The sequence below is a fragment of the Rhodovulum bhavnagarense genome (assembly GCF_004343505.1).
In the GTDB taxonomy this organism is placed as follows: Bacteria; Pseudomonadota; Alphaproteobacteria; order Rhodobacterales; family Rhodobacteraceae; genus Rhodovulum; species Rhodovulum bhavnagarense.
Map to the genome: position 1 here is coordinate 112613 of NZ_SLXU01000003.1, position 93973 is coordinate 206585.

94 protein-coding genes, 3 tRNA genes, 1 pseudogene and 1 riboswitch (1 of these 99 only partly in view) are annotated in these 93973 nt (G+C 64.7%); of the genes and pseudogenes, 46 read left to right on the forward strand and 52 right to left on the reverse strand.

Going from position 1 to position 93973, the window contains the following annotated elements; translation table 11 throughout:
* Positions 1–1799: the 3' portion of a phage tail protein gene (locus EV663_RS16040; RefSeq protein ID WP_425057125.1), read on the forward strand. Its footprint begins 268 nt before the window's first position; 1799 of the gene's 2067 nt are visible here — the last part of the coding sequence; the start codon falls outside the window, past its left edge; the stop codon is at positions 1797–1799.
* Positions 1792–2505, forward strand: coding sequence for a DUF2793 domain-containing protein (locus tag EV663_RS05575; protein WP_132950801.1), 714 nt, complete (start codon positions 1792–1794; stop codon positions 2503–2505). The genes EV663_RS16040 and EV663_RS05575 overlap by 8 nt, the downstream gene beginning before the upstream one ends.
* Positions 2506–2600: 95 nt before the next feature.
* On the opposite strand, the gene EV663_RS05580 is transcribed toward EV663_RS05575, so the two are convergent.
* Complete coding sequence (locus EV663_RS05580) at positions 2601–2936, reverse strand: TraR/DksA family transcriptional regulator (protein ID WP_132950802.1); 336 nt, start codon at positions 2934–2936, stop codon at positions 2601–2603.
* Positions 2937–3019: 83 nt separating this feature from the next.
* Here EV663_RS05580 and cysE point away from each other — a divergent pair, with 83 nt between their 5' ends.
* Positions 3020–3835: a serine O-acetyltransferase gene (gene cysE, locus EV663_RS05585; protein ID WP_132950803.1), complete on the forward strand. Its 816-nt coding sequence runs from the start codon at positions 3020–3022 to the stop codon at positions 3833–3835.
* Positions 3836–3856: 21 nt separating this feature from the next.
* On the opposite strand, the gene EV663_RS05590 is transcribed toward cysE, so the two are convergent.
* The 6 genes from EV663_RS05590 to EV663_RS05615 form a co-directional block, all read right to left on the reverse strand.
* Positions 3857–4192: a carboxymuconolactone decarboxylase family protein gene (locus tag EV663_RS05590; RefSeq protein WP_132950804.1), complete on the reverse strand. Its 336-nt coding sequence runs from the start codon at positions 4190–4192 to the stop codon at positions 3857–3859.
* A gap of 42 nt (positions 4193–4234) precedes the next feature.
* Positions 4235–5539 (reverse strand): pyruvate dehydrogenase complex dihydrolipoamide acetyltransferase, encoded by a 1305-nt coding sequence (locus tag EV663_RS05595; protein WP_132950805.1) that lies wholly within the window; start codon positions 5537–5539, stop codon positions 4235–4237.
* 13 nt (positions 5540–5552) lie between these two features.
* A complete protein-coding gene (locus EV663_RS05600; RefSeq protein ID WP_132950806.1) occupies positions 5553–6920 on the reverse strand; it encodes a pyruvate dehydrogenase complex E1 component subunit beta in 1368 nt (455 codons plus the stop codon).
* A 14-nt stretch (positions 6921–6934) separates the two neighbouring features.
* On the reverse strand, positions 6935–7945 hold the full coding sequence (gene pdhA / locus EV663_RS05605) for a pyruvate dehydrogenase (acetyl-transferring) E1 component subunit alpha (protein WP_132950807.1): 1011 nt from the start codon (positions 7943–7945) through the stop codon (positions 6935–6937).
* Between the two features lie 113 nt (positions 7946–8058).
* The gene (locus EV663_RS05610; protein ID WP_132950808.1) at positions 8059–8361 is read right to left on the reverse strand and encodes an FtsB family cell division protein; all 303 of its coding nucleotides are present in this window, start codon (positions 8359–8361) and stop codon (positions 8059–8061) included.
* A 143-nt stretch (positions 8362–8504) separates the two neighbouring features.
* Positions 8505–9695 carry a phosphoglycerate kinase gene (locus tag EV663_RS05615; RefSeq protein WP_132950809.1) on the reverse strand — a complete coding sequence of 397 codons (1191 nt, stop codon included), beginning with the start codon at positions 9693–9695 and terminating at the stop codon, positions 8505–8507.
* Positions 9696–9843: 148 nt separating this feature from the next.
* On the opposite strand from EV663_RS05615, the gene EV663_RS05620 reads away from it, so the two are divergent.
* Both EV663_RS05620 and EV663_RS05625 read left to right on the forward strand, forming a co-directional pair.
* Positions 9844–10350: a peptidylprolyl isomerase gene (locus EV663_RS05620; RefSeq protein ID WP_132950810.1), complete on the forward strand. Its 507-nt coding sequence runs from the start codon at positions 9844–9846 to the stop codon at positions 10348–10350.
* Positions 10343–10894, forward strand: a complete 552-nt coding sequence (locus EV663_RS05625) for a peptidylprolyl isomerase (RefSeq protein ID WP_132950811.1) — start codon at positions 10343–10345, stop codon at positions 10892–10894. The genes EV663_RS05620 and EV663_RS05625 overlap by 8 nt, the downstream gene beginning before the upstream one ends.
* 50 nt (positions 10895–10944) lie before the next feature.
* Here the strand turns inward: EV663_RS05625 and EV663_RS05630 are convergent, their stop codons facing one another.
* Positions 10945–11271, reverse strand: a complete 327-nt coding sequence (locus tag EV663_RS05630) for a hypothetical protein (RefSeq protein ID WP_132950812.1) — start codon at positions 11269–11271, stop codon at positions 10945–10947.
* A gap of 103 nt (positions 11272–11374) precedes the next feature.
* Positions 11375–12472 (reverse strand): anhydro-N-acetylmuramic acid kinase, encoded by a 1098-nt coding sequence (locus EV663_RS05635; RefSeq protein WP_132950813.1) that lies wholly within the window; start codon positions 12470–12472, stop codon positions 11375–11377.
* Between the two features lie 65 nt (positions 12473–12537).
* Between EV663_RS05635 and tyrS the strand changes: the two genes are divergently transcribed.
* From tyrS to EV663_RS05710, 15 genes are all read left to right on the forward strand, one after another.
* On the forward strand, positions 12538–13791 hold the full coding sequence (tyrS, locus tag EV663_RS05640; RefSeq protein WP_132950814.1) for a tyrosine--tRNA ligase: 1254 nt from the start codon (positions 12538–12540) through the stop codon (positions 13789–13791).
* 170 nt (positions 13792–13961) lie between these two features.
* Positions 13962–14159 (forward strand): hypothetical protein, encoded by a 198-nt coding sequence (locus tag EV663_RS05645; protein WP_132950815.1) that lies wholly within the window; start codon positions 13962–13964, stop codon positions 14157–14159.
* Between the two features lie 237 nt (positions 14160–14396).
* Complete coding sequence (locus EV663_RS05650; RefSeq protein WP_132950816.1) at positions 14397–14792, forward strand: hypothetical protein; 396 nt, start codon at positions 14397–14399, stop codon at positions 14790–14792.
* A gap of 236 nt (positions 14793–15028) precedes the next feature.
* Positions 15029–15235, forward strand: a complete 207-nt coding sequence (locus tag EV663_RS05655; protein ID WP_132950817.1) for a DUF1127 domain-containing protein — start codon at positions 15029–15031, stop codon at positions 15233–15235.
* Positions 15236–15434: 199 nt separating this feature from the next.
* Positions 15435–15782: a hypothetical protein gene (locus tag EV663_RS05660; RefSeq protein ID WP_132950818.1), complete on the forward strand. Its 348-nt coding sequence runs from the start codon at positions 15435–15437 to the stop codon at positions 15780–15782.
* A 59-nt stretch (positions 15783–15841) separates the two neighbouring features.
* Complete coding sequence (locus tag EV663_RS05665; RefSeq protein ID WP_132950819.1) at positions 15842–18289, forward strand: heavy metal translocating P-type ATPase; 2448 nt, start codon at positions 15842–15844, stop codon at positions 18287–18289.
* Positions 18286–18678, forward strand: a complete 393-nt coding sequence (gene cueR, locus EV663_RS05670) for a Cu(I)-responsive transcriptional regulator (RefSeq protein WP_132950820.1) — start codon at positions 18286–18288, stop codon at positions 18676–18678. The genes EV663_RS05665 and cueR overlap by 4 nt, the downstream gene beginning before the upstream one ends.
* 109 nt (positions 18679–18787) lie before the next feature.
* Positions 18788–18986: riboswitch (cobalamin riboswitch) on the forward strand.
* A gap of 137 nt (positions 18987–19123) precedes the next feature.
* Positions 19124–20935, forward strand: coding sequence for a TonB-dependent receptor plug domain-containing protein (locus tag EV663_RS05675; RefSeq protein WP_132950821.1), 1812 nt, complete (start codon positions 19124–19126; stop codon positions 20933–20935).
* Between the two features lie 82 nt (positions 20936–21017).
* Positions 21018–21770 carry an ABC transporter substrate-binding protein gene (locus tag EV663_RS05680; RefSeq protein ID WP_243697878.1) on the forward strand — a complete coding sequence of 251 codons (753 nt, stop codon included), beginning with the start codon at positions 21018–21020 and terminating at the stop codon, positions 21768–21770.
* Positions 21767–22759: a FecCD family ABC transporter permease gene (locus EV663_RS05685; protein ID WP_132950822.1), complete on the forward strand. Its 993-nt coding sequence runs from the start codon at positions 21767–21769 to the stop codon at positions 22757–22759. Before EV663_RS05680 ends, EV663_RS05685 begins: the two co-directional genes overlap by 4 nt.
* Complete coding sequence (locus tag EV663_RS05690) at positions 22756–23511, forward strand: ABC transporter ATP-binding protein (protein ID WP_132950823.1); 756 nt, start codon at positions 22756–22758, stop codon at positions 23509–23511. Before EV663_RS05685 ends, EV663_RS05690 begins: the two co-directional genes overlap by 4 nt.
* Before the next feature lie 31 nt (positions 23512–23542).
* The gene (locus tag EV663_RS05695; RefSeq protein WP_243697879.1) at positions 23543–24166 is read left to right on the forward strand and encodes a MotA/TolQ/ExbB proton channel family protein; all 624 of its coding nucleotides are present in this window, start codon (positions 23543–23545) and stop codon (positions 24164–24166) included.
* A 3-nt stretch (positions 24167–24169) separates the two neighbouring features.
* A complete protein-coding gene (locus tag EV663_RS05700) occupies positions 24170–24550 on the forward strand; it encodes an ExbD/TolR family protein (protein ID WP_132950825.1) in 381 nt (126 codons plus the stop codon).
* 4 nt (positions 24551–24554) lie between these two features.
* Positions 24555–24932, forward strand: a complete 378-nt coding sequence (locus EV663_RS05705; protein ID WP_132950826.1) for an ExbD/TolR family protein — start codon at positions 24555–24557, stop codon at positions 24930–24932.
* Entirely contained in the window at positions 24929–25807 is an 879-nt protein-coding gene (locus tag EV663_RS05710; RefSeq protein WP_132950827.1) for an energy transducer TonB family protein, read from the forward strand. Before EV663_RS05705 ends, EV663_RS05710 begins: the two co-directional genes overlap by 4 nt.
* Positions 25808–25834: 27 nt before the next feature.
* Here EV663_RS05710 and fdhD read toward each other — a convergent pair whose 3' ends face one another.
* From fdhD to EV663_RS05735, 5 genes are all read right to left on the reverse strand, one after another.
* Positions 25835–26659 carry a formate dehydrogenase accessory sulfurtransferase FdhD gene (gene fdhD / locus EV663_RS05715; protein ID WP_132950828.1) on the reverse strand — a complete coding sequence of 275 codons (825 nt, stop codon included), beginning with the start codon at positions 26657–26659 and terminating at the stop codon, positions 25835–25837.
* The gene (gene fdhF / locus EV663_RS05720; RefSeq protein ID WP_132950829.1) at positions 26656–29538 is read right to left on the reverse strand and encodes a formate dehydrogenase subunit alpha; all 2883 of its coding nucleotides are present in this window, start codon (positions 29536–29538) and stop codon (positions 26656–26658) included. Before fdhF ends, fdhD begins: the two co-directional genes overlap by 4 nt.
* A gap of 49 nt (positions 29539–29587) precedes the next feature.
* Positions 29588–31102, reverse strand: coding sequence for a formate dehydrogenase beta subunit (locus EV663_RS05725; protein WP_132950830.1), 1515 nt, complete (start codon positions 31100–31102; stop codon positions 29588–29590).
* Positions 31099–31551 (reverse strand): formate dehydrogenase subunit gamma, encoded by a 453-nt coding sequence (locus tag EV663_RS05730; RefSeq protein ID WP_132950831.1) that lies wholly within the window; start codon positions 31549–31551, stop codon positions 31099–31101. The genes EV663_RS05725 and EV663_RS05730 overlap by 4 nt, the downstream gene beginning before the upstream one ends.
* Before the next feature lie 109 nt (positions 31552–31660).
* On the reverse strand, positions 31661–32356 hold the full coding sequence (locus tag EV663_RS05735; protein WP_132950893.1) for a M48 family metalloprotease: 696 nt from the start codon (positions 32354–32356) through the stop codon (positions 31661–31663).
* Between the two features lie 125 nt (positions 32357–32481).
* On the opposite strand from EV663_RS05735, the gene EV663_RS05740 reads away from it, so the two are divergent.
* Positions 32482–33240, forward strand: coding sequence for a lysozyme family protein (locus tag EV663_RS05740; protein ID WP_132950832.1), 759 nt, complete (start codon positions 32482–32484; stop codon positions 33238–33240).
* Between the two features lie 18 nt (positions 33241–33258).
* On the opposite strand, the gene EV663_RS05745 is transcribed toward EV663_RS05740, so the two are convergent.
* The 4 genes from EV663_RS05745 to EV663_RS05760 form a co-directional block, all read right to left on the reverse strand.
* Complete coding sequence (locus EV663_RS05745) at positions 33259–34443, reverse strand: vWA domain-containing protein (protein WP_132950833.1); 1185 nt, start codon at positions 34441–34443, stop codon at positions 33259–33261.
* 19 nt (positions 34444–34462) lie between these two features.
* The gene (locus EV663_RS05750) at positions 34463–35842 is read right to left on the reverse strand and encodes a DUF2927 domain-containing protein (RefSeq protein ID WP_132950834.1); all 1380 of its coding nucleotides are present in this window, start codon (positions 35840–35842) and stop codon (positions 34463–34465) included.
* Positions 35843–35845: 3 nt separating this feature from the next.
* The gene (locus tag EV663_RS05755) at positions 35846–36292 is read right to left on the reverse strand and encodes a GNAT family N-acetyltransferase (RefSeq protein ID WP_243697880.1); all 447 of its coding nucleotides are present in this window, start codon (positions 36290–36292) and stop codon (positions 35846–35848) included.
* A 105-nt stretch (positions 36293–36397) separates the two neighbouring features.
* Positions 36398–37237 carry an AAA family ATPase gene (locus tag EV663_RS05760; protein WP_132950836.1) on the reverse strand — a complete coding sequence of 280 codons (840 nt, stop codon included), beginning with the start codon at positions 37235–37237 and terminating at the stop codon, positions 36398–36400.
* Between the two features lie 188 nt (positions 37238–37425).
* On the opposite strand from EV663_RS05760, the gene dksA reads away from it, so the two are divergent.
* Together dksA and EV663_RS05770 are read left to right on the forward strand one after the other, a co-directional pair.
* Entirely contained in the window at positions 37426–37848 is a 423-nt protein-coding gene (gene dksA, locus EV663_RS05765; RefSeq protein WP_132950837.1) for an RNA polymerase-binding protein DksA, read from the forward strand.
* 34 nt (positions 37849–37882) lie between these two features.
* Positions 37883–39076 (forward strand): FAD-dependent monooxygenase, encoded by a 1194-nt coding sequence (locus tag EV663_RS05770; protein ID WP_132950838.1) that lies wholly within the window; start codon positions 37883–37885, stop codon positions 39074–39076.
* A gap of 3 nt (positions 39077–39079) precedes the next feature.
* Here the strand turns inward: EV663_RS05770 and xth are convergent, their stop codons facing one another.
* From xth to EV663_RS05805, 7 genes are all read right to left on the reverse strand, one after another.
* Entirely contained in the window at positions 39080–39859 is a 780-nt protein-coding gene (gene xth, locus EV663_RS05775) for an exodeoxyribonuclease III (RefSeq protein ID WP_132950839.1), read from the reverse strand.
* Positions 39860–39962: 103 nt separating this feature from the next.
* On the reverse strand, positions 39963–41162 hold the full coding sequence (locus tag EV663_RS05780; protein WP_132950840.1) for a BaiN/RdsA family NAD(P)/FAD-dependent oxidoreductase: 1200 nt from the start codon (positions 41160–41162) through the stop codon (positions 39963–39965).
* Between the two features lie 41 nt (positions 41163–41203).
* On the reverse strand, positions 41204–41809 hold the full coding sequence (locus EV663_RS05785; RefSeq protein WP_132950841.1) for a cytochrome b/b6 domain-containing protein: 606 nt from the start codon (positions 41807–41809) through the stop codon (positions 41204–41206).
* Between the two features lie 3 nt (positions 41810–41812).
* Entirely contained in the window at positions 41813–42268 is a 456-nt protein-coding gene (locus EV663_RS05790; RefSeq protein ID WP_132950842.1) for a c-type cytochrome, read from the reverse strand.
* 168 nt (positions 42269–42436) lie between these two features.
* Positions 42437–43168 carry a gamma-glutamyl-gamma-aminobutyrate hydrolase family protein gene (locus tag EV663_RS05795; protein ID WP_132950843.1) on the reverse strand — a complete coding sequence of 244 codons (732 nt, stop codon included), beginning with the start codon at positions 43166–43168 and terminating at the stop codon, positions 42437–42439.
* Positions 43165–44157 carry an amidoligase family protein gene (locus tag EV663_RS05800; protein WP_132950844.1) on the reverse strand — a complete coding sequence of 331 codons (993 nt, stop codon included), beginning with the start codon at positions 44155–44157 and terminating at the stop codon, positions 43165–43167. The genes EV663_RS05795 and EV663_RS05800 overlap by 4 nt, the downstream gene beginning before the upstream one ends.
* Before the next feature lie 8 nt (positions 44158–44165).
* Positions 44166–44489, reverse strand: coding sequence for a HesB/IscA family protein (locus EV663_RS05805; RefSeq protein ID WP_132950894.1), 324 nt, complete (start codon positions 44487–44489; stop codon positions 44166–44168).
* Positions 44490–44578: 89 nt separating this feature from the next.
* On the opposite strand from EV663_RS05805, the gene EV663_RS05810 reads away from it, so the two are divergent.
* From EV663_RS05810 to EV663_RS05840, 7 genes are all read left to right on the forward strand, one after another.
* On the forward strand, positions 44579–45715 hold the full coding sequence (locus tag EV663_RS05810) for a deoxyguanosinetriphosphate triphosphohydrolase (protein WP_132950845.1): 1137 nt from the start codon (positions 44579–44581) through the stop codon (positions 45713–45715).
* Between the two features lie 60 nt (positions 45716–45775).
* A complete protein-coding gene (gene argS / locus EV663_RS05815; protein WP_132950846.1) occupies positions 45776–47521 on the forward strand; it encodes an arginine--tRNA ligase in 1746 nt (581 codons plus the stop codon).
* Positions 47522–47602: 81 nt separating this feature from the next.
* On the forward strand, positions 47603–48493 hold the full coding sequence (locus tag EV663_RS05820; protein ID WP_132950847.1) for an SPOR domain-containing protein: 891 nt from the start codon (positions 47603–47605) through the stop codon (positions 48491–48493).
* Complete coding sequence (locus EV663_RS05825) at positions 48490–49500, forward strand: glycoside hydrolase family 3 N-terminal domain-containing protein (protein WP_165910138.1); 1011 nt, start codon at positions 48490–48492, stop codon at positions 49498–49500. Before EV663_RS05820 ends, EV663_RS05825 begins: the two co-directional genes overlap by 4 nt.
* Positions 49493–50284 carry a segregation and condensation protein A gene (locus tag EV663_RS05830; protein ID WP_132950848.1) on the forward strand — a complete coding sequence of 264 codons (792 nt, stop codon included), beginning with the start codon at positions 49493–49495 and terminating at the stop codon, positions 50282–50284. The genes EV663_RS05825 and EV663_RS05830 overlap by 8 nt, the downstream gene beginning before the upstream one ends.
* Entirely contained in the window at positions 50284–50925 is a 642-nt protein-coding gene (gene scpB / locus EV663_RS05835; protein ID WP_132950849.1) for an SMC-Scp complex subunit ScpB, read from the forward strand. The genes EV663_RS05830 and scpB overlap by 1 nt, the downstream gene beginning before the upstream one ends.
* Positions 50926–50949: 24 nt before the next feature.
* Entirely contained in the window at positions 50950–51159 is a 210-nt protein-coding gene (locus EV663_RS05840; RefSeq protein ID WP_132950850.1) for a hypothetical protein, read from the forward strand.
* Positions 51160–51211: 52 nt separating this feature from the next.
* On the opposite strand, the gene EV663_RS05845 is transcribed toward EV663_RS05840, so the two are convergent.
* The 8 genes from EV663_RS05845 to EV663_RS05880 form a co-directional block, all read right to left on the reverse strand.
* The gene (locus EV663_RS05845; protein WP_132950851.1) at positions 51212–52312 is read right to left on the reverse strand and encodes a 2'-deoxycytidine 5'-triphosphate deaminase; all 1101 of its coding nucleotides are present in this window, start codon (positions 52310–52312) and stop codon (positions 51212–51214) included.
* A gap of 80 nt (positions 52313–52392) precedes the next feature.
* Positions 52393–52469 (reverse strand) — tRNA-Pro (locus tag EV663_RS05850).
* A gap of 63 nt (positions 52470–52532) precedes the next feature.
* On the reverse strand, positions 52533–53552 hold the full coding sequence (locus tag EV663_RS15810) for a MerR family transcriptional regulator (RefSeq protein ID WP_243697881.1): 1020 nt from the start codon (positions 53550–53552) through the stop codon (positions 52533–52535).
* Positions 53553–53560: 8 nt separating this feature from the next.
* The gene (gene ihfA, locus EV663_RS05860) at positions 53561–53863 is read right to left on the reverse strand and encodes an integration host factor subunit alpha (RefSeq protein WP_132950852.1); all 303 of its coding nucleotides are present in this window, start codon (positions 53861–53863) and stop codon (positions 53561–53563) included.
* Between the two features lie 98 nt (positions 53864–53961).
* Complete coding sequence (locus tag EV663_RS05865; RefSeq protein ID WP_132950853.1) at positions 53962–54933, reverse strand: beta-ketoacyl-ACP synthase III; 972 nt, start codon at positions 54931–54933, stop codon at positions 53962–53964.
* Between the two features lie 2 nt (positions 54934–54935).
* Positions 54936–56036, reverse strand: a complete 1101-nt coding sequence (gene plsX, locus EV663_RS05870) for a phosphate acyltransferase PlsX (protein ID WP_132950854.1) — start codon at positions 56034–56036, stop codon at positions 54936–54938.
* Positions 56037–56063: 27 nt separating this feature from the next.
* Positions 56064–56273: a 50S ribosomal protein L32 gene (gene rpmF, locus EV663_RS05875; protein ID WP_132950855.1), complete on the reverse strand. Its 210-nt coding sequence runs from the start codon at positions 56271–56273 to the stop codon at positions 56064–56066.
* A 155-nt stretch (positions 56274–56428) separates the two neighbouring features.
* A complete protein-coding gene (locus EV663_RS05880) occupies positions 56429–56974 on the reverse strand; it encodes a YceD family protein (protein WP_132950856.1) in 546 nt (181 codons plus the stop codon).
* 81 nt (positions 56975–57055) lie between these two features.
* Here EV663_RS05880 and EV663_RS05885 point away from each other — a divergent pair, with 81 nt between their 5' ends.
* Positions 57056–57514, forward strand: a complete 459-nt coding sequence (locus tag EV663_RS05885; protein ID WP_132950857.1) for an outer membrane protein assembly factor BamE — start codon at positions 57056–57058, stop codon at positions 57512–57514.
* Here EV663_RS05885 and msrB read toward each other — a convergent pair.
* On the reverse strand, positions 57511–57921 hold the full coding sequence (gene msrB / locus EV663_RS05890) for a peptide-methionine (R)-S-oxide reductase MsrB (protein ID WP_132950858.1): 411 nt from the start codon (positions 57919–57921) through the stop codon (positions 57511–57513). The two genes, EV663_RS05885 and msrB, sit on opposite strands and share 4 nt — an antisense overlap.
* 107 nt (positions 57922–58028) lie before the next feature.
* Here msrB and EV663_RS05895 point away from each other — a divergent pair, with 107 nt between their 5' ends.
* Entirely contained in the window at positions 58029–58775 is a 747-nt protein-coding gene (locus EV663_RS05895) for a GNAT family N-acetyltransferase (RefSeq protein WP_132950859.1), read from the forward strand.
* A gap of 137 nt (positions 58776–58912) precedes the next feature.
* Here EV663_RS05895 and EV663_RS05900 read toward each other — a convergent pair whose 3' ends face one another.
* The 3 genes from EV663_RS05900 to ccmI are packed head-to-tail and all read right to left on the reverse strand — an operon-like array spanning position 58913 to position 60800.
* Positions 58913–59086 (reverse strand): DUF1289 domain-containing protein, encoded by a 174-nt coding sequence (locus EV663_RS05900; protein WP_132950860.1) that lies wholly within the window; start codon positions 59084–59086, stop codon positions 58913–58915.
* Complete coding sequence (gene ruvX / locus EV663_RS05905) at positions 59083–59562, reverse strand: Holliday junction resolvase RuvX (RefSeq protein WP_243697882.1); 480 nt, start codon at positions 59560–59562, stop codon at positions 59083–59085. The genes EV663_RS05900 and ruvX overlap by 4 nt, the downstream gene beginning before the upstream one ends.
* Positions 59559–60800 (reverse strand): c-type cytochrome biogenesis protein CcmI, encoded by a 1242-nt coding sequence (gene ccmI / locus EV663_RS05910; protein ID WP_132950861.1) that lies wholly within the window; start codon positions 60798–60800, stop codon positions 59559–59561. Before ccmI ends, ruvX begins: the two co-directional genes overlap by 4 nt.
* Positions 60801–60999: 199 nt before the next feature.
* Here ccmI and EV663_RS05915 point away from each other — a divergent pair, with 199 nt between their 5' ends.
* The 6 genes from EV663_RS05915 (at position 61000) to EV663_RS05935 (ending at position 67165) form a co-directional block, all read left to right on the forward strand.
* Positions 61000–62253 (forward strand): sarcosine oxidase subunit beta family protein, encoded by a 1254-nt coding sequence (locus EV663_RS05915; protein WP_132950862.1) that lies wholly within the window; start codon positions 61000–61002, stop codon positions 62251–62253.
* A 133-nt stretch (positions 62254–62386) separates the two neighbouring features.
* The gene (locus tag EV663_RS15580) at positions 62387–62551 is read left to right on the forward strand and encodes a hypothetical protein (protein WP_165910139.1); all 165 of its coding nucleotides are present in this window, start codon (positions 62387–62389) and stop codon (positions 62549–62551) included.
* Positions 62552–62605: 54 nt separating this feature from the next.
* Positions 62606–62935, forward strand: a complete 330-nt coding sequence (locus tag EV663_RS05920) for a sarcosine oxidase subunit delta (RefSeq protein WP_132950863.1) — start codon at positions 62606–62608, stop codon at positions 62933–62935.
* The gene (locus EV663_RS05925) at positions 62932–65940 is read left to right on the forward strand and encodes a sarcosine oxidase subunit alpha family protein (RefSeq protein WP_132950864.1); all 3009 of its coding nucleotides are present in this window, start codon (positions 62932–62934) and stop codon (positions 65938–65940) included. The genes EV663_RS05920 and EV663_RS05925 overlap by 4 nt, the downstream gene beginning before the upstream one ends.
* Entirely contained in the window at positions 65933–66493 is a 561-nt protein-coding gene (locus EV663_RS05930) for a sarcosine oxidase subunit gamma (RefSeq protein WP_132950865.1), read from the forward strand. The genes EV663_RS05925 and EV663_RS05930 overlap by 8 nt, the downstream gene beginning before the upstream one ends.
* 63 nt (positions 66494–66556) lie before the next feature.
* Positions 66557–67165 carry a superoxide dismutase gene (locus EV663_RS05935; RefSeq protein ID WP_132950866.1) on the forward strand — a complete coding sequence of 203 codons (609 nt, stop codon included), beginning with the start codon at positions 66557–66559 and terminating at the stop codon, positions 67163–67165.
* Positions 67166–67275: 110 nt separating this feature from the next.
* Here the strand turns inward: EV663_RS05935 and gltA are convergent, their stop codons facing one another.
* Together gltA and gltX are read right to left on the reverse strand one after the other, a co-directional pair.
* The gene (gltA, locus tag EV663_RS05940; RefSeq protein WP_132950867.1) at positions 67276–68571 is read right to left on the reverse strand and encodes a citrate synthase; all 1296 of its coding nucleotides are present in this window, start codon (positions 68569–68571) and stop codon (positions 67276–67278) included.
* A gap of 97 nt (positions 68572–68668) precedes the next feature.
* Positions 68669–70072, reverse strand: a complete 1404-nt coding sequence (gene gltX, locus EV663_RS05945) for a glutamate--tRNA ligase (protein ID WP_132950868.1) — start codon at positions 70070–70072, stop codon at positions 68669–68671.
* 77 nt (positions 70073–70149) lie between these two features.
* Between gltX and EV663_RS05950 the strand changes: the two genes are divergently transcribed.
* Entirely contained in the window at positions 70150–72177 is a 2028-nt protein-coding gene (locus tag EV663_RS05950) for a ComEC/Rec2 family competence protein (RefSeq protein ID WP_243697883.1), read from the forward strand.
* Here EV663_RS05950 and lexA read toward each other — a convergent pair.
* From lexA to EV663_RS05980, 6 genes are all read right to left on the reverse strand, one after another.
* Positions 72171–72872: a transcriptional repressor LexA gene (gene lexA, locus EV663_RS05955; protein WP_132950869.1), complete on the reverse strand. Its 702-nt coding sequence runs from the start codon at positions 72870–72872 to the stop codon at positions 72171–72173. The genes EV663_RS05950 and lexA overlap by 7 nt on opposite strands.
* An 84-nt stretch (positions 72873–72956) precedes the next feature.
* Complete coding sequence (locus EV663_RS05960) at positions 72957–74129, reverse strand: molybdopterin molybdotransferase MoeA (RefSeq protein ID WP_132950870.1); 1173 nt, start codon at positions 74127–74129, stop codon at positions 72957–72959.
* The gene (gene moaC, locus EV663_RS05965; RefSeq protein WP_132950871.1) at positions 74126–74605 is read right to left on the reverse strand and encodes a cyclic pyranopterin monophosphate synthase MoaC; all 480 of its coding nucleotides are present in this window, start codon (positions 74603–74605) and stop codon (positions 74126–74128) included. The genes EV663_RS05960 and moaC overlap by 4 nt, the downstream gene beginning before the upstream one ends.
* A complete protein-coding gene (gene trpC, locus EV663_RS05970; RefSeq protein ID WP_132950872.1) occupies positions 74605–75405 on the reverse strand; it encodes an indole-3-glycerol phosphate synthase TrpC in 801 nt (266 codons plus the stop codon). Before trpC ends, moaC begins: the two co-directional genes overlap by 1 nt.
* Complete coding sequence (gene trpD / locus EV663_RS05975) at positions 75402–76421, reverse strand: anthranilate phosphoribosyltransferase (protein WP_132950873.1); 1020 nt, start codon at positions 76419–76421, stop codon at positions 75402–75404. Before trpD ends, trpC begins: the two co-directional genes overlap by 4 nt.
* Positions 76418–76999, reverse strand: a complete 582-nt coding sequence (locus EV663_RS05980) for an anthranilate synthase component II (protein WP_132950874.1) — start codon at positions 76997–76999, stop codon at positions 76418–76420. Before EV663_RS05980 ends, trpD begins: the two co-directional genes overlap by 4 nt.
* A 131-nt stretch (positions 77000–77130) precedes the next feature.
* Between EV663_RS05980 and EV663_RS05985 the strand changes: the two genes are divergently transcribed.
* Positions 77131–78738, forward strand: a complete 1608-nt coding sequence (locus tag EV663_RS05985) for a divergent polysaccharide deacetylase family protein (RefSeq protein ID WP_132950875.1) — start codon at positions 77131–77133, stop codon at positions 78736–78738.
* Positions 78739–78752: 14 nt separating this feature from the next.
* Here EV663_RS05985 and trpE read toward each other — a convergent pair whose 3' ends face one another.
* The 6 genes from trpE to fabI form a co-directional block, all read right to left on the reverse strand.
* The gene (gene trpE, locus EV663_RS05990; protein WP_132950876.1) at positions 78753–80267 is read right to left on the reverse strand and encodes an anthranilate synthase component I; all 1515 of its coding nucleotides are present in this window, start codon (positions 80265–80267) and stop codon (positions 78753–78755) included.
* A 12-nt stretch (positions 80268–80279) separates the two neighbouring features.
* Positions 80280–82127 (reverse strand): peptidylprolyl isomerase, encoded by a 1848-nt coding sequence (locus EV663_RS05995; RefSeq protein ID WP_132950877.1) that lies wholly within the window; start codon positions 82125–82127, stop codon positions 80280–80282.
* A gap of 72 nt (positions 82128–82199) precedes the next feature.
* A complete protein-coding gene (locus EV663_RS06000) occupies positions 82200–83378 on the reverse strand; it encodes an aminotransferase (RefSeq protein WP_132950878.1) in 1179 nt (392 codons plus the stop codon).
* Between the two features lie 9 nt (positions 83379–83387).
* The gene (gene gpt, locus EV663_RS06005) at positions 83388–83891 is read right to left on the reverse strand and encodes a xanthine phosphoribosyltransferase (RefSeq protein WP_132950879.1); all 504 of its coding nucleotides are present in this window, start codon (positions 83889–83891) and stop codon (positions 83388–83390) included.
* A gap of 11 nt (positions 83892–83902) precedes the next feature.
* On the reverse strand, positions 83903–84514 hold the full coding sequence (locus EV663_RS06010; protein WP_132950880.1) for a LysE family translocator: 612 nt from the start codon (positions 84512–84514) through the stop codon (positions 83903–83905).
* 48 nt (positions 84515–84562) lie between these two features.
* The gene (gene fabI / locus EV663_RS06015; RefSeq protein ID WP_132950881.1) at positions 84563–85381 is read right to left on the reverse strand and encodes an enoyl-ACP reductase FabI; all 819 of its coding nucleotides are present in this window, start codon (positions 85379–85381) and stop codon (positions 84563–84565) included.
* A 98-nt stretch (positions 85382–85479) separates the two neighbouring features.
* Here fabI and pdxH point away from each other — a divergent pair, with 98 nt between their 5' ends.
* The 6 genes from pdxH to EV663_RS06045 all read left to right on the forward strand — a co-directional run bounded on the left by pdxH (position 85480) and on the right by EV663_RS06045 (position 91868).
* Positions 85480–86085 carry a pyridoxamine 5'-phosphate oxidase gene (gene pdxH / locus EV663_RS06020; RefSeq protein WP_132950882.1) on the forward strand — a complete coding sequence of 202 codons (606 nt, stop codon included), beginning with the start codon at positions 85480–85482 and terminating at the stop codon, positions 86083–86085.
* A gap of 145 nt (positions 86086–86230) precedes the next feature.
* Positions 86231–86770 carry a cold-shock protein gene (locus EV663_RS06025; RefSeq protein WP_132950883.1) on the forward strand — a complete coding sequence of 180 codons (540 nt, stop codon included), beginning with the start codon at positions 86231–86233 and terminating at the stop codon, positions 86768–86770.
* On the forward strand, positions 86743–87228 hold the full coding sequence (locus tag EV663_RS06030; RefSeq protein WP_132950884.1) for a DUF192 domain-containing protein: 486 nt from the start codon (positions 86743–86745) through the stop codon (positions 87226–87228). Before EV663_RS06025 ends, EV663_RS06030 begins: the two co-directional genes overlap by 28 nt.
* A gap of 51 nt (positions 87229–87279) precedes the next feature.
* Positions 87280–87356 (forward strand) — tRNA-Pro (locus EV663_RS06035).
* A gap of 449 nt (positions 87357–87805) precedes the next feature.
* Entirely contained in the window at positions 87806–91453 is a 3648-nt protein-coding gene (locus EV663_RS06040) for a vitamin B12-dependent ribonucleotide reductase (protein WP_132950885.1), read from the forward strand.
* A 325-nt stretch (positions 91454–91778) separates the two neighbouring features.
* A tRNA-Ser gene (locus tag EV663_RS06045) sits at positions 91779–91868 on the forward strand.
* A 279-nt stretch (positions 91869–92147) separates the two neighbouring features.
* Here the strand turns inward: EV663_RS06045 and EV663_RS06050 are convergent.
* Positions 92148–93878: pseudogene (locus EV663_RS06050) on the reverse strand (helicase-related protein); the annotation flags it as partial.
* Positions 93879–93973: the final 95 nt, after the last annotated feature.

The window sequence follows — 93973 nt, forward strand, 5'->3', positions numbered from 1 at the left end:
GTTCTGACACCAACCCGGTATCGAAGGTCTATGGAGGCCCGATGCTGGATCTCTCTCGTGCCCATGTCTGGACCTGGGACGCGCGGCCTTTTCCGCAATTTCCGTCCAATGACGCGCTCTGGTCGGATGGGGCGAACTATGGACGCGGGCATTGGCTGAACGGGCGGGCGACCGCGCAGCCGCTGGAAGCGGTGATCGCCGAGATCTGCCATGCGGCCGGGGTGATCGATCTGGACCTTGACGGTGTGCATGGGCTGGTGCGCGGCTATACCCTGTCGCAGATCACCTCGGCCCGGTCGGCGTTGCAATCATTGATGCTTGCGCATGGTCTGGAGGCGGCCGAACGGGATGGCAAGATCGTCTTTTTCAACCGTGACGGCCGAGCAAGCTGCCGTGTCTCGCCCGCAGCTCTTGCCATTACAGATCGAGAAACGGCCGCGATCGAACACTGTCGTGGCCCCGAGGCCGAAACCGCGGGACGGGTGAGGCTGACTTTCGTGGAGTCCGAGGGAGCTTACGAGGCCCGTGCGGTCGAAGCCATCCTGCCCGATGAGGCGGGGGGCGCAGTAGCATCGACCGAGATGACGCTGGTGCTGACGCGGGGTGAGGCGCAAAGCATCGTTGCGCGGTGGCTGGCCGAGGCGCGTATTGCCCGCGACCGGGTTCGGCTGGCGTTGCCGCCCTCGTCCCAGAGGATCGGGGCGGGCGACGTGATCCGATTGGAGGAGGGTGATTTCCGTATCGATCGAGTAGATCAGTGCGTGGCGCGCCAGATCGAGGCGGTCCGGGTGGAACGCGGTGTCTATGGCGGCGCTGCGATGACCGACGAGGAAGAAGGCGTGGCGCAGCCCGCTTTCGTGGCGCCGATGCCGGTCGCCCCGGTTTTCCTGGACCTGCCATTGTTGAGCGGGCAGGAGGTGCCCCATGCGCCGCATATCGCGATCATTGCCCATCCCTGGCCTGGGACGGCCGCTGTCTATAGTGCGGTTGAGGACGCGGGTTACAAGCTGAACACGCTTGTCGGGCGGCCGACCGTGGCCGGAGTGACCGAGACACCATTATTTGCCGCCGCACCTTCGCGCTGGGACCGGGGGCCTGCGCTGAGAGTTCGCCTGTCGAGCGGAACGTTGTCCTCTGTCAGCCGGGCAAGCCTGTTTGCCGGGGCTAATGCGGCGGCGATAGGCAATGGCGCATCGGGGCGGTGGGAAGTGTTCCAGTTCGCCGAGGCGGAACTGGTCGCACCGCGGACCTACGAACTGAGAGGCAGGTTAAGAGGGCAGGTGGGCAGCGAGGGTGAGATAGGGTCGGATCATCCGGCGGGCAGCTATTTCGTTCTGCTGGACGGTACGCCTGTACAGATCGAACTGACCCCCGATGCGCTGGGATTGGCGCGGCATTACCGGATCGGTCCGGGGGGGCGGCCGTTGGACGACCCAAGCTATGTTCACGTGGTCGAGGCCTTTGAAGGCATCGGTCTGCGGCCCTACGCGCCCTGCCACTTGCGGGTCGATCAGGCGGAGGACGGTGAACTGACCGTGAGTTGGGTACGGCGCACCCGGATCGGTGGCGATAGCTGGGCGTTGGCCGATGTCCCGCTGGGCGAAGCGAATGAACGCTATCACCTCAGGGTGCTGGACGCGCAGGGCAAGATACTGCGCGAGACGACCCTGCAAAGTCCGGGCTGGGTGTATTCGGCGGCGATGCGGGCCGCCGACGAAAGCCCGTTTGCAATCGAGGTTGCGCAATTGTCCGAGCGTTTCGGGCCCGGACCCTATCGGAGGATCGATATCCATGGATGAGACCGCTAATCTTTCCCTGCCGTTGTTGCAGGCGGCTCAGGCTCAAAAGCACGTAACAATGAACGAGGCTTTGACGCGGCTTGATGTTCTGGTGAATTTGACCCTTCAAAGCGTCAGCGTTACCTCGCCGCCTGCGAGTGCGACGGATGGTCTGGCCTGGGGCGTGCCCGCGGGGGCCGTGGATGCATGGTCTGGACGGGACGGACTGATCGCGATGGCCGATAATGGCGGCTGGGCTTTTGGCGCCCCTGCCGCGGGCTGGCGGGCCTGGGTCATGGACCAAGGGCACGAGGTCCAGCATGACGGCAGTGGCTGGCGGCCTGCCTTTGCCGCGCGGGCAGCGTCGGGGGCGGGGCTGCGATTCCGGGTGCTGGAGTTCGACCATGAGATCGTGGCAGGCGGAACGCAGTCCAGTGCTTTGTATATTCCTTCACATGTCATGGTTTTCGGTGTTACCGGGCGGGTCATCGAGGCGATTACCGGCTCTCTGTCCAATTGGCGGCTGGGCGCGGACGGATCGGATAACCGGTTTGGCAGCGGGCTGGGCTTGGGGAAGAACTCTTACGTGCACGGTGTGCTAGGGGCGCCGCTGACCGGCTATGCGCCGATGCCCCTGGATCTGACCCCCGAGAGCGGTGCATTCGCCGGTGGTGTGGTACGGCTGGCGGTGCATTACGCCGAACTTGCCCTTCCGGCTGCGGTCTGAGTCGACAATCGGAGCGGGTTCGGCGTCGCGACAGCGCTACGGTCGAACGGTCCCGCCCTTTTTGCCGTTCGGCCTGAGCGGTGAGCAGGCATGGTTCAGCGGGCGCAGCCGATGCAGGTGGGTGCGGTGGGATCGAGTTCCAGCCGCTTTTGCGTGATCGGTTCGCCGCAATCGGTACAATAGCCGAATTCACCATTATCTGTCCGGGCCATGGCGGCACGAATTCTGGCCTTGGTCGCGGCGCGACGGGCCTGTGTCGCCTTGGCCATGGCCTGGCGCTGCGAGGCGTCCATCCGGCTCAGGCGACCCACCGATTGCTGGTCAAGCTCTACCGTCCGGCGATCCTCGGAGCCACGCGCGCTTTCAGCATCGAGATCTGTCAACATCTTCAAGAGACTGGCACGAAAGGCGGCGATCTGGTCGCTCGTCATGGGTTTTCCTTGGGCTAAGGGCGTTGAATTTGGCCTTGGGTGATTATCTGTTGTAACATCGGGCAGAAACGAGAGGACCAATAATGGCCAGGACCCAGCCGCGCGTGACCGAACTTGACCCGGTATGGAAACGCATCTGCGATGAGGCGGAGGCAGCCGTTAGGGCAGAGCCCTTGTTGGGTGCACTGATCCATGGGGGGCTGCTGCACCATGAGGGGCTCGAGGACGCGCTGGCCTATCGTTTTGCGCTGAAATTGTCATCTGGCGAGATGTCTGCGCAGTTGTTGCGTGAAATTGCCGATGCCGCCTACGGGGCCGATCGGGCGCTAGGCAAGGCAGCGCGGGCCGACCTGATGGCCGTCTACGAGCGTGATCCAGCTTGTCATCGATTTATTCAGCCGATTCTCTTCTTCAAGGGGTTCCAGGCGCTGCAAGCCTATCGTGTCGCCCATCACCTGTGGGGGGCGGGGCGTCGGGACATGGCCTATCTGGTCCAGATGCGAGTGTCCGAGATGTTCGGGGTCGACATCCATCCTGCCGCTCGGCTGGGCCAGGGGATCATGATCGATCATGCCCATTCCATCGTGATCGGCGAGACAGCCGTGGTGGGCGACAACGTGTCCATGCTGCATTCGGTTACGCTTGGCGGTACCGGCAAGGAGGAAGAGGACCGCCACCCCAAGATCGGCGATGGCGTGCTGATCGGCGCGGGGGCGAAGGTGTTGGGCAACATCCGTGTCGGATGCTGTTCGCGTATCGCCGCCGGCTCGGTTGTGCTTTCCGATGTGCCACCGAACTCGACAGTCGCCGGCGTACCGGCCCGGATCGTCGGAGAGGCAGGTTGCGCCCAGCCCTCGATGATGATGGATCACCGATTGCGAGACGGCGGCGGGGAGTGACCGTCCCCGCCATGCCGCGTTTTATGTCTTGAACTGATCGAATGCCTCAAGCGCCTTGGTGCCATACATCAAGGCCGGGCCGCCTCCCATCATGACGCAGACCGAGACCGTTTCGGCGATTTCGGCGCGGGTCGCGCCAGCTTCTATTGCGGCCTTGGTGTGAAAGGCGATGCAATCGAGGCACTGCTTCGAGATGCCGATGGCCAGCGCCATCAACTCCTTCTGTTTCGTGCTGAGCGCACCATCCGCGAGAGTTGCATGGTGCAGGCCGAAAAAGCCTTGCGATGCCGCGGGCTGCATGCCGCTGAAATCCTCCATATGCGCTTGCCCGGTTTCGAGAACTGCTTTCCAGTCCATGTCCTTCTCCCTTGGTTTTTTCCCTTTGCAGCTTGGCCCGCGTCACGCAAGCATGGCCATCGGGTTCTCGAGATTTTCCTTGATCGCGGCAAGAAGCTCGGCACCAACTGCACCGTCGATCACCCGGTGGTCGACGCTGAGCGTGGCCGACATCACGGTCGCGGGTTCTATCTGCCCGTCGTCGGTCACGACCGCTTTTTTCACGCCCGCGCCTACCGCGAGGATCGCGCCGTGGGGCGGATTGATCACCGCATCGAAACTGTCGATGCCGAACATGCCGAGATTCGAGATCGCAAAGCTGCCCCCCTGGTATTCATTCGGCGCGAGTTTCTTGTCGCGGGCACGTGCGGCCAAATCCTTCATCTCCGCAGAAAGCTGGCCGAGCGTTTTTGTCTCTGCATCCCTTAGAACTGGGGTAAACAGGCCGCCCTCGATGGCCACCGCAACCGCCACGTCGGATGCAACGAGACGCAGGATGCGGTCCCCCGCCCATACGGCATTGGCAGCGGGCACTTGTTGCAGGGCGAGAGCGCAGGCCTTGATGATGAAATCGTTGACCGAAAGCTTGACCCCGCGTTTTTCCAGTTGTCGGTTGAACTGGGCGCGGAACGCAAGCAACGCATCAAGTCGGATATCCCGGCGCAGATAGAAATGCGGGATCGTCTGCTTGGCTTCGGTCAGGCGCGCGGCGATGGTCTTGCGCATTCCGTCAAGCGGCAACTCAGAATAGGCACGCTCGGCATAAATGGCCATGATGGACTCGGCGTCGGGCCCGGCTGGCATCGACGCGGGGGCAGGACGTTCCACGGCCGCGGATCTCGGTTGCGGCGCGGGCCTGGCGGTGGCGCCCTCCAGATCGGCCCTGACGATTCGTCCGCGCGGCCCCGAGCCGTTGATGCGCCCAAGGTCCAGTCCCTTTTCCGCAGCGATGCGGCGTGCAAGCGGCGAGGCAAGGATGCGTGCGCCCCCGTCATCTGTCGGTGCGCGGGGTGCCGTGGTGGCGGCGTCGCGCGCGAGGGGTGTCTTGTCCTCTGTCGTGGCCGTTGCGGTCCTTGCGGCGGGGGAGGGCATCGGAGCATCGGCCTTGATTACCTCGGCCTTTTCGCTCTCGCCCAGCAACAGGGCGATGGGGGTGTTGACCTTTATCCCTTCGGTTCCCGCATCCACCAGTAGCTTGCCGATCACGCCGTCATCTGAGGCCTCGAATTCCATCGTGGCCTTGTCGGTTTCGATCTCGGCGATCAGGTCGCCGGCGGCGACGCTGTCGCCTTCGTTCACCAGCCACTTGGCAAGTGTTCCGTCCTCCATCGTAGGCGACAGCGCTGGCATCAGGATTTCGGTTGGCATGGGCCGTGCCTCCTCAGCGATAGGTGACCTGCTTGACCGCTTCGATGACCTCTTTCGTGGTCACCAGCGCCAGCTTTTCGAGGTTGGCGGCATAGGGCATGGGGACGTCCTTACCGGTACAGTTGATCACCGGCGCGTCCAGCCAGTCGAACGCCTCGCGCATCAGCACCGCCGAGATGTGGTTGCCGATGGAGCAGACCGGGAAGCCCTCTTCGACGGTCACGCAGCGATTGGTCTTTTTCACGCTTGCGATGACGGTCGCGGTGTCGATGGGGCGCAGGGTGCGCAGGTCGATCACCTCGGCCTCGATCCCGTCCTTCGCCAGTTCTTCGGCGGCCTCCAGCGCGTAGGTCATGCCGATGCCGAAGCTGACGATGGTCACGTCCGCGCCTTCGCGCCAGATCCGCGCCTTGCCGAAGGGGATGGTGAAATCGTCGAGCACGGGGACCTCGAAGCTCTTGCCGTAGAGGATCTCGTTTTCGAGGAAGATCACCGGGTTAGGGTCGCGGATCGCGGTTTTCAGCAGGCCCTTGGCATCGGCGGCCGAGTAGGGCTGTACCACCTTGAGGCCGGGGATATGGGCATACCAGGCGGCATAGTCCTGGCTGTGCTGGGCGGCGACGCGGGCGGCCGCGCCGTTGGGGCCGCGGAACACCATCGGACAGCCCATCTGGCCGCCGGACATGTACAGGGTCTTGGCTGCCGAGTTGACGATCTGGTCCATCGCCTGCATGGCGAAGTTGAAGGTCATGAACTCGACGATGGGGCGCAGGCCGCCGAAGGCCGCACCGACGCCGAGGCCCGCGAAGCCGTGCTCGGTGATCGGCGTGTCGATGACGCGTCTGGCGCCGAACTCGTCCAGCAGGCCCTGGCTGATCTTGTAGGCGCCCTGGTATTCGGCGACCTCTTCGCCCATCAGGAACACGGTATCGTCGCGGCGCATCTCCTCGGCCATGGCATCGCGCAGGGCCTCGCGCACGGTGGTCGACTTCATCGTTGTACCCTCGGGGATGTCCGGTTCGGGCACAGGGGCGGCGGTCTTGGGTTCGGCCGGTTTGGGGGCGGGGGCGCTGTTGCCGGCGGCCGCCGGGGCAGGGGCCTTGGCCGTGCCGGCGCCTGCGGCGGCCTCTGCATCCTCGCCCTCCTCTACAAGGACGGCGATGGGGGTGTTGACCTTGACCCCGTCGGTGCCGGCCGCGACCAGGATCTTGCCGAGGATGCCCTCATCCACTGCTTCGAATTCCATGGTGGCCTTGTCGGTTTCGATCTCGGCGAGGATGTCCCCCGCGGACACGGTATCGCCCTCCTTGACAAGCCATTTGGCCAGTGTGCCCTCCTCCATGGTCGGCGACAGGGCGGGCATCAGGATTTCAACTGCCATCGTGTTTCCCTCCCTCAGGCGTTCTGCGGCGCCGCGTTGGCGTAGATGTCGGTCCAAAGTTCTTCGAGCGCGGGCTCGGGGCTTTGCTTGGCGAATTCTGCCGCTTCGTTGACGATGTCCTTGATGTCCTTGTCTATCGACTTGAGTTCATCCTCGGTCGCGTGCTTACCGGTCAGCAACAGGTCGCGAACGTGCTCGATCGCATCGCGTTCCTCGCGGATTTTCTGCACCTCCTCGCGCGAGCGGTATTTCGCCGGGTCCGACATCGAGTGGCCGCGGTAACGGTATGTCATCACCTCAAGGATATAGGGTCCCTTGCCAGCCCGCGCATGGGCGACGGCCTTTTCGCCCGCGGCCTTGACCGCCAGCACGTCCATGCCGTCCACTTCTTCGCCCGCGATGCCATAGGCCGCGCCGCGTTCCCAGAGATTGGGCGACTTCGTCGAGCGCTTGACAGCCGTGCCCATCGCGTACTGGTTGTTCTCGATCACGAAGACTACCGGCAATTCCCAAAGCTCGGCCATGTTGTAGGTCTCGTAGACCTGGCCCTGGTTGGCTGCACCGTCACCGAAATAGACAAAGGTCACACTGTCATTGCCCAGATACTTGTCGGCAAATGCCAGGCCCGCGCCGATCGGAACTTGCGCGCCGACGATTCCGTGGCCTCCGTAAAAATGCTTGGCTTTCGAAAACATGTGCATCGAGCCGCCCTTGCCCTTGGAATATCCGCCCTCGCGCCCGGTCAGTTCGGCCATGACGCCTTTGGGGTCCATGCCGCAGGCCAGCATATGACCATGGTCGCGGTAAGAGGTGATGCGCTTGTCACCCTCCCTGGTGGCCGCTTCCAGGCCGACGACCACGGCCTCTTGCCCGATGTAGAGGTGGCAAAAGCCGCCAATCAGCCCCATCCCGTAGAGCTGGCCGGCCTTTTCCTCGAATCGACGGATCAACAGCATCTCTCGGTAAAATTCGAGAAGCTCTTGCTTTTGCGTATTGGACTTGGGGGGTGTTTTTCGCGTGGCCATCGGGCAGCGCCTCCTCCGCGCGGCGTATGGTTTAACGTTAAACAAAATAATAACAGATGGTTTCCGGCATGGCGAGAGGTTTCCACGGGGGATGTCCGGCAAAGTCGCACGCGTTAGCGAATGACGATCTCGTCGCTGCGCATCACCCCCAAGACGGCACGCGCGCGTTCGTCCAGCAGGTCCAGGTCGAGATATCCGTCCGACAGGCGGCGGGTCTTGTTTTCCAAGGTCGCGATATGGGCTGACAGGGCGTCTCGTTCGGCCGTCAGCCGCTCCGCATCGGCCTCGATCTGTATCCGGCGGAAAAGACCGTAATCGCCCTGCACGGCGGCAAAGGTGAAATACATTGCCAGGGAAAAACTCACGCCCAGGAAAACCGCGGCCCCAAGGCCCGGACGCTTGCGCGAACCGCTCATGAAAACTGCCTCTGTTACCGCCCCTTGGCCGAGGCGTTGTTGAAACAGTTTGTCATAGTCGCACGGCGTTGTGAATCCCCCGAATGTCCGGGGGCAGGCGCGAAAGGAGAGGCCCGGCACCCGAGGGCGCCGGGCCGCGTCGATCAGGCGCCGAGGGCGGCGACGCCGGGCAGTGTCTTGCCTTCCATCCACTCCAGGAATGCACCGCCCGCGGTCGAGATATAGGTAAAGTCCCCGGCCACGCCCGCGCCGTTCAGCGCGGCGACCGTGTCGCCTCCGCCCGCGACCGAGATCAGACCGCCCGCCCGGGTCATTTCGGCGGCCTTTTGCGCGGCCGCGTTGGTGGCGGTGTTGAACGGCTCGATCTCGAAGGCACCCAGCGGGCCGTTCCAGATCAGGGTCTTGCACTTGCCAAAGACCTCCTCGACCGCCACCACGGTCCGGGGGCCGGCATCCAGGATCATCGCATCGGCGGGGCAGGCATCGGCGGAGACTGTTTCGTTCGCGGCACCGGCCTTGAATTCACGCGCCACGACCACGTCTACGGGCAGCACGATTTCGCAGCCGGCGGTTTTCGCCTTGTCCATGATGTCGCGCGCGGTGCCGGTCATGTCATGTTCGCAAAGCGATTTTCCGACATTGATGCCCTGCGCGGCGAGGAACGTGTTGGCCATGCCGCCGCCGATCACCAGGTAATCGACCTTGCCGACAAGGTTGCCCAGCAGGTCGAGCTTGGTCGACACCTTGGCGCCACCCACGACCGCCGCCACGGGGCGCTGGGGATTGGACAGCGCGCCTTCCAGCGCCTTCAACTCGGCCTCCATGTTGCGGCCTGCGCAGGACGGAAGCAGCCGCGCCAGGCCTTCGGTCGAGGCATGCGCGCGGTGTGCCGCGGAAAAGGCATCGTTTACGTAGACATCGCCAAGCGCGGCCATCGCAGCGGCCAGTTCGGGGTCGTTCTTTTCCTCGCCCGCATGAAAACGCGTGTTTTCCAGCAACAGGATGTCACCCTCGCTCATCGCGGCGACAGCCTGTTTTGCGGGCAGGCCGATGCAGTCATCGGCAAAGATCACGCCCTGGCCGAAGGCCGCCTCAAGTGCGGGCAGGGTGATCTTGAGGCTCATCTCGGGGACAACTTCTCCCTTGGGGCGGCCGAAATGGGCCAGCAGAACCGGCTTGCCGCCCTTGGCAAGGATATCCTTTACCGTGGGTACGATGCGGTCGATCCGGGTGCCATCGGTGACGCGGCCATCTTCGACCGGCACGTTGATATCCACCCGCACCAGCGCCACCTTGCCGGCGAGATCCATGTCGTCGAGGGTCTTCCAGGCCATACGTAATCCTCCCGAGGGTTATAGGCTTTGGGCTAGATCGCCCAAAGCTGGGTCAAAGGTCAATGCCATTGCGGCGCGGGGCCTCTTTCCTTCGGCGATTGGTCGCACTAGGCTCCGCCGGCAAATGACACGCAGCAGGAGGCCCGACATGGCCGAGATCAAGGATCCCGAGAACACGATCATCATGGAGTTGAAGGACGGCCGCGTCGTGATCGAGCTTTTGACGGATATCGCGCCCGCCCATTGCGCGCGGATGAAGGAACTGGCCCGCGCGGGCGCCTATGACAACGTTGTCTTTCACCGGGTGATCGACGGGTTCATGGCCCAGACGGGTGATGTGGCCCATGGCAATGCCGAAAAGGCTTTCGACCTGCGCCGGGCGGGCACGGGGGGGTCGGACCTGCCCGACCTGCCGGCGGAATTCTCGCGTATCCCGCATGATCGGGGCACGCTTGGGGCGGCGCGTTCGCAAAATCCCAATTCGGCAAATTCGCAGTTCTTCATCAATTTTACCGACAACCATTTTCTGAACGGCCAATACACCGTCTATGGCCGGGTTATAGAGGGGATGGGCCATGTCGATGCCATCACTCGCGGTGAACCGCCGGCAAACCCCGACCGCATGCTCAGCGTCAAGGTAGCGGCCGATGCGTAGGGTCGCGGCTGTGCTGAGCCTTCTGGCCGCGTCTCCGGCATTGGCCACGGGGCTTGAGATCGACATCGCGGGCGAGGGCGCGAATGGCACGATCACCGTGGATCTGTTCGAGGATCTGGCCCCCGGCCACGTCACGCGCATCACCCAATTGGCCGAAAGCGGGGCCTATGACGACGTTGTCTTTCATCGGGTGATCGACGGGTTCATGGCCCAGACCGGCGATGTCGCCTTTGGCAAGTTGGGCGGTGACATGCGCCTTGCCGGGCGTGGCGGGTCGGACATGCCTGACCTGGCGGCCGAATTCTCGGATCGCCCCTTCGATCGCGGCGTGATCGGCATGGCGCGCTCGGCAGACCCGGATTCGGCCAATTCCCAGTTCTTCATCATGTTCGCGCCTGCGCCGCACCTGAACGGACAATATACGGTGGTGGGGCAGGTCAGTGAGGGTATGGATGTGGTCGACGCGATCAAGCGCGGCACCGGGCGTAACGGCGCCGTGACTGGTCAGCCCGACCGGATGTCGGCCGTTCGCGTGCTCGAGTGACGGGCTGACCGGCCCGGCATGCGCTGCGGCGCGTCGGGCCGGTCAGATCGTCACGCCCAGGGGATGACCCGCCCCGTTCTCAACCTTGTCTTGGATCGCCGGTGCGACACGGCCTTGATCGGCAACACCCGCATCCCCGTTTTCAACCGCATCCTCAGCCGTCGCCGCCACAGCATAGGAAGACGGACCGCCGAGGATAACGGCGTCTGCCGGCGTGCCAGGCCGGCCCGCGGACCGGTGCCGCTGAGAATGGCAAGGCCGAAGAAATCGGAAAACGGCGTGCAGCCATATTCGGCGAGATCCCAACGGTTATCGGTAACGATGCGGTCGGACCGCAGCAGGCGTCTGGGAAACCTGTCATCGGCAATTCCGGTCATGGGCGCTCCTTTCGATCCTGAACCCCGATGCCAAACACTCTGGTGCGGCTCCGCGGCCCTGCCAAGTGGGCCTATCAGCGCAGCGGCCTGACGCGCTGTCGGTTCAGGCGGGGTGACTGATCTTGCCCCCGCCGACCGCGGCCGCAACGCCCGTCGTTCCCGGGCACGATGTTGCCAGCCCCCGCGCCACCCGTACCGCGAGAAAGGCAAACGCCTGTGCCTCCAGCATGTCGCCGTCAAGCCCCACATCCTCGACCTGCACGGCCGCAACGCCCGTGCGTTCGACAAGCATGGCCATCATCAGCGGGTTCAGCCGCCCGCCACCGGTTATCAACAGACGTTCTGGCGGTACAGGGCAGTGTTCCAGACCTGCGGCCACGGCGCTGGCCGCGGCGGCGGTCAGCGTGGCGGCGGCATCGGCATCCGACAGCTGCGCCACCTGCGCCATAAGGTCTGAAAAGGCGTTGCGATCCAACGATTTCGGCGGCATACGATGGAAATGCGGGTGTTCCAGAAACGCCGCGATGATCGCCTCATCCACGACACCCTGTGACCCCAATGCACCGTCGCGGTCGCATTCCACCCCGCGCCGCGCCCGCATCAGGTCATTCAGCGGCGCGTTGGCCGGTCCCGTGTCAAAGGCTAATAACGCGCCCGTGTCCTCGGGTCGGTCGCGGGATGGATCGACCCAGGTCAGGTTGCCCACTCCGCCGAGATTGACAAAGGCCACGGGCGCTTTTGCCCCGATCCAGCGGGCGCAGGCGAAATGAAAAAACGGCGCCAGCGGTGCGCCCTGTCCGCCCAGGCGGATATCGGTGCTGCGAAAATCCCAGACCACCGGCAGCCCCAGCGCCTTGGCCAGAACGTCCCCGTCGCCCGCTTGATGGGTGCCGCGCCCGCGCGGCTCATGCGCGAGCGTCTGGCCATGAAAACCCGCGATATCGATGCCGTCAAAGCGTGCCATCAACTCGGCATGGGCGGTCTCGACCACCTCGGCGGCCGCATCGACCCCCCGATCACCCGGCCAGCAGCCCAGGGCCTCCGTGATCGCCGCGCGCTCGTCCTCGGAATAGGGGCGGTAGGCGGTGTCGCCGAACGCCACGATCCGTTCGCCATCCGTGACCACGACCGCCGCATCCACCCCGTCCAACGACGTGCCCGACATGGTTCCCAGCGCCCTGACCGGTCGATCTTTCAACATGGCCTTCCCCTTGCCGCCCCGCACCGGTATATCACGCCCAATTCAGGCCCAAGGGACAAGAGGCAATGACCTACCACCCCCGATCAGACTTCCTGCGCGTGATGATCGAGCGCGGCTTTCTGGCCGATTGCACGGATTACCAGGGCCTTGACGAGGCGCTGAGCAACGGGGTTGTGCCCGCCTATATCGGTTTCGATGCGACCGCGAAATCCCTGCATGTGGGCAGCCTGATCCAGATCATGATGCTGCGCTGGTTGCAAAAAACCGGGCACAAGCCGCTGGTGTTGATGGGCGGCGGTACGACCAAGGTGGGCGATCCCAGCTTTCGTGCGGACGAACGCCCGCTGCTCACACCCGAGCAGATCGAGGCGAATATCGCCGGGATCAAACAGGTCTTTGCCCGCTATGTCACGTTCGGTGAAAAGCCGACCGACGCGTTGATGCTGAACAATGCCGAATGGCTTGATGGGCTGAACTATCTCGATTTCCTGCGCGATATCGGTCGGCATTTCAGCGTCAACCGGATGCTGTCTTTTGAATCGGTGAAATCGCGGCTGGACCGTGAACAGTCGCTTAGTTTCCTCGAATTCAACTACATGATCCTTCAGGCCTATGACTTCATGGAACTGAACCGTCGCTATGGCTGTCGGTTGCAGATGGGCGGATCGGATCAATGGGGAAATATCGTTAACGGCATCGACCTTACGCGTCGGGTTATCGATGTCGAAGTGTTCGGCCTGACCTCACCTCTCTTGACCACTTCTGATGGCAAGAAGATGGGCAAGACTGCCGACGGTGCGATCTGGTTGAATGCTGAAATGCGCAGCCCTTACGAGTTCTGGCAGTTCTGGCGCAACACCACCGATGCCGATGTGGGCCGGTTCCTCAAGCTATATACCGAACTGCCGATCGAGGAATGCGACCGGCTGGGGGCGCTCGTGGGGGCCGAGATCAACGAGGCCAAGATCGTGCTGGCCAACGCGGTGACGACGCTGTGCCACGGGGCCGATGCGGCGGCCGCGGCCGAGGCCACTGCCCGCGAGGTGTTCGAGCGGGGCGGCGCGGGCGATGACCTGCCGACCCTGTCACTAAGCCGGACTGAACTGGGCGAGGGGGTTTCGGTGGCTCAACTCATCACCCGCGCGGGGCTGGCCAAGTCCGGCAAGGATGCCAAGCGTCTGATCGCCGAGGGCGGCGCGCGACTGAACGACGAACCGATGACTGATGCCGGGCTGCTGGTCCAGGCCGCCATGCTTGCCGAACCGATCAAGCTGAGCGCGGGGAAGAAACGTCACGCTTTGGTTCGGCTGGTGGATTAACGGTTTCTGCAATGCGGCAAAAGAATTGCTGCATTGCAGAAAAAACATGGCGGCTTCCGTTGCTGCGCCGCAGCATTTCTGGTATCCGGGTCGTAGAGTTCCCGCCGACACGATTTGTCGGTGTGCGGATCTTCTGCGCGAACACCCGGAAACCGAAAGGACCAGCCCCGATGAGCAACGATGATATCGCATCCCGGATTCTGGGCTTTACCGGGTTTCTCGCCCATGCCGCCGAACGGGTTGAACATGCCGCCCTCGGCCTTGGCTGGTTGGATGCGCACGGTCGCCCGACCGCCGATGGCCGCGCGCTGATAGAGGCGCTTTATACTCAGGAAACCACCCGCAGCGTTTACCGAATGGCGAACTGAGCGGGCGGTTGGGCGCGCTTGACTGCCCTTGTCTTGGGCAAGTCGCCCAATTCGCGGGTGGGGTTTGTTGAAAACGGGCGCCTTGGTGGCCGCGCTGCACCATAATGCCGCAATGCAGCGAAAAGCTGTTTATCCTTGGGCATGAAACGACATCCAGGCGTGCCATGTCACATGTCGATCATGCGCGCGTGTTAGCCTGCGCCCGCCCGGCTCTGTCTGCTATGAAAGGAAACTGAGATGTCCGTATTTGCCGTTCCGCTCGCGTTGACTACGGGATATTGTCGGTTCTGGGGAATGGCGGCGCGGATGCAGGTGCAGATCGCTGAACAGTGGATGACGCTTGCCCGGCAGATGAACCCGCTCTTGCCGGCGACCGGATTGCATTCCGTCAATGATGGCGTGCCTGAACCTGTGATCGAAGCGGTGCCGCGGAAGGTAGCGCCCGCCGCCCCGGACCAAGCTCGGCCAGCCGTGCCCGGACCCGACGTGGCCCTGGTGGCCGAACGGGCATCTGATGTGGCGCCCGTGGCCGCGAGCACCCCAAGCCCGACCGACCCGTCTGGGGGCGCTCCGGCACCCCGTCGTCGCGCCCGCCGCAAACCCGCGGCGCCCAGTCAGCCATTTGCGGATTGACCGCGCGCGCCGCGAGGCGAGGCGGGTGCATCGCCCTGCGTGAAACAAAAGAACATGCTCGGCCTTGGGTTTGCAGGGTTCTTTCCCGCACGCGGAAATAACCCGTTTCTGCGCCGCAGAGATACGCGCCGGGCGCAAGGCGGGACTTCCGCCTTGGCATTGGCCATGTCAACGACACTGCCCTATCTTGGTCGGCAGGGGAGGAAACATCTGTAAGCGAACAGGAGTTTCCAGAAATGGCAATCGCACATACAAACATCACCGGCGGGCACCTGTCCCTGCTCGGCACGGTGGCGGCTCTTTTCGAGCGCGTCGTGGAGGGGCAGGCACGCAGCCGCCAGGTCGAGAAACTGAACGCAACAAGCGATGCGGAACTAGCCAGGCGCGGCGTCACCCGCGAAGAGGTGATCCGCCATATCTTTCGCGATCGCTACTATCTCTGACGGGGGCGCCGCGTTGCGACCGGGCGGTCCTGCGGGGGCCGCCCTTTTGCTGACTGCGGTGGTGATCCTGGTTGTTCGGATGGCGCCGCGCCGTCATTTATGGTCTGTGCGCCCCTTTCCCGCATCGTGGTCTTTGACGGTCGCACGCGGATTGCCTAGTTTCACACTAGACCGCAGTGGAAAGGGTAAGATGAAAACCATGCCTGATCGGCCCCCGATGAACACCCCGTTCCAGACCCTGGCCCACGCGCAGGGCGAGGGGCTGGCCTTGTCGGCCTGGCTTGGCTGCGCGGTGGCCGATTACCTGCGCCGGGCGAGTGCCGACATGGCCTGTTTTGCCCGTGACAAGGTCTTGCGCGATGCCGACATGGTGCGCAGCACAATGACCTGCCGTGATCCGGCCCTATTGGCCGGGCTCTCTCAGGCCTACCTTGATGCAACTGTTGCCGCCACCGCGCAAGAGGCCGGGCGACAGGCCGACAAGACCGCCCGTTTCTGTTCGCATGTTCTGACCCGAATGGGGTCGGATCGGTCGCGGGGGGCTTGACCTTCCAGCAACTGGAAACCCTATCTGTGAGGCCGGTTCCAGACACGGAGGCGGTCAAGATGGCTGTTCAGATCACTAGGTTGACCTTGCAAGGGCTGCACTGCGCCGGCTGCGTGCGGCGGGTAGAGCGTGCGCTCGCCGAGGTTGCGGATGTTGTCGGCGCGCGTGTCAACCTTGCCACCGGGATGGCCGAGGTCGATCACGTCGGCCCGGCCGCGCCCTTGGTTAAGGCGGTCGAGGGGGCTGGCTTCGGGGTGTTGCGGGATACGTATGTGCTATCGGTCGAGGGGGCAAGCTGTGCCTCCTGTGTTAACCGGATCGAGAGGGCGCTCATCGCTCAGCCCGGCGTGATCGAGGCATCCATGTCGCTGACAACCGGCGAGGCGCGCGTCATCGTCACGCCAGGCGGGGCGAACGCGGCAGAGCTTGCTCGCGCTCTTGTCCGCGCGGGCTATCCGGCTCGACCACGTGACACCGCTACCGCCCCCGATCCCGGCATCGCCCGGACCGCCGAGGTACGCATGCTGCGTCGCAAGGCCGGCCTGGCCGCTGCGCTTGCCCTGCCGGTGGTGGTGATGGAAATGGGTGGCCATCTCGTACCGGGCTTTCGTGAATGGCTGGCCCTGCCGTTTGGCGAACAGGGACTGCGCGTGGTGTCTTTCCTGCTGACGACCGCGATCCTTGCCGTGCCGGGAAGGATGTTCTTTTCTCGGGGCTTGCCGCTTTTGTGGAAAGGGGTGCCCGACATGAACGCGCTGGTGGCGCTGGGCACCGGGGCGGCCTGGGGGTTTTCAACGCTGGCGACTTTTGCGCCCGGTCTGCTGCCGCCAGGCACCGCGCATGTGTATTTCGAGGCGGCCGCCGTTATTGTCGCGCTTGTCCTGACTGGCCGGATGCTGGAGACGCGGGCCAAGACCCGCACCGGTGCCGCGATCCGTCACCTTCTTGCGCTGCAACCCGCCACCGCGCGCGTCGTTACGGGGAACGGCGTACAAGAGCGTCCGATCGACAGCCTCGTTCCCGGCGACGTGATCGACCTGCGTCCCGGCGAAAGGGTCGCGACCGATGGCGAGGTGATCGAGGGGCGGGGCAACGTCGATGAATCGATGTTGACCGGCGAACCGATGCCCGTGGACAAGGTCCCCGGCGATCCGGTGACCGGCGGCACGGTCAATGGCACCGCGCCTCTGCGGTTTCGGGCGACAAGGGTAGGGCGCGAGACCGCGCTGGCCCAGATCGTGGCGATGGTCGAGGCGGCGCAGGGTGCCAAACTGCCGGTGCAGGCGCTTGTCGACCGTGTGACCGGGGTGTTCGTGCCGGTGGTGCTGTCAGTGGCCTTGCTCAGCGTGGCACTCTGGCTGATCCTCGGGCCCGACCCGGCGATGGGCCTGGCGCTGGTGGCGGGGGTGTCGGTTCTGATCGTGGCCTGCCCCTGTGCGATGGGGCTGGCGACGCCGACCTCGGTCATGGTCGGGTCAGGGCGGGCGGCGGAACTCGGGGTTCTGTTTCGTAACGGTGCCGCGCTTCAAAGTCTTGCCGGTGTGCGCACTGTTGCCTTCGACAAAACCGGGACGCTGACCGAGGGACGTCCCGTTCTGACCGAGGTCATTCTTGCCGACGGGGTAGATCGCGCGCTTGCGCTGCGGTTGGCCGGCGCGCTGGAGGCCCGTTCGGAGCATCCCGTCGCGCAGGCGATCCTGGCCGCCGCGCCCGCCGATCTTCCCCAGGCAGAGGCGGTTGAGACGTTGCCGGGGCTTGGCATGCGCGGTCGTGTCGAAGGGCAAGAGGTACGGGTTGGAACGGCCCGGCTGATGCTGCGCGAGCATATCCCGCCCGGCCCGCTTGAGGCTGCCAGCCAACAGATTGCCGCGCGTGGCGTGACACCGGTTCATGTGGCGGCGGATGGCCGGATGCTTGCCGTTCTCGGCCTTTCCGATCCTCTAAAGCCCTCGGCAGCCGGGGCCATTGCCGCACTGCATGATATGGGGCTGTCCACCGCGCTGATTACCGGCGACACTGAAATCACGGCACGGGGTGTTGCCCGCGCCCTTGGCATAGCCCATGTCACGGCGGGGGTGCTGCCGGGGGGCAAGCGCGATGCGCTGGCCGCTCTGCGCGAAAACGGTCCCGTTGCCTTTGTCGGGGACGGTCTGAACGATGCGCCCGCCCTTGCCGAGGCTGATACCGGGATCGCCATAGGCACAGGCACCGATATCGCGATCGAGGCCGCCGACGTGGTGCTGATGTCCGGCGATCCCATGGGGGTGGCAGATGCCATCGCCCTGGGGCGCAAGACAATGGGCAACATCCGGCAGAACCTGTTCTGGGCTTTTGCCTACAACGTTGCGCTGATCCCGGTTGCCGCGGGCATTCTTTACCCGTTCGAGGGCCCGTTGCTTTCCCCGATGTTGGCGGCGGGGGCGATGGCGGCCTCCAGCCTGTTCGTCCTGTCAAATGCGCTGCGGCTGCGCGGTTTTACCCCACTGCGCGAAAGGAAGAAGCCATGAATATCGGTGAAATTTCCATCCAAAGCGGTTTGCCCCCAAAAACGATCCGCTATTACGAGGAAATCGGCCTGATCGCCCCGGCCCGCGCTGCGAATGGCTATCGCAGCTTTTCCGAGGCCGACCTGCATCGCCTGGCTTTTCTGGGTCGTGCCCGCGCACTGGGTTTTACCATCGAGGATTGTCGCGCGCTTTTGGCCCTTTACACCGACCGTGACCGTGCGAGCGCCGATGTAAGGCGTATCGCGCGCGACCACCTTGAGCTGATCGACGGCAAGATCGCCGAGTTGCAATCGATGCGCGAGACGCTGTCCGATCTCGTCGCCGCCTGCGCAGGGGATGACCGGCCCGACTGTCCGATCCTGAGAGATCTTGCCGGCACCCCCGACTGAGCACGGCTTGCCCGCGTTCCGTCGACCTGTCTTTCGGGGACGCGTCGCGTTTGCGCGGCGATCCGGTGGTCGGTTTCGCGATTCCCGTTTGACATCTCGCGCCGATGCGGTAGGCAGGCGGGGCTTTGGTTCTGTCCCTTCGGGGATGGATGAAAAGGGAACGCGGTGCGCCCTCTTGGGTAACTCCGCGGCTGCCCCCGCAACTGTAGGCGGAGAGCGCGGCTGATACACGCCACTGGGGAAACCCGGGAAGGCCAGCCAAGCGATGACCCGCAAGCCAGGAGACCTGCCAAGGCAAGATCACCCTTTCCAGACGCGGGGCGCGTTCTGGAGGCGGCCTGACCGCAGTGGTGACCTGAAAAGCACCGTCTGCGGCGGGGTTTTTGCCCTTCCCGGACATATTGTCGAATCATCGGCGCATCCGCGCCGGGAACGGAGGGTATAAATGACCGCGAACCGAACCGCCACGATTGCACTTCTGGCCGGGCTTTCGCCCTTGCCGGGGCTTGCGCAGGACAGCCTTCTTCTGGAGGAGATCACGGCTACCGCCGGACTCGTCCCCGTAGAGATCAGCCGTACCGGGGCCACCGTCGAGACGCTGAATGGCGACGAACTCAATTCCGGTGGACAGGGCGTGGCCGACACGTTGGACAGGCTTCCCGGTGTGTCGCTGACCTCGAATGGGGGGCTTGGCACCACCTCGTCGCTGCGGCTGCGCGGGTTGGGAGGCAGCTATATCGGCGTTCGGATAGACGGGATTGACGTGACCGACCCGTCTTCTACCCAGACCGCGTTCGATTTCGGACCCTTCGCCCGCGGCCTGCCTGGCCGTGTCGAGGTGCTGAAGGGATCGCAATCGGCGCTTTACGGCTCGGAGTCGATTGCCGGGGTGGTGGACATCACCACGTGGCGCCCTGAAAAACTGGGCTTTTCGGGCGGGCTCCAGGTCGAAGGCGGCAGCGATGCGACCTACTCGGGCACGCTGAACCTAGGCCAGCTTGGCGAGCGAGGCGAGATCGCGCTGACGCTGTCCCATGTCGCGACCGACGGTTTTTCCGCACGCAGCAGCGATACCGAGGCCGACGGGTTCGAGCAGACATCGCTGTCGTTGTTTGCCGCCTATGATGTGACCGAGAATCTTCGGCTTGGTTTTTCTGCCCTTTATGCCGAAGGCGTCAGCAATTTCGACCGCTCGACCATCGATCCCTCCGGCGATTACGATACCGAGCAGACCGGCGCACGCCTCTTTGCCCAGTTCGCCACCGGCGCGGTCGAGCATGAATTCGCGCTGTCCAGCTATGAAATCGACCGCGTGGACGCTACCGCGCCAGCTTTTTACACCCGGAATTTCCTGGGCGAGCGGCGGTCGGCGGAATATCTTGGCAATGCCGAATTGCGTCCTGGTCTGACGTTGGCCTTCGGCGCCGACTGGACCGAGGAAAAGGCCCGGCTCGACGCGCTCAACTTTTCTGCCGAGAGCAGCGCGGCATTTGGCGAACTGCAATATGCGGCAAGCGATGCGCTCGATCTGTCGGTTTCGCTGCGCTATGATGACCATTCGGATTTCGACGATCAGCTTTCGGGGCGTGGTGCGATGGCCTGGCGTCTCCAGGACGACCTGATCCTGCGGGCGGTGATCGGTACCGGCTACCGCGCGCCGTCTCTCTATGAACGGTTCAACCCCAGCTTTGGCAATCCCGCGCTGTCGCCCGAGAAAAGTCGCAGCGCCGAGCTCGGCATCGAAAAGCGCTATGGCGGGGACAGTCATGCCAAGGTGACGCTGTTCCATACCGAGATCGATGACCTGATCGATTACGATTTCACCACCTTTACCTATAACCAGGTGCCCGGCACGACGCGCAGCCAGGGTGTCGAGATATCTGGCCTTTGGGAAGTGAACGACCGTCTCTCCCTGCTCGGCAACTACACATATACAGATGCCGAAGGGCCGAACGGCACGCTGATCCGCGTGCCGCGCCACGATCTGAACATCGGGGTAGAGGCCGGGCTGTCCGATCGGCTGACCGGTGTTCTCTCGGCGCGCTTCGCGGCGGATCTGACAGATTACACGGTCTATCCCGCGACCGGGCCCCTGGACGATTTCACCGTGGTCGATGCCAGCCTGAGCTATGCGTTGCAAAACGGGGCAGAGGCATATTTCCGCATAGAGAACCTGTTCGACGAGCAATACGAGACCGTGCGCGGCTATAACAGCCCCGACCGTTCGATCTTTGCGGGTATCCGTGCGACGTTCTAGGCACATATCCGCGGTTGCCGCCCTGGTCTTGACGTTGACTGGGGCGGTATCCCAGGCCACTCCTGCCCCCGTGCCGGAGCGGGTGGTTTCGATCAATCTGTGTACCGACCAGCTTGCGATGATGCTGGCCGACGAGGGACAGCTGATTTCCGTTTCGATGCTGGCACGCGACGCGCGGCTGTCGCCGATGGCCGATCGCGCGCGCGCCTTTCCGGCAAACCACGGCCAGGCAGAAGAGCTGTTTCTGATGCGCCCCGGCCTGGTTCTGGCTGGGCGCTACGGGGCACAGGCCAGCGTGAACATGCTGCGCCGGCTCGGGATCGAGGTGGTTCAGATCGCGCCCGCCCGGTCCTTTGACGATATCCGGGCCAACCTGCGTAGCGTGGGCGCGGCGCTGGGGCGCGAGGATGTGGCCGAGGTCTTGATTGCCCGCTTCGATGCCGATCTTGCCGCGCTGGCCCGCGAGGGCGAAGCTGGGGCGCGCGCGGTCGTCTACGCGCCCAACGGTTTCACTTCGGGCCAGGGCACGCTGGTCAACGATATGCTTGCCGCGGCAGGGTTGCGCAACGCCGCGACCGAGGGTGGGCATAGCGGGGGCGGGCGGCTTCCGCTGGAACGGCTCGTGACGCTGGAGCCCGACCTGGTAATCCGGGCTGCGCGATTTGGTGGCGCATCACGCGCCGAGGAAATGCTGGACCATCCCGCGCTGGCCAAGGCGATGGCCGATCAGCCGGTTCGTCCGCGTTCAGGAGGGCGCTATATCTGCGGCACGCCGCTGGTTCTGTCGGCGGTGGCCGAATTGGCGGCGGCTGCACGGGCGCTGGAGGCGAGATGAGCTATTCCATGCTTTTATCTGGTCTTTCCCTGTTGACCGCGCTGCTCTTCGCGGCCGCGCTGCTGATCGGTCCTGCTGGGCTCTCGCCACTGGAAAGCCTGTCGGCGCTGGTCACGGGACAAGGAGAGGCGGCCGTTCTGGTGATGCGTGAAATTCGCCTGCCGCGAGCGGTCCTTGCCGCCCTGGTCGGGGCAAGCCTGGGTCTGTCGGGGGCGGCGTTGCAAGGATATCTGCGCAACCCGCTGGCCGAGCCCGGTTTGATCGGCGTATCGGGCAGTGCCGCACTGGGTGCGGTGATCGCGCTTCAGACAGGGCTGGCCGCGGCACATGTGCTGGCACTGCCGGCAATGGCATTGGCAGGTGCATTACTGGCGGTTATGCTTCTTCTGCTGCTGGCCGGGCCGCGCGGAGGTGCCTTTACGCTGATCCTGGCGGGGATTGCGCTGTCAGCGCTGGCGGGGGCCCTGACAACGCTGGTTCTGAACCTTTCGCCGAACCCTTACGCGGCGGCCGATATCGTGTTCTGGATGATGGGTTCGCTTGCCGACCGGTCCTTCATGCATGTCTGGCTGGCGCTGCCATTTACCTTGATCGGATGGCTGCTGCTGGCCGGGCTGGGACGGGGGCTGGATGCGCTGACGCTGGGCGAGGACGCGGCCGAGGCGCTTGGCATTCGTCTGAACCGGCTTCGACTGGGGTTGGTGTTGGGCGTGTCGGCCTGCGTTGGCGCGGGCGTGGCGGTGGCCGGAGCTATCGGTTTTGTCGGGCTGATCGTCCCGCACCTCTTGCGCCCGCTGGTCGGTGCGCGGCCGGGGCGGCTTTTGTTGGCGTCGGCGCTTGGGGGGGCGGCGCTGCTGCTGGCCTCTGATATCGCCGTCCGTATGATCTTGCCGGAACGCGATCTGAAACTGGGCGTTCTGACGGCGCTTCTGGGGGCGCCGCTTTTCCTGCACCTGATCTACAAGACCCGCGCGGAGCAGGGCGCATGACCGGGCTGTCGCTGTCGCATCTGAGCGTCCATCGCGGACCCTGCCCGGTGGTGGACGATGTCACCCTGGAGGTAAAGCCCGGCGAATGCGTTGGCCTGATCGGCCCCAACGGGGCGGGAAAAACGACGCTGATGCGCGCGGCGCTTGGCCTGATCGCGCATAAGGGAGATTCTTCGATTGCGCGGCTTTCCTCGGCCGAGCGTGCCCGCGCCGCCGCGTGGCTGCCGCAGATGCGCGAGATTGCCTGGCCTGTCAGCGTGGAAACGCTCGTAGGGCTTGGCCGCACGCCGCATATGGGCCCTGCCCAACGCCCGGGTCCCCTGGATCGTGCTGCGATCGATGCAGCACTCGCGCGGATGGAGTTGGCACAGTTTGCCGGGCGCCGTGCAACCGCGCTGTCCGGCGGCGAACAGGCCCGCGTCCTCATTGCGCGGGCGCTGGCGCAAGAGGCGCCGGTGCTGATCGCGGACGAACCCATTGCCGGGCTCGATCCGGCACACCAGATCACGACAATGCGCATCTTTTCCGATCTTGCCGCCGAGGGGCGACTGGTCCTGGTGGCGTTGCACGATCTTGGTCTCGCGGCGCGGTTCTGTACCCGGCTGGTCCTGATGCATCGCGGGCGACTGGTGGCCGATGGCGAACCGGCCGACGTGCTGAACTCGGATAACCTCGCGCGGGTCTTTGGCCTGCGGGCCTTCATGGCCGAAACCGAGGATGGCCCGGTTTTTCAGCCCCTGGAGGTCGTATGAATCGCACCGCCAATCCAGTGAAGGACATGTCATGCAGGCCTTGAGCGATATGCTGATCAAGGGTGGACCGGCGATCTGGGTGATCGCGGCGCTGTCGGTGCTGACGCTGGCGCTGATCCTGTGGAAACTCTGGCGGCTGATCCTCATGGGGGCCTTCGCGGGCGCGCGGGCCGAACGCGCGGTGCAACTCTGGCAGGAAGGCGCACGCGATCGCGCGGCCGAAACGGTATCCGGCCGCGTCGGCCTGCGTGCGCGGTTGGTGCGTGCGGCGATCGCGGCGCTGGCGTCGGGCTTGTCCGAGCAGGCCGCGCGCGAGGAAACCACTCGCATCGCCCGCCGCCTGCTGGCCGAGGCCCGAACCGGGCTGCGCGCGCTGGAACTGATTACGGTAATCGCGCCGCTGCTTGGGCTTCTGGGCACGGTGACGGGTATGATCGAGGCGTTCCAGGCGCTTGAGTCGACCGGGGCCGCGGCCGATCCGTCCGACCTGGCCGGCGGGATCTGGGAGGCGCTTTTGACCACCGCGGCGGGCATGGCCGTCGCCATCCCTGCCGCCATCGCCCATAGCTGGCTGGAAGCAGTCGTCGATAGTGCCCGCGCCGATATGGAGGACCTTGCGACCCGCCTTTTCCTTGCACGCGCAACGGAGGCATGAACGATGTTCGCCTTCGACGTGTCACGCCGCCCACGCCGTCCCAGCCTGACGCCGATGGTGGACGTGGTATTCCTGCTTTTGGTCTTTTTCATGCTGGCTGCGCGTTTCGGCCCGCAGGCAGGGCTGGAACTGGTCGCCGCGAGCGCTGGTGACGAGGCATGGACAGGCCCGCCGAGACTTGTCGAAATCGATGCGGCGGGTGTGCGTCTGAACGGGGTAGAGATGGATATGGCCGAGGCGATAGAGCGCTTGCGCGTCTTGACCCAGAGGCCAGGCGACCCGATCCTGCTGCGTCCCGCAGCCCCGGCTGATACCCAGGACCTGGTCGATGCGCTGGAGGCTTTGGGGCGTGCAGGATTTTCCGGCGTGATGCTGGTGGAGTAGGGCGATGCTGAACTTTGGCACCGAGACATCGGCAAGGCGGGGCGAGGCGATCGTGCCTATGATCAATGTCGTTTTCCTGTTGCTGATCTTTTTCCTGATGACAGCGCGCCTGACCCCGCCCGAGCCTTTCCTTACCACCCCGCCGCGCGCGGGCGGGGGAACTTCGGTTGCGGGTGCGACGCTCTACCTTTCGGCCGAGGGCGTGTTGGCCTATGGCGCGGAACGTGGCGAAGCAGTTCATGCCGCGTTGTCGGCAAACGGGACGGGCGCGGTTCTGCTGCGTGCAGATGCCGGTGCGTCCGCCGCGCATCTGGCCAAGGTCGTGGCGCGGCTGACGGCACAGGGGCATGGCCCGGTGCGACTTGTGACGGTGCCGCGGTGAGGCGTCTTCTGGATATCGCGCTGTTCGTCCCGCTGGCCGCCGGGATTCACGTCGCGGCCTTCGGGATTGCCAGCGGTCCCATGGGCGGTGCGCCGGGGGCCGGGGGCGCAGGGGGAGAGGACCTGGTCACACTGGCTGCCGCGCCTCACTCGATGGCAGAGCTCGCGCGGGACTGGGCAAGACAGCCCGCTGCGCAGACTGATCTCGCCGTGCCGGATCGTCCTCAGGCCGCACAGGCGCCCCGCCTGCCCGATGCCGAACGCATGGCCGCCCCGGTACGGGAACCTGCACGGCCCGCCCGCCCCGAACTCGGCGAGGTACCCCCGGTCGCTGAAATGCCGCCCCGACCGTCCGTGTCGCGGCGTAACGCGTCTTTGCCCGGACCCCGCGAGGCGCCGCACGCTGATGGCCCGTCCCGGCCCGATCACGCGCCCGATATCGCATCTCGGTCCAGCCCGCCGCCGGTCACGCGCAACGCCCCTGCTTCCGAGCCGCAACAGGCCCGTCGGGCCAAGGGAACAGAAGCCGTCCCGCAGGCGGGCCAGGCCGCGCGCGCCGCTGCCGCGCCGTCGCTTTCGTCAGCCATGCGCGGTCAGCTGCGCGCCGAATGGGGGGGGCAAATCCTGGGGCGTGTAACCCGTCATCACCGCTATCCGCGTGGCGCCACGGCCCAAGGCGTGGCACTGGTGGAACTGGTGGTGGATCGCGAGGGCAACCTCGTGTCGGCCCGCCTATTGCGCAGCGCGGGCGATGCGACCCTGGATCGTGCGGCGCTGGCCACGGTGCATCGCGCGTCACCTTTTCCAAAGGCCCCCGATGGCTTGGACCGTGCCCGCGACAGCTTCGCGGTGCCGTTGCGCTATGAACGCCGCTAGGGGCCGGGCCGGGGACGTGGCGGCATTTCAGACTGCATCCCGTCCCCCCGTGGTCCCGGCAATCCGGTGAGGATGGGTATAGACCTCGCACCTTTCTCCGCGCGCCCAGGCGACCAGCGTCAAACCGGCCGCGTCTGCCGTCGCGACCGCGCGCGCGGTTGGGGCAGAAACCGCCGCCAGAATGGGCGCGCGGGCCAGCACCGCCTTTTGGACCAATTCGATTGACAGCCGGCTCGACATCACAACGATCCCGCCCGACAGGTCCGCACCCGCCCGCGCGCGCGCCCCGATCAACTTGTCCAGCGCGATGTGCCGGCCGATATCCTCGCGCAGCGTGCCAAGCCCTTTGCCCGGGGTCCAGAAACCGGCTGCATGTGTTCCTCCGGTCTGCGAATGCAGGGTTTGAACCGCCCGCATATCGGACATCGCGCGGACGATCTCTGCCCGTGTCACGCGTAGGCCACAGGCTGGCAGGGGGGGCAGGGGGCGTTCTGCCGCCGCGAGGCTGTCAAGCCCGCACAGACCGCAGCCCACCGGCCCGACCATCGCGCGGCGCCGTGCGGCCAGCCGGGCACCGACGGGCGCGGCAAGCCACATCCGCATCTCTATCCCGGTATTGTGCTCGACGCGCTCGATCGCCGTGATCTGGTCGGGGGACGCTACGATTTCCTCGCTCAGCGCAAATCCAAGTGCGAAATCCTCCAATGCGACGGGGCTTGCCATCATTACCGCCTGGGTGGCGCCGTCGAAACTGAGGGCCACGGCGCATTCGCGCGCCAGCACCCTGTCTGCCGGCCGCATGTTATCCTCCGCAAGAACAAGCGCGCGGGCAGGAAAAACAGGCCGGGTCATTGGATAGGTCTATCTGGGGACGTTTCTATCCGTCGGGCGCATTTGGCTTGGCGTGCCGCCCGCCGTTGCCAGTCCGAGGGGCCATTGGCCAGGCCGACCTGAACCGCGGTCACCTTGTATTCGGGGCAACTTGTCGCCCAGTCGGCATTGTCGGTGGTGACCACGTTGGCCTGCGTGTCGGGATGATGAAAGGTGGTGTAGACAACTCCCGGCGCCACCCTTTCGCTGAGCGTGGCCCGCAGCGTCGTTTCGCCCGTGCGCGAGGTCAGTTTTACCAGATCAGCCTCATCTATTCCGCGCTGTTCGGCGTCGTGGGGGTGTATTTCCAGCCGGTCCTCGCCGTGCCATGCGCAGTTGGCTGTGCGCCGGGTCTGGGCGCCCACGTTGTACTGGCTGAGGATACGACCTGTCGTCAGCAATAGCGGAAAGCGTGGACCCGTTCGTTCCTCGGTCGCGACGTAATCGGTGATCACGAACAGCCCCTTTCCACGCACGAAACCATCCGCATGCATTACGGGAGTGCCCTCGGGGGCTGCTGCGTTGCAGGGCCATTGGACCGAGCCTTGACGGTCGAGCAGGTCATAGCTGACCCCTGCAAAGGCCGGCGTGACCGCGGCGATCTCGGCCATGATCTCTTCGGGATGGCCATAGGTCCAGCCCGCCCCCATGGCGTTGGCAAGCCCTTGCGTCACCTGCCAGTCCGCCAGCCCGGCCCTGGGGGCCATCGCCCGGCGCACGCGGTTGATCCGGCGTTCGGCATTGGTGAACGTCCCGTCCTTTTCGAGAAAGCTCGATCCGGGCAGGAATACATGGGCATAGCTGGCGGTTTCGTTCAGGAACAGATCGTGGACCACGACCAGGTCCATCGCTTTCAAGGCCGCGGTGACATGGGCCGTGTTCGGGTCCGATTGCGCGATGTCCTCGCCCTGGATGTAGATCCCTCGGAAACTGCCATCGCAGGCCGCGTCCAGCATGTTCGGCAGGCGCAGCCCAGGCTCTGCCGATAACGGCACGCCCCACGCGGATTCCAGCATCGTTCGGGTAGAGGTGTCCCCGACATGGCGATAGCCGGGGAATTCGTGCGGGAAAGATCCCATGTCACAAGCCCCCTGCACGTTGTTTTGACCACGCAGCGGGTTCACGCCGACGCCTGGACGCCCGATATTGCCCGTCGCCATCGCCAGGTTGGCGATGGCCATCACGGTGGTAGAGCCCTGCGAATGCTCGGTCACGCCGAGGCCGTAATAGATCGCCGCGTTCCCGCCGGTTGCGTAAAGGCGCGCGGCCGCGCGGACCTGCTGTGCCGGTACACCGGTCACGCCCTCGGTGGCCTCGGGCCCGAGGTGGTCCAGTGCCACGAAAGCGGCCCACTCGGCATAGGCGTCAGCCTCGCAGCGCTCGGCGATAAAAGTCGTGTCAGTCAGCCCCTCGGTGACGATCACATGCGCCATCGCCGTCAAAAGCGCCACGTTCGTGCCGGGGCGCAGGGGCAAGTGGTGCGTGGCGCGCAGATGCGGGCCGCGAACCAGGTCGATCCGGCGCGGATCGGCCACGATCAGGCGTGCCCCAGCCCGCAGCCGCTTCTTGAGGCGTGAGGCAAAGACCGGATGTCCGTCGGTGGGGTTGGCCCCGATCACCAGGATCACGTCGGCCTGCTCCACGCTGTCGAAATCCTGCGTCCCGGCCGAGGTTCCCAAGGTGGTCTTTAGCCCATAGCCCGTTGGCGCGTGGCAAACGCGTGCGCAGGTATCCACGTTATTGTTTCCGAACACGGTGCGGATCATCTTTTGCACGAGGAATGTTTCCTCGTTCGTGCAGCGCGACGAGGTAATTCCGCCAATGGCGTCCACGCCATGCGTGTCCTTGATCGCATTCAGGCGCGCAGCGGCAAAGCCGAGGGCCTCGTCCCAATTGACCTCTCGCCAGGGCTGATCGATCCGCTCGCGGATCATCGGTGTCAGGATGCGATCGGGATGATGAACATATCCCCAGGCAAACCGTCCCTTGACACAGGAATGGCCGCGGTTTGCCTTGCCTTCCTTCCAAGGTACCATGCGGACCAGCCGATCGCCTTTCATCTCGGCCCTGAAGGAACAGCCGACCCCGCAATAGGCGCAGGTCGTCACCACCGCGCGATCGGGCGTGCCCTGCGCGATGACCGTGTTTTCCTGCAAGGCCTCCGTCGGGCAAGCCTGTATGCAGGCGCCGCAACTCACGCAGTCCGAAGACATGAAATCGGCCGCACCGGTTGAAATCCGTGCTTCGAACCCCCGCCCCTCGACGGTCAGCGCGAATGTGCCCTGTACCTCGTCGCAGGCGCGCACGCAGCGATAGCAGGCGATACATTTGGACGGGTCGTAGGTGAAATAAGGTGTGGTTTCGTCCCTCGACCGGTAGCGCGGGTTGGCCTCGCCGTTCTGGCGCGGGGTGAAGTGGTTCGCGCCGGGGTCATAGCGCATGTCGCGCAACCCCACCGCGCCGGCCATGTCCTGCAAGCGGCAGTCGCCATTGGCCGCGCAGGTCAGGCAATCCAGCGGGTGGTCAGAAATATAGAGTTCCATCACGCCACGGCGCAGCCGTGCCAGGGTATCGGACTGGGTATGCACCTGCATGCCTTGGATGGCCGGCGTAGTGCAAGAGGCCGGCATGCCGCGCCGCCCCTCGATTTCGACCATGCACAACCGGCATGACCCGATGGGCTCCAGGTTGTCAGTGGCGCAGAGTTTCGGAATGTCGATCCCGAGTTCGGCCGCGGCGCGCATTACGCTGGTGCCTTCGGGCACCGTTACGGAATGGCCGTCGATGGTCAGCGTCACGCTGTGCGCCGCTTCTCGGGCCGGGGTGCCGAAATCAGGATCGGGAAGGATGAAATCTCTCATCTTCGGCCCTTTCTGGTATGTCGCTCGACCATCCTTGTGCGCGACCCGCTCATTCTGCTGCTGTCCTGTGGCCGTTGAAATCCGCGGGAAAATGTTTCAACGCGCTTTCGACGGGGTAGGGGGCAAAGCCCCCCAGCGCACAAAGTGAACCCTCGCGCATCACCTCGCACAGATCGGCCAGCAGGGGTGCGGCCTGCGGATCGCCCGCGATCATCCGGTCAATTGTTTCGATCCCGCGCACCGCCCCGATGCGGCAGGGTGTGCATGTGCCGCAGCTCTCGACCGCGCAGAATTCCATCGCAAATCGGGCAAGCCGGGCCATGTCGGCGCTATCGTCATGGACAACGATGCCCGCATGCCCCAACAGTCCCCCCGCCGCCGTGCATTCTTCGTAGTCGAGCCGCGTGTCAAACAGCGCGGGTGGAAAATAGGCCCCCAACGGGCCGCCCAGTTGAACCGCCTTGATCGGGCGGCCAGTGGCCGTGCCGCCGCCGATATCGGTGACGAGTTCACCCAGCGAAATGCCAAATCCTGTTTCGAACAGCCCGCCATATCGCACGTTGCCGCCGATTTGTACCGCAACTGTCCCGCGTGAGCGCACCGTGCCATGCGCGGCATAGCCAGGGGCGCCATCGGCAAGGATATGTGGCACGGCTGCAAGCGTCAGCACGTTATTGACCACCGTTGGTCGCCCCAGGAACCCGGCGATCGCGGGCAAGGGCGGTTTGGGGCGTACCGTGCCGCGCTTGCCCTCCAACGAGTTCAACAACGCGGTTTCCTCGCCGCAGACATAGGCCCCCGCGCCCAGTCGCAGCTCTATCGAAAAGCCGATATCGGTCAGCACATGATCGGAAAATACATTAATGGCATCTTTTAGTATTCTGTTTGCATTAGTATATTCGGATCTGAGATAGATGAAGCCCCGATCGGCCCCGACCGCGCGGCCCGCAATCGTCATGCCCTCCAAAAGGGCAAAGGGATCGCCTTCCATCAGCATCCGATCGGCAAAGGTGCCGCTGTCACCCTCGTCTGCATTGGCCACGATCACCTTGGACGGCGCGTTGGTTTCCAGCGTGGTGCGCCACTTGATCCCGGCGGGAAATCCCGCACCGCCGCGTCCGCGCAAACCGCTTTGGATGATTTCCTCGACGATTTCCATTGGGGTCATGGCTTGTGCCCGTGCCAGGCCTGAAAGGCCTCCATGGGCGCGATAGGCGTCGAGGTCCAGCGGGTCGATCACACCGCATCGGGCAAAGGTCAGGCGTGTCTGACGGGCGAAAAAAGGAATGTCCCCGATTGCTCCAAGGGCCTTGGGGTGATCGGTAAAATCGTTTTCAAATAATAATCCTACATCGTCTTCTTCAAGTGGCCCAAAGCCCGTTCGAACACCTTCGCGCGAGACTTCCAGCAAGGGTTCGAGCCAGACCATCCCGCGCGATCCGGTCCGCACCAGGTTCAGTCCGATCCCGCGGCGGCTTGCCTCTTGCTCAATACGCAGTGCAACGGCCTCGGCCCCCAGGGCCAGCGCCGCCGTGTCGCGCGGAAGGTATAGCGTGAGTGTCATTTCTCCAGCTCCGCCAAAAGCGCCTCTGCCCCGGCCCGACCGCGCGGTACGCCGTTGATCGTCGCCGCAGGCGCACAGGAACAAAGGCCAAGACAATAGACCGGTTCCAGCGTCACCACGCCATCGGCGGTGGTCTCGTGCCAGTCAACCGACAGTGCGCGGCGCAGGGCCTCGCCAAGTTCCGCGCCGCCCATCGCCTGGCATGCCTCGCCCCGGCAAACCCGCAGGAGGTATCGACCGGCGGGAGCAGTGCGGAAATCGGGATAGAAAGTGACGACGCCATGCAATTCGGCGCGGGACAGATCCAGCACATGCGCGATTTCCGGCAAGGTCTCGGCTGGGATATGGCCGAATTCCGCCTGAACCGCGTGCAGCACCGGCAGAACCGGGCCGTCGAGATGGCGATGGGCCTCGGCAATCTGGCGGGCGCGTGGGACGGGGTCGGTCATGGGAGGCTCCGGTAGATGCATACGCCAGTATGCCAACCAAGCGCCCTGCCGATCAATCCACAGGCGACACCGCAGGCGGGGAAACCGACCTTGTTTGGGCGCGCGCGGCTCAGTCCGTGGAAACGGTCTGCCAACGTGCCTCGAGCATTTCTATCGCCCTGACACGGTCCTCGGTCCTGGGATGGCTCATCAACCAGGCAGGAACCACGCCGCCGCGCGCGCCGGCCAGGCGTTCGAGCTTGGCAAAAAGCTTCTTTTGCGGCCCCGTGCCGATCCCGGCCTTGGTCAGCAATGCGGCGGCATAGGCATCAGCCTCGTATTCGTCCTGCCGCGACAGGCGCGCGCTCAGCACACGACTGAGCGCATTCGCGACGAATACCCCGATACCGGGCAGAAACCGCGCCAGCACCATCGCCAGCGCCGTGCGCAGCGCGTTCTGGCCGGAAAAGTCGATCATCCGCCGTCGTGTATGCCCCAGTGCGACATGCCCCAATTCATGCGCGATGACGCTGGCCAGTTCCTCGGCCGTGACCTCACCCGCGCGATAGCGATCATAGAATCCGCGGGTAAGGAAAATGCGCCCGTCAGGCGCGGCCAGTCCGTTGACCGGAGCGATCTCGTAAATGTCGACGCGGATGCGAGGCAGGTCCAGAGCCTGCGCCATGCGATCGGTCAGCGCCTTGATCCGCGCATCTGCCAGCTCGGTCGATCTCGCGTCCAGTTCGCGCCGTGTTCGCCATGCAGAGAAATGATACATGGCAAGGGCGTAAAGGACGGCCAGCAGAATCGGGGTCAGCTTGAGCATGGATCGCATATGGGGCGCGTTGGTGGCCACGGCAAGCCACACCGCCAGGCAACGGCGGGTGAAACCGAATCTGAACCCTTGATTGTCAGGCTCCGGTGGTAGTCTGGACACGAAAGGAATTCGGGATGTCGATCGGTTTGCGCTCGCTGGTGCTGGTCGTGGTTCTTGCCGTGCCGCCCCGTGATGCGACGGCGGGGGCGATGTCGTTGCTGGGTGACGGCGGTTTCTTGGGTTCGGGCGCGGGCGGGGCCCTGATCGCCGCGCGTCCGGAATCCTCCTCGATCACAGGCCCCAGCCTGTTTGCAGGGATCGGTGGGACGGGGATCTTGGCGCCGATGGCGCGGCGCGGCGCGGCGACCGCACCGCCGGATGGAATGCCATGGCTGGGGGCGGCGGGAACGCGCGACGCGGTCGCCGCCGGCATCCGCGACCTGGTCGCCCGAGCCGAGGCGGGGACGAAAGGCTATGACGCCGTACAGCATGGCGCAAGGCTGCGTCCGCCGCGTGCGCCCACCCGCATGACCCTTGCCGAGATCGATGCCTGGATTCGTGCCACCCCCGGCCAGCCCCATGCCATCGGCCGTTACCAGTTCATTCCCTCGACGCTGCGCCGCCTCGTGGCCGAGTTGGGCGTCGCGCAAAGCGCGGTGTTTTCGCCCGCGCTTCAGGACGCTTTGGCTGATCGTCTGCTGGACGAGGCGGGGCTGAGCGATCTTCTGGCCGGGCGGTTGGCCCGCCGGGCATTCATGAACAACCTCGCACGGGTTTGGGCGGGGCTGCCGAATTCGGGTGGAAAATCCCATTATCATGGCTTCGCAGGCAACCGCGCAACGATGTCCTGGGCGCAATTCGAGACGCAGATGGGCAGGATCTTTCCCGGCTGAGGGGCACATGGGGCGCGCTTATCGGCTCAGCGTTCTCATGCCGCGCTCGATCCCTTCCAGCGTCATGGGCACCATGCTGTTCCCGAAAATCTCGCGGATCATGCCGATCGACTGGGTATAGTCCCAGAACTTTTCTGGAACGGGGTTGATCCAAAGGCTATCGGGCCAGGCCGCGCGGGCACGTTCCAGCCAGATGCGTCCAGGCTCGGGATTCCAGTGTTCGTTCGCGCCGCCGGCAAAGGCGATCTCGTAGGGCGACATGCTGGCATCGCCCACGAAGATACACTTGTAATCCGGGCCATAGGTATGCAGCACGTCCCAGGTCGGTATGACCTCGCTCCAGCGGCGGCTGTTGTCGCGCCAAACGCCTTCGTAAAGACAATTGTGGAAGTAGTAATATTGCAGGTGCTTGAACTCTGCCCGCGCGGCAGAGAACAATTCCTCGACCACCGCGATGTGGTCGTCCATCGACCCGCCCACATCCAGAAATAGCAGGATCTTGACGGCGTTGCGCCGCTCTGGTCGGGTCTTGACGTCAAGATAGCCGTGATCCGCGGTCGCGCGGATCGTGCCGTCGAGATCCAGCTCGTGATGCACGCCCTCCCGCGCCCAGCGGCGCAGCCGTTTCAGCGCGACCTTGATGTTGCGCGTGCCCAGTTCCACCGTGTCGTCCAGATTGCGAAACTCGCGCCGGTCCCAGACCTTGACCGCGCGGCGATGGCGGCTTTCGGTTTGCCCGATGCGCACACCCTCGGGGTTGTAGCCATAGGCGCCGAAGGGCGAGGTGCCGGCGGTGCCGATCCACTTGTTGCCGCCCTGGTGGCGGTCCTTCTGTTCGCGCAGGCGCTCCTTGAGGGCCTCCATCAACTTGTCAAATCCGCCGAGGGATTCGATCTGCGCGCGCTCTTCCTCGGACAAGTGCCGTTCGGCCAGTTTGCGCAGCCAGTCCTCGGGAAGATCCAGCGCTTCCAGCACGTCGCCCGGTGCGATCTGTTCCAATCCGCCAAAAGCTTGCGCGAAGGCTTGGTCGAAACGGTCAAGAAGCCGTTCGTCCTTTACCAGGACAGTCCGGGCGAGGAAATAGAATGCCTCCGCGTCATAGGTCACGAGACCGGCTTTCACGCCATCGAGAAAACTCAGGTATTCGCGCAGGGAGACGGGGATGCCGGCATCGCGCAGGGTCTGGAAAAAAGGCAGGAACATGGGGTCCGATCGGGCAGGGTCAGAATGAGGGGCCTAGCCGGGGGGGCGCGGCGGGATTCAGGGCGGCGATCTCTGAGAGCCGGGCGCGCACTTCGGTTTCAGAGCCGAAACCGTAGCGCGCCCATCCCAGCGCGTCGCGGCGCACCGCGCGCGCCTCGCTGGCGCGGCCCTGCGCCTCTAGCGCCTCGGCCTTGATCATCAACATCGAGGATAAAAGCGCGGCGTTCTGCGAGTTGACCGTAGGTGCAAGATTGCGATTGATGAACTCAAGCACGATATCGGGCTGTCCCGAGGATAGCGCGAAAGCCGCCAGATGCATGGCGACATGGGCACGTTGTACACGCGTTTCTGGCCGCGCGGCATAAATCTGGCCCGCCTCAAGGAAGGCGCGCAGCGCCGCGTCGCCCTCGCTGGCAAGCGTGAGGCGTCCTTTTGCAAATAGGCTGAAGGCCAGGCGCGAATCCAACCAGCCATTCGCGCGCGCGATCTCGACCGCGCGGTCGGCGGCCTGGCGTCGCTGGCTGGCTGCGGTGCGCGGGCCAAGCGCGGTCTCGATCGCGTCGATCCAGTCGCGCGAGGTGGGTGCGACGGGCGGGCGTTGCGATATCCTTTCGCCCGCCGGGTTGAGGCGGGCCAAAAGCGCGGGCAAGCGCTGGGCGACCTCGTCCCGGGTCATCCCGTTTTCCAGCTCGGGCGCGTAATAGGCGCGCAGGACGAGCATATCGAAACCGGTCAGGACGGTGTGGAAATTATCATCGTTGAACACCGAATCCGGCAGCCGGTAAAGATCGTTGAGTGGACCAAGCGCCTGCGCCAGTTCCTCGTGCAGGCAGTCGCGCAATTCTTGCGGGCTTACATCGCCCGGCACAAAGATCGCCACTTGATCCCGCTGGGTCAGTGTTGCCCATTCCACACGATCGGACCGGCGGGCGCGACGGTACTCGTCCCAACTCGTGACGCGGGGCGCGACGAAACAGGCCGCTTGCGGGACCAGTCGTTGCAACCTGTCCCGTGGCAGAACCTCGATGGTGATCTGCGCGGCCTGGTTCGTGGCGACGCGGCGGATGTCGATGCCGGCCTCGCGTCGCAGCCGCTCAAGCAGGACGGACAGATCGGGGCCAAGGCTGGGCGGGGCCTGCCCTGTGACGCGCACCGATACAGGTTCGTCGAACCGGGTCATCGCGGGCAAGCTGCGCCCGCTTTCCATGCGAAAGGCAAGATCCAGGAAATCCTGCGCGATCTGGGTATTCGGCCTTTCCGGCGCATCGGCCCTCGTTGGCGGAAAGGTCATGATCGGCGGCAAGGTGACCGGCCCTTGCGGCAGGCGAGACGGGGGGGTGGACATCTGCGCGCCGCAGGCCCCGAGCAATAGGACGGACATCAGTGCTGCGCGCAGCATGGCCTAGTTCCGCACGTATTTGATGAACGGCGTGACCTGTCCGATCCGATCATAAAGCTGGCGCGCGGTCGCGTTGAACGATTGCGTCATCCAGTAGACGCCGGCAACACCGCGCGCGTCGGCGGTGGCATAGACCGCCTCGACCAGGGCCCGCCCGATCCCCGTGCCGCGCAGCGTGGGATCGACATACAGGTCTTGCAGATAGCAAACACCCTCTGGTTTCCAGCAGTGGCGGTGAAAGATGAAATGCACCAGCCCCACAGGCCGCCCTCCCATGACCGCCAGCCTGCATCCCATCTCGGGATCGCCGCCGGGCAACAGCCGCGAAAAGGTGGTCTCAAAGACCGATTGTGGAACCGAGGCCTCGTAAAAGCTCAGGTACTCCGTCCACAGACGATGCCAATCTGGTCTGTCTGCGGCCGTCAGGGGGCGGATGATGGGATCGCTCACGGGCACGGGCCTCTTGCAGCGGCGTCTGCCGGATATCTTGCCTTTGCCCATCTTGCGAGAGCGCCGACCCCTTCACAAGAGCGATTGCACCGGTCTGGGTCTTGCTCAGATACCGCGCCGTGCCATAAAGGCCAGCCGCTCGAACAATTGAACGTCCTGTTCGTTTTTCAACAGCGCGCCATGCAGCCGGGGCAGGGCGGTCTTGCCCTCGCGACGCAGGTCCTCGGGGCTCAGATCCTCGGCCAGAAGCAGTTTCAGCCAGTCCAGCACCTCCGATGTCGAGGGCCTTTTCTTTAACCCGTCCGTCTCACGGATCTCGTAGAACCGGGTCAGCGCCGCATGCAGAAGATCGCGCTTGATGCCGGGGTGATGAACCCCGACGATCCGTTTCATCGTCTCGATGTCGGGAAAGCGGATGTAGTGGAAGAAACAGCGCCGCAGGAATGCGTCGGGCAATTCCTTTTCGTTGTTCGAGGTGATGATGACAACGGGGCGCTGCGTCGCGCGCACCGTTTCGCCGGTTTCATAGACATGAAATTCCATCCGGTCGAGTTCCTGCAGCAGGTCGTTCGGAAACTCGATATCGGCCTTGTCGATCTCATCGATTAGCAACACCACCTTGTGCGGTGCGGTGAACGCCTCCCACAGCTTGCCACGCCTGATATAGTTGGCAATGTCATGCACCCGCGCATCGCCCAGTTGGCTGTCGCGAAGGCGGCTGACGGCATCGTATTCATAAAGCCCCTGCTGGGCGCGGGTGGTCGACTTGATATGCCATTCGATCAGGGGCAGTCCCAGGCTCTGCGCGACCTGGCGGGCCAGTTCGGTCTTGCCGGTGCCCGGTTCGCCCTTGACCAGGAGCGGACGTTCCAGCGCGACGGCCGCGTTCACCGCAACCGCCAGGTCGTCGGCGGCGACGTAACTGTCAGTGGAGCCGAACTGCATGGGTCTCGTCCCCTATCCAATTGAAAATCCGGGGCGACCATAGCGCGCCTTTCCAAAGCTTCAAGCGGCATGTAACAGGCCATAGCATAGTGACAGATGGGTGCGATTGGGCTACACGCTGCCCCAGATGCGCCGGGGGAGAGTCGCAGATGGATGATGGATCGTCCGGCAAAACCGAGGGAGCAGAGATGAAAGCCGAAGTTTTCCTGCCCGACGATTACCGGCCTGCCGAAGACGAACCTTTCATGAACGAGCGCCAGCTCGAATATTTCCGGCGCAAGCTGATCGGTCTCAAGAACGAGGTTCTCGACGAAAGCCGGAGCACGCTTGAAGGGTTGCAGGACGGAACGCGCAACATCCCCGATATCGCTGATCGCGCCAGCGAGGAAACGGATCGCGCCCTGGAACTGCGTATCCGTGACCGCCAGCGCAAGCTGGTCGCCAAGATCGATGCCGCCCTGCGCCGGATCGAGAATGGTGATTACGGATATTGCCAGGAAACCGGGGAACCGATCTCGCTCAAGCGGCTCGATGCGCGTCCCACCACAACCCTGAGCCTTGAGGCACAAGAGCGCCACGAGCGCCGAGAGCGTGTCCATCGCGACGACTGAGGCGGAACGAAAAGCCCGTCAAAGAGAGGGCATCATGGCCTTGCAAGGACGAAAAATCACTGTTCTGGGTGCCGGTATCGCCGGTCTCGCTGTTGCCACAGTGCTCGCCCGTCATGGTGCAGAGGTCGTCGTACTCGAGCGCGCAGATGCCATTCGCGAGGTAGGGGCGGGGCTACAGATCAGTCCCAACGGTGTCAGCGTGCTTGATGCGCTTGGGCTCGGCGAGACGCTGGCCCGGATCGGCATGCGCGGGCGCGAGGTGGTGCTGCGCGACTTTCGCCAAGGGCGCGAGGTGCTGCGTCTTGACCTGTCGCGTTCGGAGGGCGGGTATTATTTCATTCACCGGGCCGACCTGATCGACATGTTGGCGGATGCCGCGCGGGCCGCGGGCGTCCATATCAGGCTTTTGCACGAGATAACCGGCCTTGCGCTGGATGACGACCGCGTGCACCTGAGTACGGCGCAGGGCGCGCATCTGGGGGCCGATTTGGTGATCGGGGCGGATGGGCTGCACTCGGTGGTGCGCGGGCTTTTGAATGGGCAGGCCTCGCCCGACTTTACCGGCCAGGTTGCCTGGCGGGCCACCGTGCCCGCCGATGGACGGGTGGCACCGATCGCCACCGTCCACATGGGGCCGGGGCGGCACCTTGTGCATTATCCGCTGAGGGGCGGCAAGCTGGTCAATATCGTCGCTGTCGAAGAACGTCGCGACTGGGTCGCCGAGGGCTGGAACCACGATGATCAGCCCAACAACCTGCGCAGCGCCTTTGCAGGGTTCGGCGGCGCGGTGCCCGCGTTGCTGGAGCGGGTCGAAAAGGTCAATCTATGGGGCCTTTTCCGTCACCCGGTCGCAACCAACTGGCACAAGGGCCGTGCCGCGATCCTGGGCGATGCGGCACATCCCACTCTTCCCTTCCTCGCGCAGGGTGCCAACATGGCGCTGGAAGATGCCTGGGTGCTGGCTGCGGCTCTTGCCGCCCATGACGATCACGAAGCCGCCTTTGCCGCGTACCAGGCAGAGCGCCGTCCGCGCACGATGCGCATCGTCGATGCGGCAAGCCGCAATGCCCGCAATTACCACCTTTCCGGCCCGTTACGCATGGCCGCCCATGCCGCCTTGCGTGTTGGTGGCGCATTGGTGCCGGGCGCGCCGCTCAGGCGGTTCGACTGGCTTTACGCCTACGACGCCGCTGCGCGCCACCCGCTGGTGGCCGCACCGATGGGCTGAGGCTCAGGCGTCCAGCGTCAGCCAGACCGGAACGTGGTCAGAGGGTTTGTTGCCGCCGCGCAGCGCTGCCTCTATCCGGCAGTCGGTCATCAGGTCGGCGGCCTGCGGCGTCAGCAGCATGTGGTCGATGCGGATTCCGTCATTTCGGTCCCAGGCGCCGCGCTGGTAATCCCAGAAACTGTAATGGCCGGGCCCTTGGATGCGGGCCCGGAAAGCCTCGGTAAAGCCAAGGTTGACGATCCGTCGGAATGCCGCGCGGGTCCGGGGCAGGGCCAACGCATCCTCTGCCCAGGCCGCGGGGCGGGCGGCATCTTCGTCCTGGGGAATGACGTTGTAATCGCCAGCCATGATGGCGGGTTCCTCGGCTTCCAGCAGGTCACGGGCACGTTGCTCCAGCCGTTGCATCCAGGCCAGTTTGTAGTCGTATTTCGGCCCCGGCGCGGGATTGCCATTGGGCAGGTACAGACAACACAGGCGCACCGCGCGCGCGCCCATGACCGTGGCCTCGATCCAGCGCGCCTGGTCGTCGTCGTCATCGCCCGGCAGCCCACGGGTGACATCCTCCAGCGGTAGTTTCGAAAGGATTGCGACCCCGTTGAATCCCTTTTGCCCGTGGGTTTCCAGGTTATAGCCGCGCTCCTCGAACGGTTCTCGTGGAAACGCGGCGTCCTCGGACTTGATCTCCTGCAACAGCGCGACATCGGGGCCGGCCTCATCCAGCCATTTCAACACGGTCTCGATCCGCGCCTTCACGCCGTTTATGTTGAACGTGGCGATCTGCATCCGTGCACCCCCGAGGTTCCTGCTTTGGGCGAAATATCCCCGCCGGAGGCGAGGAAGTCCATGGCAGGACCGCCTTCGGCGAGGATATTTTCACCAAAGCAGTTCAGAGCCTGGCGCGCTCGGCGATCGCCGTCCCCGCGGCCCAGCCCGAGGACCAGGCCCACTGGAAATTGTAACCGCCCAGCCAGCCGGTCACGTCCACCGCCTCGCCGATGGCGTAAAGGCCGGGGACGAGGCGGCTTTCCATGGTTCGGGCGTCCAGCCCTTCGGTCGCGATACCGCCCAGCATCACCTCGGCGGTGCGATAGCCCTCTGTGCCCGTCGGGGTCAACCGCCAGTCGGACAGTGCCGCGGCCAGCAGCGCAAGATCGCAGGCGTCGAGCGCGGCCAACTGCCCGGTCAGCCCGGCGCGCGCGGCCACATGCGCGGCCAGGCGCGCGGGCAGGCGCGTGGCCAGCGCGTTGGCCACGTTCTTGCGGCCCGCGCTGGCCCTGATCTCTTCCAGTGCCTGCCCGGCGTTCTGTCCGGGCAAGAGGTCGATCACGATTTCCTCGCCTTCGCGCCAGTAGGACGAGATTTGCAGCATGGCGGGCCCCGAGAGCCCCCGGTGAGTGATCAGCATCGCCTCTGAGAAGCTGATTTTGCCCAGGCTTGTACGGACCGGCGCGGCGAGGCCTGCAAGCGGTTTGAGCGAGTCCAGCGCAGGGCCTGAGAGGGTGAAGGGGACCAGCGCGGGACGGGTATCGGCGATCCGGTGGCCGAACTGGCGAGCGATACGAAGGGAAAAATCGGTTGCACCCATTCCCGGGATCGACTTGCCGCCGGTGGCCAGCACCAGCGTGGCGGCGCGCAGGCGTTTTCCGTTATCGAGTTGGACGTGAAAGCCCGCGTCGTCATGGGCGATCCCGGCCGCGCCGACACCCAACTGAAGTCGCGCGCCGGACCGGTTCATCTCCGCCAGCAGCATGTCGACGATCTGAGTGGCTTTCCCGTCGCAAAAGAGCTGGCCCCGGGACTTTTCATGCCAGGCGATGCGGTGCCGCCCGACCATGTCGAGGAAATCCCACTGGGTATAGCGGGCCAGGGCGGATTTGACGAAATGCGGGTTTTCGGACAGGTAGTTGGCCGCTCCCGCATGCAGGTTCGTGAAATTGCATCGCCCGCCGCCCGAAATACGGATCTTTTCCCCCGGTGCGCGCGCGTGGTCGATCACCATGACCCGTGCACCGCGCCCGGCGGCATGGGTCGCGCACATCATTCCCGCGGCGCCCGCGCCGATGATCAGGCAATCGAGATCTGTCATGGAGGGGTATTGCGCGTGGGCTGCGCCTGCCGCCTGTGCGCTCAGCCGTCCTTGCGGACGGTCTTGCGCCCGGTGACCATCGGGGTCACGAGGTTTTCACCCTTCCACTTGTTGTAGAAACCGATGGCGGCGACGTGCAGCGCGACAAGGCCGAGGACAACCCAGCCCATCACGTCATGCAGCGACAGCGCCGCCAGCCGGCTGTCGGAGCCCACGTATTTGGCAAGCGGGCCGACATTGATGTAATCCTCGGGGTCGACGAACAGGCCCGACCCAGCCTGCACGGCCAGCACCGCCAGCAGAACGAAGACGAAAAACCCGCCCAGCGGGTTGTGCCCGCGCCAGTAAGACGGCTTGCGGCGAAACATGCCGAAAACATATTTCAGGATCGAGAACGGCCCGTAGGCAAAATTCGCGAACCGGGCGTGTTCGGGGCCGACAAAGCCCCAGATCACGCGAAAGGCAAGCAGCCCGAGCACCGCGTAGCCGAAATAGAAATGCAGCGTCATGACGTCCGGGCCGAACTGGCCCAGACCCCAGGCCGCGACCACGCAGAGCGTGAGCGACCAGTGAAAGATCCGCAACAGCGGATCCCAGACGCGGACGGTTTCCAGATCGGATCTATCGGTGCTCGGGCTCTTGGTCATGGATCAGAAATCCTTGGCGCGGTAGTCGTCATGGCAACCCTTGCAGGTGCCGCCGACCTTTTGCAGGGCCTTGCCCATCTCTGCCTTGTCGAGACCGGCCACCTCGTTCAGTTCGTTGACCGCCTGGACATAGGCCATGCCCTTTTCACCGACACCGGCCTGGTCTTCCCAGATGGCGGGCAGGGCGCGGGTCTTGCCGGGCATGTCGGCATTCGAGGTGCCGGGCGCATAAAGGTGGCCGATGTTGTACTGGGTCATGATCTTGAGGTTGCCGGCCAGGGTCTCTGCGCGGGCACCGTCATACTCGACGTCGCCCTTGGCCATTGCGCTCAGGCCGGCCATGTTGGCGCCCAGCATCTTGTAGTAGCCGCGGCGGGCCTCGACGAGATCTTCAAGGCCGGCGGCAAAGGCACCGGCCGGGGCGGCGGCGATGAGGGCAGTCAGAAGAACCTTGCGCATGAAATGCTCCTTCAGTGCGGTGTCAATTCGAGGTTGCGATAGCACGCGACAGTTACACGGTCACGTTACGGATTTCCGTCGCCCATATCACGATTTCGTGCCATGGGGTCCAGCGACGCACCGGCGGCATCTTGCCGATTTTCGGCGGTTTTCGCTGGCGTGGGTCTCTCATGATGTGGGGTCCTGCGCAAGCGCATCTACCGCGCGCAGTTGCACAGACTGGGTGCGTCCGGCGCGGGCCGCAGCGACCAGTGCAGCAAAGATCGCGCGCTGTCGGCGCGCATAGACGAGATGCTCGGGGTGCCACTGGACACCCAGGGCAAAGGGGTCGCGGGTTCGTTCCACCGCCTGGATCATGCCGCCACGGTCATGGGCGGCAATGCACAGGTCGCGGCCCAGCCGGTCGATTGCCTGGGAGTGCAGGGCATTGACCCTCATCTTGTCGGTCCCCGCGATCGCCGCCAGTCGGGTCCGCGGGCAGACATTCACCTGTTTGCGCGGCAGGATCGTCCAGTGCCGGTCAGAGCCTGCGTGAACCTCGTAAGCGTTCTGGTGGAGCGTGCCGCCCAGCGCAACGTTGATCATCTGGGCGCCGCGACAGATGCCCAGCACGGGCATGTCGCGGGCGATTGCGGCCTTTATCAGATCACGTTCCAGCGCGTCGCGGGCCGGGTCCAGGCGGGCGGCGGCGACCATCTGCATCATCCCGTAGAGATGGGGCGAGATATCGTCGCCGCCGCCGATTACAAGGCCGTCCACGCAGTCAAGATCCGCGTTGCGCCCCGTTCCCCAGCGCACCGCCCGCCCGCCAGCCAGCCACAGGTTGAGTGCGACCAAGGGAAAAATGCGCCAGCCCGACCGTTTCGAGGTGGTCACGGCGATCCGGGGTCTGGGGGTCATGGGCCGGCCCATAGCGCCAGTTCGTCAAGCCGTGTCTCGACATGGGCCAGCCAGTCGGGACGGGTGCTGATGAATTGGCCGCGATAGTCCAGCCAATCATCGGCCAGCCGGTCCAGATCCATGGGTCTGGCTGCCAGCGCCTCGACCATCGCCCAGCGATTCCACTCATACGCGATGCGCCAGCCGATCTCGTCGATGCGGCAATCGGGCAGGCGATAGTGAAAGGCAGGGCGGGCCGATACCGATCGCGCCTCGTCGCCCAGCGCGGCGCACAGGCGATCCTCGTCGAGGTGGCGCAGGCAGGGCAAAAGGTCCAGCCCCCTGTTTCGGGTAGGCGTATCGGCCAGGTAGGCCTCTACGAGCGCGTCCAGCGACCAGGTCCGCGCCTCACCCGCCAGCCGGTCGACAAAGCGGCGGGGATAGGGCTCGATGAAAGGCATGACGCGGCGCGACGGGTCGATCGGATCGGCATTTCGCAACCAGTCTTCAAGAAGGGCAAAGGCGCGCAATACCGGCAGGATCGCCCCTGCCGTTTCATCCGCGATCTCGGGATTGAGGTGCAGCCCGTAGCCAAGAAACATCCCTTTACGGCTGCCTGTGGCGCCGGCTTTGCACAGATGGCCGCGCAGGTTTTCCAGCTCGGGCATGTCGTCGGGTGCAAGAGGGGGCGTGACGATTTCCACGGGCACCACGGCCCGTGACAGGTCAAGCCCCAGATCGGCAAGCGCGTTGCCCGCCTTGTCGCGCCAGGCGGTGTCCAGGCATATCCCGATATCGCCCAGCGTCGTGTCCTGCACGCTCAGTTCATGGGCATCTATCTGGCCGATCCGCCCGCCCAGTGCCGCGACGACCTGTTGGGCTGCCTCTGTCTCGGTCAGCCCTCCGAACTCGATCTCGACGCCGACGCGGCGTGGAAAGCCTTTTGCGGTCATACGCGGTGACAGGGGCAGGAACCGGTCGCGCGGGACAAGGGCGGTTATGCCATCCATGGGCGGATTCACATTGCGAACGAGGTTCCGCAGCCGCAGGAACTTGACGCGTTGGGGTTGTCGATGGTGAATCGCGCGCCGATCAGCTCCTCGGAAAAGTCGATCACCGCCGATTGCAGGAAGGGCAGGGAAACGGGGTCGACCACCACGGTTTCGCCCGCGCCTTGCAGTACCAGGTCGTCCTCGGCCACCTCATCGAGCCGGATATCGTATTGAAACCCCGAGCATCCACCGCCCTCGACGGCGATACGAAGCGCCTTGCCCTGGCTGGCGGCCCCGATTTCCTTGAGCCGTTCAAAGGCGCGGTCGGTCACTTTGGGGGGAAGGTTCAGGTGCATCGCGTGGCGTTTCCCTGTGTCAAAACGTTCATTTCCTGAATATATGGGCCGAAATAACGTCGGAACAAGCAACGAGACGGCCCATGCTTGCCCCCTATGCCTGTAAACCCGATCAAAGCCGCGGGCGGCTTTTCCTCGAAGAGGAAAGCGCCTTTCGCTCGTGCTTCCAGCGCGATCGGGATCGGATCATCCATTCCTCGGCCTTTCGCCGCTTGATGCACAAGACGCAGGTTTTCGTCGTCCACGAGGGCGACAGCTTCCGCACGCGGCTGACCCATTCGATCGAGGTGGCGCAAGTGGCGCGCACCATTGCCGGGGCGCTTGGGCTGAACCCCGAACTGACAGAGGCGGTCGCGCTGGCCCATGACCTGGGCCACACGCCCTTTGGGCATACTGGCGAGGATGCGCTGGCCGCGCTGATGGCGCCCTTTGGCGGATTCGATCACAACGCACAGGCCATCCGCATCGTCACCCGGCTGGAGCGGCACTACGCTGAATTCGACGGGCTGAACCTGACCTGGGAGGCGCTGGAAGGCATCGCCAAGCATAACGGTCCCGTGTCCGGCCCGTTGCCCCATGCGCTGGCCGAATATGACGATCGTCACAATCTTGAACTCTCCACCCATGCCAGCGCCGAGGCGCAGGTGGCGGCATTGGCCGACGACATCGCCTATAACAATCACGACTTGCATGACGGGTTGCGGGCGGGGTTGTTCACCGAAGACGAGATCGCGATCTTGCCAATCATCGGCGACTGCTTTGCCGAGGTCGATCGCGCCTGGCCGGGGCTCGATCCCAAGCGGCGTCGTCACGAGGCGCTGCGGCGGGTCTTCGGGGTGATGGTGTCGGACGTGATCGACCAATCCCGCACCACGCTTGACGAGACTGCCCCGGACAGCGCGGCCGCGGTGCGCGCGCTGGGCCGCCCGGTCATCCGGTTTTCAGATGCGCTCTGGTCCGATCTGAAAGAAATTCGCGCCTTCTTGTTTGCCCGAATGTACCGTGCGCCCTCGGTCATGTCGGTGCGGGCCGAGGTGACCAAGGTTGTTGAGGCGCTGTTCCCGCTCTACCTGGGCATGCCTGCGCTGTTGCCCGAGAAATGGCGCGCGGACGTGGCCGCCGCACCCGATAAAGCCGCGTTGGCGCGTATTGTCGCCGACTACATCGCAGGCATGACCGACCGCTTTGCGATGCAGGAACATGCCCGGCTGGTGAGCTAGGCTCCCGTTGACCTCGCCCGCCCCCGTGATAAACCCCGCCGCAAGCCGAAAGGGACGCTGATGAACCTGTTTACCGACCTGCGCAAGCTCGTGATCGCAACGCTTGAGGCGATGGCCGCCGAGGGCGTATTGCCCGACGGGCTGGACACCGGCAATGTCGCGATGGAACCGCCCCGCGATCCCGCCCATGGCGATATGGCGACCAATGCCGCGATGGTGCTGGCGAAACTCGCTGGGATGAAACCCCGCGATATCGCCGATGATCTGGCCCGTCGCCTGGGTGCGGACCCGCGCGTTGCCCTGGCCGAGGTGGCGGGCCCCGGCTTCATCAACCTGCGCCTTGCCCCCGCCGTATGGCAGGGTGTTGTCACCTGCGTGCTGTCCGAGGGAGCCGGTTTTGGCCGCTCGACGATGGGGCAGGGCGAGAAGATCAACGTCGAATACGTCTCGGCCAACCCGACCGGTCCTTTGCATGTCGGTCATACCCGCGGCGCGGTGTTCGGCGATGCGTTGGCCAGCCTGCTGGACTTTGCGGGCTATGAGGTGACACGCGAATACTACATCAACGATGGCGGCGCCCAGGTCGATGTCCTGGCCCGGTCGGTCTACCTGCGTTACCTGGAGGCGCATGGGCGCGAGGTGGCGTTCGAAGACGGAACCTATCCCGGCGACTACCTGATCGAGGTCGGACAGGCGCTCAAGGAAAAGGTGGGCGATGCCTATCTCGGCCAGCCCGAGGCGGTCTGGCTTGGCGAGGTGCGCGACTTTGCCACCGACCGGATGATGGGTCTGATCCGCGACGATCTGGCCGCGTTGGGCGTGACCATGGATCGGTTCTTTTCCGAGAAATCGCTTTATGGCACTGGCCGGATCGAGGCCGCGATCGAGACGCTGCGCGGCAAGGGGCTGATCTACAAGGGTACGCTGGAGCCGCCCAAGGGCAAGACCCCCGAGGATTGGGAGCCGCGCGAACAGACCCTGTTCAAATCCACCGAGCATGGCGATGACGTGGATCGTCCGATCATGAAATCGGACGGATCATGGACCTATTTTGCTCCTGACATCGCCTATCACTTTGACAAGATAGAACGCGGCTATGATCAGTTGATCGACGTGTTTGGCGCCGATCACGGCGGCTATGTCAAGCGCATGAAGGCCGCGGTGTCTGCCTTGTCCGATGGGCGCGTGCCGCTGGACGTCAAGCTGACTCAGCTGGTCAAGCTTTACCAGAACGGTGAACCGTTCAAGATGTCCAAACGCGCGGGCACCTTCGTGACGCTGCGCGATGTGGTTGACCAGGTCGGGCCGGACGTGACCCGGTTCCACATGCTTACACGCAAGAACGACGCGCCGCTGGATTTCGATTTTGCCAAGGTCTTGGAACAGTCCAAGGATAATCCCGTCTTTTACGTGCAATACGCACATGCCCGCATTTGTTCGGTTTTGCGCAAGGCGGCCGAGGCGGAAATCGTGGTGGATGATGCCTCCCTTGCCGGCGCGGATCTGGGGCGCATCGATCACGAGGCCGAATGGGCGGTGGCCAGAAAGCTGGCCGAATGGCCGCGTCTCGTCGAGATTGCGGCACGCACCCATGAACCGCATCGCGTGGCGTTTTACCTCTACGAATTGGCATCCGAATTCCACACGCTATGGAACCGGGGCAATGACACGCCCGGTCTGCGTTTCCTGCAAGAGGACGATCAGGCCACAAGCCAGGCCAAAATCGCCCTTGCCCGTGCCGTTGCCGTTGTTATTTCCGCCGGTCTTGGTATTCTCGGCGTCGATCCGGTCGAGGAAATGCGCTGACGAACAAGTCGCATCCCGCCCGGAAAGAGGCAGGCAAGAAGCGACTGGCGCGCGTATACGTGGCCGGGATGCGAGGCAGACATGGCAGATATCGAGTTCGACGCAGTCGATTATGACGATGCGGGCGGTGGCCCTCCACTTATTGCGACCCTGACGATGTGGGCGGGCGGCGTCGTGTCGCTGGCGCTGGTGGCCGGGTTGGCGACCTGGGGGTACCGGATCACGGTGCGCGACATGACCGGTGTGCCGGTGGTTCAGGCGCTGGAAGGGCCGATCCGCGTTGCCCCGGATGAACCCGGCGGGCAACTGGCGGTTCACCAGGGGCTTGCGGTGAATCGTATTGCCGCCGTTGGCGAGGCCGCGCCGCCAGCCGACGAGTTGCGCCTCGCGCCGATGGCCGTGGCCCTTGCTGAGGAGGACATGGCGCGCGGCGATCTGCTTCCCGCGCCGCAGTTCGCGGCCGTTGCATCCGGGCAGACGGTGCAGCCCGCGCCGGGGGGCGGTGCAGACATCCGGGCCGTTGATGCGCCTCTGGAAGAAATCGACGATATGGCGCCTCGGGCGGATGCTTTGCCGCGCTTGCCTGCCGGGGCGCTTGCGCGTTCACCACGTCCCGCGCCCCGCCCCGAGGGAGACCTGGTCGCCCGTGCGGCGGTTGCCGCGGCGACGGCCGCGATCGCGCCCGCGCCTGCGGTGGAACTGAGCCCGCAAGAAATCATCGCGGGCACCGTTCTGGTACAACTTGGCGCCTTTGACAGCCCCGAGGATGCCCGCAGCACCTGGGGCGGATTGACCGACAGTTTTGCCGACTTCTTTGATCAGAAGATGCGCGTGGTGCAGCAATCCGAAAGCGGCGGGCGCCAGTTCTACCGCCTGCGTGCGACGGGTTTTGCCGACATGGCGGATGCACGACGCTTTTGCGCGGCGTTGATGGCCGAGGGGGCGGACTGCATCCCGGTGGTCGCGCGGTGAGCGCGGGCGCGTTCATCGCGGGCTGCGCCGGGCCTGTGCTTGGCGCGGATGAGCGCGCCTTTTTCGCCGCAGCCGATCCTTTCGGCTTTATTCTCTTTGCACGCAATATCGAAGACCCCGAGCAATTGCGCGGCCTTACCTGTGCCTTGCGCGACGCCGTCGGGCGCGATGCGCCGATCCTGATCGACCAGGAGGGCGGGCGCGTGCAACGCATGGGGCCACCCTTTTGGCGGGAGTGGGGCCCGGCGCTTGACCAGATCGCCCAAGTGGGGCCGGGGCAGGCGGCACGCTCGATGTACCTGCGCGCGCGGCTGATCGCGGCGGAACTTGCGGAAGTTGGCATCGATACCAATTGCGCGCCGCTGGCCGATCTGGCCCGGCCCGAAACCCATCCAATCCTCAAGAACCGCTGTTATGGAAGCGAACCGGTCAGTGTCATCGGTGCGGCGCGGGCGACCGCCGAGGGGCTTTTGGCCGGTGGCGTTCTGCCCGTTCTCAAGCATATTCCGGGCCATGGGCGGGCAAGCGTCGACAGCCACGTTGACTTGCCGCGGGTGTCGGCCCCGCGCGCCACGCTGGAGGCCGAGGATTTCGTCCCCTTCCGTGCGCTGGCCGACCTGCCTTTTGCGATGACCGCGCATATCGTGTTCGATGCCGTCGACGAAATGCGCCCGATCACCACCTCGCCCGAGGGGATCGCGTTGATCCGAGACGGTATCGGTTTCGATGGGTTCCTGATGTCCGACGATATCTCGATGCAGGCGCTTACCGGCCCGATCGCGGCGCGTTGCGTGGCCAGCCTTCGGGCAGGGTGCGACGCGATCTTGCATTGCAATGGCGATCTGGCAGAGATGGAGGTGGTCGCCGAGGAAAGCGGTGTATTGAGCCGGGAAAGTGCCGTGCGCGCGGCGCGGGCGCTTGTACGCCGCCACCCGCCGGAGCCTTTTGATATCAGGGGGTTCGAGGCAGAGCTTGAGGCGCTGCTGCAAGGGACAGTGCATGGATGAGGACGCGTTCGACGAGGTTGCCGCCCATGATCCCGTTTCCGCCCGTCGTGCCGCGGAGGCGCTGATCGTCGATGTCGACGGCTACGAGGGGCCGCTTGACATGCTCTTGACGCTGGCCCGCGGCCAAAAGGTCGATCTGCGCCGGATATCGGTGTTGCAAATGGCCGAGCAGTATCTCGCCTTTATCGAGCAGGCCAAGGCGCTTCGGATCGAACTGGCCGCCGATTACCTGGTGATGGCGGCCTGGCTTGCCTTTCTGAAATCACGCCTTTTGCTGCCGCCCGACCCGGCCCAGGATGGCCCATCGGGCGAGGAACTCGCTGCGCACCTCGCGTTTCAGCTTGAACGACTCGAAGCCATGCGCGCGGCCTCGGCCAGGCTGATGGCCCGCGATCAGCGTGGGCGCGATTTCTTTGTCCGTGGCCTGACCGAGGATGTGACCCGTATCCGCAAGGTCAGCTATACCGCGACCCTGCTGGATCTGATGCAGGCCTATGCGCGCATCCGCACGCGCGATGATTTCCGCCCTTACATCATGGACCGCGAAAGCGTCTACACCATGGAGGATGCGCTTGAGCGGATGCGCGCCATGATCGGCTATGCGGGCGACTGGGTGGAGCTGTCGGGGTGGCTGCCCGAGGGCTGGCAACTTGACCCGGTACGCCGCCGCGCCGCGACTGCCGCGCATTTCGCGGCTTCGCTGGAACTGGTCAAGCAGGGGGTACTGGATATTCGCCAGGGCGATATGTTTGCCCCCATCCACATTCGCAAGAGGACACGGTGATGCCGGCCGATCCGCCGCCGCAAGAGGACAGCCTTTTCGAGGCGCCGCCGATCGGCGAACAGGAACGCATGGTCGAGGCTATCCTCTTCGCCAGCGCGGAGCCGGTACGCGTGGCCGAGTTGAATGCACGCATGCCCCATGGTTGTGACGCGGCCGAGGCGCTTGCCCATCTTGCCCGCCGTTACGAGGGGCGCGGCGTGCGCCTCGTTCGGGTGGGCGAGGCATGGGCGTTCCGAACTGCGCCCGATCTTGGCTTTCTCATGCAGAAAGAGACCGTTGAGGTCCGCAAGCTCAGTCGCGCCGCGATCGAGACACTGGCCATCATCGCCTATCATCAACCCGTCACCCGCGCCGAGATCGAGGAAATTCGCGGCGTGTCGCTCAGCCGGGGCACCATCGATCAGTTGTTGGAACTGGAATGGATTCGCTTTGGCCGTCGAAGGATGACACCGGGGCGCCCGGTGACCTATGTTGTGACAGAGGGCTTTCTTGATCATTTCGGGCTGGAAAGCGCGCGCGATTTGCCGGGACTCAAGGAGTTGCGTGCCTCGGGCCTGCTGGACAGCCGCCCGATGCCCGGCACCGAGGAAGACGACCTTGCCGAAGGCGCGCAGGGCGACATGTTCGAGGACGAGAGCTGAACGGGGGTAAGAGGAGAGCGAGAAGTGAACGCGACCCAGTTGATCAACATGGCTGTGCGCATCGTGATGCGCAAGTTTCTGAACAAGGGAATCGATGCTGGCATCGACATGGCCACGCGGCGCCGGCAGGATACCGACCCGGCGGACAGGCGCGATGCCCATGCCCAGGCGCAGGATACGAAGAAACGCGTGAAGCAATCCATGCGCATCGCCCGGCGCATCGGCCGGTTCTGATCGGGCAGGCCGTTCTGCGTGCCGGCGTTCCGGGAGCGCACGCCTTTGCGAGCTAAGCGGTGGCAGCTTGGTCCGCGCGGAAATGCTTGGACAATTTCAGCCCCTGGCCCTGGTAATTCGAGGCGATACCCGCCCCGTAGAGCGTGCGTGGGCGTTCGGCCATGCGTTCATAAACCAGCCGGCCTACGACCTGTCCATGCTCAAGGGCAAAGGGTGCCTCGTGGCAGCGAACCTCAAGCACCCCTTTCGAGCCCGCGCCACCGGCCGCGTCATGGCCGAAACCGGGATCGAAAAAGCCCGCATAATGCACCCGGAATTCGCCCACCATGGCAAGGTAAGGCGCCATTTCGGCGGCAAAGTCGGGCGGGATATGTACCGATTCCCGGCTGACGAGGATGTAGAATGCGCCGGGATCGAGGATGATCCGTCCCCGGTCGGTGCGAAGCTCTTCCCAGAACTCGGCTGGATCGTAGGCGCCGATCCGATCGAGGTCGATCACGCCCGTATGGGGCTTTGCACGAAATCCCACGAGGCTGTCGGCGGTCGGGCGCAGGTCCACCGAAAAACCCAATCCCTGCGAGATCACGGCAGGCCCGCCTTTGACCAGGCCGACCGTGTCATGCAGCGCGGCGAGTTCGTCATCCTCCAGAACGGACTGTCCACGGCGAAAGCGGACCTGGTTCAATCGCTGTCCGGGACGCACGAGAACCGAAAACGAGCGGGGGCAGATTTCGGCATATAGCGGGCCACGATAGCCGTTGGGAACGCGGTCGAATTCAACCCCGCCATCGGTAATGGCGCGCGTCAACAGGTCCAGCCGTCCGGTCGAGCTCTTGGCGTTGGCAACCGCCTGGATATCAGAGGGCAGATCGAGGCTTTCCAACAGGGGCACGACATAGACGCAACCCTTTTCCAGCACCGCGCCCCCCGAAAGATCGATGCGATGCATTTCGAAATCGGCAAGACGCTCGGCCACGCTATGCCCCGTACCGGGCAGGAACGAGGCGCGCACGCGATAGGCCACATGCCCAAGGCGCAGGTCCAGAGAGGCGGGTTGAACCTGTCCCTCGGCCAGCGGCGTATCGCTAAGGATCGCCCCCCCGGTCACGAGGGTCTCGATTTCCTGTGCGGGCAAAACACCGACGCCGGTCATGCGCTCTCCTTCGTCAGGGGATGGCCCCGAAACCAGAACCGCCCGCGACGCGAGAGGTGCGGCACGGGCGGTTTTGATGTTGGTCGGGCTAGCAGGACTTGAACCTGCGACCTTCCGTCCCCCAGACGGACGCGCTACCAGACTGCGCCATAGCCCGACGTGGGGCGTGTCATACCATGTCTGGCGGCGGGGGCAAGACGCAAAACCCATATTCCGCGCCTTACCTCGGATGGGTTTCATCCATGCGCAGGGCAAGGCCCCGCAGCCGTCCGACAAGGTCAATGGTGCGCGCCGAATCCTGCCGCAACGCGCGGTGAAACTCGGGGCTGCGCGCCAACGTGCGCAGCGGGGCGCTACGGGGTGCAAAGGCTGGATCGTCATCGGCGGGATCGTCTGCGGCCAGATCAGCCCCCGGCCGGAGCGCGGCAGGGGAGGGCACGGTCGGGGGATCGCCGGGCGGCGCACGATCAGGTGAGGCGGGCGAGGATTGCGTGGGCCTTGCCGTGATCGGGTGGCCGCCAGCGAGCCGACTGCCGTGAGCGTCTTCTTCACCGGTCTCTACGATCGGCCCGGCGCCGCTATGCATGTCGTCGCTATCCTCGTTGCCCCCTTTGCGCGATGTCTCAGACCGGGGCGGCGCGTCGTTCTGCGCCGGGTGCTGCACGCGGGGGGCATCGTTGAGTGGCGTCGTCTCGATCTCGGCGTCGGGCGGGGTGATGTCGTTGCGGGGATGATCACGCGCAAATAGCGGCAAACCGGGATCGGCATCGTCGGTTTCGGTCCGGGGCTGACCGAAGGGCACGACATTGTTGTCGTCCTCTTGGTCGTCCTCGTCGTCCTGTGGAACATCTTCGATCATCGGGGCTTCGGGCGCGTCCTCGTCCGGTTGCTTGGCCCTGCTGCGCCGGACTGCGGGCAGGGGCGGCAATCCCGCCTCGACGCTGTCTTTTATTGCCGCGTCGCCCGGGAGCTGTGGCGAGAGATTCGCCACCGCGCGTACCCCTTCCTCGCGCAATATCTTCTGAACGCCGCGGATCGTGAGACCCTCGTCATGCAAAAGCCGTTTGATCCCGCCCAGTAGCTGCATGTCGGCGGGGCGATAATAACGCCGCCCGCCAGCGCGTTTTACCGGTTTGACCTGGCTAAAGCGGCTTTCCCAGAATCGCAGGACATGCGCCGGGGTATCCAGCCACTCGGATACCTCGGAAATGGTGCGAAACGCATCGGGGGACTTCTGCATCCGGGCCGCTAGCCCTTGTTGCCGGCGGCGACCCGCTCTTTCATCAGGTGAGAGGGGCGAAAGGTCAGAACCCTGCGCGGCAGGATCGGAACCTCTTGGCCGGTTTTGGGATTGCGGCCCACGCGTGCGGCCTTGTCGCGAACGGAAAAGGTGCCGAACGACGAAATCTTGACTGTCTCGCCACGCACCAGCGCATCAGACATGTGCTTAAGCACGCTTTCGACCAGGTCCGCGGAATCGTTACGCGACAGCCCAACCTCGCGGAACACCGCCTCGGTCAGGTCCATCCGGGTGAGGGTATTGCCCGCCATTGCCATGTTCTCCCGATGCCATTGCCAAGACTGAGCGTGGGAGAAAAGGCTTTAAAAGTCAATATCAACGCCTTGCAGCGCCCAGTTTCAGCGCCATTCTACCAGCGTAAAACCACCGACCCCCAGGCCAGGCCACCGCCAATCGCCTCTGTCACCAACAGGTCGCCCGGCTTGATCTGGCCCCGCGCCTTGCCCACTGACAACGCCAGCGGGATCGAGGCGGCCGAGGTGTTGCCGTGATCTTGAACGGTGACCACGACGCGTTCCATCGGCAGATCGAGTTTTTGCGCGGTGGCCTTGATGATGCGCAGGTTGGCCTGGTGGGGCACAAGCCAATCCACATCGGCGCCCGTCAGCCCCAACTTGTCCAGGGCGGCATGGGCCGTGGCCGACAGTTTCTCGACCGCGTGGCGGAACACTTCGCGCCCCTGCATGCGCACATGGCCGGTCGTGCCATTGGATACGCCTCCATCGACATAGAGGATGTCCCGGTGCCGACCGTCCGAATGCAGATCGACCGACAGAATGCCCTGATCGTCGGCCGTGCCGGCGCCGCTGCCGGCCTCAAGCACCAGGGCACCGGCCCCGTCACCGAACAACACGCAGGTTCCCCTGTCGGTCCAATCCAGAATGCGACTGAAGGTTTCGGCCCCGATGACCAGAACCCGATGCGCCTGGCCCGACAAGATCATCGCGTTGGCGGTTGACAGCGCATAGACGAACCCGGCGCAGACCGCCTGCACGTCGAAAGCGAAACCATGCGTCATGCCAAGCCCGGCCTGGACCGCGGTTGCGGTCGAGGGAAAAGTCTGGTCCGGGGTGGTCGTGGCCAGGACGATCGCATCTATCCCGCTGGCATCGAGGCCCGCATCCTCCAGGGCTGCTCGCGCAGCCGCCAGCGCGAGATCAGAGGTCTTTTCGCCCGTGGCCGCGAAATGGCGCCGCTCGATCCCCGAACGCGACCGAATCCATTCATCAGAGGTGTCGAGGGTCGTTTCGAATTCGGCGTTCTCGACGACGCGCTCGGGCAGGTAATGCCCCACGCCCCTGACGATGGATCTATTTGCCATGGTTATCGTGTGCTCCCCGCCGCGGCCTGCGTGGCCTCCTGCTCGCCGCAGGCTGCTGTTGCAACCCGCATCGCCAGCCGCTCGGTAAACCCGGACTGGGCCAGTTCGAAGGCCAGTTTGACCGCTGCTGATACGCCCGTTGCATCGGAAGACCCATGCGATTTGACAACCGTACCGTTCAGACCCAGGAATACCCCGCCATTGACACGGCGCGGATCGATCCGCTTTTTGAGGCGGCGCAGCGAGGTATAGGCCAACAGTGCCGCGATGCGCGACAGCGGGGTTGCATTGAACGCCTCGCGCATGAAATCGCCGATCAGCCGGGCCGTGCCCTCGCCGGCCTTCAGCGCGACATTCCCGGTAAAGCCGTCGGTCACGATCACGTCGATCTTGTCCGAGGGAATATCGCCCCCCTCGACGAAACCAACGAAGTCGAAATTGGCGCGATCCGCACAGTTCTGGATGAGGTCATGGGCGGCCTTTAACTCGGCCCGGCCCTTGTTTTCCTCGGTGCCGACATTCAGCAAGCCCACGCGCGGGCGGTCCAGTCCAAGACCGTTTCGGGCATAGGAAGTGCCCATCAGCGCATATTGCAGCAGATCATGCTCGTCTGCGCGCACGTCCGCACCCACATCCAGCATCACGTTGAACCCGTGCGGATTGCGCGAAGGCCAGAGACAGGCGATGGCAGGACGGTTTACGCCCGGCAACTTGCGCAGCCGGACGATGGACAGCAGCATCAGCGCGCCGGTATTGCCGCATGACACGCAAACCGGCGCCTCTCCCTGGCGCACGCAGTCGATCGCGGACCACATCGAGGTTTTCTGCCCATGCCGCATCACGTGGCTGGGCTTGGCATCCATCGTTACGACATCCTCGGCATGCCGGATATCCACACGCCCTTCCAGCACCTTGCGACGCGCCACGAGCCGTTCAAGCTCGGGCCTGTTGCCGTGCAGGATAAAACGGATATCGGGGTTCTTGCCCGCCGATCGGGCAAGACCCGCCACCACCGCGGATGGCCCGCGGTCGCCCCCCATCGCGTCAACCGAGATCACGGTCCGCGGGGCGGCGCGCAAATGCTGACGCTGTTGTTCGGTCATGGGTGACGCTCAGCCCTGCCAGCCGGCTCAGGCGGCGTCTTCTTCATCCAGGTCGATCTCGTCGGCCAAGGCGACAACTTCGCGGTCGTCATAATGGCCACAGGACGGGCAGACGTGGTGCGGGCGCTTCAACTCGCCGCAATTGGAGCATTCGGCCGGGTTGCCGGGCACCAACGCATCGTGCGAGCGGCGCATGTTGCGGCGGGACCGCGTGACTTTATTCTGAGGGACAGCCATGTCTCAACCTCGATCCTTCGGGGCAATCTGCCCGGTGGTATTTCTCTTGGGGAAACGCGCCTCTTGGCGCCCTCGGCGCGGCGTCCTACCCATCGTGCAAGCGAGGCCGGGACCATACTGCGATTCTGGCTGCGCGCAAGTGTTTTCTGTCGCCGTTAATCGTCGAGTTTCTTCTTCAGCGCGGCCAGCCCGGCAAACGGCTTTGCCGTCTCGTCGGTCAGCGGTGCGACGCCGGGCGGGCCGATCACCGTCTCGGCCAACTCGGCCCCCTCGGTACGAGGATAAAGCGGCAGAGCAAGCGCCAGAGCCTCTTCCATTACCTGGGTCGGATCGATTGTCTCGGGCAGCGGTTCCTCGGTCTCGTCGTCGGGCATCTCGATCTCGTCGCCCTCGGGCAGGGGCGGCATCTCGGCGCGATAGGTGCGGATCACGGGTGCGTCGATGCGCGTCGTCACCGGGGCAAGCGTTACAACGCAGGGCTGGACCACCGTCGCGCCCAGGCTTGCCTCCAGCCGCCAGTCGCGTCGGCCCTCGGGGACAAGCCGCCCGGCAAGGCGCAGCTTGCGCAGCGCAATCAGCCCCAAACGCTCGGCCAGCGCGGCGCGCGCGGGCGCATCGGGTTCGACCACGATCTCGACCGCGGCGCGCGCGGGCAGTCGGCGGGGATGGATCGGGGTGTCTGTCTTCTGGCGCGCTGGCATGGCTCGTTCCATTCTTGAACCGGCGGAGTTCCTTCTGTAAGCGTCGATAGGAGCCAAGGGGCGCCGTGACAAGGGGGTGGCATGGCAAAGCGGGACGCAAGATGGGCAAGGTGGATCGCTGTCGGCCTGCTGGCGGGCGCCATGGCCAGTTGCAGCCCGATCTATCGAAATCATGGCTATGCCCCCAGCGACAGTGATCTGGAGCAGATCCTGGTCGGCGTGGACAGCCGGGCCTCCGTGGCCGAACTGGTCGGGTCTCCGCAGGTGGCCGGGGTGATGCGTGACGATGCGTGGTATTACGTCGCCAGCCGGACCCGGACCGTCGCCTATCGTGCCCCCGAGGAGATCGGTCGCGAGGTCGTGGCGATCTCTTTCGACGAAGGGGGCACGGTCAGCAATATCGAGCGCTTCGGCCTCGAGGATGGGCGCGTGATTGCATTGAACCGGCGCGTAACCGACGACAATATCAAGGGCGTGTCCTTCATTCGCCAATTGCTGGGCTCTGTCGGCCAGTTGCGCGCCGAAGACCTGATCGACTAGGCATCTTCCCCGCGAGAGGCGGGGACGAAGTCCAGCGCCACCCCGTTAATGCAATAGCGCAGCCCCGTGGGGGCTGGTCCGTCGGGAAAGACGTGGCCCAGATGCGCCGCGCAGGCCGCGCAATGCACCTCGGTCCGGGTCATGAACAGGCTGCGATCTGTCCGCTCGCCCACGGCTTCGGGGTTGAAGGGGCGCGTGAAGCTGGGCCAACCCGTGCCGCTGTCGAACTTGTCGGCCTGTTCAAACAGGGGCGCGCCGCAGCACACGCAGCGGAAAGTGCCTGCTTCTTTCGGGAAATCGTCATGGCTGAAGGGCGGCTCGGTGGCGTGCTTGCGGGTCACGCGATAGGCCAGTTCGGACAGACGTTCGCGCCATTCGGCATCGGTCCTGGTGGTTTTCTGAGGCATTCGGTCACCTTCTGCCTGTCAAATTGATGTCACATCTTGCGTGCTATCGGCACGCAACCTTAACTAGGCGCGCGGACACCGCCCGCCAGTCCCTTGGAGCAGTCACGATGCTGTCACTTCGCAAGGGCCGCTATACCGCGCGCCTGGCCGAAACCCCCGCCGATGTCGACGCTGCCCAGCGGTTGCGCTATCTGACCTTCCGTGCCAGCGTGGATGCGCCCGAAGGGCGCGACGCCGACGCCTTTGACGCCGCCTGCCGTCACGTGCTGGTCGAGGATGCTCGTAGTGGCGCGCTGGTTTGCTGTTTTCGCCTTCTGCCTCTGCATTGCGGGGCAGAGATAGGCCAGAGCTATTCGGCGCAGTATTACGAATTGTCGGCGCTGGCCGAATTCGATGGACCGATGGTCGAGATGGGGCGGTTCTGCATCCATCCCGACTGGCGCGACCCAGATATCCTGCGCGTGGCATGGGGCGCGATGACGCGGTTCGTGGACGAGGAAGGCGTCGAGATGCTGTTCGGCTGTTCCTCGTTCAAGGGTACCGAGGCCGAGGCCTACATGGATGCCTTTGCGCTGTTGACCGAACGCCATCTCGGCCCGAAGCGGTGGCTGCCGCGGGTCAAGGCGCCCAACGTGTTCCGTTTTGCCCAGTTGCTTCGGTTGCGAAAGCCGGATGCGAAACGGGCCATGCTCGGGATGCCGCCGCTTTTGCGCAGCTACCTGGTGATGGGGGGGTGGGTGTCCGATCATGCGGTGGTGGATCGCGACCTCAACACGCTGCACGTGTTTACCGGCCTGGAAATCCGGGCGATCCCGCCCGCGCGCAAGCGCCTGTTGCGCGCGGCAGCGGGCTAGGCGGAGCTGACTGGCGCGAGGCGGGAATCGGCCGGGGGCGCTGCCCCCGGACCCCCGGGGTATTTCGGCCAAGAAGAAGCTGGAGGCCCGCGGTCTGGCAAGGGGCGCATCATGCGCGCCCGGCGATGCGCGGCTGATCAGACCTTGCGGTTGGGCAATTCGGCCATGATCCGCGAGCGTTCGGTGTCGGACAGCCGCGACCAGGCCGCGATTTCATCCATGGAACGCGCGCAACCGGCGCAGAGCCGGGTTTCGGGATCGATCCGGCAGATATCGATGCAGGGGGTCCGGGGCGGTATCGACGAGGTCATCTGTGGAGTTCCATGTGGGAGAGCCGGTCAAGAAAGCCTTGAAGGATATAGCTGGCGGCGACGTGGTCGATGACCTCGGCACGGCGGCGGCGGGAGGTATCGGCCTCAAGGAGTGCGCGTTCGGCGGCGACGGTCGAGAGGCGTTCGTCCCAGAACCCGATCGGCAGGTCGGTCATTCGGGATAGATTGCGGGCAAAGGCGCGGGTCGATTGGCAGCGCGGTCCCTCTGTCCCGTCCATGTTGCGCGGCAGCCCCAAAAGAAATCCCCCGGCATCGCGTCCCGCGGCGATGTCGAGAAGTCGGGCGGCATCGAGGCCGAACTTGCGCCGCCGGATGGTTTCCAGCGGGCTCGCGATCGACCATAGCCCGTCAGAGACCGCCACGCCTATGGTCTTGTCGCCGAGGTCCAGCCCCACGAGGGCGCGGCCGCGCGGCAGCGCGGCGGCCAGCGCCTCGGGGGTGTCATGCACGCTCACTCGGCCACACCTGCGGACGTCGCGGCCTGGCGGACCTCTTGCAGGGCCTCGGGATGAAGCGCGAAGACCTGCTGTGCCTCTGTCCAGATGGCGCCGGCCTGCGCGGTGTCGCCGAGGATGCCGAGGGCGCGGATGAGCTGGGCCCATTCCTGTGGTGTGCCGCCGCGGGTCGCGAGCCGTTCGGACAGGTTCGCCACCATGCCCTTGATCATCTCCTGGCGCTGTTGCGGGGTCATGTCTTCGGCGGCCTGCATGTCCTCGGCACTGGGGCCGCGCAGGGGGGCGTTGGCCTGGGGCAGGGGGGGGAGCTGGTAGTCGTCCACCCCGGCCTGCCAGGCCAGTTCCTCGATCTGGGCGCGAACCGGTCTCAGCCAGGGATCGTCCGGCCCGGTGAGGCCAAGCAGGTGACGCCAGACACGAAAGGCGGTGTCGGGCCGGCCGGTCTGGATATGCATCAGGCCCCAGTAATAGAGCGCGATCCCGTTTTCGGGGTCACGGTTAAGGGCGTTTTCGAGGGCGGCTTCGGCCTCGGGCGAGACATAGCCGCCCGCCGCGATCACCATCATGTCGGCCAGCGTGGCGTAATCCTCGGCCGTGGCGCGACCCTTTTTCAGGTCGATCGCGCGGGCCTGTGCCTTGTGGGCGGCGTCGAAATTGCCCAGCGCGGCCTCGTTGCGGGCCAGCAGCAGGAAGCCGCGCAGATCCTCTTGTCTTTCGGCCACGACCTCGCGCAATTGGCGAACAAGGTCGAGATGTGCAGGGTCGGGCGCCTCGATGCCGGGAATCGGTCCCGCCTCGGCCTCGGCGACGGCCTGGCGGGGGCGCTGTTCGCGCGCCTCTTTCGCCATTTCGATGCGGGCTTGCAAGGGCAGGTCGGGATAGCCAGGCGCGCCGATCCGGGAATAGGTGAACCAGGTGCCGGCCAGCAGAACGGCCAGAACGATACCGCCCGCTGCGGCGCTGAGCCCCGGCGGTGCAGTTGCCGCGCCGGTCGAGGCGGCCAGCTTGCGGTCGGCATCAAGGACGCGGCGTGAGACCTCGGTGCGGATGCGCGCGGCGTCGTCCCCCGTGATGATGTCGCGCGCGAGGTCGCGGTCGACCTCGGCAAGCTGTTCGCGGTAGACCCTCAGGTCATAGGCCGCCGCCGGTGCATCGCCGCGCCGTCCGCGCAGCAGGGTAATCAGCAGGACCGCCGCGACGATTGCGGCCAGGGCTATGGCGAGCGCCGTGAATTGCATGAGGGCCTCTTGCTTTGCTTGGCTTGACCCGGTCTAGACCGACGGCGCCCGGCCCGAAAGGGAGAAAGGGCGTCAAGGGCTTGCACCTTGCCCGATGTCGCGTTCTTGTGATGCCATGCCGCTGGTGGGCAGGGGGCTTCGGGCGGCAGGTTGCTAGAACGGGCCTGCCAGGCCCGCATCGAACAAGGGGAGTCGCCCGTTGGCCACGAGACGTTATTCTGCCTTTGCCATCGCGCGCGAGGCTGCGCGATATCACGCAGGCTGGGACCGGGCCTGGCGCGCGCCCGAGCCGAAGAAACATTACGATGTCATCGTCGTGGGGGCGGGTGGCCACGGATTGGCCACGGCCTATTACCTGGGTCGTAACCACGGTATCCGCAACGTGGCGGTGGTTGAAAAGGGCTGGCTGGGGGGCGGCAATACCGGGCGCAATACCACGATCATCCGATCGAATTACCTGCAGGACGCATCGGCTGCGATCTACGAAAAGGCCCGCAGCCTTTATGAAACGCTGAGCCAGGACCTGAACATGAACGTGATGTTCAGCCCGCGCGGCGTGCTGATGCTGGCCCAGACCGAGCACGAGGTCCGCGGTTGGAAACGCACCGCGCATGCCAACGTGCTGCAGGGCATACCGACCGAGTTCGTGGGCCCCCAACGCGTCAAGGAGATCGTGCCGATCATCAATATCTACGGGCCGCGTTATCCGGTGCTGGGGGCGCTTTGGCAGGCGCGTGGCGGCACGGCGCGCCATGATGCGGTGGCCTGGGGTTATGCGCGGGCCTGTTCTGCCATGGGGATGGACATCATCCAGAATTGCGAGGTGACGGCGATCAGGCAGTCGGATGGCGAGGTTACCGGCATAGAGACCACGAAAGGTGCCATCGGCTGCGGCAAGCTTGCCATCGTGGTGGCGGGCCATTCGGGGCGGCTGGCCGACATGGCCGGCTTCCGCCTGCCGGTGGAATCGGTGGCGTTGCAGGCGCTGGTCAGCGAGCCGATCAAGCCCTGCATGGACGTAGTGGTGATGGCCAACACCGTTCACGGTTACATGAGCCAGTCCGACAAGGGCGAGATGGTGATCGGCGGCGGCGCCGACGGGTTCAACAATTTCACCCAGCGCGGCAGTTTCCACCATATCGAGGAAACCGTGCGCGCGCTGTGCGAAACCTTCCCCATCATCACGCGGCTCAAAATGCTGCGGCAATGGGGCGGGATCGTGGACATGACCGGGGATCGCTCGCCGATCATCTCGAAAACGCCTTTGGGGGGCTGTTTCATCAATTGCGGCTGGGGCACCGGGGGCTTCAAGGCGATCCCCGGCTCGGGCTGGGCGATGGCGCAGCTGGTGGCCAAGGGCGAGCCGGGGCCGCTGGCCGTCGAGTTCGGGCTGAATCGGTTCCGCGAGGGACGATTCATCGATGAAAGCGTGGCCGCTGGGGTGGCGCATTGACAGGGGGCAGGGCATTTCTGCGGGGGGGTGGCTTGGGCCGCACTGTCGCAGATGGCGCCGGCGGGCGAATGGTCGCCTTGACCGTCCGCGCGGTTTCAATAAGTTGCGGCAAGCGAAACATTGAGAGGCGCCCATGTCTGACGAACAAGATGTCGTTCTCGTGTCACCGGCCGCGGCAAAGTGGATCGGCCTGGTCGGCGGATTGCTTGTCCCGCTTTTTCTCGCGGTGGTGGCCAGCCAGATCTACATGCCGCGTGGTGAAACAAGCGTGCAGGTCTTCCCGCTTCCCGACGAATAAGGGGGGCCGCATCCGCGCCCCCCGTCTGTTGCAATTCCAGACCGAGGGGGCGCGATGCTTCGCTTGACCTGTCCCTGTTGCGGCGCGGCCGCAGACGAAACCGAACTGGCCCCGGGCGGCGAAGCGCACCTGTTGCGTCAAGGCCCCGGCTCCTCCGATGACGCTTTCGAGGCGTATCTCTTCCAGCGAAAGAACCCTTACGGCGTTCATTTCGAGCGCTGGCGCCATGCCCATGGCTGCGGCAAATGGTTCCATGCGGCGCGCGATACCCGCACGCTGGAGGTCTTTGGTACCTATTCCGCCCAGGTCAGCGCTCCGCCGCAGGACATCCTTGACCGGATCGCCGAAAAACATCCCGGGTTCAGCTCGGAGGGTGGGCAATGAGCTTGCGTCTGGAAACCGGCGGGCGGCTGATCGACCGCAGCACGCCGCAGCGCTTCACCTTCGACGGGGCGGCGTGCGAGGGGTTTGCCGGCGACACGCTGGCCGCAGCCCTGCTGGCCAATGACCGGGTGATGGTTGGCCGGTCCTTCAAGTATCACCGTCCGCGCGGGCTGGTGGCCTCGGGTGTCGAGGAGCCCAACGCGCTGGTCGGCCTGGGCACTGGCGGCCGGTTCGAGCCGAACCAGCGCGCCACGATGACCGAGCTGTTCGACGGGCTCGTGGCCGAAAGCCAGAACCGCTTCCCCTCGCTCGCCTTCGATGTGGGTGCGCTCAACGCCCGGCTGGCCCGGTTCCTGCCCGCGGGCTTTTACTACAAGACGTTCCTGTGGCCGCGCGCCTTCTGGAAACATGTCTATGAACCGGTGATCCGTCAGTCCGCGGGTCTGGGCCAGGCTCCGACCGAGGGCGATCCCGAAAGCTACGAACATTTCTACGCCCATGTGGACCTGCTGGTGGTCGGCGGCGGCATTGCCGGGCTGCAGGCGGCGCTGGCCGCGGCGAAGGCGGGCGCCGAGGTGCTGCTGATCGAGCAGACGGCCCATTGGGGCGGCCGCGCGCCGGTGGACGACGTGACCATCGACGGCAAGCCCGCCGCCGAGTGGGTTGCGCAGACGGTCGCGGCGCTGTCGGCGATGGACAATGTCCGCCTGCGCCTGCGGATGCAAGGGACGGGTGTTTACGATCATGGCTATGTGCTGGCCGATGAACGGCTGACCGATCACGCGCCCGACCGTCCCGGCCCGCGCCACCGGTTGTGGAAGATCCGGGCGAAACAAATCATTGCGGCGACCGGCGCGATCGAGCGGCCGCTGGCCTTTCCGGGCAATGACGTGCCGGGGGTGATGCTGGCCTCGGCCTTGCGCGACTATGTGGTCAACTGGGCGGTGGCGCCGGGGCGGCGCACCGTGGTGGTCACGAATAATGATGATGCCTACCGCACCGCTTTGGCCCTGCTCGATGCGGGGCTTGAGGTGCCTGCGATCCTGGATGCGCGCGATGTGGCCGACGGCCCGCTGCCGCAGGCAGCGCGCGCGCGTGGCATTCCGGTGCGCACGGGCATGGCGGTGGTCAAGGTCAAGGGCACCACGCGGGTCAAGGGCGTGGGGGTCGGCAATGCCGGCGGCATCGGCCTGCCCATCGACAGCATCGCCTGCGATGCGGTGGCGATGTCGGGCGGCTGGTCGCCGGTGGTCCATCTGTGGTCCCATTGCGGCGGCAAGCTGATCTGGGACGCGGCCAACGCGATGTTCCGCCCCGATCCGGGCCGCGCGCCCACGGGGGCGGATGGCGCGCCTTTCGTCCACACCGCGGGCAGCGCCAGCGGTGCGCTTTTCGCCGGGGATTGCCTGGCCGATGCCGCGCGCGCCGGCGTCGCTGCGACCACCGCCCTTGGACATGCCGCAGAGGCGAACCCGGCCCGGGCCGAGGCCGCCGATGAGGCACCGATGCAACCGTTCTGGGTGATGCCCGGCCGGGCCGGGCCTGATTTGCGGATGAAGATGTTCCTCGACTACCAGAACGACGTGAAGGTGTCGGATGTCCAGCTGGCGGCGCGCGAGGGCTATGAAAGCGTCGAACATACCAAGCGCTACACCACGCTTGGCATGGCCACGGATCAGGGGAAACTGTCCAACATCAACGGCCTGGCGATCCTGGCCGACAGCCTGGGGGCAGAGATCCCGCAGGTCGGCACCACCACCTTCCGCCCGCCCTACACGCCGCTGACCTTCGGCGCCATCGCGGGCGAGGCGCGTGGCGATCTGTTCCAGCCGGTGCGCCAGACCCCGATGCATGCCTGGCACGCGGGGCAGGGCGCGGTGTTCGAACCGGTCGGGCAATGGCGCCGGCCCTACTGCTATCCGCGCAAGGGGGAAAGCCGCGCGCAGGCCGTCCAGCGCGAGGTGACGAACACGCGCGAAAATGTCGGCCTGCTGGATGCCTCGACCCTGGGCAAGCTGCTGGTCAAAGGGCCCGATGCGGCCGCGTTCCTCGACCGCGTCTATACCAACATGATGTCCACGCTGAAGCCGGGGCGCTGCCGCTATGGGCTGATGTGCAGCGAGAACGGGTTCCTGATGGATGACGGTGTCGTGGCGCGGCTGTCCGAGGACAGTTTCCTGTGCCACACCACCTCGGGCGGGGCCGAACATGTGCATCAGCACCTTGAGGAATGGCTGCAGACCGAATGGTGGGATCTCAAGGTCCACGTCGTCAACCTGACCGAGCAACATGCACAGGTGGCCGTGGTCGGCCCCAAGGCGCGCCAGCTGCTGGACCGCCTGGGGGGCATGGACCTGTCGAAAGAGGCGCTGTCCTTCATGGGCTGGGCCGAAGGGCAACTGGCCGGGATCCCGGCCCGGGTCTACCGTATCTCCTTCTCGGGCGAACTCAGCTTCGAGGTGGCCGTGCCGGCGGGGCAGGGGCAGGCGTTCTGGGACAAGTGCCTGGAGGCCGGGGCCGATCTGGGTGTCGCGCCCTACGGCACCGAGGCACTGCATGTCATGCGCGCCGAGAAGGGCTTCATCATGATCGGGGATGAAACCGACGGCACGGTTATCCCGCAGGACCTCGGGCTCGACTGGGCGGTGTCCAGGAAGAAAGCCGATTTCATCGGCAAGCGCGCGCAGGAGCGGGTGCACATGACCGATCCTGAGCGCTGGAAACTGGTCGGGCTGGAAACGCTGGACGGCTCGGTTCTGCCGGACGGGGCCTATGCGGTGGATGCCGGGTTGAATGGCAACCGCCAGCGCAACACCCAGGGCCGGGTGACCTCGACCTACCACTCGCCCACCCTGGGGCGCGGGATCGCGATGGGTCTGGTGCGGCGCGGCCCCGACCGGATGGGCGAGGTGCTGGAGTTCATGCGCACCGATGGGCGCACGGTGCGTGCACGCATTGTCAGCCCGGTCTTCTACGACCCCGAGGGGGAGAAGCAGAATGTCTGAGACTGCCCGCAGCCAAGGGCTTGCCCGGATCGAGGCCGTGGCCGGCCGTGGCATGATCACGCTGAAAGGCGACATGGACAGCCGCCGGTTCAAGAACGTGCTGGCAAAGGCGCTGGATCTGCCACTGCCCGACCCGTTGCGCTGCGCCTTCGAGGGCGCGCGCGGTATCGGCTGGATGGCCCCCGACGAGGTGTTGATCTTCGTCCCCGGGGCCGAGGTGCCCGAGGCGCTGGCGGCCCTGCGGGACAAGATCGGCGATGATCATATCACCGCCGTCGACGTGTCGGATGCGCGCGCGCAGTTCCGCCTGACTGGCCCCGGCGCGCGCGAGGTTCTGGCCAAGCTCTCGCCCGTCGATTTCGCGCCCGCCCGCTTCGTCCCGGGCACATTCCGGCGGACGCGGCTGGCACAGGTGCCGGTGGCCGTCTGGCAAAAGGACGCAGACCGCTTCGGGCTGGTCTGTTTCCGGTCGGTCGGCGGCTACGTCGCCGGGCTCTTGGCCAACGCCGCCGCACCCGGCGCGGAGGTCGGCTATTTTACTGCCGGGGGTTGACCTTCCCCCGGCTTGGCCTCCATCTACGGCAAAGTGACGCAGTCAACAAAGAGGGGCCCATTCATGGCTTTCGAACTTCCCGATCTTCCCTATGCCCACGACGCGCTTGCCGATCTGGGCATGTCGAAGGAAACGCTGGAGTATCACCACGACCTGCACCACAAGGCCTATGTCGACAACGGCAACAAGCTGATCGACGGCACCGACTGGGCCGGCAAGAGCCTGGAAGACATCATCAAGGGCACCTACGAGGCCGGCGCGGTCGCGCAGAACGGCATCTTCAACAACGCTTCGCAGCATTGGAACCACTGCCAGTTCTGGGAAATGATGGGGCCGGGCAAGTCGGCCATGCCCTCTGAGCTGGAAGCGCGTCTAAAGGATGCGTTCGGGTCGGTCGATGGGTTCAAGGAACAGTTTTCCGCCGCGGGGGCAGGGCAGTTTGGTTCTGGCTGGTGCTGGCTGGTGGTCGATACCGACGGCACGCTGAAGGTGACCAAGACAGAGAACGGGGTGAACCCGCTCTGCTTTGACCAGACCGCGCTGTTGGGCTGTGACGTGTGGGAACATTCCTACTACATCGATTTCCGTAACAAGCGCCCAGCCTATCTGACCAACTTTCTCGACAACCTGGTGAACTGGGAAAATGTGGCCGAACGGCTGGCCAACGCCTGATCGGGCGCATCTGATATGCGAAACGGCCGCCCATAGGGCGGCCGTTTTCAATTTTCTGGCCCGGTGTCTTCCAATATCCCGGCGCTATTGCAGGATGACGATCACGCGCCTCAGCGGTCTTCCACATCGACATAGTCGCGCCGCGTCTCTCCAGTATAAAGCTGGCGTGGGCGGCCGATTTTCATTGCCGGGTCGGCGATCATCTCTTTCCACTGGGAAATCCAGCCCACTGTGCGCGATACCGCAAAGATCGGTGTGAACATCGAGGTCGGAAAGCCCATCGCGTCAAGGATGATACCCGAATAGAAATCCACGTTCGGGTAAAGCTTTTTCTCGACGAAATACTCATCCTCCAGCGCGATCTTTTCCAACTCCATCGCGACCTTCAGGGTCTCGTTATCTTCGACGCCCAGCAGGTCCAGAACCTCATGCGCGGATTGTTTCATCACTTTCGCGCGCGGATCGAAATTCTTGTAGACGCGGTGGCCAAAGCCCATCAGGCGGAACGGATCGTTCTTGTCCTTGGCGCGGGCGATGAATTCTGGAATGCGATCCACCGTCCCGATTTCCTGGAGCATTTCAAGGCAAGCCTGGTTCGCACCGCCATGCGCCGGCCCCCAGAGACAGGCGATACCGGCCGCGATACAGGCAAACGGGTTGGCGCCCGAGGAAGATGCCAACCGCACCGTCGATGTCGAGGCGTTCTGTTCGTGATCGGCATGCAGGGTAAAGATGCGATCCATCGCGCGGGTCAGGATCGGGTCGACCTCGTATTCCTCGGTCGGAACCGCGAAACACATGCGCAGAAAGTTCGAGGCGTAATCGAGATCGTTGCGCGGATAGACGAAGGGCTGGCCGACCGAATATTTGTAGGCCATTGCCGCGATGGTCGGCACCTTGGCGATCAGTCGGATCGAGGCGACCTCGCGCTGCCATGGATCGTTTACATCGGTCGAGTCGTGGTAAAAGGCCGACATCGCGCCCACCACGCCCACCATGACGGCCATCGGGTGTGCGTCGCGCCGGAACCCGGTAAAGAAACGGTGCATCTGTTCATGCACCATGGTGTGGCGCGTCACCCGGCTTTCGAAATCCTCAAGCTGCGCGGCGGTCGGCAATTCACCGTAAAGCAGCAGAAAACAGACCTCCAGGAAGTGCGACTTCTCGGCAAGCTGGTCGATCGGGTAGCCGCGATGCAGCAACTCGCCCTGATCTCCGTCGATGAAGGTAATGGACGATTCACACGACGACGTAGAGGTAAAACCCGGATCGTGGGTGAATACGCCCATTTTGCCGTAAAGCTTGCGGATATCGATCACGTCGGGGCCCGCGCTGGGGCTGAGCACCGGAAGTTCGACCGTTTTTTCCCCAAGCGTCAGAGTCGCGGTTTTCGTGCTGTCGGCCATTAAGGTCCCTTTCATTTCACGGGAAACCGGGGCCGCGCTCCCTTTCGCGGCACCGGTCATTGGCGTGCGGGGCGCGTGCGTGGCCGGATGCCCGTCCTCAACCCCTTGCGTCAGCCAGCCGGGCAATTGTTTCCTCCCGGCCGATGACAAGCATCATATCAAAGACGCTGGGGGAAACCGTGCGCCCCGCCAGCGCCGCGCGCAAGGGCCCTGCCAGCTTGCCCAGCGTCAGCCCATGGGCCTCTGCCACTGCGCCAACTGTCGCCTCAAGCGCCTCTCGCGACCAGCTAGCATTTTGCAGATGCGGCGTCAATTCCGACAGTATACTACGGGATACACCATCTAGGGCCTTCATGGCCTTCTCGTCCGGCTCGATGGGGCGAGTCGCCAGAACGAAATGTGCTTTTTCAGAGAGTTGCGGGAATGTTTTTATGCCAGTTTTCAGCAGGGGCAGCGCCTTTGCAAGCCCCTCTTTCTGCGTGATCTCAAGCGGCGACTGCCCGGTTGCGGCGAGGAATGCCTCGTACTCACGCAGCAGCGCAGCATCCTGCATGACCGCGAAATGCTGGCCGCAAAGATTTTCCAGTTTCTTGAAATCGAGGCGGGCGGGTGATTTGCCGATCCCCTCAAGGCCGAACCAGCCCTGCGCCTGAGCGTCGGTAAAGAACTCATCATCGCCGTGCGACCACCCCAACCGGGTGAGGTAGTTGCGCATCCCCACCGCTGGATAGCCCATGTCGCGGTATTCCTCGACCCCCAACGCGCCGTGGCGTTTCGACAGTTTCTTGCCGTCGGGGCCGTGGATCAGCGGGATGTGCGCCCAGACCGGGACCTGCCAGCCCATCGCGGCATAGATCTGCATCTGGCGCGCGGCGTTGTTGAGGTGGTCATCGCCCCGTATCACATGGGTCACGCCCATGTCGTGGTCGTCGACTACCACGGCCAGCATATAGGTCGGTGTGCCGTCCGAGCGCAGCAGGACCATGTCGTCAAGCTGGTCATTGCCGATGGTTACCTTGCCCTGGACTTCGTCATTTATGACCGTTGCGCCCTCGCGCGGAGCCTTCAGCCGGATGACATGGGGCGCATCGGGATGCGTGGCCGGATCAACGTCGCGCCAGGGGCTTTGATAGAGGGTGGATCGACCTTCGGTGCGGGCCTCTTCGCGAAATGCGGCAATGTCGTCCTGCGTGGCAAAGCACTTGTAGGCGGTGCCGCTGGCCAACATCGCCTCGGCCACCTCGCGGTGCCGGTCCGCACGGGCGAACTGGCTGACCGGTTCGCCGTCCCAGTCCAGCCCCAGCCATGTCAGCCCGTCCAGGATCGCTTGCGTCGCCTCGGGGGTCGAGCGGGCGCGGTCGGTATCCTCGATCCGCAGCAGGAACTTTCCACTGCGCCCGCGTGCGTAAAGCCAATTGAAAAGGGCTGTGCGCGCGCCTCCGATATGCAGAAAGCCGGTGGGCGAGGGGGCAAAGCGGGTGACGACAGGAGCCTCGGACATGCACCTTAACCTTTTGGAAACCATGTTGGGGATAGTGTTGCCCTCTGTCTAGGAGATCGCTGCACAGAGGACAAGCCGTGGCGCTGCGAGCGGCATTCGAGGCCCAGCGGGGGCACCTGTTTGCCTGGGCCCCGGTGATGCTGGGTCTCGGCATCGGGCTTTACTTCGCGCTGCGGGTCGAACCGCCGGGCTGGGTGCTGGGTCTGGCAGGGCTGGGCGCCGCGGGGCTCGGGGGACTTGCATTGTGGCGGCCGGGTTTGGCGCCGCTCGCGCTGATTCCTGGGCTGATCGCGGCGGGGCTGGTCCTCTCGGCGTTGCGCAGCCACGTCGTCACCGCGCCCGTGCTGCCTTATCGTGTTCATGCTGCGGTGGAGGGACGGGTGGTCGCGCTTGACCGGTCGTTTTCGGATGTGCCGCGCTTGACGCTGGACCAGGTCTGGATCGCGGGGCTGGCCCCCGGCAAAACACCCACTCGCCTGCGCATTGCCTTGCATGGCGATGGTGGTCTGACCGCGCCGATGCCGGGTACCCGCATCGGGATCACCGCCCATCTTTCGCCCCCGGCCGCCCCGTCCGAGCCGGGCGGGTTCGATTTCCGGCGTCACGCCTGGTTTCAGCGGCTGGGCGGTGTCGGATATGCCCGCAGTCCGCCCGTGATGCTCGCTCTGCCCGAGGAAGGCGCGGCGCTGATCGTGAACCGGGTCAGGATGCGTTTGTCGGCGGCGCTGCGTGCGCGTCTGCCCGGTGACGAGGGGGCCTTTGCGGCGGCCATCCTGACCGGGGACCGCTCGGGGATTTCCCGCGGAACACTGCAAGAGTTGCGCGATTCCAACCTCGCGCATCTGCTGGCGATTTCGGGGCTTCATATGGGGCTATTGACCAGTTTGGTCTTTGGTGCGCTGCGTACCGCGGTGGCGTTGGTGCCGGTGCTGGCGCTGCGTTTGCCCGCCAAGAAGATCGCGGCCATCGGAGCCCTCTGTGCCGGGGCATTCTACCTTGCCCTGTCGGGCGGAAACGTGGCTACCGAACGGGCCTTTATCATGGTGGCCGTCGTTCTGGGGGCGGTGTTGGCCGACCGACGTGCGCTGACGCTGCGGGCGGTGGCGGTGGCTGGCTTGATCGTGCTGGTGCTCAGCCCCGAGAGCCTGACCGGCGCGGGTTTCCAGATGTCTTTTGCCGCCACCACGGCGCTGGTGGCCGTGTTCGGTGCGCTGCGTGGTCTGCCCAAGACCGTGCCGCGCCCGCCGCGATGGCTGCGCGCACCTTTGGCGGTGGTGGTGTCCTCTCTCGTGGCTGGCGCCGCGACCGCGCCCTTCGGGGCGGCGCATTTCAACCAGGTCGCGCAATTCGGTCTCTTGGCCAATCTGTTGAGCGTGCCGCTGATGGGGGCGCTCGTGATGCCGGCGGCGATTGTGGCGACCTGCCTTGCGCCCTTTGGCCTGGCGGGGCTGGGTCTTGAGCCGATGCGCTGGGGCATCGCCTGGATTCTCGCGGTGGCCGAACGGGTGGCAGCGTTGGACGGGGCGGTCTGGCCGGTTGTGGCGCCGGGGCCCTTGGTGTTGCCGTTGATGACGCTGGGGGCGCTTTTCACGGTGCTGTGGCGCGGCTGGCCGCGGGTGGCCGGGCTGGTTCCCGTTGCCGCGGCCTTTGCTCTTTGGGCACAGACAGAACGTCCGGCGCTTTTGATCGCCGAAAGCGGCGGGTTGATCGGGTTAATGGGGCCTGAGGGACGGACGCTAAGCAAGCCTTCGGGCGAGGGGTTCATTGCACTGAGCTGGTTGGAAAACGACGGCGACCGGGCCGACCAGGAAACCGCCTTTGGCCGGCCTGGCCTGGCGGGGACGCCCGGCGCGCAGCGTGCAGAGGTGGCGGGCCAGGGCATCACGCTGATTTCCGGCCGGGGCTGGGCGGCGCGGCTTGCCGCTGCTTGTGCCGAGGGTTGGGTCATCGTCCCCCAGAGGGTCGCGGACCCACCCGAGGGATGCGTCATGTTCGATCGTACCGCTTTGGATACTACCGGTGCACTTTCTGTTCATGCCACGCCGCAGGGCCCTCGCCTTACCGCGGCGCGGGTGGTGGCGGGACGCCGCTCCTGGACTCAGTAGCTGCGGATCAGCCCGACAAGGCGGCCTTGAACCTCGACCTGGTCGCGGCGCAACAGCCGCGTCTCATAGGCCGGGTTCGCAGCCTCAAGCGCGACCATATCGCCCTTTCGACGAAACCGCTTCAGCGTCGCTTCGAAGCCTTCGACCAAGGCGACCACGATTTCACCGTTCTCGGCCGATTTCTGTTCGCGGATCACCACGATGTCACCATCGTTGATCCCGGCCTCGATCATCGAGTCGCCCTTGACCTCCAGCGCGTAGTGCCGACCCTTGCCCGACAGCATCGTTCCGGGCACCGCGACATGGGTGGCGACCTCTGAAATCGCTTCGATCGGGGTGCCTGCCGCGATACGGCCCATCACCGGCAGTTCCATCGCGCCGACGGCCTCGACCGGCATGGCGCCGGGCGGCGGGGGCGGAGGTGCGTCGCCCTTGATGACCTTGGGGGAAAAGCCCTTCGCGGCGAATTCCGTTTCGAGTGCGTCAGGCAGTTTCACGATCTCGATTGCGCGCGCACGGTGGGCCAAGCGTCGGATGAAGCCACGTTCCTCAAGTGCCGTGATCAGACGGTGAATGCCCGACTTGGAGCGCAGGTCCAGCGCCACTTTCATCTCGTCAAACGAAGGCGGAACGCCATCGGCCTGGGTCCGCTTGTGAATGAATTCGAGCAGATCAAGTTGCTTGCGCGTCAGCATGGACCCTCCGTCCTCGCAAAGGCGTTCGCCAATGTTCTATACATGTTCCCGATTTGTGTCAACCCGCCCGGTCACGGTGGCCGGTCACAGTGGCAGGTATTCGACCTTGTCGCCGGTCTTGCGTGGGCCGTCATCGGGCGGGCGGATCACGAGGGCGCGGGCCTGTGAAAGGACCGTCAGAAGGGCACTGTCCTGATATTCGAACGGGGCAAGGCGCCCGCCGGAAAGACGCGCGCGCATGTAGTGTTCGCGCGGTCCATTGGCTGGAAGATCAGAGGCCAAAATGCCAGTCACGCGGGGGGCAGGGACGGCGGGCAGGCCTTGCATCGCTCGCAGTGCAGGCAGGACAAAGACCTGCGCACAGACCAGCGCCGATACCGGGTTGCCCGGCAGCCCGATCATCGCGGCCCCCCCCATCCGCCCGGCCATCAGGGGTTTTCCGGGGCGCATGGCAACCTTGTAGAACATCTGTTCCAGCCCCAGTTCGGCGGCAACCTGCCCCACCAGGTCGTGATCGCCCACAGAGGCGCCGCCGATTGTCAGAACCAGGTCTGCGCCCTCGGCCAAAGCGAACACGGTTTTCAGCGATGCCTCCGTGTCCCGCGCAATCGGGAGCAATCGTGCAGTTGCCCCCTCGGCCTCTACCATAGCCTTTAGCGCGAACCCGTTCGAGGCGATGATCTGATCCGGGCCGGGGCTTTCGCCCGGCATCACCAATTCGTCCCCAGTGGCGATGATCGCAACCTCTGGACGACGATGAACGGTTAGGCCGGGAACGTTCATTGCCGCGGCCAGCGCGAGGTCCGCGGGGGATAGGCGACGCGGGGCGACCAGGCGCTCGCCAACGGCGAAATCGGCGCCGCGGCGGCGAATATGGGTCGAGGCATCCAGCGGATCGCCCAGCGTGATCGTATCGCCGTCGCGGGTCACGTTCTCCTGGATCACCACACGCTCGGCCCCAGGCGGCACAGGGGCTCCGGTGAAAATGCGCACGGCCTGTCCTGGCCCGAGCGATCCATCGAACCGTCGTCCGGCGGCAGAGGTGCCAATCACGCGCAGCAAAGCGCCCGGCCGCGCGTCGGCGCCGGTCACCGCATAGCCATCCATCGCGGAGGCCGGAAAGGGCGGTTGGTCGCGGCGGGCGATTACCGGCGTTGCCAGGACGCGGCCTGCGGCCTCGGCAAGCGCCACTTCTTCGCCGGGCAACGGCGCGACCAGATCGAAGATATGCGCCAGCGCCTGCGCGACCGAAATCATTGCGTGACCTCGAAGCGGCCCGACTTGCCGCCCTCTTTCAGGGTCAGGCGGATACCGCCGATCTCCATCCCCTTTTCGGCGGCCTTGAGCATGTCATAGACCGTCAGCGCGGCGGTGGAGACCGCGGTCAGCGCCTCCATCTCCACGCCGGTCTGGCCCGCGGTCTTGACCGTGGCGGTGATGCGAAGGCCGGGCAGGTCTGGATCGGGGGTCAGGTCCACGGCCACCTTGGTGATCGGCAGGGGATGGCAGAGCGGGATCAGCTCGGCCGTCTTCTTGGCCCCCATGATGCCCGCCAGCCGCGCCACGCCCGGCACGTCCCCCTTTTTCGCCCGCTGTTCGGTGACCAGCGCCAGGGTTTCGGGCGTCATCTTCACCCAGCCCTCGGCCACGGCCACGCGTGCCGTGGCGGGCTTGTCCGAGACATCGACCATATGGGCATGGCCCTCGGCGTCGAAATGGGTGAGATCGGCCATCACGCCACCGGGTCGGCCAGCAAGGCACGGGTGGCCGCGGTGACATCCGCCTGCCGCATCAGGCTTTCCCCGATCAGGAAGCGGCGCACGCCGTGACCGGCCATGTCGGCCAGATCGTCCGGCGTATAGAGCCCGGATTCACTGACCACCTGCCGGTCCGTGGGCACGCGGGCGGCCAATGTGCGGGTGGTGTCCAGCGTGGTCTCGAAGGTCTTGAGGTTGCGGTTGTTGATGCCGATCAGCGGCGATTTCAGCGCCAGGGCGCGGTCCAGTTCTTCGGCATCATGCACCTCGATCAGCACGTCCATGCCCCAGCCGAAGGCGGCATCTTCCAGTTCCGCCGCCTGGCTGTCGGAGACCGAGGCCATGATGATCAGGATGCAATCGGCCCCCAGCGCGCGGGCCTCGGCCACCTGGTAGGTGTCGTACATGAAATCCTTGCGCAGGCAGGGCAGGGCGGTCGCCTGATGGGCCTGCACCAGAAAGTCCTTGGCCCCCTGAAAGGACGGCGTGTCGGTCAGCACGGACAGGCAGGCCGCGCCGCCGTCCTGATAGGCGCGGGCCAGCGCGGGCGGGTCGAAATCGGCGCGGATAAGGCCCTTGGAGGGGCTCGCCTTCTTGACCTCGGCGATCAGGCCGTAGCCGGTTGCGGCCTTGGCGGTCAGGGCGTCGGCAAAGCCGCGCAGGGGCGGGGCCGCCTTGGCCTCGGCCTCGACGGCTGCCAGCGGCTTGGCGGATTTGTCGGCGGCGACCTCTTCCAGCTTGTAGGCCTTGATGCGGTCGAGGATGGTGTCGCTCATGCGGCCTCCGAGGTGATCTGCGCCAGCCCTTCGACCTTGGCCCTGGCCGCGCCGCTGTCGATGCTTTCGGCGGCCATGGCCACGCCGTCGCGCAGCGTGGGTGCCTTGCCGGCCACCACCAGCGCGGCCGCCGCGTTCAGCAGCACCGCGTCGCGATAGGCCGAGGCCTCGCCATCCAGCAGCGCGGCGAAGGCGCGGGCATTGTGTTCCGGCGTGCCGCCGAGGATCGCGTCGAACGGGTGTTCCGGCAGGCCGGCCTCTTCGGGGTGTAGTTCGCGCTCGGTTACCTCGCCGCCCTCCAGCATCGCCACATAGGAAATCCCGGCGATGGAGATCTCGTCGGTGCCGTCGCCGCCATGGACAAGCCAGGCGGCCTCGGACCCCAGCGCGCCCAGGGTTTCGGCCATCGGCCGGATCAGGTCGCGGGTGAAGGCCCCCGTCAGTTGCCGTTTAACGCCCGCGGGGTTGGTCAGCGGCCCGAGGATGTTGAAGATCGTCCGCGTGCCCAGTTCTGTGCGTGTCGGCATGACATGGGCCATTGCAGGATGATGCATCGGTGCCATCATGAAGCCGATCCCGACCTCTTTGAGTGCCTTTTCAACAATATCCGGGCCGACCATCACGTTGACGCCCATCTGCCCCAAGGCATCCGCCGCCCCCGATTTGGAGCTGAGATTGCGGTTGCCGTGCTTGGCCACCGGCACACCCGCGCCCGCCACGACAAAGGCCGTGGCCGTCGAGATGTTCAGCGTACCCTTGCCATCGCCTCCGGTGCCAACGATGTCTATCGCGCCCTCGGGCGCGGTGACCTTGCGGCACTTGGCGCGCATTACCGCGGCGCCGGCGGCGAATTCATCCACCGTTTCGCCCCGCGTGCGCAGCGCCATCAACAGGCCGCCGATCTGGCTGGGCGTTGCCTTGCCTTCGAACAGGGCCGTGAACGCGGTCTCGGCCTCGGCTCGCGTCAGCGCGCGCTCGGCGGCGATACCGATCAGCGGTTTCAGGTCGTCGCTCATGCAGGCTCCTTCACGGTGTCGAGGAAGTTCCTGAGCAGGGCATGACCATGCTCTGACGCGATACTTTCGGGGTGGAACTGTACCCCGTGGATCGGCTTGTCCTTGTGGCGCAGGCCCATGATCGTGCCATCCGTCAGCCAGGCATTGACCGCCAGGCAGTCCGGCAAGCTGTCGCGGTCCACGATCAGCGAGTGATAGCGCGTGGCCTGGAACGGGCTCGGCAGGCCGGAAAACACGCCGGTTGCATCATGATCGATCCGGTCTGTCTTGCCATGTACGATCTCGTTTGCGCGCACGACGCGCCCGCCGAATGCCGCGCCGATCGTCTGATGGCCGAGGCAAACGCCCATCAGCGGTATACCCGCCTCTGCGGCCGCGCTTGTCAGGGGCAGGCAGATGCCGGCCTGTGCCGGATCGCAGGGGCCGGGGGAGAGGATGATCGCGGAGGGGGTCAGCGCCATCGCCTGTTGCACGTTCATGGCGTCGTTGCGCACCACGCGCGTTTCGGCCCCCAACTCGCCCAGGTAATGCACGAGGTTGTAGGTGAAGCTGTCGTAGTTGTCGATCAAGAGCAGCATGGGCGCGCCTTACATAAGGGGGTGAACCCCGAGCAGGGTCGGGCTATACATGTTCAGAGCAGGGCGCCCCGGTCAAGGGGGCGACGCCGGGGCCATCTGGCCCCCAAGGATCAAAGCAAGAGGTGCAGGCCATGGGCAAAGGCCTTGTCAGCGGGGTCGTCTGGGGTTCGTTGGTGTCCGGTCTGGTGCTGGTTGTGCTGGCGGTCACCGTGCCGCCACCCCCGCAGGTGATGCCGGGTGCAGTGTTGCAAACGTCCCACGACACGGTAACCGGGCCCTCTGCCGGTTCCGGTGAGCCGTCCCCGCCGGAGGATGACGAGCAAGCGAAACGAGGCGATAGCGTGCCGCCAGCCTCGCCCGCCGCCCCCGAACCCGACCTCGCGATGGGGCCTGTCACGCCCGGCGCGGCCGATATCCCCGCGCCTGCGACCGCCCCCGAAACCGAGATCGACTTGCCTGCCGGCTCGGGCTTCGCCAGCCCCGGCGCGCTGGAGAGGGTAAACCTGCCGGGCGAGGCGCCCGCCCCCCGCGCGGCCCCCGGCGCCGTGGTGACCGCCCCGCCGCCTCCCGAGACCGGCACGCCCGACACGTCCGACACCATGTCCGCCGAGATACCCGCCCCCGTGCTGGAGGGGCCCGCCGCCATGCGCCCGCCTGCCGACGAAAGTGTGTCCCCGTCCGGCGATGCGGGGCAAGAGCCGGAGCGTCCCAGCCCGGAACTGCCCAGCCCGCCACAGCCCGCCACCGCCGCACTCGAGACACCTGCCGCACCGGACCCGAAAGCACCTTTCGACGTGCCGCAACCCGAGATTATTGGCGAGTCGCAGCAGGCGCCGAACCCGCAAGCAGGCACGCAGACCACCCCGTCCCCTCAACCGGCCCCGAGCGTGTCGCCATTGGGACTGCCTGCGACGGGCTTTGACCAGCCGGTGCCGGGTGTGCGCACCGGGCGTTTGCCAACAGTGACCGAGGATGGCACCAAGCCCGAGGATCGCACGGGGGCCGAGCCCGATCCGACCGGCCGCATTTCCGCCGCCAGCCCCGGTCAAGAGGCGTCGCAGGCGAGAGGGGCGTTGGGCCAGTTCGCCGTGCCCTTCGAGGCCCCCGGCGCCGGCCCGCTGATCGCGATCGTCCTGATCGATGCGGGGGCAGAGGGTCTGGACATGGCTGCGTTGCGCGGGCTTAGCTTCCCGGTAAGTTTCGGCGTCGACCCGATCCGGCCCGATGCCGAAAGCCGTGTCGCGGCCCATCTTGACGCGGGACAAGAGGTGGTGACGCTGGTCAGCGGTCTTCCCGACGGGGCGACGGCGCGCGATATCGAGGTGACGATGCCGCGCCTGCTGGAACGCACCCAAGGCAGCGTCGGCATTCTCGACGCGATGACGGGCGGCTATCAGGACAGCCGGGAACTAAGCGCGCAGATGGTGGCGCTGGCCCAGGAAACCGGGCACGGCCTGTTGACTTATGACCGGGGACTGAACGGGGCGGCGCGGATCGCGGGGCAGGCCGGGGTGCCGTCGGCCACGGTCTACCGTGTGCTGGATGCCATGCGGGAAAATCGTTTCGCGATAAAGCGCAAGCTGGACCGCGCGGTGTTCAAGGCGCGCCAGGATGGCCATGTCGTCCTGGTGGCGCACACCTATCCAGAGACCGTGAGCGCCCTTGTTGAATGGGCACTGGAAGGTAACGCGGGGGATGTGCGTCTTGTTCCCGTTTCGGTCATCTTGATGCAACGCTGATAGGCGTGGCAGGTTCAGCCGTTGCCACGCCGCACGAAGCGCGCGGCCTCGGTGGCGGCGGCGCGCAGGGCGTTCGACTTGTTGACGGTTTCCTGCCACTCGGCCTCGGGGTCGCTGTCATAGACCACGCCGCCGCCGGCCTGGATGTAGAGCTTGCCGTCCTTGACCACCGCCGTGCGCAGCGCGATGCACATGTCCATGTCGCCGCCAGCGGCGAAATAGCCGACACCGCCGCCATAGACGCCGCGCTTTTCTGGCTCCAGCTCGTCTATGATCTCCATCGCGCGGACCTTGGGTGCCCCCGACACCGTGCCCGCGGGCAGGCCTGCCAGCAGCGCGGACAGCGCATCGTGTTCGGGTGAAATTTCGCCAACCACGTTCGACACGATGTGCATGACGTGGGAGTAGCGCTCGATCACGAATTCCTCGGTCGGGCGCACGGTGCCGATCCGGGCCACGCGGCCCACGTCGTTGCGTCCAAGGTCGAGCAGCATCAGGTGTTCGGCGCGCTCCTTCTGGTCGGCCAGCAGGTCGGCCTCCAGCGCGCGGTCCTCTTCCGGTGTGGCTCCGCGGGGGCGGGTGCCCGCGATGGGGCGAATCGTCACTTCGCCGTCGCGTAGCCGCACCAGGATCTCGGGGCTGGCGCCCACCACCTGGAAACCGCCGAAATTGAAGAAGAACATGAAGGGCGAGGGGTTGGTGCGCCGCAAGCTGCGGTAAAGTGCGAAAGGCGGCAGCGGAAAATCCTGCGTCCAGCGCTGAGCGGGCACGACCTGGAAGATGTCGCCCGCGCGGATGTATTCCTTGGCCTTTTCAACTGCGGCCATGTAGCCCTGCCTGGTGAAGTTCGACACCGGCTCGCCCACCTCGTGCGCCTCGCCGAAATCGCGGGTCTCGGCAGGCACGGCGCGGTCGAGGTCGCGCAGCGCGTCCATCACACGCTCGGCGGCCTGGGCATAGGCCGCGCGCGCCGACAGCCCCGGTTCGGGGCGTGCGGGCGAGACAACGATCACCTCACCCTTGACCCCGTCCAGCACCGCCACGACCGAAGGGCGCAGCATTAGGGCATCGGGCAGGCCGAGAGGGTCTGGGTTGACGTGGGGCAGGCGTTCGACCAGCCGGATCATGTCATAGCCCAGATAGCCGAACAGGCCCGCCGCGATGGGGGGCAGCTCTTCGGGCATGTCTATGGCCGTTTCGGCCAGAACCTCGCGCAGGGTGTCGAGCGGGCTGCCCCGCATTTCTTCCCAGGAATCGGGGTCGAAACGTGCATGACGGTTCACGCGGCTGGTGTCGCCGCGGCATTCCCAGACAAGATCTGGTTTGAAGCCGACGACCGAGTAGCGCCCACGCACCTCGCCGCCTGTGACCGATTCCAGAATGAAGCTGTCGCTCCGGGCACCCGCCAGTTTCAGCATCAGAGAAACCGGCGTGTCCAGATCCGCCGCCAGCCGGGCATGCACGACCTGCGCGCGCCCCGCATCATAGCCGCGCGCGAAGGTTTCGAAATCGGGGATCAGCTTGGCCATTCTTCCCTCGGATCAGCGGAATTGCGCATGCACGGCGTTGATTGCGGCCTGGTCCAGGCTCAGCCCCGCGGTATTGACCAACGCCTGTGCGAAATAGCCGTAAAGATCTTGTGCGATGCCTTGTGCGGCCTGCTGTGACAGCGTGCCGAGCAGGAATTCTGCCGTCGGATCGTCGGCAGCAGGGGGAAGGATCGCGTCGAGACGGATCAGCCAGGCATTCTCTTGCGCCGTCACCACGACGACCTCTCCGGGCTGTTGCAGGCCGAACAGGGCCTGGGCGAGCTCGGGCGGGGTCAGCCCGCCGCGCGACAGGCCTTGTTCGTAGGTGACTTCGTGCCCCAGGGCCTCTAGCTGTTCGCCTGCCGCCAGCCTTAGCTTTAGCGCCTCGGCCATCTCGTTCAGCCGGGTGCTGGCCTGGGCGGCACGCCAGTCGGCGATAACCTCGTCGCGCACCTCGTCCAGCGGGCGCAATGTCGGCTGAATCTCGGCATCCAGGCGTAGCGCAAACAGCCCGCCATCCTCCAGCTCCAGGATTTCGGGGAAATCGCCCTGGCTGACAGTTTCCGCAGCTTCGCGGAAGGCGGTATAGGCGGCGATCTCGTCCTCGGCCTGCACGCTGTAGTCGATCCGGCCCAATTCCATATCGGTTTCGCGGGCGAGTTCCTCAAGCGTCGCGCCAGCGGCCAGGCGGTCCTCGTAATCGGTGATCGCGTCGAGGATGAGCCGCTCGGCGCGGTCGCGCGCGGTCTCATCGGCAAGGGTCTCGCGGGCCTCTTCGAAACGGGTCTCCCGCGCGGCGAGGATCGCGTTCACACGAAACAGGGCGGGTCCGAGATCGGACATAACAGGCCCGGCAATGCCGGGTTCGTCCAGCGCAAAGACGGCCGCGCCCGCCGCCCCGCCGATATCCGCCTGGGTCACGTCGCCCAGATCGACATCGGCCAGTTTCAAGCCGCGGGCCGCGACTGCATCATCGAAATCGCTCTGTCCGGCCTCGATGGCGGCAAAGGCATCGGCGGCGGCTTGTTCGGTTGGGAAAGCCAGGCGTTCGACCAAGCGGCGCTCGGGTTGGACGAATTCATCGATCCGCTCGGCATAGAGGTCGCGCAGCATTTGCTCGTCCGGTTCGATGCGGTCGAGCATCATTTCGGGGGTAAGCCAGGCATAAGTGATCTGCCGGATACGCGGCGCTGTATAGGCGCCAGGCGTGGCCGCGTATTGCGCTGCGATTTCGTCGGTGCCGGGGGCAGGGATCGGCTGATCAAGGTCGCTGATGTCAAGCGCGATCAACTGCGCGCTGCGCCGTTCCGCGATGAAATGGTAGATGGTTTCGGCATACGCCTCTGGCGCGGCCAGGCCTGCCACGATTGCCGCCTGCAACAGCGAACGGGCCGTGTCTTTGCGGATAGAGTCCTCGAACCCGGTCTCGGTCAGACCGTTCTGTTCCAGGGTAAAGCGGTAGGCATCGCGGTCAAAGGCGCCATCCGGTCCCTGGAAGGCGGGCACCGCCATCACCTCCCGGGCGACGCGTTCATCGCCCACCGACACGCCGAGACGGGCCATTTCATTATCCAGCGCCGCCTCGGCGATGACCTGTGCGCGCACCGCCTCGACAAGTCCGTTCTGCTGTGCTTGCGCGATGCTCATCGGGGTGCCGGTGCTTGCTTGCTGGGCGTTCAATTCGCGTTGCAGGGCACGGGCATAGGTGTCGGTGCTGATCTCGGTCTTGCCCACCGTGCCGATCGTTGTGACCGAGCCGCCGAAATTGGCCACGCCAAAACCGCCCAGTCCGAGGATCAGCAGAACGAGCAGGATCCAGACAAGGGCCTTGGATGTCTGCTTGGCGAGGGATTTGGACATGGGCGCGCCTCTCTTGCGTGGCGATGCGGGATCGCCATACGGTTTAGGTCTTTGCGCAGTCGCCCGCAAGCATCAGGGGCAAAAGGCGCCCAGACGTTCGAACAGGGTGGCCAGTCCGGCGCGATCGGCATTGGCGAAGGCAATGCGAACCTCGTCGCGGCCTTGCATCTCTGCGGGGGGGCGGAACATCGTACCCGGTAACAAAAGCACGCCCGCCTCGTTCACCAGCCGCCGGGCCAGCCTGTCAGAGGGCAGGCCATAGGGGTGGCGTGCATAGGCAAAATAGGCACCCGCGGCCAGCAGGGACCAGCCGGGCAGGGCGGACAGGCCCGCCTCGATGGCTGCGCGGCGGGAAAGGACCTCTTCGCGTTCGCGGGCAAGCCATTTTCCCAGATTGCGCATACCCCAAAGTGCCGCGCGCTGGCCAAGCTGGTTGGGGCAGATCGCAACCGTATCTAGGAATTTCTCGACCTCTGCCAGCCGGCCACGCCCGGCGATCAATGCGCCGACCCTGTGACCGGTCAGGCGATAGGCCTTGGAAAAGGAATAGAGATGGATCAGCGTGTCGTCCCAGTGGGGATCGGCAAACAGTTCATGCGGCGCACCAAGGCGAGAATCGAAATCGCGATAGGTCTCGTCCACGACCAGCGCAATGCCGTGACGGCGGCACAGTGTCCTGAAATCGCCCAGCAACTGAGCAGGATATTCCACCCCCGCGGGATTGTTGGGCGTGACCAGCACGATGGCACGGGTGCGCCCGGTAATCAGGCTGGCCGCGCGCTGCACCTCGGGGACAAGGCTGTCGCCGGTGACCAGCGGCACGGTGCGGATGCCCTGCATGGACAGCCACATCGCGTGGTTGAAATACCATGGCGTGGGCACGATCACCTCGTCGCCTTCGCCCGCCAGGGTGGCCATTGCCGCGCAAAAGGCCTGGTTGCATCCTTGTGTGATCGCGACCTGGTCGGCGGCGATGTCGCCTCCATAGGCCGTCGACCATTGCGAGGCGATCTCGGCGCGCAACTCCGGCAGGCCCAGGACGGGCCCGTAAAGATGGGCTGAGCTGTCGTTGATTGCAGCCTCTGCGATCGCCCGGCGCAGGCCCTCGGGCGGGGCCTCCATCGGGGCGGCCTGGCTGACATTGATCAGGGGGCGGTCGGGCTCAAAGCGGACCCCTTCCAGCCAACGGCGCGCCTCCATCACCGGGGACGGGATGGTGGCACCCATGCGGGGATTCAGGGGATCGGTCATGGAGTATGCTCAGTCGGTGCCGCGATAAGGTTCTACGTATTGCAGCGCCATGTCCCAGGGAAAGAAGATCCAGGTATCCTGGCTGACCTCGGTCACGTATGTATCCACCATTGGCTTGCCCTTGGGCTTTGCATAGACGGTTGCGACATGCGCCTTCGGCAGCGCGGCGCGAACCACCTCCAGCGTGCGGCCGGTATCGACCAGGTCATCCACGATCAGAACGCCGGTGCCATCGCCCATTGCCTGCATGTCCGGATATTTTATGACGCGCGGTTCGCCCTGGTTCTGGCGGTTGTAGGATTTGACGCTGATCGTGTCGACGGTGCGGATATCCAGTTCACGCGCGACGATCATCGCCGGTGCCATGCCTCCGCGGGTGATCGCCACCACCGCGCGCCATCCCCCATCGGCGGGTCCATGCCCGTCCAGGCGCCAGGCCAGTGCGCGCGCATCGCGATGCAACTGGTCCCAGCTTACGTGAAATCCTTTCTCGTGGGGCAGGCGGTCGGTCATTCCCATGGTCCTCAACTTAATGCGATCTTGATCCCGAAGGCGGCAATCAGCGCGCCGAACCCCCGGTCGAGCGTGGTCTTGATCTGTGCATAGGCCACCCGCGCGCGGGCCAGCGAGAACAGGCGCGCGACGACCAGGTACCACAGCGTTTCGTTGCAGAAGATTACCGCGATCAGCGCGGCGCGGGCGGCCAGCGGGGCCTCGGCGGGAACCAGCCCGACGAAGACCGCGCCGAAGAACACCGCCGTCTTGGGGTTGCTGGCGAAGGTGAGAAAGCCGAAGCGGACCGCCGCGGCCAGGCTGCGTGGGTGCAGGCTGCCGGCTTCGGGCAGGGGCGCGCGCGCATGGCGCCACATCATCGTTGCGATGAACAGAAGGAAGGCCGCGCCCAGGATTTTCATCGCTACGAAAAGCGCTGGCACCAGTTCAAACAGCAGCGCCAGTCCCGCCATGGCCGCCCCTGCCCACAATGCCGCGCCCAGCCCGAAGCCCACCGCCAGCGCGGCGGCGGTGCGGAACCCCTCGGTCGCGGCGGTCCGCGCGCTGACCACGAACGAGGGGCCCGGACTCATCGCCGCAAGCAGGTGGATCGCGCAGACGGACAGAAAGGCGGCGGCTGTCATGGGCGTTCCGCTTGGTGTGCGATCAGGGGCCGGCCGGGCGCCACCGGGTCACTTTCGTCCGGTGACCGCATCGATGTCGGGGGCATCCACGGCCTTCATGCCGACAAGGTGATAGCCCGCGTCGACATGATGCGTTTCGCCGGTCACGCCGCTACCGAGATCGGAGAGCAGGTAGAGGGCGGATTTGCCGACCTCGTCCTGGCTGACATTGCGGCGCAAGGGCGAGTTCAGTTCGTTCCACTTCATGATGTAGCGGAAATCGCCGATACCGCTGGCCGCCAGCGTCTTGATCGGCCCGGCCGAGATCGCGTTCACGCGAATTCCGTCCTTGCCCAGGTCCTCGGCCATGTAGCGCACCGAGGCTTCCAGCGCGGCCTTGGCCACGCCCATCACGTTGTAATGCGGCATCACCCGCTCGGCGCCGTAATAGGTCAGCGTCAGGGCCGATCCGCCCCCGGTCATCATCTTGGCCGCGCGCTGCACAACGGCGGTGAAGGAATAGACCGAGATATCCATCGTCATCGCGAAATTGTCGCGCGTGGTATCGACGTAACGGCCGCGCAGCTGTTCCTTGTCTGAATAGCCGATCGCATGGACGATGAAATCAAGCCGGTCCCAGCGCTGTCCCAAATCGGAAAAGAGCCGGTCGATCGAGGCCTCTTGGGCGACATCGCATTCGAGCACGATATTGCTGCCCAGTTTCTCGGCCAGCGGACCCACGCGTTTTTTCAGCGCCTCGCCCTGGTAGGAGAACGCCAGTTCAGCCCCATGTGCCGCGCATTGCTGCGCGATGCCCCAAGCGATGGACTTATCGTTTGCAAGCCCCATGATGAGCCCGCGCTTGCCTTCCATCAGTTTCATTGACATCCGGATGCCCTCGACCACCTATTCGGAAAATTGCAGCCGGTGTAGGGCAAATGCCCCCCCCCATCAAGAGCGACAGACCACGGCAGGAGCGCGCAGTCATGGCCGACAGAAATGGAATTTTCACGGGCGACGACCCGTTCGAACTGGCACGGCGCTGGCTGGCAGAGGCCGAAAAGACCGAGGTCAACGACCCGAACGCGATCGCGCTGGCGACCGTCGATGCCGAGGGCCTGCCCAATGTGCGCATGGTGCTACTGAAAGAGATCGAGAACGATGCTTTCGTCTTTTACACCAATTACGACAGCGCCAAGGGCACAGAGATCGCCGCCACCGGCAAGGCGGCCTTCGTGCTGCATTGGAAATCGTTGCGCCGCCAGATCCGCGTGCGCGGCACGGTCGAGCGCGAGGATGGCGCCAAGGCGGACGCGTACTACGCATCCCGCGCGCTGCAAAGCAGGCTGGGGGCCTGGGCCTCGCGGCAATCGCGGCCACTTGGCTCGCGCGGGCAATTGATGGCCGAGGTGGCAAAGGTGACCGCGCAAAAGGGGGTCTCACCCCGGCGCCCGCCGTTCTGGGGCGGCTTGCGTATCCGGCCCGTCGAGATCGAGTTCTGGGCCGATGGCGCGTTCCGCCTTCATGACCGGTTCCGCTGGTGCCGCACGCAGACCGGCGCTGACTGGCAGGTAGACCGGCTATACCCGTGACGCCTTGACGCCGGGCCGGTTTCGACTTGCGTTTCCTGCGGTCAGCGGAGAAATTGGTCATAAGAGGTGACGTGCTGCTTAAAAGGCGTAGTTGCACCTGAGGATAAAAGGGGACGGGGCATCCACTCATGCCCGTACTTGCAGAATGAACGACGAGCCGACAGAGGCGACGCCGGTGCCTGTGACGGGCCGCGTCAAGTGGTTTGACCCGGGCAAGGGGTTCGGGTTTGTTACGGCCGATACCGGCGGCCCGGATATCCTGCTGCACGCAAACGTGCTGCGCAATTTCGGTCAGAGTTCGGTTGCCGACGGGGCGTCGATCAGTCTGGTCGTGCAGCGCACGCCCCGCGGGCTGCAGGCGCTGGAAGTTCTCTCGATCACGCCGCCACCTGCTGAATTCGGCCTTCCAGGTATGGACGGTACGACCGCCGTCGATCCCGCGATCTTAGCCGCGACCCCGCTTGAGCCGGCGCGGGTGAAATGGTTCGACAAGGGCAAGGGATTCGGATTCGCCAACGTGTTCGCACGGGCAGGAGACGTGTTCATCCATGTCGAGGTGTTGCGCCGCTCGGGACTGGCCGACCTGCAAGCGGGTGAGGCCGTCGTCCTGCGCGTGATCGAGGGAGAGCGGGGGCAAATGGCGATATCGGTGGGGCCATGGGAAAGCGCGTTGCCAGATTCCTAGCGGGCCTGAGCCTTGCATGGGGGCTTTTTGCAGCTGCGGCCGCGCATGCCGTTTCTTGTGTCGAGACCCGGGCGGACCTGCGCGGAGACTGGGGGCAGGCTCGCTTCGAGGTGGAGGTTGCCGATACCGCAGAGCAACGCGCCCGCGGCCTGATGTATCGCGAGACGCTGGCAACCGGGGCGGGGATGCTGTTCATCTATCCCCGGCCACACCGTGCAATGTTCTGGATGAAGAACACCCTGATTCCCCTCGACATGATCTTTCTCGATCCGGTTGGTCGAGTATTGCGCGTTCATACGGATGCACGCCCGATGGACGAGACGCCGATTGATGGCGGGCCGGGGGTCAAGGCCGTGCTTGAGATCAACGCGGGAATGGCCGCGCGGCTGGGTATCACCCCGGGAACCGAGTTGCGCCACCCCGCGCTCGGGCCCGGCGCGGCCTGGCCCTGCCCATGAGGGCCGCTTTGCCCTTTCCTAATCGTCGCGCGGGCGCTAAGCAGGCGGAGACGGGGCGTAGCGCAGCCTGGTAGCGCGACGGCTTTGGGTGCCGTAGGCCGTGGGTTCGAATCCCGCCGCCCCGACCAGCGATTTTCTTTATGCTGTTTGATTGCCATGCAGGGCGGTTGCCCGTTTTCCGCGTCACCTCGCGCAGAGCATGAGCGTGCTGTCTCAACCGACTGTCTGGCAAGGCGTTACGACCCCGATTGTGCGGGACTCGTGGCATGGCTGAATCAACATCTTGTGGGGTCATCGCACGTCAACTGAAAAATCTGGTGCGCGCGTGTGAATTTTTCGTTGACGGTTCCATGTGAACTACGTCAGTTTGTGTAGGCCGGGCGCGACAACACTAGATATGGTGGCAGCGTAGGGCAAAACGAAAACTCCAACCAAGGTGCCGGGCAGCCGCCGGGCAGGTCGGTTTCCGCAAATGGGGCCGGGTGAGGGTACGTTTTTCCCGACGGACAGGGATCGGGGGCCGGCGCGACAACGCGCTTGGGCCATGTCACGAACAGACGCGGATGGGGCAGTCCACATGAAGATCGAACGCAAGTTCACGACCGAGGAAACCGGCGCCTACGGGGCCATCGAGTTCACCATCACCACATCTGAAATCCGTAACCCTGACGGAACGATCGTGTTCCGTCTGGACGCGGTCGAGGTGCCCGCAGGCTGGAGCCAGGTCGCAAGCGACGTGATTGCGCAGAAATATTTCCGCAAGGCCGGCGTTCCCGCGCGACTCAAGAAAATCCGTGAAAAAGGCGTGCCCGATTTCCTGTGGCGGTCGGTTCCCGATGAGGCCGCACTGGCCGAATTGCCGGAAGATCAACGTTTTGGCGGTGAAACATCTGCCTGCCAGGTGTTTGACCGGCTTGCGGGCGCCTGGGCCTATTGGGGCTGGAAGGGCGGCTACTTCACCGACGAATCGGACGCGCGGGCCTATTACGACGAGATGCGCTACATGCTTGCCACTCAGCGCGCCGCGCCGAATTCGCCACAGTGGTTCAATACCGGCCTGCACTGGGCCTACGGGATTGATGGTCCCGGACAGGGTCATTTCTACGTCGACTGGAAGACGGGCAAGCTGACCCGGTCGCAATCGGCCTATGAACACCCGCAGCCCCATGCCTGTTTCATCCAGTCTGTTGCCGACGACCTGGTGAACGAGGGCGGCATCATGGACCTTTGGGTGCGCGAGGCGCGGCTGTTCAAGTACGGTTCGGGCACTGGCACGAACTTCTCGTCGCTCCGGGCCGAGGGCGAGAACCTGTCGGGCGGCGGCAAGTCCTCGGGCCTGATGGGGTTCCTGCGGATCGGCGACCGGGCGGCGGGCGCGATCAAGTCGGGCGGCACCACCCGGCGCGCGGCCAAGATGGTGATCTGCGACATGGATCACCCCGATGTCGAGGAGTTCATCAACTGGAAGGTCATCGAGGAACAGAAGGTCGCCAGCCTGGTCGCCGGTTCCAAGCTGCACGAACAGCACCTGAATGCGATCTTCGCCGCGATCCGCGCCTGGGACGGCAAGGCCGAGGATGCCTATGATCCCAAGGTCAATGCCGGGTTGAAAGAGGCGATCCGCGCCAGCAAAAAGGCCATGATCCCCGAAGCCTATGTCAAGCGGGTGCTGGATTACGCACGCCAGGGTTATGACAGCATCGAGTTTCCGACCTACGACACCGATTGGGACAGCGAGGCCTATGCGACGGTGGCGGGGCAGAACTCCAACAACTCTGTCCGGGTGACGGATGCCTTCCTGAAGGCGGTCAAGGACGATGCCGACTGGGAACTGGTGCGCCGCACCGATGGAAAGGTTGCCAAGACCGTCAAGGCGCGCGAGCTGTGGGACCAGGTGGGCCACGCCGCGTGGTCCTGCGCCGATCCGGGCATCCAGTTCCACGACACGATCAACGCCTGGCATACATGCCCGGCGGACGGGGCAATCAGGGCGTCCAACCCGTGCTCGGAATACATGTTCCTCGACGATACGGCCTGCAACCTTGCCTCGATGAACCTCTTGACCTTCTACAGCGATGGCGAGTTCAGGGCGCATGATTTCATCCATGCCACGCGGCTATGGACGCTGACGCTGGAAATCAGCGTGATGATGGCGCAGTTCCCGTCGAAGGAAATCGCGCAGCTATCCTATGATTTTCGCACGCTGGGCTTGGGCTATGCCAATATCGGTGGCCTGCTTATGAACATGGGGCTGGGTTATGACAGCGACGAGGGCAGGGCGCTGTGCGGCGCTCTGAGCGCGATCCTGACCGGCGTTTCCTATGCCACCTCTGCGGAAATCGCGGGAGAACTGGGTGCGTTTCCGGGCCATCCCCGAAATGCCGAGCATATGCTGCGCGTTATCCGCAACCACCGGCGCGCCGCCCATGGCGATACCGAGGGCTATGAGGGGCTTGCGGTGAAACCCGTGCCGCTGGACCATGCCAATTGCCCCGACGGGCGCCTCGTGGCGCTTGCCAAGGCCGCCTGGGACGAGGCGCTGTCGCTCGGCCGCCAGCACGGTTTCCGCAATGCGCAGGTCTCCGTGATCGCGCCCACCGGCACGATCGGTTTGGTGATGGATTGCGACACCACCGGCATCGAGCCCGACTTTGCCTTGGTCAAGTTCAAGAAACTCGCCGGTGGGGGGTATTTCAAGATTATCAACCGATCGGTGCCCGCCGCGCTTGAGACACTTGGCTACGGGCCTGCGCAGATCGAGGAAATCATCGCCTACGCGGTGGGGCACGGCACGTTGGGCAACGGTCCCGGAATCAACCACACCGCGCTGATTGGTCATGGTTTCAGTCAGGCGGAACTTGACAAGATCGAGGCGGCATTGCCCTCGGCCTTCGATATCCGTTTCGTCTTCAACCAGTGGACCCTGGGCGAGGAGTTCTGCACCAAGACGCTGGGCATCCCGGCGGCGCGGCTGAATGATCCATCGTTCGACATGTTGCGGCACCTGGGGTTTGGCCGTGCCGATATCGAGGCAGCCAATGATCATGTCTGCGGGACCATGACACTGGAAGGTGCGCCGCATCTCGATCCCGCGCATTACCATATCTTCGATTGTGCCAATCCCTGCGGCAAGAAGGGCAAGCGCTTTCTCGGGGTCGACAGCCACATCAAGATGATGGCCGCGGCGCAAAGTTTCATCTCTGGGGCGATCTCGAAAACGATCAACATGCCCAATGACGCCACCATCGAAGACTGCCTGAACGCCTATGAAATGTCTTGGGCGCTCGGGGTGAAGGCCAACGCGCTTTATCGCGACGGCTCGAAACTTTCGCAGCCGCTCGCCGCTTCTCTCGTCGAGGACGACGAAGAGGCCGAGGAAATCCTCGCCACCGGCACGCCCCAGAAAAAGGCGCAGGTGCTGGCCGAGAAGATCGTCGAAAAGGTCATCGTCAAAGAGGTCGTCCGCAGCCATCGTGAAAAGTTGCCCGAGCGGCGCAAGGGCTATACGCAAAAGGCCATCGTCGGCGGCCACAAGGTTTATCTGCGCACCGGCGAATACGGCGACGGCAGCCTTGGCGAGATCTTCATCGACATGCACAAGGAAGGCGCCGGATTCCGCGCGATGATGAACAATTTCGCCATCGCGGTCTCGGTTGGCCTGCAATACGGCGTGCCGCTGGAAGAATTCGTCGAGGCCTTTACCTTCACCCGGTTCGAACCGGCGGGGATGGTGCAGGGCAATGACAGCATCAAGAACGCCACCTCGATCCTTGACTACATCTTCCGGGAACTGGCGGTCAGCTACCTGGATCGGACCGACCTGGCCCATGTCAAGCCTACGGGAGCCGCCTTTGACGAGCTTGGCGGCGGCGCCGAAGAGGGCAAACCCAACGTCGCCCCGGTGTCCGACAGTGCAGCTTCGAAATCGCTGGAGGTCCTGAAACAGATCAGTTCTACCGGCTATCTGCGCAAGCGCCTGCCGCGCGAACTCGTAGTGCTGCAAGGCGGTGTCGAGGCAATGGCGGGCCTTGGCGGCGCGACGGCGGTTGCCAGTGAAAGCATGACCGCGATCGCCACGGGTACCGTCGAGATCGACGCCCGGACCAAGGCGCGGATGCAGGGCTATGAGGGCGATCCCTGCGGCGAATGCGGCAACTACACGCTGGTGCGTAACGGCACCTGCATGAAGTGCAACACTTGCGGGGCGACCAGCGGATGTAGCTGAAAGAGGCCGGTCGGTTTCTTGAGGCCAGGGCGGCAACAGTTCTGTCGCCAGGGGCTGCGAACAGATCCCCATCGCGATGACTTCGCGGTGGGTATTGCCTTGTAAACAGTCGTCGGCAAGGACATGGCCCCGTGCGCGAACCCGCAAAGATCAGGCGCAGGTGGCGAAGACAGGAAGGCAAAACTCGTCTGTTCCGGTTGAAAAAGCCGCCTGAACGAATGGCTTTCCATGCCATTTCAAGGGGTTCGCGTCCAATGTCGACGAATTTGGCTTTCGTTGAATTTCGCCTTGAATATCCTGCGCTTGGACCGCTATACCCATCGACGGAGACGTGGCCGAGTGGTCGAAGGCGCTCCCCTGCTAAGGGAGTAGGCGGGAAACCGTCTCGTGGGTTCGAATCCCATCGTCTCCGCCACTTGACCCCGCGAAAGCGTTCTACCGATCCGGCTCCGGCCGGATTTTTCCGTTGTTTTCGAGAGTTATGCGGGTGGGGCTGAGCACTGGCCCCTGAGCCAGGAGGCCCTGAAGCAGTCTCTCAGGGCCGATATTCTCCGGACCTCATGACTGCGCCGATTTGGTGAATAGCTTGCAAGCTATTGTTAGAATATGATTTTCCAAGTTTCGATCTGAACACTTCGACGCCGGTCGCGCTCGGCGAGATGGAACAGAGATCGAACGTTCGCCATCGGGATCGTCATGCTTGCAAGATTCTACTGGTCATACCCGGAAGAAGACCAGGCACAAGCCGCGATGATACAGCATCCAGCTCCAGAAGAGGTCGCGACAAGTAAACATGAAACTTCTCCGTGATCAGGTTTTCAGCGCCGGCGAAGACGTCGCCCGTGTATCCGGCCGACAACCGTGCAAGCACCATTCGAAGATCTGGTGTTTCATCCCCGGCCTCAACTACCAAGAACCCGTCATGTTGCTCGACCAAGAATCCTTCGCTTCTCAGTGCAAGCGCTAACGTTGATGTCTTCACCGTCCCGAACCGCGTTGCGATGATCCATGTATGCTCACCAAGACTGCGGATGTTATTGGCCTGAAACTCCAGTTGGTCGTAGTGAGCACGTGCTTCCTCGAGCATAGTATGGGCAACCGCGTCCATGTACACGGGTTTGAAATCCCCTTCGAGGACTGCGAACATCTGTTCGATTACCTTGTCATGAATGTCACCCGGGTCGCCGCCAAAGACTGGAGGCACTCCTGCTTTTGCGGGCTTAACCACGATGACCTTCTCTAAATCATGGATTTCTTGAACCACCCAACGACGCCCGGAGAAGATCAGCAACATACCTGGGGCGAGAACATTGTCGACCGGCAGGGTGCCGAGGTCTCGCCCATCTGCAACCAACCGGAATTCCTCAGGTGTCTGGAATACGGCGTAGAAGCTGTAATGCTCCACTAGCCTTTCGCCCGTCTTGCCTAGGAGTAGGAGCCCGCTTCCAGACTGTTCGATCAGATCAGTTTCAGGATGACCGATCGCACGCAGTACATTTGCAAATACTTCGGTCGTGACCTTTCGGAAGGGGCCCTCGCGACACAGCACGTTGTAGATAACGTTCGCAGAACCACCGCCGCGCTCAGCAATGATCGAAAGTATCTGGTGGACGAGAGTCGAAAGGTGAAGCGCCTCCGGTTTCGGCGGCTCGCACCAGCCCTCCAGCAACAAGTCAATCATTGCTATCGACCTGATCAGGCCGAGGCGAAGGCGATCAACAAAACTGCTCTCTGTGGTAAGCTTGGTTTCGACAGCGTATTGCCTGAGTATGGCTGGCTGTCCCTCGCGCCGACCTGACCGGCCGAGACGTTGTCGCAACGCCGCGACGCTGAATGGCGCCCCGATTTGGGCCACGCAGGTCACGTCACCTATGTCGATTCCAAGCTCGAGCGTCGAAGTGCAGACCGCGGTTGTCGGTTTCGCAGGATCCTTAAGGCGGCGCTCCACGAAGTCGCGGTGTTCGCGGGAGAGACTGGCGTGGTGGGGATAGAATTCCTGCGGCAGGTGTTCCTTTTCACAAAGCTCACGCAACCGATCCGCGTAGATCTCTACTCGCTGCCGTGCCCCTGCGAAGACAAGGTTGTCGCTGCCTCGAAGTTGCTTGAACAGATGGTTTGCGATGGCGTCCGTTGCGGATGGGCTGCTTTCATCCTCATCGCCTGACAGGTAGCCGCGAAGCTGGAGCCGCAATTCAGCGTCGCCACCTTCTGCTTGGATGAGCTGGACAGATTTTGCGGAGTCCGGGCGCAGATAGGCCTTGGCGAGTTCCATGTCGCCAAGCGTAGCCGACAGACCTATGCGTCGGATAGGACGCTTTAGGGCGAGCTCAAGCCTTGTGAGAAGTGAACGAAGCTGGACACCGCGTTCGCTATCAAGAACCGTGTGCAACTCGTCGATCACAACCGCCCGCGTGACCCCGAACAGGAGCTATGCGTGAAACTGGGTGACGGGGTTTGAGAGGGTGGCGTATCGTGGCGGGTGCTGAAGCCTGCCAGAACTTCCAAGAGGAACGATACGCC

Excerpts from the sequence above, each read along its gene's own strand:
- EV663_RS05575 (WP_132950801.1), top strand. The coding sequence starts at position 1,792 with ATGGATGAGACCGCTAATCTTTCCCTGCCGTTGTTGCAGGCGGCTCAG.
- EV663_RS05580 (WP_132950802.1), bottom strand. The coding sequence starts at position 2,936 with ATGACGAGCGACCAGATCGCCGCCTTTCGTGCCAGTCTCTTGAAGATG.
- cysE (WP_132950803.1), top strand. The coding sequence starts at position 3,020 with ATGGCCAGGACCCAGCCGCGCGTGACCGAACTTGACCCGGTATGGAAA.
- EV663_RS05590 (WP_132950804.1), bottom strand. The coding sequence starts at position 4,192 with ATGGACTGGAAAGCAGTTCTCGAAACCGGGCAAGCGCATATGGAGGAT.
- EV663_RS05595 (WP_132950805.1), bottom strand. The coding sequence starts at position 5,539 with ATGCCAACCGAAATCCTGATGCCAGCGCTGTCGCCTACGATGGAGGAC.
- EV663_RS05600 (WP_132950806.1), bottom strand. The coding sequence starts at position 6,920 with ATGGCAGTTGAAATCCTGATGCCCGCCCTGTCGCCGACCATGGAGGAG.
- pdhA (WP_132950807.1), bottom strand. The coding sequence starts at position 7,945 with ATGGCCACGCGAAAAACACCCCCCAAGTCCAATACGCAAAAGCAAGAG.
- EV663_RS05610 (WP_132950808.1), bottom strand. The coding sequence starts at position 8,361 with ATGAGCGGTTCGCGCAAGCGTCCGGGCCTTGGGGCCGCGGTTTTCCTG.
- EV663_RS05615 (WP_132950809.1), bottom strand. The coding sequence starts at position 9,695 with ATGGCCTGGAAGACCCTCGACGACATGGATCTCGCCGGCAAGGTGGCG.
- EV663_RS05620 (WP_132950810.1), top strand. The coding sequence starts at position 9,844 with ATGGCCGAGATCAAGGATCCCGAGAACACGATCATCATGGAGTTGAAG.
- EV663_RS05625 (WP_132950811.1), top strand. The coding sequence starts at position 10,343 with ATGCGTAGGGTCGCGGCTGTGCTGAGCCTTCTGGCCGCGTCTCCGGCA.
- EV663_RS05630 (WP_132950812.1), bottom strand. The coding sequence starts at position 11,271 with ATGACCGGAATTGCCGATGACAGGTTTCCCAGACGCCTGCTGCGGTCC.
- EV663_RS05635 (WP_132950813.1), bottom strand. The coding sequence starts at position 12,472 with ATGTTGAAAGATCGACCGGTCAGGGCGCTGGGAACCATGTCGGGCACG.
- tyrS (WP_132950814.1), top strand. The coding sequence starts at position 12,538 with ATGACCTACCACCCCCGATCAGACTTCCTGCGCGTGATGATCGAGCGC.
- EV663_RS05645 (WP_132950815.1), top strand. The coding sequence starts at position 13,962 with ATGAGCAACGATGATATCGCATCCCGGATTCTGGGCTTTACCGGGTTT.
- EV663_RS05650 (WP_132950816.1), top strand. The coding sequence starts at position 14,397 with ATGTCCGTATTTGCCGTTCCGCTCGCGTTGACTACGGGATATTGTCGG.
- EV663_RS05655 (WP_132950817.1), top strand. The coding sequence starts at position 15,029 with ATGGCAATCGCACATACAAACATCACCGGCGGGCACCTGTCCCTGCTC.
- EV663_RS05660 (WP_132950818.1), top strand. The coding sequence starts at position 15,435 with ATGCCTGATCGGCCCCCGATGAACACCCCGTTCCAGACCCTGGCCCAC.
- EV663_RS05665 (WP_132950819.1), top strand. The coding sequence starts at position 15,842 with ATGGCTGTTCAGATCACTAGGTTGACCTTGCAAGGGCTGCACTGCGCC.
- cueR (WP_132950820.1), top strand. The coding sequence starts at position 18,286 with ATGAATATCGGTGAAATTTCCATCCAAAGCGGTTTGCCCCCAAAAACG.
- EV663_RS05675 (WP_132950821.1), top strand. The coding sequence starts at position 19,124 with ATGACCGCGAACCGAACCGCCACGATTGCACTTCTGGCCGGGCTTTCG.
- EV663_RS05685 (WP_132950822.1), top strand. The coding sequence starts at position 21,767 with ATGAGCTATTCCATGCTTTTATCTGGTCTTTCCCTGTTGACCGCGCTG.
- EV663_RS05690 (WP_132950823.1), top strand. The coding sequence starts at position 22,756 with ATGACCGGGCTGTCGCTGTCGCATCTGAGCGTCCATCGCGGACCCTGC.
- EV663_RS05695 (WP_243697879.1), top strand. The coding sequence starts at position 23,543 with ATGCAGGCCTTGAGCGATATGCTGATCAAGGGTGGACCGGCGATCTGG.
- EV663_RS05700 (WP_132950825.1), top strand. The coding sequence starts at position 24,170 with ATGTTCGCCTTCGACGTGTCACGCCGCCCACGCCGTCCCAGCCTGACG.
- EV663_RS05705 (WP_132950826.1), top strand. The coding sequence starts at position 24,555 with ATGCTGAACTTTGGCACCGAGACATCGGCAAGGCGGGGCGAGGCGATC.
- fdhD (WP_132950828.1), bottom strand. The coding sequence starts at position 26,659 with ATGACCCGGCCTGTTTTTCCTGCCCGCGCGCTTGTTCTTGCGGAGGAT.
- fdhF (WP_132950829.1), bottom strand. The coding sequence starts at position 29,538 with ATGAGAGATTTCATCCTTCCCGATCCTGATTTCGGCACCCCGGCCCGA.
- EV663_RS05725 (WP_132950830.1), bottom strand. The coding sequence starts at position 31,102 with ATGACACTCACGCTATACCTTCCGCGCGACACGGCGGCGCTGGCCCTG.
- EV663_RS05730 (WP_132950831.1), bottom strand. The coding sequence starts at position 31,551 with ATGACCGACCCCGTCCCACGCGCCCGCCAGATTGCCGAGGCCCATCGC.
- EV663_RS05735 (WP_132950893.1), bottom strand. The coding sequence starts at position 32,356 with ATGCTCAAGCTGACCCCGATTCTGCTGGCCGTCCTTTACGCCCTTGCC.
- EV663_RS05740 (WP_132950832.1), top strand. The coding sequence starts at position 32,482 with ATGTCGATCGGTTTGCGCTCGCTGGTGCTGGTCGTGGTTCTTGCCGTG.
- EV663_RS05745 (WP_132950833.1), bottom strand. The coding sequence starts at position 34,443 with ATGTTCCTGCCTTTTTTCCAGACCCTGCGCGATGCCGGCATCCCCGTC.
- EV663_RS05750 (WP_132950834.1), bottom strand. The coding sequence starts at position 35,842 with ATGCTGCGCGCAGCACTGATGTCCGTCCTATTGCTCGGGGCCTGCGGC.
- EV663_RS05760 (WP_132950836.1), bottom strand. The coding sequence starts at position 37,237 with ATGCAGTTCGGCTCCACTGACAGTTACGTCGCCGCCGACGACCTGGCG.
- dksA (WP_132950837.1), top strand. The coding sequence starts at position 37,426 with ATGAAAGCCGAAGTTTTCCTGCCCGACGATTACCGGCCTGCCGAAGAC.
- EV663_RS05770 (WP_132950838.1), top strand. The coding sequence starts at position 37,883 with ATGGCCTTGCAAGGACGAAAAATCACTGTTCTGGGTGCCGGTATCGCC.
- xth (WP_132950839.1), bottom strand. The coding sequence starts at position 39,859 with ATGCAGATCGCCACGTTCAACATAAACGGCGTGAAGGCGCGGATCGAG.
- EV663_RS05780 (WP_132950840.1), bottom strand. The coding sequence starts at position 41,162 with ATGACAGATCTCGATTGCCTGATCATCGGCGCGGGCGCCGCGGGAATG.
- EV663_RS05785 (WP_132950841.1), bottom strand. The coding sequence starts at position 41,809 with ATGACCAAGAGCCCGAGCACCGATAGATCCGATCTGGAAACCGTCCGC.
- EV663_RS05790 (WP_132950842.1), bottom strand. The coding sequence starts at position 42,268 with ATGCGCAAGGTTCTTCTGACTGCCCTCATCGCCGCCGCCCCGGCCGGT.
- EV663_RS05795 (WP_132950843.1), bottom strand. The coding sequence starts at position 43,168 with ATGACCCCCAGACCCCGGATCGCCGTGACCACCTCGAAACGGTCGGGC.
- EV663_RS05800 (WP_132950844.1), bottom strand. The coding sequence starts at position 44,157 with ATGGATGGCATAACCGCCCTTGTCCCGCGCGACCGGTTCCTGCCCCTG.
- EV663_RS05810 (WP_132950845.1), top strand. The coding sequence starts at position 44,579 with ATGCTTGCCCCCTATGCCTGTAAACCCGATCAAAGCCGCGGGCGGCTT.
- argS (WP_132950846.1), top strand. The coding sequence starts at position 45,776 with ATGAACCTGTTTACCGACCTGCGCAAGCTCGTGATCGCAACGCTTGAG.
- EV663_RS05820 (WP_132950847.1), top strand. The coding sequence starts at position 47,603 with ATGGCAGATATCGAGTTCGACGCAGTCGATTATGACGATGCGGGCGGT.
- EV663_RS05830 (WP_132950848.1), top strand. The coding sequence starts at position 49,493 with ATGGATGAGGACGCGTTCGACGAGGTTGCCGCCCATGATCCCGTTTCC.
- scpB (WP_132950849.1), top strand. The coding sequence starts at position 50,284 with ATGCCGGCCGATCCGCCGCCGCAAGAGGACAGCCTTTTCGAGGCGCCG.
- EV663_RS05845 (WP_132950851.1), bottom strand. The coding sequence starts at position 52,312 with ATGACCGGCGTCGGTGTTTTGCCCGCACAGGAAATCGAGACCCTCGTG.
- EV663_RS15810 (WP_243697881.1), bottom strand. The coding sequence starts at position 53,552 with ATGCAGAAGTCCCCCGATGCGTTTCGCACCATTTCCGAGGTATCCGAG.
- ihfA (WP_132950852.1), bottom strand. The coding sequence starts at position 53,863 with ATGGCGGGCAATACCCTCACCCGGATGGACCTGACCGAGGCGGTGTTC.
- EV663_RS05865 (WP_132950853.1), bottom strand. The coding sequence starts at position 54,933 with ATGGCAAATAGATCCATCGTCAGGGGCGTGGGGCATTACCTGCCCGAG.
- plsX (WP_132950854.1), bottom strand. The coding sequence starts at position 56,036 with ATGACCGAACAACAGCGTCAGCATTTGCGCGCCGCCCCGCGGACCGTG.
- rpmF (WP_132950855.1), bottom strand. The coding sequence starts at position 56,273 with ATGGCTGTCCCTCAGAATAAAGTCACGCGGTCCCGCCGCAACATGCGC.
- EV663_RS05880 (WP_132950856.1), bottom strand. The coding sequence starts at position 56,974 with ATGCCAGCGCGCCAGAAGACAGACACCCCGATCCATCCCCGCCGACTG.
- EV663_RS05885 (WP_132950857.1), top strand. The coding sequence starts at position 57,056 with ATGGCAAAGCGGGACGCAAGATGGGCAAGGTGGATCGCTGTCGGCCTG.
- msrB (WP_132950858.1), bottom strand. The coding sequence starts at position 57,921 with ATGCCTCAGAAAACCACCAGGACCGATGCCGAATGGCGCGAACGTCTG.
- EV663_RS05895 (WP_132950859.1), top strand. The coding sequence starts at position 58,029 with ATGCTGTCACTTCGCAAGGGCCGCTATACCGCGCGCCTGGCCGAAACC.
- EV663_RS05900 (WP_132950860.1), bottom strand. The coding sequence starts at position 59,086 with ATGACCTCGTCGATACCGCCCCGGACCCCCTGCATCGATATCTGCCGG.
- ccmI (WP_132950861.1), bottom strand. The coding sequence starts at position 60,800 with ATGCAATTCACGGCGCTCGCCATAGCCCTGGCCGCAATCGTCGCGGCG.
- EV663_RS15580 (WP_165910139.1), top strand. The coding sequence starts at position 62,387 with ATGTCTGACGAACAAGATGTCGTTCTCGTGTCACCGGCCGCGGCAAAG.
- EV663_RS05920 (WP_132950863.1), top strand. The coding sequence starts at position 62,606 with ATGCTTCGCTTGACCTGTCCCTGTTGCGGCGCGGCCGCAGACGAAACC.
- EV663_RS05925 (WP_132950864.1), top strand. The coding sequence starts at position 62,932 with ATGAGCTTGCGTCTGGAAACCGGCGGGCGGCTGATCGACCGCAGCACG.
- EV663_RS05930 (WP_132950865.1), top strand. The coding sequence starts at position 65,933 with ATGTCTGAGACTGCCCGCAGCCAAGGGCTTGCCCGGATCGAGGCCGTG.
- EV663_RS05935 (WP_132950866.1), top strand. The coding sequence starts at position 66,557 with ATGGCTTTCGAACTTCCCGATCTTCCCTATGCCCACGACGCGCTTGCC.
- gltA (WP_132950867.1), bottom strand. The coding sequence starts at position 68,571 with ATGGCCGACAGCACGAAAACCGCGACTCTGACGCTTGGGGAAAAAACG.
- gltX (WP_132950868.1), bottom strand. The coding sequence starts at position 70,072 with ATGTCCGAGGCTCCTGTCGTCACCCGCTTTGCCCCCTCGCCCACCGGC.
- lexA (WP_132950869.1), bottom strand. The coding sequence starts at position 72,872 with ATGCTGACGCGCAAGCAACTTGATCTGCTCGAATTCATTCACAAGCGG.
- EV663_RS05960 (WP_132950870.1), bottom strand. The coding sequence starts at position 74,129 with ATGATTTCGGTCGCGCAGGCGCTGGCGCATATCTTCGATCTGGTCGCG.
- moaC (WP_132950871.1), bottom strand. The coding sequence starts at position 74,605 with ATGGCCGATCTCACCCATTTCGACGCCGAGGGCCATGCCCATATGGTC.
- trpC (WP_132950872.1), bottom strand. The coding sequence starts at position 75,405 with ATGAGCGACACCATCCTCGACCGCATCAAGGCCTACAAGCTGGAAGAG.
- trpD (WP_132950873.1), bottom strand. The coding sequence starts at position 76,421 with ATGAGCGACGACCTGAAACCGCTGATCGGTATCGCCGCCGAGCGCGCG.
- EV663_RS05980 (WP_132950874.1), bottom strand. The coding sequence starts at position 76,999 with ATGCTGCTCTTGATCGACAACTACGACAGCTTCACCTACAACCTCGTG.
- EV663_RS05985 (WP_132950875.1), top strand. The coding sequence starts at position 77,131 with ATGGGCAAAGGCCTTGTCAGCGGGGTCGTCTGGGGTTCGTTGGTGTCC.
- trpE (WP_132950876.1), bottom strand. The coding sequence starts at position 80,267 with ATGGCCAAGCTGATCCCCGATTTCGAAACCTTCGCGCGCGGCTATGAT.
- EV663_RS05995 (WP_132950877.1), bottom strand. The coding sequence starts at position 82,127 with ATGTCCAAATCCCTCGCCAAGCAGACATCCAAGGCCCTTGTCTGGATC.
- EV663_RS06000 (WP_132950878.1), bottom strand. The coding sequence starts at position 83,378 with ATGACCGATCCCCTGAATCCCCGCATGGGTGCCACCATCCCGTCCCCG.
- gpt (WP_132950879.1), bottom strand. The coding sequence starts at position 83,891 with ATGACCGACCGCCTGCCCCACGAGAAAGGATTTCACGTAAGCTGGGAC.
- EV663_RS06010 (WP_132950880.1), bottom strand. The coding sequence starts at position 84,514 with ATGACAGCCGCCGCCTTTCTGTCCGTCTGCGCGATCCACCTGCTTGCG.
- fabI (WP_132950881.1), bottom strand. The coding sequence starts at position 85,381 with ATGTCAATGAAACTGATGGAAGGCAAGCGCGGGCTCATCATGGGGCTT.
- pdxH (WP_132950882.1), top strand. The coding sequence starts at position 85,480 with ATGGCCGACAGAAATGGAATTTTCACGGGCGACGACCCGTTCGAACTG.
- EV663_RS06025 (WP_132950883.1), top strand. The coding sequence starts at position 86,231 with ATGAACGACGAGCCGACAGAGGCGACGCCGGTGCCTGTGACGGGCCGC.
- EV663_RS06030 (WP_132950884.1), top strand. The coding sequence starts at position 86,743 with ATGGGAAAGCGCGTTGCCAGATTCCTAGCGGGCCTGAGCCTTGCATGG.
- EV663_RS06040 (WP_132950885.1), top strand. The coding sequence starts at position 87,806 with ATGAAGATCGAACGCAAGTTCACGACCGAGGAAACCGGCGCCTACGGG.